General features: G+C 63.8%; 62 protein-coding genes and 1 pseudogene. 28 read left to right on the top strand and 35 right to left on the bottom strand.

Annotated features, from left to right (window positions below; translation table 11 throughout):
- Positions 1-165: 165 nt before the first annotated feature.
- The 3 genes from Q7T45_RS27465 to Q7T45_RS27475 all read left to right on the top strand — a co-directional run bounded on the left by Q7T45_RS27465 (position 166) and on the right by Q7T45_RS27475 (position 4,808).
- The gene (locus Q7T45_RS27465) at positions 166-1,320 is read left to right on the top strand and encodes an iron-containing alcohol dehydrogenase (RefSeq protein WP_304875186.1); all 1,155 of its coding nucleotides are present in this window, start codon (positions 166-168) and stop codon (positions 1,318-1,320) included.
- Between the two features lie 17 nt (positions 1,321-1,337).
- The gene (locus Q7T45_RS27470; RefSeq protein ID WP_304875188.1) at positions 1,338-2,888 is read left to right on the top strand and encodes an AMP-binding protein; all 1,551 of its coding nucleotides are present in this window, start codon (positions 1,338-1,340) and stop codon (positions 2,886-2,888) included.
- Positions 2,889-3,011: 123 nt separating this feature from the next.
- Complete coding sequence (locus Q7T45_RS27475; RefSeq protein ID WP_304875190.1) at positions 3,012-4,808, top strand: cation:proton antiporter; 1,797 nt, start codon at positions 3,012-3,014, stop codon at positions 4,806-4,808.
- A 17-nt stretch (positions 4,809-4,825) separates the two neighbouring features.
- On the opposite strand, the gene mddA is transcribed toward Q7T45_RS27475, so the two are convergent.
- The 4 genes from mddA to Q7T45_RS27495 all read right to left on the bottom strand — a co-directional run bounded on the left by mddA (position 4,826) and on the right by Q7T45_RS27495 (position 9,087).
- Positions 4,826-5,605 (bottom strand): methanethiol S-methyltransferase, encoded by a 780-nt coding sequence (gene mddA, locus Q7T45_RS27480; RefSeq protein WP_304875191.1) that lies wholly within the window; start codon positions 5,603-5,605, stop codon positions 4,826-4,828.
- A 58-nt stretch (positions 5,606-5,663) separates the two neighbouring features.
- Entirely contained in the window at positions 5,664-6,608 is a 945-nt protein-coding gene (locus tag Q7T45_RS27485) for a DMT family transporter (protein WP_304875193.1), read from the bottom strand.
- 119 nt (positions 6,609-6,727) lie between these two features.
- Positions 6,728-7,804, bottom strand: coding sequence for an alpha/beta fold hydrolase (locus Q7T45_RS27490; protein WP_304875195.1), 1,077 nt, complete (start codon positions 7,802-7,804; stop codon positions 6,728-6,730).
- A 92-nt stretch (positions 7,805-7,896) separates the two neighbouring features.
- Entirely contained in the window at positions 7,897-9,087 is a 1,191-nt protein-coding gene (locus Q7T45_RS27495; protein WP_304875197.1) for a sensor histidine kinase, read from the bottom strand.
- Between the two features lie 255 nt (positions 9,088-9,342).
- Here Q7T45_RS27495 and Q7T45_RS27500 point away from each other — a divergent pair, with 255 nt between their 5' ends.
- Positions 9,343-10,158: a transglutaminase family protein gene (locus Q7T45_RS27500; protein WP_304875198.1), complete on the top strand. Its 816-nt coding sequence runs from the start codon at positions 9,343-9,345 to the stop codon at positions 10,156-10,158.
- On the opposite strand, the gene Q7T45_RS27505 is transcribed toward Q7T45_RS27500, so the two are convergent.
- From Q7T45_RS27505 to Q7T45_RS27530, 6 genes are all read right to left on the bottom strand, one after another.
- Entirely contained in the window at positions 10,155-10,832 is a 678-nt protein-coding gene (locus Q7T45_RS27505; RefSeq protein ID WP_304875200.1) for a spermidine synthase, read from the bottom strand. The two genes, Q7T45_RS27500 and Q7T45_RS27505, sit on opposite strands and share 4 nt — an antisense overlap.
- A gap of 41 nt (positions 10,833-10,873) precedes the next feature.
- A complete protein-coding gene (locus Q7T45_RS27510; RefSeq protein ID WP_304875202.1) occupies positions 10,874-12,241 on the bottom strand; it encodes a hypothetical protein in 1,368 nt (455 codons plus the stop codon).
- Positions 12,242-12,410: 169 nt separating this feature from the next.
- Entirely contained in the window at positions 12,411-14,816 is a 2,406-nt protein-coding gene (locus Q7T45_RS27515) for a PAS domain S-box protein (RefSeq protein ID WP_304875203.1), read from the bottom strand.
- A 154-nt stretch (positions 14,817-14,970) separates the two neighbouring features.
- Positions 14,971-15,612 (bottom strand): trans-aconitate 2-methyltransferase, encoded by a 642-nt coding sequence (locus tag Q7T45_RS27520; RefSeq protein WP_304875205.1) that lies wholly within the window; start codon positions 15,610-15,612, stop codon positions 14,971-14,973.
- Between the two features lie 105 nt (positions 15,613-15,717).
- The gene (locus Q7T45_RS27525) at positions 15,718-16,494 is read right to left on the bottom strand and encodes an SDR family oxidoreductase (RefSeq protein WP_304875207.1); all 777 of its coding nucleotides are present in this window, start codon (positions 16,492-16,494) and stop codon (positions 15,718-15,720) included.
- Positions 16,495-16,528: 34 nt separating this feature from the next.
- Positions 16,529-17,227, bottom strand: coding sequence for a GntR family transcriptional regulator (locus tag Q7T45_RS27530; protein ID WP_304875209.1), 699 nt, complete (start codon positions 17,225-17,227; stop codon positions 16,529-16,531).
- A gap of 164 nt (positions 17,228-17,391) precedes the next feature.
- Between Q7T45_RS27530 and Q7T45_RS27535 the strand changes: the two genes are divergently transcribed.
- The 10 genes from Q7T45_RS27535 (at position 17,392) to Q7T45_RS27580 (ending at position 29,980) form a co-directional block, all read left to right on the top strand.
- On the top strand, positions 17,392-18,648 hold the full coding sequence (locus tag Q7T45_RS27535) for an ABC transporter substrate-binding protein (RefSeq protein WP_304875211.1): 1,257 nt from the start codon (positions 17,392-17,394) through the stop codon (positions 18,646-18,648).
- Positions 18,649-18,880: 232 nt separating this feature from the next.
- Positions 18,881-19,759, top strand: a complete 879-nt coding sequence (locus Q7T45_RS27540) for a branched-chain amino acid ABC transporter permease (RefSeq protein WP_304875213.1) — start codon at positions 18,881-18,883, stop codon at positions 19,757-19,759.
- A 9-nt stretch (positions 19,760-19,768) separates the two neighbouring features.
- Complete coding sequence (locus tag Q7T45_RS27545; protein ID WP_304875214.1) at positions 19,769-22,288, top strand: branched-chain amino acid ABC transporter ATP-binding protein/permease; 2,520 nt, start codon at positions 19,769-19,771, stop codon at positions 22,286-22,288.
- 24 nt (positions 22,289-22,312) lie between these two features.
- On the top strand, positions 22,313-23,260 hold the full coding sequence (locus Q7T45_RS27550) for a 3-hydroxyacyl-CoA dehydrogenase (RefSeq protein WP_304875216.1): 948 nt from the start codon (positions 22,313-22,315) through the stop codon (positions 23,258-23,260).
- 34 nt (positions 23,261-23,294) lie between these two features.
- Positions 23,295-24,218 carry a 3-keto-5-aminohexanoate cleavage protein gene (locus Q7T45_RS27555; RefSeq protein WP_304875217.1) on the top strand — a complete coding sequence of 308 codons (924 nt, stop codon included), beginning with the start codon at positions 23,295-23,297 and terminating at the stop codon, positions 24,216-24,218.
- Between the two features lie 189 nt (positions 24,219-24,407).
- Positions 24,408-26,006: an ABC transporter substrate-binding protein gene (locus Q7T45_RS27560; protein WP_304875218.1), complete on the top strand. Its 1,599-nt coding sequence runs from the start codon at positions 24,408-24,410 to the stop codon at positions 26,004-26,006.
- Between the two features lie 114 nt (positions 26,007-26,120).
- Entirely contained in the window at positions 26,121-27,068 is a 948-nt protein-coding gene (locus Q7T45_RS27565) for an ABC transporter permease (RefSeq protein ID WP_304875219.1), read from the top strand.
- Positions 27,069-27,078: 10 nt separating this feature from the next.
- Positions 27,079-27,972, top strand: a complete 894-nt coding sequence (locus Q7T45_RS27570; protein ID WP_304875220.1) for an ABC transporter permease — start codon at positions 27,079-27,081, stop codon at positions 27,970-27,972.
- A complete protein-coding gene (locus Q7T45_RS27575) occupies positions 27,972-28,985 on the top strand; it encodes an ABC transporter ATP-binding protein (RefSeq protein ID WP_370691377.1) in 1,014 nt (337 codons plus the stop codon). The genes Q7T45_RS27570 and Q7T45_RS27575 overlap by 1 nt, the downstream gene beginning before the upstream one ends.
- On the top strand, positions 28,982-29,980 hold the full coding sequence (locus Q7T45_RS27580) for an ABC transporter ATP-binding protein (protein ID WP_304875221.1): 999 nt from the start codon (positions 28,982-28,984) through the stop codon (positions 29,978-29,980). The genes Q7T45_RS27575 and Q7T45_RS27580 overlap by 4 nt, the downstream gene beginning before the upstream one ends.
- Before the next feature lie 189 nt (positions 29,981-30,169).
- Here Q7T45_RS27580 and Q7T45_RS27585 read toward each other — a convergent pair whose 3' ends face one another.
- From Q7T45_RS27585 to Q7T45_RS27615, 7 genes are all read right to left on the bottom strand, one after another.
- Positions 30,170-32,137 carry an acetyl-CoA carboxylase biotin carboxylase subunit gene (locus Q7T45_RS27585; RefSeq protein ID WP_304875223.1) on the bottom strand — a complete coding sequence of 656 codons (1,968 nt, stop codon included), beginning with the start codon at positions 32,135-32,137 and terminating at the stop codon, positions 30,170-30,172.
- Between the two features lie 8 nt (positions 32,138-32,145).
- The gene (locus tag Q7T45_RS27590; protein WP_304875225.1) at positions 32,146-33,762 is read right to left on the bottom strand and encodes an acyl-CoA carboxylase subunit beta; all 1,617 of its coding nucleotides are present in this window, start codon (positions 33,760-33,762) and stop codon (positions 32,146-32,148) included.
- 147 nt (positions 33,763-33,909) lie between these two features.
- Positions 33,910-35,511 (bottom strand): AMP-binding protein, encoded by a 1,602-nt coding sequence (locus Q7T45_RS27595; protein ID WP_304875227.1) that lies wholly within the window; start codon positions 35,509-35,511, stop codon positions 33,910-33,912.
- A 158-nt stretch (positions 35,512-35,669) separates the two neighbouring features.
- Entirely contained in the window at positions 35,670-36,536 is an 867-nt protein-coding gene (locus Q7T45_RS27600; RefSeq protein ID WP_304875229.1) for a 3-keto-5-aminohexanoate cleavage protein, read from the bottom strand.
- A 125-nt stretch (positions 36,537-36,661) separates the two neighbouring features.
- The gene (locus Q7T45_RS27605) at positions 36,662-37,483 is read right to left on the bottom strand and encodes an AraC family transcriptional regulator (protein WP_304875231.1); all 822 of its coding nucleotides are present in this window, start codon (positions 37,481-37,483) and stop codon (positions 36,662-36,664) included.
- Positions 37,484-37,793: 310 nt separating this feature from the next.
- Positions 37,794-38,444 carry a glutathione S-transferase family protein gene (locus tag Q7T45_RS27610; protein ID WP_304875232.1) on the bottom strand — a complete coding sequence of 217 codons (651 nt, stop codon included), beginning with the start codon at positions 38,442-38,444 and terminating at the stop codon, positions 37,794-37,796.
- Positions 38,445-38,671: 227 nt separating this feature from the next.
- Entirely contained in the window at positions 38,672-39,889 is a 1,218-nt protein-coding gene (locus tag Q7T45_RS27615) for an ABC transporter substrate-binding protein (RefSeq protein ID WP_304875234.1), read from the bottom strand.
- Positions 39,890-40,199: 310 nt separating this feature from the next.
- Between Q7T45_RS27615 and Q7T45_RS27620 the strand changes: the two genes are divergently transcribed.
- Entirely contained in the window at positions 40,200-41,411 is a 1,212-nt protein-coding gene (locus tag Q7T45_RS27620) for an acyl-CoA dehydrogenase family protein (protein WP_304875235.1), read from the top strand.
- A 178-nt stretch (positions 41,412-41,589) separates the two neighbouring features.
- Here the strand turns inward: Q7T45_RS27620 and Q7T45_RS27625 are convergent, their stop codons facing one another.
- The 3 genes from Q7T45_RS27625 to Q7T45_RS27635 all read right to left on the bottom strand — a co-directional run bounded on the left by Q7T45_RS27625 (position 41,590) and on the right by Q7T45_RS27635 (position 45,491).
- Positions 41,590-42,801 carry an acyl-CoA dehydrogenase family protein gene (locus Q7T45_RS27625; protein WP_304875237.1) on the bottom strand — a complete coding sequence of 404 codons (1,212 nt, stop codon included), beginning with the start codon at positions 42,799-42,801 and terminating at the stop codon, positions 41,590-41,592.
- A 200-nt stretch (positions 42,802-43,001) separates the two neighbouring features.
- Positions 43,002-44,159, bottom strand: coding sequence for an acyl-CoA dehydrogenase family protein (locus Q7T45_RS27630; RefSeq protein ID WP_304875238.1), 1,158 nt, complete (start codon positions 44,157-44,159; stop codon positions 43,002-43,004).
- A gap of 195 nt (positions 44,160-44,354) precedes the next feature.
- Positions 44,355-45,491: an acyl-CoA dehydrogenase family protein gene (locus Q7T45_RS27635; protein ID WP_304875240.1), complete on the bottom strand. Its 1,137-nt coding sequence runs from the start codon at positions 45,489-45,491 to the stop codon at positions 44,355-44,357.
- 286 nt (positions 45,492-45,777) lie between these two features.
- Here Q7T45_RS27635 and Q7T45_RS27640 point away from each other — a divergent pair, with 286 nt between their 5' ends.
- Positions 45,778-47,355: a long-chain fatty acid--CoA ligase gene (locus Q7T45_RS27640; protein WP_304875241.1), complete on the top strand. Its 1,578-nt coding sequence runs from the start codon at positions 45,778-45,780 to the stop codon at positions 47,353-47,355.
- Between the two features lie 156 nt (positions 47,356-47,511).
- Here Q7T45_RS27640 and Q7T45_RS27645 read toward each other — a convergent pair whose 3' ends face one another.
- The 3 genes from Q7T45_RS27645 to Q7T45_RS27655 form a co-directional block, all read right to left on the bottom strand.
- Positions 47,512-49,023, bottom strand: a complete 1,512-nt coding sequence (locus Q7T45_RS27645; protein WP_304875243.1) for an NAD(P)/FAD-dependent oxidoreductase — start codon at positions 49,021-49,023, stop codon at positions 47,512-47,514.
- A gap of 101 nt (positions 49,024-49,124) precedes the next feature.
- Positions 49,125-49,883, bottom strand: a complete 759-nt coding sequence (locus tag Q7T45_RS27650) for a trypsin-like serine protease (RefSeq protein WP_304875244.1) — start codon at positions 49,881-49,883, stop codon at positions 49,125-49,127.
- Between the two features lie 11 nt (positions 49,884-49,894).
- The gene (locus tag Q7T45_RS27655; RefSeq protein ID WP_304875245.1) at positions 49,895-50,833 is read right to left on the bottom strand and encodes a hypothetical protein; all 939 of its coding nucleotides are present in this window, start codon (positions 50,831-50,833) and stop codon (positions 49,895-49,897) included.
- Between the two features lie 149 nt (positions 50,834-50,982).
- On the opposite strand from Q7T45_RS27655, the gene Q7T45_RS27660 reads away from it, so the two are divergent.
- The gene (locus Q7T45_RS27660; protein WP_304875246.1) at positions 50,983-51,618 is read left to right on the top strand and encodes an HAD-IA family hydrolase; all 636 of its coding nucleotides are present in this window, start codon (positions 50,983-50,985) and stop codon (positions 51,616-51,618) included.
- 9 nt (positions 51,619-51,627) lie between these two features.
- Here Q7T45_RS27660 and Q7T45_RS27665 read toward each other — a convergent pair whose 3' ends face one another.
- From Q7T45_RS27665 to Q7T45_RS27680, 4 genes are read right to left on the bottom strand one after another with little or no spacing between them, the layout of a single operon-like run.
- Positions 51,628-53,859, bottom strand: a complete 2,232-nt coding sequence (locus Q7T45_RS27665; protein WP_304875248.1) for an SLC26A/SulP transporter family protein — start codon at positions 53,857-53,859, stop codon at positions 51,628-51,630.
- Entirely contained in the window at positions 53,856-55,910 is a 2,055-nt protein-coding gene (locus tag Q7T45_RS27670; protein WP_304875250.1) for a bifunctional aldolase/short-chain dehydrogenase, read from the bottom strand. The genes Q7T45_RS27665 and Q7T45_RS27670 overlap by 4 nt, the downstream gene beginning before the upstream one ends.
- A 16-nt stretch (positions 55,911-55,926) precedes the next feature.
- Entirely contained in the window at positions 55,927-57,036 is a 1,110-nt protein-coding gene (mtnA, locus tag Q7T45_RS27675; protein ID WP_304875252.1) for an S-methyl-5-thioribose-1-phosphate isomerase, read from the bottom strand.
- A gap of 25 nt (positions 57,037-57,061) precedes the next feature.
- Positions 57,062-57,937 (bottom strand): S-methyl-5'-thioadenosine phosphorylase, encoded by an 876-nt coding sequence (locus Q7T45_RS27680; protein WP_304875253.1) that lies wholly within the window; start codon positions 57,935-57,937, stop codon positions 57,062-57,064.
- 203 nt (positions 57,938-58,140) lie between these two features.
- Between Q7T45_RS27680 and Q7T45_RS27685 the strand changes: the two genes are divergently transcribed.
- On the top strand, positions 58,141-58,473 hold the full coding sequence (locus Q7T45_RS27685; protein ID WP_304875255.1) for a cytochrome c: 333 nt from the start codon (positions 58,141-58,143) through the stop codon (positions 58,471-58,473).
- A gap of 182 nt (positions 58,474-58,655) precedes the next feature.
- On the top strand, positions 58,656-60,515 hold the full coding sequence (gene recQ / locus Q7T45_RS27690; RefSeq protein WP_304875279.1) for a DNA helicase RecQ: 1,860 nt from the start codon (positions 58,656-58,658) through the stop codon (positions 60,513-60,515).
- Positions 60,516-60,748: 233 nt separating this feature from the next.
- Here recQ and Q7T45_RS27695 read toward each other — a convergent pair whose 3' ends face one another.
- Positions 60,749-61,879: a hypothetical protein gene (locus Q7T45_RS27695; RefSeq protein WP_304875256.1), complete on the bottom strand. Its 1,131-nt coding sequence runs from the start codon at positions 61,877-61,879 to the stop codon at positions 60,749-60,751.
- Positions 61,880-62,189: 310 nt separating this feature from the next.
- On the opposite strand from Q7T45_RS27695, the gene Q7T45_RS27700 reads away from it, so the two are divergent.
- Positions 62,190-64,262: an ATP-dependent helicase gene (locus Q7T45_RS27700; protein WP_304875257.1), complete on the top strand. Its 2,073-nt coding sequence runs from the start codon at positions 62,190-62,192 to the stop codon at positions 64,260-64,262.
- Between the two features lie 15 nt (positions 64,263-64,277).
- Here the strand turns inward: Q7T45_RS27700 and Q7T45_RS27705 are convergent, their stop codons facing one another.
- Positions 64,278-65,240 (bottom strand): alpha/beta hydrolase, encoded by a 963-nt coding sequence (locus tag Q7T45_RS27705; RefSeq protein WP_304875259.1) that lies wholly within the window; start codon positions 65,238-65,240, stop codon positions 64,278-64,280.
- A 185-nt stretch (positions 65,241-65,425) separates the two neighbouring features.
- Here Q7T45_RS27705 and Q7T45_RS27710 point away from each other — a divergent pair, with 185 nt between their 5' ends.
- Positions 65,426-67,177 (top strand): NAD(P)/FAD-dependent oxidoreductase, encoded by a 1,752-nt coding sequence (locus Q7T45_RS27710; RefSeq protein WP_304875260.1) that lies wholly within the window; start codon positions 65,426-65,428, stop codon positions 67,175-67,177.
- 54 nt (positions 67,178-67,231) lie between these two features.
- On the opposite strand, the gene Q7T45_RS27715 is transcribed toward Q7T45_RS27710, so the two are convergent.
- Together Q7T45_RS27715 and Q7T45_RS27720 are read right to left on the bottom strand one after the other, a co-directional pair.
- Positions 67,232-68,206, bottom strand: a complete 975-nt coding sequence (locus tag Q7T45_RS27715) for a hypothetical protein (RefSeq protein WP_304875261.1) — start codon at positions 68,204-68,206, stop codon at positions 67,232-67,234.
- A gap of 62 nt (positions 68,207-68,268) precedes the next feature.
- Positions 68,269-69,498 carry an MBL fold metallo-hydrolase gene (locus Q7T45_RS27720; protein WP_304875262.1) on the bottom strand — a complete coding sequence of 410 codons (1,230 nt, stop codon included), beginning with the start codon at positions 69,496-69,498 and terminating at the stop codon, positions 68,269-68,271.
- 288 nt (positions 69,499-69,786) lie between these two features.
- On the opposite strand from Q7T45_RS27720, the gene Q7T45_RS27725 reads away from it, so the two are divergent.
- Complete coding sequence (locus Q7T45_RS27725) at positions 69,787-70,491, top strand: metallophosphoesterase family protein (protein ID WP_304875263.1); 705 nt, start codon at positions 69,787-69,789, stop codon at positions 70,489-70,491.
- A 57-nt stretch (positions 70,492-70,548) separates the two neighbouring features.
- On the opposite strand, the gene Q7T45_RS27730 is transcribed toward Q7T45_RS27725, so the two are convergent.
- The gene (locus Q7T45_RS27730) at positions 70,549-71,511 is read right to left on the bottom strand and encodes a tripartite tricarboxylate transporter substrate-binding protein (protein ID WP_304875264.1); all 963 of its coding nucleotides are present in this window, start codon (positions 71,509-71,511) and stop codon (positions 70,549-70,551) included.
- A gap of 231 nt (positions 71,512-71,742) precedes the next feature.
- Positions 71,743-73,002 carry an MFS transporter gene (locus Q7T45_RS27735; RefSeq protein WP_304875266.1) on the bottom strand — a complete coding sequence of 420 codons (1,260 nt, stop codon included), beginning with the start codon at positions 73,000-73,002 and terminating at the stop codon, positions 71,743-71,745.
- Between the two features lie 208 nt (positions 73,003-73,210).
- On the opposite strand from Q7T45_RS27735, the gene Q7T45_RS27740 reads away from it, so the two are divergent.
- The gene (locus tag Q7T45_RS27740; protein WP_304875267.1) at positions 73,211-74,233 is read left to right on the top strand and encodes an MBL fold metallo-hydrolase; all 1,023 of its coding nucleotides are present in this window, start codon (positions 73,211-73,213) and stop codon (positions 74,231-74,233) included.
- Between the two features lie 3 nt (positions 74,234-74,236).
- On the opposite strand, the gene Q7T45_RS27745 is transcribed toward Q7T45_RS27740, so the two are convergent.
- Positions 74,237-74,959, bottom strand: a complete 723-nt coding sequence (locus Q7T45_RS27745) for a DUF2786 domain-containing protein (protein WP_304875269.1) — start codon at positions 74,957-74,959, stop codon at positions 74,237-74,239.
- Positions 74,960-75,295: 336 nt separating this feature from the next.
- Here Q7T45_RS27745 and Q7T45_RS27750 point away from each other — a divergent pair, with 336 nt between their 5' ends.
- The 4 genes and pseudogenes from Q7T45_RS27750 (at position 75,296) to Q7T45_RS27765 (ending at position 78,413) form a co-directional block, all read left to right on the top strand.
- Positions 75,296-76,489 carry a site-specific integrase gene (locus Q7T45_RS27750; RefSeq protein ID WP_304875271.1) on the top strand — a complete coding sequence of 398 codons (1,194 nt, stop codon included), beginning with the start codon at positions 75,296-75,298 and terminating at the stop codon, positions 76,487-76,489.
- Between the two features lie 694 nt (positions 76,490-77,183).
- Positions 77,184-77,372 (top strand): annotated as a pseudogene (locus tag Q7T45_RS27755) (hypothetical protein); the annotation flags it as partial.
- Between the two features lie 117 nt (positions 77,373-77,489).
- Positions 77,490-77,933 carry a hypothetical protein gene (locus Q7T45_RS27760; RefSeq protein ID WP_304875273.1) on the top strand — a complete coding sequence of 148 codons (444 nt, stop codon included), beginning with the start codon at positions 77,490-77,492 and terminating at the stop codon, positions 77,931-77,933.
- Between the two features lie 255 nt (positions 77,934-78,188).
- The gene (locus Q7T45_RS27765) at positions 78,189-78,413 is read left to right on the top strand and encodes an HGGxSTG domain-containing protein (protein WP_304875281.1); all 225 of its coding nucleotides are present in this window, start codon (positions 78,189-78,191) and stop codon (positions 78,411-78,413) included.
- 50 nt (positions 78,414-78,463) lie between these two features.
- Here the strand turns inward: Q7T45_RS27765 and Q7T45_RS27770 are convergent, their stop codons facing one another.
- Positions 78,464-80,422: a calcium-binding protein gene (locus Q7T45_RS27770; protein WP_304875275.1), complete on the bottom strand. Its 1,959-nt coding sequence runs from the start codon at positions 80,420-80,422 to the stop codon at positions 78,464-78,466.
- A 96-nt stretch (positions 80,423-80,518) separates the two neighbouring features.
- Between Q7T45_RS27770 and Q7T45_RS27775 the strand changes: the two genes are divergently transcribed.
- The gene (locus Q7T45_RS27775; protein WP_304875283.1) at positions 80,519-80,743 is read left to right on the top strand and encodes an HGGxSTG domain-containing protein; all 225 of its coding nucleotides are present in this window, start codon (positions 80,519-80,521) and stop codon (positions 80,741-80,743) included.
- Positions 80,744-81,016: the final 273 nt, after the last annotated feature.

The following is an 81,016-nucleotide window of genomic DNA, read 5'->3' on the forward strand; positions in this document are numbered from 1 at the left end:
GCACCGTGTGAGACGAGAGACCGCCACCCCACCCCGCCGCTCCTTTCAGTCGCGTCGACCCTCCCCTCCAGGGGAGGGTGAAGGATTTCCAGTTCCCCTCCCCGCCGACTCCGCTAGATTGCTCCCAAGGGTCGCAACAAGACCAGGACTTCCGGGAGGACGATCGTGCACAAGGGGCGTGTGGTTTTCGGCGCCATGGACGAGGTGATCTTCGGCACGGCGGCCGCAGAGGCCATCGTCGGGCAATTGGACCGTCTGGGTACGACGCGCGCCTTCCTGATGGTCAGCGGAACGCTGAACCGAGAGACCGACGAGATCGAGAAAATCAGGATGGCGCTGGGCCCGCGTTGCGTCGGCACGTTCGATGCGATGCCGGCGCATACGCCGCGGGCCGCCGTGATCGCGGCGTCCGAGCAGGCCCGCGCCGCCGGCGCCGACCTCATCGTCACGGTCGGCGGCGGCTCGATCACCGACGGCGCCAAGGCGGTGCAGATCTGCCTCGCCAATGATATCAGGAGCGTCGAGGGCATCGACAGGGTCCGCGCCCACAAGGGCGGCACGCCTGCCATGAATCCGCCAACGGTGCGCCAAATCAGCGTGCCCACCACGATTGCCGGCGGCGAGTTCAGCGCCATTGCCGGGGTCACCAACGAAGGCACCAAGGTCAAGGAGCGACTGGCTCATCCCCTGGTGATGCCGCGGGCGGCGATCCTCGATCCTGCGCTGACCGTGCACACGCCGGAATGGCTGTTTCTGTCGACCGGCATCCGCGCCGTCGATCACTGCGTCGAAGGCATTTGTTCGCGCGAGACGCATCCTTACGCCGACGCCCAGGCGATCAAGGGATTGTCGATGCTGGCGCAGGGCCTGCCGCGGGTGAAGGCCGACGCCGATGATCTCGATGCGCGGATGGATTGCCAGATCGGCACCTGGCTTTCGATGGGGCCGCTGTCGTCGGGCGTGCCGATGGGCGCCAGCCATGGCATCGGCTATGTGCTCGGCGCGGTGTTCGACGTGCCGCACGGCTATACTTCCTGCGTGATGCTGCCGTCGGTGATGCGCTGGAACAAATCCGTCAATGCGGAGCGGCAGGCGCTGGTATCGGCGGCGATGGGACAGCCCGGTCAGGACGCAGGCGACGTGCTGGACGGCTTCATCCGCGGCCTCGGCATGCCGCGCAGCCTGCAGGACGTCCGGATCGGCCCCGAGCATTTCGATCGCATCGCCGCGCAGGCGATGGGGACGCCGTGGGTTCCGCGCAACCCGCGCCAAATCGATTCCCCCGCGCAGTTGCGCGAAATTCTCGTTATGGCCGCCTGAGAAAAACTGGAGAAAAAATGTACACCGGCAAGCATGCTCATCTGCGCCCCCTGCAGCCCGCTTTCATCATGGCAGGGTCCGGCGAGACCGTGACCTATCGCGAGCTGGAGGTGCGCAGCAACCGGCTGGCGCATCTGTTGCGCAATCTCGGCCTGAAGCGGCTCGACCACTATGCGATCTTCATGGAGAACAACAGCCGCTATCTGGAGACCTGCGGCGCCGGCGAGCGGTCCGGCCTGTACTACACCTGCGTGAACTCGTATTTGACGCCGAGCGAACTCGCCTACATCGTCGGCAACAGCGAATCCCGCGTGCTGTTTACATCCGTCGCAAAACTCGACGTCGCGCGCGAGGCGCTCAAGGACTGCCCCAGGGTCGAACTCTGCGTCGTGGTCGACGGACCAGGCGAAAGCGCGCGTATCGTCGGTCTGCGCGACGCGACGGCTGGATTGCCCGGTACGCCGATCGCGGACGAATACGTCGGCACCGCGATGCTGTATTCGTCCGGCACCACCGGCCGCCCGAAGGGCATCCTGCGGCCGCTGCCGGAGCAGCCCGCGACCCAGCAGCTGCCGCTGTTCGATTTCCTGCACAAGCTGTGGCAGTACCGCGAAGGCATGATCTATCTGTCGCCGGCGCCGCTGTATCATTCGGCGCCGCAGGCCGCCGTCAATCTCGCGATCAAGAGCGGCGGCACCGTCATCATCATGGAGCAGTTCGATCCCGAGCGGTACCTCGACCTGGTCGAGCAATGGGGCGTCACCCACACCCAGCTGGTGCCGACGATGTTCTCGCGCATGCTGAAGCTGCCGGAGGCAAGGCGGAAGGGTCATGACCTGTCGTCGCTCGAAATCGCTGTTCATGCCGCGGCGCCGTGCCCGGCGGCGGTGAAGGACGAGATGATCAAATGGTGGGGCCCGATCATCCACGAATATTACGGGGCCACCGAGGGCCTCGGCTTTACCGCCTGCAACAGCGAGGAATGGCTGGCCCACCGGGGCAGCGTCGGCCGCGTGCTGCTCGGCGACCTCCACATTCTCGATGAGGACATGAAGCCCTGCCCGATCGGCACGCCGGGCACGGTCTGGTTCAAGACCGCGACGCCGTTCGAATATTTCAACGATCCGAACAAGACGAAGGAGGCGCGCTCGCCGGACGGCAGCATGAGCACGGTCGGCGACGTCGGCTATGTCGACAAGGACAATTTTCTGTACCTGACCGACCGCGCGACCTTCATGATCATCTCCGGCGGAGTCAACATCTACCCGCAGGAATGCGAGAACCTGCTGATCACCCACCCCAAGATCGCGGACGCCGCCGTGTTCGGCGTGCCCAATGCCGATCTCGGCGAGGAGGTGAAGGCCGTGGTGCAACCGATGCCGGGAATCGCACCGGGACCGGAACTGGCCGACGAACTGATCGCTTTCTGCAGCCAGTCGCTGTCGCGCCAGAAAGTGCCGCGCTCGATCGACTTCGAGGCGGAGCTGCCGCGGCTGCCGACCGGCAAGCTCTACAAGCGGTTGCTGCGCGACCGCTACTGGGGCGACAAGACGTCCCGGATTCTGTAAGGCGACAACAGGCCTGTCGTCCGCCAATGCGCGGCGAACGGATACGCCGTGGCATGGGCTGTGAATAGGCCTATACCAGCTGATCCTGTACGGATGGCCCTGGATCAACCGGAAGGGAACTGAGTGGCGGCACCGATCAACATCGATGTCTACAGCGATGCGCTGGTGGTGCTGGGCACCGCCGGCATCGTCATTCCCCTGGTGCGCCGCTTTGGGTTCAGCCCCGTGCTCGGCTATCTGGCGGCAGGCGCTATCCTGGGCCCGCTGGGACTGGGCTCGCTGATCAAGCAGTTTCCGTTGCTGTACTGGGTCACCGTCGTCGACGCCAGGAACGTGGCCGGTATCGCCGAACTCGGCGTGGTCTTCCTGCTGTTCATTATCGGCATGGAGCTGTCCTTTGAGCGCTTGAAAACCATGCGCCGGCTGGTGTTCGGACTGGGAAGCCTGCAGATCATCTTCTCCGCCGCCGTGATCGGCGCCATCGCCAGCCTGTTCGGCAACCCGCCCACGGTATCGATCATCCTCGGCGCGTGCCTTGCTTTGTCCTCGACCGCGATCGTGATCGAGGTGCTTTCCAACCACGGCCGGCTCGCCTCGACCGCCGGCCGAACCAGTTTCGCCGTCCTGCTGGCGCAGGATCTCGCGGTGATACCGATGCTGCTGCTGGTCTCGATCATGGGCAGCCGTTCGGGCGACTCGGTCATGACCCATCTCGGCTTTGCGCTGGTCAATGCGACGCTGGCCGTTGCCGCGATCGTGATCGTCGGTCGCCTGCTGTTGCGGCCGCTGTTCCGGCTGGTCGCTTCCACCGCCTCGCACGAGTTGTTCGTGGCGGCGGCGCTGTTTGTGATCATCGGTGCCGGGGTCGCCGCGGCCACGGCCGGACTTTCGATGGCACTGGGAGCATTCATCGCGGGGCTGCTGCTTTCCGAAACCGAATTCCGCAAGGCGATCGAAACCACCATCGGTCCGTTCAAGGGACTGCTGCTGGGCGTGTTTTTCTTCACCGTCGGCATGAATATCGACGTCCGCGAATTGGCCCGCGAGCCACTGTTGCTGTTTGCTTCCGTCGTCGGGCTCATCGTCATCAAGTCCGTCCTGCTGACCGGCCTCGCCCGGATCTTTCGCCTGTCCTGGCCGGCGGCGATCGAAACCGGTCTTCTGCTCGGCCCCGGCGGCGAGTTCGCATTCGTCGGCATCGGCCTTGCAACCTCGCTTGGACTCATTGGCGCCGATGTATCGAGCTTCACCTTGACGGTGACATCGATCACCATGGCGCTGATCCCGGCGCTGTCGCTGGCCGCGCGGCGCCTGGCGCCCAGGTTCCGGGAGCCCAGGGCGCTCGATCCGGAACTCACCGTGGCGCCGGCCGGCGGCACCGGCCATGCCATCGTCGTCGGCCATGGCCGGGTCGGACAGGTCGTCTGCACCATGCTGGACCGGCACGGCTGTCCCTATCTTGCGGTCGACAATGACGCTGCCGCCGTGCCCGAACAGCGGCGAAGCGGCCGCGAGGTCTATTACGGCGACGCCACGCTGCCGGAATTCCTCAGGACTTGCGGGGTGATGGAAGCCAAGGCCGTGATCGTCACGGTTGCCGCGGCGGACGCAATCGACGAAGTCGTGCGACAGGTGCGCGCGCTGCGAAGCGACATCGTGATCGTTTCGCGCGCCCGCGACGCCGTCCACGCGCGCCACCTCTATCGAATCGGCGTCACCGACGCCGTGCCCGAAACCATCGAGGCCAGCCTGCAATTGTCGGAAGCCGCATTGATCGGTCTGGGGCAAGGCACAGGACTGGTCATTGCCTCGATCCACGAGCGGCGCGACGAGTTCCGCCGCGAGCTGCAGCAGGCGGCGGGGCTGACGGAGGATGAACCGTCGAATTCGGTCCGGCGGAAGACGCTCCGACGGCCGTGATGCAGGCGGGCGCGCCCTTAAGACCTGCGCCCGACACCGGCGACACGTCCGTCCGATGCCTCGCCTGGCGCGGATTTGCGCCAGGGCAGCAGCATCGATACCCGGTCCCTGTAGCGGCGATAGTCATCGCCGAACAGATCGACCAGATCGCGCTCTTCCAGCCAGATTCCGACGAAGATGTAGGCGGTGGTCACCGCCGCGAACAGCAGGTGACCGGCGGTCATGGTGGGCGCCGCCCAGAACGCGATGATGAAACCGAGATAGATCGGGTGCCGCACGAAGTTGTAATACAGCGGCGTGCGGAAGCGCGGCGCCGGCATCTCGCGGCCAGCCAGGTTGTTGGCGACCTGGTGCAGCCCGAACAGCTCGAAATGATTGATCAGGAACGTGCTGGTCAGCACGATCAGCCAGCCGATCAACGACAGACCGGCGATCGCCATCGCGGCCCGCGGATCGGCGACCTGCCACAGCACTGCCGGGATCGGCCGCCACTGCCAGAACAGCAGCACCAGGGCCAGGCTGGCGAGCAGCACATAGGTGCTGCGCTCGACCGGCTTCGGCACGAACTGCGTCCACCACGTCTTGAACTGCTTGCGGGCCATGACGCTGTGCTGGATCGCGAACAGCGACATCAGCAGGAGGTTCACGATCAGCCCTTCCGCAATTCCTCCCGCCGTTCCGCTGTCGATGGTCTTCGGCACCGCCAGGCCCGAGACGAAGCCGATGGCATAGAGAAACGTAACGAAAAATACGGTATAGGATACCACACCGTAGAGAAATATGATCAATCGGCCCATCTGCTCCTCCTTGCTGTGAACGTGACGCGCAAGCCGCGTGTCGTCGTGGATGGAATTCTCATGTGCGAGGGCGCCGCTCGACGAAGACGATGCCGGACAGCACCAGCGCGGCGCCCGCCGCCTGCGTCCATGTCGGCGCTTCGCCAAGCAGCAGGAACGCCAGAGCCGCGCCGAACACCGGCATCAGGTTGACGAACTGCCCGGCCCGGACCGGCCCCAGCTCCGACACCCCGCGAGACCACAGCAGGAATGCGATCGCCGAAGCGAACAGCGCGATGTAACCGATGCTCAGGAGCACGCCGACCGAGCCGAGCGCCGCCAACGGTTCCGCCGGGCCGAACAACAGCGCCGGCAGCATCATCGGCAGTGCCGCGGCCACGCTGGCGGCCAGTGTGACCGCCGGCGGAAGATCCGCTGGACGGCGGCGCAGCATCAGCGAATAGGCCGCCCAGATTGCGACCGCCGCCAGCATCCACAAATCCCCGGCGCTGAAACCCTGGGAAAGGATGCCGGCTGGATCTCCGCTCGTGATCAGGACACAGGCGCCGGCAACCGAGATCAGCGCGCCGCCGATCTGCCTGCCGGATGGCCGCTCCGATCCCAGCCATGCGGATCCCAGCAGCGTCGCGACCGGGGAGAGCGACAGAATCAGCAGGGCGCTGGTGACGGTGGTGCTTTGCAGCGCAAGATAAATCAGGATGTGGAATGCCGCGATCCCGGTGGCGCCAAGCGCAGAGATCAGCCGCCATTCGCGGCGCAGCGCCGGCCAGGCGGCGAGTGTGCCTTGCCAGACGAACGGCGCGATGATGGCGAGGGCGAGCAGCCAGCGCAGGAAGTTGAGTGTCACCGGATCGACCGCGCCGCGAAGCGCCCGGCCGGCGACGAAATTGCCGGACCAGAACAGCGCCGCCAGGGCCAGCGCCAACGCCGGAGAGCGAAGCACCGCGCGCGCCTTCGCTAGCTTCATTTCAGATGATGTCAGGGCTGCCGTCGCGACTGTCATGCTTCTCACCGCCTTTGCGCGTGGAAGCGTGACCCGCTAACAGCCGGCCGTCATGAGGCCGGCGTCCCATACTCGCCGGCAAAGCGCTCGAAATGACGCGGACGTCTGGGCTGGCTGTCCTATGACGCCTCGCCGATGCCGGCGTCCCGGGCCAGCACGATGGCCTGGGACCGCGTACCGACCCCGAGCTTGGAAAAAATGCTGGAAACCTGATTGCGCACCGTCTTCTCGCTCTTGCTCAACGCCGCGGCAATGGCCGCGTTGTCGAGGCCTCGCGCGATCAGGGTCAGGACGGCGTGCTCGCTCGCGGTCAAGCCGGCCTGCCGCAGCGCCCGTGACGAACCGCCGGCGTCGCCGAGGAAGGAGCGGAGTTCGCCGAGAAACAGCGGCCATGCGGGTTCGCCCGGGAGCAATACGTGGTTGCGACCTTCCAGCGGAACGAAGCGGGCCGAGGGGATCAGGGCCGCCAGCTGCCGGCCCTGTTCGAACGGCACCCGGGCGTCGTTGCGCGAATGCATCACCAGGGTCGGGACACGCAGGCTGGCCGCCTCCGCGGTGACGTCGAGCTGATAGAGCTGCTCGACGATGGCCACAGCGTTGTCGGGCGACGCCGAGAGCCGCTCCAGATCGTTGAACCACTGGTGCTGCTCGCGGGTGCCGTCCGGAATGAACTGCGAGGTGAAAACCTGCCGGAACGCCGGATTGTCGCGGCCCCAGCCGAGCCGGATCAGCTTGACCAGCGTTTCGGCCTCCTCGCGCTCCTGCTCGGTGATATTCCGGCGCAGCACGCCCTTGCCATAGGCGCCGAACAGGATCAGGTGCGACACCCGGTCGGGATGACGCGCGGCATAGGCAATGGCGAGCGCACCGCCCTGCGACATTCCGAACAGCGGGAATTTCTTCAGGCCTTGCGCCTCGACGACGGCCTCGAGGTCCTCCATCCACGCCTCGAAGGAGGTGGAGGGCGGCGAGCGATCGGACAATCCGCAGCCGCGCTGGTCATAGCGGATATAGGTGTGGTCGCGCGACAGTTCCTCGAGCCAGTGCGCCCAGACCGGGCTGCGCGCATCATGCTCGACATGGCTGAGCCAGTGCGCGGTCCGCAGCAATGGCGGCCCGCGACCGATCGAGGCCATCGCGATCTGGGCGCCGTCGCGGGACTTGCAGAAGCGAATCTGTTGGCCAGACCTCGGCATGGAACCCCTGACGCCAGGCTGCGTGGAGTCCATCCTATCCCGGCCTCCTTTTGAATTCGACCGCTACGATGCGTCTCGAATCCAGCGGATCGTCACGCCGCCGCGATCAGAGAGCCAAGCGGCACGTCCAGCGCGTAGACAAACCCTGTGGGAGCGTAGGAAAGCTGCACCTGGCCGTTCAATTGCTGGCCGAGCGACTCCATCATCCTTGTGCCGAAGCTGCGGCGTTCCGGCGGCTGGACCGGCGGGCCGGCCTTTTCGGTCCAGGTCAGGCGGAGCCGCTGCTTGTCGTCGTCGATGGTCCAGGCGATTTCGACGCGGCCGCTCGGGATCGAGAGCGCGCCGAATTTCGTGGTGTTGGTGCAGAGCTCGTTGAACGTCATCGCCAGCGCAATGACGGCGCCCGAGGTGATCCGGATATCCGGCCCGTTGAAATGAAAGCGCCGGGCGCCCTGGCTTTCGAACGGCTCGGTCGCGCCGCTGAACGTATGGGTGAGGCTGGCATTGGACCAGCTGATCTGCATCAGCAGATCATGAGCGCGGCCAAGCGCCAGCAGCCGACCCTCCATCGCCTGCTGTCCGTGTTCGATGGTGGGTGCGGCGCGAAAACTCTGCGATGCGATGGCGCTGACGGTGGCGAGCGTGTTCTTGATGCGATGATGAAGTTCACCCAGGATCAGCTTCTGCAGCTTGTCGGCGGCCTCGCGCTCCTTGGCGTCGATGCCGGCCTGCGCCAGCAGCATCTTGGCATCGATGCCGGCCTGTTCGAGCAACACCCGAAGGCTGTCGTTCTCCGCCGACAACACGGCCTCATGCGCCGAGCGGGGCGGCAGTTCGGTCGGCGTCGCGGCGTGAGAAGCCGCAACCACTGCCGGAATGACTGCGCTCGGAACAATCTTCAGTGCGCCGACCCCCACCATGGTCTGCAGTTCGGTGATCATTTGGTGCATGCCCAGCGGCTTGCCGAAGAAGCGGCTGTCGACCGGCCGTTCCGCGTCGGACGGTTTCACCTGGCCGGAAACCAGGATGATCTTGATGCCGGGCCAGCGGTTGTGCACCGTGTGGGCGAGCTTGAGGCCATCCATGCTGCCGGGCATTTGAATGTCGGTAAACAGCAGCGAAATGTCCGAGCGCGACTCCAGGATCGCCATCGCCTCGTCGGCGTTGACGGCCTCGACCGAGTGAAAACCGGCATCCTCCACGATATCGACCGCACGCATCCGCAGCATCATTTCGTCCTCGACGATGAGGACGTTCGGCACTTCTGTAGGATCCACTGACATGGAGAGCTTTGCTCGTGCTTGGAGGGAGTCGATCGTCGACCTAGGGTAGCGCCCGAAGTCGCAATAAGTTCCATCGATGGCCCTCGGCGCGGGCTTCGCAAGTGCCGATATACGCTTATAGCGACTTGTATTTGACGGATCCGGTAGCCATTTTGGCAAGGCGACCGTAGTGAGCGGGCCGGATTGCGGCACCGGCTTCAAGCGACAGAACGTGTCGGGCTAATTTCAGGCAACCATAGCATCGGGGTAATCAGTTTGAAGATCCGCGTCGGTTACGAGATGATTTACGACTTTCCGCAGCCCACGCCTGTCATCATGGTGCTGGGTGCGCATTTCACGCGGGCGTCCGACGTCATCATTCCCGATTTTCTGACCGTCAGCCCGTCGGTCGAGATCACGCCCTATCGCGACGGTTTCGGCAACTGGTGCAGCCGCATCGTCGCACCGGCCGGCCGCGTGCGGCTGGCCGCCGACGGCATGGTTCGCGACAGCGGCCTGCCCGATCCGATCGTGGCTTCGGCCCTTCAGCACGCGGTGGAGGATCTGCCGGCCGAAACCCTGGTCTATCTGCTCGGCAGCCGCTATTGCGAAACCGACCGGCTGTCCAACGTCGCCTGGAAGTTGTTCGAGAGGACGCCGCCGGGCTGGGCGCGGGTTCAGGCGATCTGCGATTTCGTTCACAACCACATCAAGTTCGGCTACGAGCACGCCCGCGCCACCAAGACGGCGGCGGATGCGTTCGACGAGGGCAAGGGCGTCTGCCGCGACTATGCCCACCTCGCCATCACCTTCTGCCGCTGCATGAATATTCCGGCGCGCTACTGCACCGGCTATCTCGGCGACATCGGCACGCCGAAGCCCTGGGCCGCGGGCGATTTCGCCGGCTGGTTCGAGGCCTATCTCGGCGGCCACTGGCACACCTTCGATCCCCGCAACAACATTCCGCGGATCGGCCGGATCCTGATCGCCCAGGGCCGCGATGCCTCCGACGTGCCGATCACGCAGACGTTCGGGCCGAATACGCTGGTGAGTTTCAAGGTCTGGACCGACGAAGTCGAAGAGGCCGCCTAGGCCTTCCTCGTCGCGAACCAGATCAAATGGCGCGCGCCGCTACGCCTGGTGGTGGCGCGCACCGCGACCTCGTTGACCTCGAAGCCGGCGTCACGCAGCCGTTTTGAAAACGCCGGGTGCGGCCCCGACGACCAGACCGCGAGCACGCCGCCCGGCCGCAACGCCCGATGGATCGCCTTCAGCCCCTTCGCATCGTACAGCGCATCATTGGCCTTGCGGATCAGTCCTTCCGGGCCGTTATCGACATCGAGCAGGATGGTGTCGAACGCCCCAGGTTTGGATGCGATCACCTCGATGACATCGGCGGCGAGGATTTTCGCTCTGGGATCGTCGAGGCTGTCACCAAAAATTTCGGCCATCGGCCCGCGCGCCCAGGCGATCACGGCGGGCAGCAGTTCGGCCACCGTGATCCGCGCTTTCGGCCCGAGCACCGCAAGCGCGGCGCGCAGGGTAAAGCCCATGCCCAACCCGCCGATCAGCAGATGCGGCGCCTTGACCGCTTCCAGTCTGCGGCAGGCCAGCGTGGCGAGCGCCTCCTCCGATCCCGACAGCCGGCTGCTCATCAACTCGTTCTGGCCGAGCTTCATGGAAAATTCGGCGCCGCGCTGCATCAGGCGCAGTTCGACGTCCGAGCCGGGCACGCGTGTCGTGTCGATGTGTTTCCACGGAATCATCTGGGGCTTTTACGCCGCTTTGGCGGTATCGTGCAAAGCCGTTATGGAGCGATCGGACAGGTGCCGGGATTCTGGCAGGGCGCCGGCGCGACGCGCGTGGTCGCCGCGGCGTCGTTGGACGCTGGACCTTCGGTTCCATTGACGATGGGCGAGACACGCCAGCGATAGGCCGTTCGCGGCGTCAGCCCTGAATCGGCAAAGCTGGGACCGGCGACATCGGTCACGGCAGTGAATGGACCGTCGGCGCCGGCACGAAAGATGCGATACGCCGTGGTTGCCTCCAGCGGCGTCCACGCCAGCGCCGCTGACGTGTCCGACGTGTCGATCACCTTGAGCGGATTGAACGCGTTGGATGGCGCTGTCCCGGGTGCCGCACCCGCGGTCAGCGCGTCGAGCATGGCCTTGATGGTCCGGATCTGCGCGCCGGATTTTGTCACGTAGCTGTCGCTGTGGTTGACGTAGCTCCACCAGTCCCAGCACCCCTGCGGATTGAACGGCGCGAACGGACTAGCCTTGGTCTGCGGATAGAGCACGATCAGCCGATTGCTGTCGGCCCAGGCATTGTAGCCGGTATCGTCGATATAGCGCCGGCCGATATCGCCGACATTCTGCTTGCATCCATGCAGGGCGATGTGGACGCGGCACGCCGCACCCTGCTCGCAATCCTGGGGAACGAACACAAAGCCGGTGTTGTCCAGACTGAGCGGGCCGGGATCGTTCGGCTTGGTGTAAATGGACTGGTCGAAACGCTTGATCGTCCCGGTCAAGGGTCCCGGGTTCGGCGCATTCAACGCACCGTAAATGTGTTGCAGGATGATCCCGGCCTGATCATACCCGCAGCTGTTGATGAACGGCGCGGCGTTGACCTGGCAATCGTTGAGGCCGTCGACGGGCTTGTCGGGCGCAACGGCTAGCGAGTGACCCGCCCCGACCGTGGTCTGGTAATAGAGATTGCCGCGGTTGGCCTCGCTCAGATAGTGACGATAGAAATCCGCCGCCGCATCGGTGACCGACTTCGCCACCACCGCGTCGTTGTAGCCATGGAACAGATAGATCTTTTGCCGCGTGACGAACTGCAGGGAATCGATATCGCCGGAGGCCGCTTTGGCATCCGCCTTCTCGAAAGAGCGGTTCATGTCCCGGGGCGGCCCGACCATGCACGATCCGGTCGCGGTCATGATCGGCAGCGGGTAGCCGTTCATGATATCCATGGCGTCAGCTTTGGCGCACCAATACGGCCCGCCGGCGACAACTCCGACGCCCTTGATCACCGAAGACCAGGCGGTGCCGAACTGAACCGCCATGAACGCGCCGGAGGAAATGCCCGATATCGAGCTTTCGCGGATGTCGGCATTATAGCCGGACAGTTTTTCAGACTCGGCAGCCAGCGCCGGGCCGGCAACCAACACCAAACAACTCAAGGCGATAGCCGTCCGGCGCCATGCGGCAACGTCCATGAGACACCTCCCGCTCAAGTATCAGTCTGTTGGAATCTCTAGCAAACGGCATGCCGGTTGTGTGCCAGATTCAGGAAACAGGTGAACCTGCCTGACTGAATTCTTCCGCATCCTGGGAGATTCACCCCGCCGCCCGCCGCTCGGAAATCGCCTTTCGCAGTGTCCGCGACAGCGATTCCACCGAATACGGCTTCTGAATCAGCTCAAAACCGCGATGGGCATTGTCGGCGAGAACGCTGCTGTATCCGCTGGTCAGCACCACCGGCAGGCCCGGATAGCGATCACGAATAACGTTGGCGAGTTCAACGCCGTTCATGCCGGGCATGATGACATCCGAGAACACCAGATCGAAGGTGAGCTCATCCTCGGCGAGCGCCGCGAGGGCGTCGCCGGCATTGGCGGCCCATTTGATGGCGTAGCCGAGATCCCTCAGCAATTCGGTGGAAAAACGTCCGACCTCTTCATCGTCTTCCACCACCAGAACGCAATGTCCGCGGCCGCTCATCGCGGCTTCCGCACCGACCGCGGCGATTTCCGCGCCCTTCGCCAGACGTTCGGCCTGAGGCAGATAGATGGTGAAAGTGGAGCCGCTTGAAGTAGATCCTTGGCCGCGCGTGCTCGTGACACTGATTTCGCCGCCCGACTGCTTGGCAAAGCCGAGTGCCTGACTGAGACCGAGGCCGGTGCCCTTGCCGACATCCTTGGTCGTGAAGAACGGCTCGAAGATGACTTCCAGCATGTCGGCCGGGATCCCGGATCCGCTATCGGTGATGGAAACGGCGACGAACCGGCCGTCGCGACGCGCCTGACCGCGCAGCGCCGGAATGGCGTCGACCACATCGACATGGATGACGAGACGGCCCTCTCCCGCCATCGCATCGCGGGCATTGACCGCGAGATTGACCAGCGCGGTTTCGAACTGGGCGACATCGGCGGTGGCAAGACACGGGGGATCGCAAAGCTCGACATCGATCTGGATTCGGCCGCCCATCAGCGGACGGATCAGCTGCGCGATGGTTTCGACCTGCGAGCCTACATCGAATACCTGTGGCGACAGCGGCTGCCGCCGGGCAAAGGCCAGAAGCTGGCCGGTCAGCTTCGACGCGCGATCGACCGTGTCCGAAATCGCATCTACGTAACGGCGGCGCCGGTCCTCGCTGAGCTCGCGGCGGCGCAGGAAGTCGGTCGCCGAGCGTATGATGGTGAGCAGGTTGTTGAAATCATGGGCGACGCCGCCGGTCAGCTGGCCGATCGCATCCATCTTCTGGGATTGGCGCAGCGCCTCCTCGGCCTGCCGCCGCTCGGTGATGTCGATGGCCTCGGGCAGCACCCCGGAGACTGTGCCGTGCTGATCGAACACCGGGCGCATGGTGAAATCAAAGAAGCGTTCGCCGGCGGGAAGATCGAGCTGCATTTCCCTCCGCACGCTTTCGCCTCGCAGCACCGCTGCAAAGGCCTCCATCACGATGTCGCGCATTCCCTCCGTTGCGGCAAACCAGGGCGAATCCCAAAACGGTTTTCCGGCGACGTCCCATATGTTGGCCCGGATGCCGGCCAGCGACGTCGCATTGGCGTAGAGAACGTTGCCCTGCAGGTCGAGCAGCCCCTGGTACTGATTGCTGGTTTCGAATATCGCGCGCATTTGCGCTTCGCTGGATTGAAGCTGCGAGGTGCGTTCCGCGATACGCCGCTCCAGCGTCTCGTTGAGATTCCGAAGCTCGAATTCGGCTTCCTTGGCGACCGTCACATCGTGGGCGACGCCGATGAAGCCGATATGTTTTCCGGTCGGATCCCAGCGCGGCTGCGATTCTGATCGCATCCAGCGCCATTGCCCATCGGCCCGGCGATACCGCCCTTCCAGCACGAATGGCTTAAGCGTTGCCTCCCCGGCAACACTTTCCTTCACAATGCGTTGCACATCGTCCGGATGCAGGATGGTCCGCCAATCGAACGCCAGCCCCTCCTCGTAAGGCACGCCGAGAAATTCGAGATAGGCCTGGTTGGCAAAGGCACGGGTGCGATCGATCTTGGTGACCCACATCGGCACCGGCGCACTGTTGGCGATCAGGCGGAACCGTTCTTCGCTCTCGCGCAGTGTCTCCTTGGCAATGGCCAGATCGGTGATGTCGATGTGAGCGCCCACCAGCCGCAGGGCAGCGCCGTCGGGATCGCGCTCGATCCGGGCCTCGGTAGCGATCCAGCGCACCTGCCCATCGTTAGGCCTGATGATTCGATATTGCGATGAAAACTGCTCGCCGGTGCCCTTCACCGCATCGATGAATTTCCGCACCGTTCGATCGCGGTCGTCCGGATGCAGCCGCGCAATCCAGTCCTGGTGGGTGTCATCCGCGTCAGCCGACAGGCCGTGGATGGCGCGGTAATCGGGGGTGCGGCGCTCGTTCCGAAAACCGTCCCGCAGGTCGACGGTGACGGCAGCCACCTTGACGACCTGCTCAAAACCGGCCGTTGCGGGTTCCGAAAACGAGTTGCTTCCGGTTGCCCGATCCTCATTCCCTGTGCCTGCCATGCTCGCTTCGCCTCGCGACCGGTTTCGGGCACTCTACATTAGGGCTGCCTCGAATTTAAGGCGATGCGGGCTTGCCGGGGTAGTTAACCTCGCGTGACGGGATCGATGGATTCCGTCTATTCCTGCAAGACATTCACAAGGCATTCATCCCTGCTCAAGCGGTGCTTCCCGTGCCGCCCGTTCGCCGGAAAATGCAAAACTGGAAATGCTGGGTCGAGTTCCATGGCGTGGCATGATCCTGCCTGAGGGAGTCCACCAGCTCGAAACCTTCGCCCAATTCCCCAGCAAGGCTTGCCGCATCGTACCGGTTGACGGGCAGCCCGCTGCATTTTTTCGGGCCGTCGAGGGCAAAGGTCCCGATGACGACATGGCCGCCAGGCCTGACCGCCTGTCGCAGACGCGCCACGTAGGCGGAGCGGTCCGCGGGATCGATCAGGAAATGAAAGGCGGCCCGGTCATGCCAGATGTCGAAGGTGTGTGCCGGCTGCCATTTGGTGACGTCGGCGGCGACCCATTCCACCTCGGTCGCGCGTTCACCAAGCCGCGTTTTGGCGGCATCAAGCGCGGCCTGTGAAATGTCCAGCACCGTCACGCGCCTGAACCCGCGCGCCAGAAGGCTGTCGACCAGACGGGACGCGCCGCCGCCGATATCGATGATGCCGGACTCCGGCACCGGCCGGGCAAGGTCGATCAGTTCGAGCGATGGCGCCGGATTTTCCTGAAACCAGCTGACCTCGCTCTCGTCCTTTGTCGTATAGACCGTTTCCCAGTGGGATTTCCGGTTCGCATCCGTCATGGGCGATCTCCGTTGGCCCCCAAGCGCTCAAGCCAAACATGGTCACACCGCCCATGCCACACAATAGCGACGTCGCTCTGCACGATCCGGGCATTTCGCCCTCGCCTATCCCAGCATCTGAGTGTCGCCGCACACCGAAATCGCTTGGCCGGAAATCGTCCTGCCGCGCGGGCTGCACATGAACAGGATCTGGTCGGCGATCTGCTCCGGCGTCACATAGTCCTTGATCGAGGTGTAGGAGAACGCCGTGCGCTCCATCTCGGCGTAGGAAATCCCGCGCTGCTGCGCCTTGGCTTCCAGCACCCGGCGCTGCCGGTCGCCGGCGACGAGGCCCGGCAGGATCGCGTTGACGCGGATGTTGTCCGGCCCGAGTTCGATCGACAGCGACTTTGTAAATCCGATCACGCCCCATTTTGCCGCGGCGTAGGGCGTGCGCATGGCGAAGCCGAGCCGGCCGGCCGCCGAGGAGATGTTGACGATCGACGCGTTCCTGCTCTTGCGCAGATGCGGCACAGCAAGGCGGGTGCAGTTGAATTGCCCGGTCAGGCAGATTTCCAGGCAGCGGTCCCAGTCTTCCGGATTCATGTCCTCGACCTTGGCCGTCGGTCCGGCGACACCGGCATTGTTGACCAGCACGTCGAGGCCGCCGAGTTTTGCCACAGCTTCCGCGAACAGTTTTTGCACGGCCGCGCGGTTGGAAACATCGCATGGCGTCGATGTGATGGCGGGATCGCTGGAAGCCAGTTCGGACAGCGCGATTTCATCGACATCGCAGGTGTGAACCCTGGCGCCTTCGGCTGCAAAACGCCGCGCAATGGCGCGCCCGATGCCGTTGGCGCCGGCGGTTACCAACACGCGCAAATCCTTGAGTTCGAGATCCATGGTCACTCCGAGATGTCGTTTGGAAGGAAGGATGTCAGTCGGCGAGTCCGCCGCGCGAAAGAATGAAATCCGCAGCACCCTTGATGTCGGCGGCAATTCCGGCCTGCGCGGCCTCGCCATTGCCGGCTTCGATCGCCTTGCGCACCGCGGCGTGAAACCGGATTGCGTCGCCCTTCGCCAGCCGGTCGGGATTGGCCCTGAGATCGAGGTTGATCACCGGTCCTGCTTTCAGCCACAGCGCGCGGATAATTTCGACCAGGATCGGCGAATGCGCCGCCTCGTAAACCGCGAAATGAAAGGTCTTGTTGAGTTCGACCGCGCGCGGCAGGTCGGGTACATCAGCCTCGCTCTCCAGCCGCATCGCTTCTTCGGCGCGCGCGATTCCGACGAGGTCGCGGCTGTCGCGGTGCGCTGCGGCCTGCCCCGCGGCATGGCCCTCGATGGCGATCCGCACCTTGGTCAGGTCGCGAAATTGCGCCGCCGACATCAGGGGAACGCGCACCGCGCGGTTCGGCGTCACCTCCAGCGCCTTGTCGGCGACCAGCCGCGATACCGCCTCGCGCACCGGCATGATGGAGACGCCGAGCACTTCCGCCGCCGCGCGCAGCGACAATTTCTCGCCCGGTGCCAGCCGGCCGGACATCAGCAGATCCGCCAGCCTGGCATAGGCGCGCTCGCCCAGCGTCTGACGGTCCAGCGGTTCCACCAGGTTGAGCGCGGTGGGCAAATTCAACGGAAGGCTCCCCCATGCGCCCGGATGTTTCGAGAGGGGACTCGACAACGGCCCGGACTTTTGTCAGTCTAACTGTGATCACAGATCACGGCAAGCGACACAGCGCCTGCCGAAAAGAAGAAACAGCCGCAGCCCACGCGGCCGCACCAGGGAGATGAAGGCTGATGTCCAATAATAGTCAATTCACACGCCGTAGCCTGTTGAAGACCGCCGGCGGCATTGCCCTGGTGTCGGGAATCTCCGCGCCGGCGATTTTGCGCGCCCAGACCGCCGATGTCATCAAGATCGGCCATCTGACGCCGCGCACCGGCTTTCTCGGACCGCTCGGCGAATACGCCGCGATGGCCGCCGATCTCGCGGTGGAGGAGATCAACGCCGCCGGCGGCATGATGGGCCGCAAGGTGGAGCTTCTGAAGGAGGATTCGGTCAATCCACAGACCGCCTCGACCAAGGCCGAGCGCATGATCGAGCGCGACAAGGTCGCCTGCATCATCGGCGAAATCTCTTCGGCCTCGTGCCTGACCATCGCGCAGGTGGCCTCGCGCACCAAGACCCTGTTTATCAACACCGGCGGCAACTCCGACGCGCTGCGCGGCAAGGATTGCCAGCGTTACATGTTCCACGTCGAGTCGCAGAACTCGATGTACGTCAAAACCGTCGGTCGCTCATTCCTGCGCGACGGCCTGGTCAAGGGCAAGAAGTGGTATTCGCTGACGGCCGACTACGCCTTCGGCCATGACCTGCTGAAGGTCTCGAAGCGCTTCATGGAAGCCAATGGCGGCAACTTCGCCGGCGACGATCTGGTGCCGACCGACGCCACCGACTTCTCCGCCTATCTGCTCAAGATCCGCGAAGCCAAGCCCGATCTGGTCGTGATCAATCTCGCCGGCAACCAGATCACCAACTTCCTCAAGCAATACGCGGAATTCGGCCTGACCTTCCCGGTCGGCGGCTTCGGCTTCGACACCGCGCTGGCCTGGGCGGCCGGCAAGGGCAATTTCGTCGGCACCTGGCCGGTGGTGTGGCACCATCTGCTCGATACCCCCGGCTCCAAGGCGTTCGTCACGGCCTTCACCAACAAATACAAGAAGCCGCCGGAGAACCAGGCCTGGGGCGATTACGTCGCCACCAAAATCGTGGCCAAGGCCATCAATGACCTGAAATCGGCGGAATCGCCGAAGATCATCGAACACTTCGAGAAGGGTGCGAAGTTTGACGTGCTGAAGACGCGGGAAGGCTATTTCCGCGCCTCGGATCATCAATTGATGCACGAAATGTACGCGGTTACGGCGTTGCCCGCCGACAAGATCAAGAACCAGTGGGACATCTTCGCTTCCAGCCCGGCGGTGCCGGCTGCCAACGAAGACCTCGAGATCATCGCCGCGACCAAGGAAGAGAACAGCTGCACGTTCCCGAGCTGATCCAAGAGAACGCCGGCCCTCTTACCCTCCCCTGGAGGGGGAGGGTCGACGCGAATGAAATGAGCGGCGGGGTGGGGTGAAAGTCTCTCTTCTCGAACAGTGCCCGGGTTGAGAGACCGCCACCCCACCCCGTCTCGCATCTGCGATGCGAGCCGACCCTCCCCCTCCAGGGGAGGGTGAAGAAGAACGCCGCCGCTCGAAGGGCGCCGCCTCCGATAATGAGACCCCATCCATGTCCACCATGTTGCTCGCCCAGCAAATCCTCAACGGCCTGCTCGACGGTGTCTACTACCTGCTGATCGCGCTCGGCCTGTCGCTGATCTTCTCGCTCGGCGGCATCGTCAACCTCGCGCATGGCGCTTTCTACGCGATCGGCGCCTACCTGACGCTGGTGCTGTCGCCTTATCTCGGCTTCGGCGGCTCGTTCGTGGCGGCACCGGTAGTGGTGGCGCTGATGGGCGTGGTGATCGAGCGCACGCTGTTCCGCCGCTTCTATCGCTCCGATCCGATCCTCTCGCTGCTGATGACGTTCGGTCTAGCCATGGTGGCGGAGCAGGCGCTGCGGATGATCTTCGGCGCGCCGCCCTTGTCCTATTCGATACCGACATGGCTGCGCGGACAGGTCGCGATCGGCAGCTTCATCTATTCGTTCTATCGCGTGGTGCTGCTCGGCATCGCCATAACCTGCATCGCCGCGCTCTGGCTGCTGCTGCAGAAGACCTCGTTCGGCCGCGTGGTGCGCGCCGGTGTGCAAAACCCCGACATGGTCGGCGCGCTCGGCATTTCCCTGCAGCCCTATATGTCCGCGGTCGCGGCGCTCGGCATCGGCCTTGCGGGCCTTGCCGGCGTGCTGCTGGCGCCGATCTATTCGATCCATCCGGCGATGGGCCAGGAAATCATCACGCCGGCCTTCGTCGTGGTGGTGATCGGCGGCCTCGGATCATTCTGGGGCGTGGTGGCCGCCGCCTTGCTGGTCGGCCTCGTCAAGGGCGTCATGGTCGGAATCGGCTATTCCGCGGCTTCCACCGCGGCAATCTATCTTCTGATGCTTCTGGTGCTGCTGTTCCGGCCACGCGGCCTGTTCGGCGAACGCATCACGCGGTTCGAGTGAGACGCTGACATGATGAACCGCCTGCCCATTCCGCTTGTCATCGCCGCCCTCGGGCTGTTGGTGCTGCCGCCGCTGCTGCTGGCGCTCGGCCTCACCATGACCTCGGCCTCCGAGGTCGTCACCTTCGCGCTGGCCTGCATGGCGCTGAACATCCTGGTCGGGCACACCGGCCTGGTCTCGTTCGGCCATGGCGCCTGGTTCGGTCTCGCCGCCTATGCGGCGGCGCTGATCCAGCGCAATTTGATGCCGGACTCGTTTTTCGGCCCCACCATCGGCGGCGTCCTGATCGTGATGGCCGTCGCGCTCACCTTCGGATTCCTGATCCTGCGCCGGCGCGGCGTGTATTTCTCGCTGCTGACCCTGGCGCTGGCGGCGATGCTGTATGCCGTGGCGTTCCGCTGGACCGACGTCACCGGCGGCGAGAACGGCCTCGGCGGCATCACCCGTCCCAGTCTGTTCGGCGTCAATCTGGAATCCTCCACCAATTACTACTGGTTCGTCGCCGCCATCGCCTTCCTGGTTCTGATCCTGCTGTGGCGCTTCCACAATTCGACCGTCGGCACCGTGCTGGTGGCGATCCGCGAGAACGAACAGCGCGCGCGTTTCCTCGGCTATCCCACCAACCGCTACAAGCTGGCCGCTTTCGTGCTGTCCGCCGGGATCACCGGGCTTGCCGGCATACTCTTGCTGTTCCAGAACCGCATGACCTCGGCCGATCCGATCTCGGTGGCATTTTCAGGCGAATTGCTGGCGATGGTGGTGATCGGCGGCATGCGCAGTTTCCTGGGGCCGGCGCTCGGCGCGCTGTTCTTCATCCTGTTCCGCGAATTCCTCGGCATCTATACCGAGAACTGGCTGTTCTGGTTCGGCCTGGTGTTCGTCGGCTTCATCGTGTTTTCGCCGACAGGTCTGGTCGGCGTCGGCGAACGGCTGATCGCGCCGTTCCGCAAGAAGACCACCGAGGATGCCGCGATGTCGGCGCGCCGCATCGAAGCGTTGCCGCTGCCGGAATTCCTGCGGCCGAAATCTCACACCGACGGGGCGGTGCTGTCAGCCCGCCACATCGTCAAGAGCTTTGGCGGCATCAAAGCCGTGCAAGGCATCGATATCTCGATTGAAGACCGCACGCTGCATGCGCTGATCGGACCCAACGGCGCCGGCAAGACCACCGCGTTCAACCTGCTGTCCGGCATGTTTCCGCCCGATGAAGGCTCGGTCTCGCTGCTGGGCCAGCCGATCGCAGGCCATACGCCGGAGGAGATCGCGCGCGCCGGCATCGGCCGTTCATTCCAGATTACAAATCTGTTTCCGGCGCTCAGCGTCGGCGAAAACATCCGCCTCGCCGTGCAGGCGCGGCATCCACAGCGCTTCGACCCCATCACCAATGCGCTGTCGATCGAGGCGATCAACGAAGAGACCGACGCCACCATCCGCTATCTCGGCCTTGCCGGCATCGAGAAGGCCGAAGCCGGCATGCTGTCCTATGGCGGCCAGCGCCTACTCGACATGGGCGTCGCACTCGCCACCGCGCCCCGCGTGCTGCTGCTCGACGAGCCGCTCGCCGGCCTTGCCGCCGCCGAACGCGAACGCATCGGCGCCATCATCAAGCGCATCTCATCGGACCTGCCGGTGCTGCTGGTCGAACACGACATCGACCGGGTATTCCAGCTCGCCGACCATATCACCGTGATGAATGAAGGCCGGGTGCTGCTCGACGGCACCGTCGAGGAAGCGCGCGCCAGCCCCGAAGTGCAGGCCGTCTATATCGGCTCCGGCGCCACTGAAGTCGCCGCAAAGCCGCGCGAGACCGCCGCCCGCGTCAGTGCACTGCTGACGGCGAGCCAGGTCGATACCTTTTACGGCAAGAGCCACATCCTCAACGACGTCAATTTCACGCTGCACGAGAACGAGATCATCGCGCTGCTCGGCCGCAACGGCGCCGGCAAATCGACGCTGCTGAAGACCCTGATCGGAATCGCACCGGCGGCGAATGGATCGATCAGACTGGCGGACAGCGAGCTGATCGGTAATTCGTCCGCCCAGAATGCCCGGCTCGGCATCGGCTATGTGCCGCAGGGCCGCGGCCTGTTCGCCGGCATGAGCGTCGAGCAGAATCTCGAGCTTGGCGGCCTGAAGCGCCAGACCGGCAACGGCGTGCACTGGACCCGGGAGCGGATCTACGAATACTTCCCGCGCATCAAGGAGCGACTCGACAGCCCGGCGGATTATCTCTCCGGCGGCGAGCAGCAGATGGTGGCGGTGGCTCGCGCGCTGTCGGGCGATGTGCGAGTATTGCTGCTCGACGAACCGTTCGAGGGCCTCGCGCCCACCGTGGTGGAGCAATTGTTCGAGACGTTCGACCGGCTGCGCAAGGAAATCGCCATCATCATCGTCGATCACCATCTCGATTTGGCGCTGGCTCTGTCGGATACGACGGTGGCGCTGGAGCGCGGCCGGGTGATCCACCAGGGGCCGTCGAAGGCGCTGCGCGACGATCTCGATCTGCGCCGCAAGGTGCTTTGGCTATGAGACCAAGGTTTGTGAGAAGCGAAAATGACCAGTACTGAACGCAACGTCGCCATTGTCGGCTCCGGCCTGATCGGGCGCGCTTGGGCCACGATCTTCGCGCGCGCGGGCTGGAACGTGCGGCTCACCGATCCGCATATTCCGACCCTGAAGGCGGCCCCCCGGCTGATCCGTGACGAATTGCACGCGCTGGCACGCCATGGCCTTTGCAGCGATCCGGACGGCGCGGTGGCGCGGGTCTCGATCGCGGCCAGCCTGCAGGAAGCCCTGCTCGACGTCGAATTCGTCCAGGAGAACGGGCCGGAGATCGTCGAGGACAAGAAGACCATCTTCGCCCAGCTAGACAAGCTCACCCCGCCGAACGCGCTGCTGGTGTCCTCGACTTCGGCCATCACGGCCTCGCGCTTCACCGAAACGCTGCCCGGCCGGGCGCGCTGCCTGGTCGGCCATCCCGTCAACCCGCCGCATCTGGTGCCGCTGGTCGAACTGTGCGGCGCGCCGTGGACCTCGCCCGACGCGATCGATCGCGCCCGAAATATCTACCGCGAGATCGGACAGGTGCCGGTGACGATCAACCGCGAGATCAACGGCTTTGTCTTGAACCGGTTGCAGGGCGCGCTGCTCGCCGAAGCGTTTCGCCTGGTCGGCGAAGGCTATATCTCGGCCGAGGATCTCGACCACACCGTGAAGGATGGCCTCGGCCTGCGCTGGTCGTTTCTCGGACCGTTCGAGACCATCGAGCTCAACGCGCCCGGCGGCATTCCCGATTACTGCGCGCGCTACACCGGCTTCTACAAGGAATTGGCTGCCGCTGCCGCCGGACCCGAAGTCTACCAAAGCCCGAACGTGGATCGGGTGATCGCGGCCTGGCCGCATCAGCCGACGCCGGAACGCATCGCCGAATTGACGCAGCGGCGCAACGAGCGCCTGGCGGCATTGGCCGCGCACAAAGCCCTGCAAAACGACAAATCCTGAACTGGCGACCGACCTTCAAGAAAGTGAGCATCCCATGAGCCGCAAAGTCATCATCACCTGTGCCGTGACCGGCGCGATCCACACCCCCTCGATGTCGAAGGCGCTGCCCGTGACGCCGCAGGAAATCGCCGACGCCGCGGTCGATGCCGCCGAAGCCGGTGCGGCCATCGTGCATCTGCACGCGCGCAATCCGAAGACCGGCCAGCCCGACCAGAGCCCTGAAGCCTTCGCGCTGTTCCTGAAGATCATCAAGCAGCGCTCCAACTGCGTGATCAACCTCACCACCGGCGGCGCGCCGACCATGACGGTGGACGAGCGCGTTCGCCCTGCCGCAGTCTACAAGCCGGAAGTGGCGTCCCTCAACATGGGTTCGATGAATTTTGCCTTCTTCGGCATGCTCAACCGCTTCAAGAAATTCGAGCACGACTGGGAACTGAAGCATCTGCAGAACAAGGACATCGTGTTCCGCAACACGTTTCAGGACATCGAATACGTGTTGAAAACCCTGTCGGAGACCGGCACCCGCTTCGAATTCGAATGCTACGACACCGCGCATCTCTACAACCTCAACTACTTCCTCGAGCAGGGCATGGTGAAGCCGCCCTTGTTCGTGCAGACGGTGTTCGGCCTGCAGGGCGGCACCGGCGCGCATCCGGAGGATGTGCTGCACATGAAGCGCACCGCCGACCGGCTGTTCGGCGACAAGATGGTGTGGTCGGTGCTGGGCGCCGGGCGCAACCAGCTGCCGATCGCGGCAATGGCCGCCGCCATGGGCGGCAATATCCGCGTCGGCCTCGAGGACTCGCTGTGGGCGGCTCCCGGCCGGATGGCGGCGTCGAATGCCGAACAGGTCACGCTCGCCCGCAAGATCATCGAAGGCCTCGGCCTCCAGGTGGCGACGCCGGACGAGGCCCGTGAAATTCTCGACCTCAAGGGCGGTGACAAGCTGGAGGTTTGAGCGGTTCCGGCCGGCGCAGACCATTGCGCGCTGCACCAACGGCTGCGTCGCCGATTAGCCGTCGCACGGAATTGCATTAATCCGAAGGATCGAGGCCGGCGCCGGCCTTACGGGTTGCGCGAGCGCGCCGTCATGGCTAACCTCCTCGACAATCGGCCCGATGAGGCTGAAACATCGAGGGAGGGGAACATGCGGAGCGTACGCGCGCTTGCGGCCGTGGCGTTGTCTTTGTTGGCGGCTTCCAACGTCGCTGCGTTGGCTGCCGAACCCAAGAATGGCGGCATTCTGAAGGTCTATCACCGCGACAGTCCGGCCAGCGCCTCGATCCATGAGGAGGCGACCTATTCGGTCAACATCCCCTTCATGCCGATCTTCAACAACCTCGTCATCTACAAGCAGGACGTGCCGCAAAACTCCATGGAGTCGATCGTCCCGGACCTCGCGGAGAGTTGGGCCTGGAGCGGCGACAGGAAAACGCTCAGCTTCAAGCTGCGACAGGGCGTCAAATGGCACGACGGCAAGCCGTTCACGTCAGCCGACGTCAAGTGCACCTTCGACATGCTGATGGGCAAATCCCAGCAGAAGTTCCGCAAGAACCCGCGCAAGTCCTGGTACAGCGAGGTTGTCGACGTCACGCCGAAAGGCGACTTCGAGGTCGCCTTCAACCTCACGCGGCCGCAGCCGTCGATGCTGGCGCTGCTCGCCTCCGGCTACACGCCGGTCTATCCCTGCCACGTCTCTCCCGGCGACATGCGCACCAAGCCGGTCGGCACCGGTCCGTTCAAGTTCGTCGAGTTCAAGGCCAACGAATCCATCAAGATCACGCGTAACCCGGACTACTGGAAGAAGGGCCTGCCGCACCTCGACGGCATCGAATACACCATCATCACCAACCGCTCGACCGCCATTCTCGGCTTTATTTCCGGCCAGTTCGACATGACGTTTCCGACCGAAGTCTCGATCCCCCTGCTCAAGGACGTCAAGAAGCAGGCGCCGAAGGCGGTGTGCGTCGTCGAGCCGGTCAACGTCTCCACCAACATCATCGTCAACTCGTCGTCGCCGCCGTTCGACAACATCGACATTCGCCGCGCGATGGCGTTGGCGCTCGACCGTAAGGCCTTCGTCTCGATCCTGTTCGAAGGCCAGGCGGACATCGGCGGCACCATGCTTCCGGCGCCCGGCGGTTTATGGGCGATGCCGAAGGAGATGTTGGAGACAATTCCGGGCTACGGCCCCGACATCAACGCCAACCGGGAGGAAGCCCGCAAACTGATGGCGAAAGCGGGCTATGGGCCGGGCAAGCACCTCGCCGTCAAGGTCGCCACCCGTAACATTCCGATCTACCGCGACCCCGCCATCATCCTGATCGATCAGCTGAAGAGCATCCATATCGACGGCGAACTCGACGTGGTGGAAACCGCCAACTGGTTCTCAAAAGTGGCGCGCAAGGACTACGCGCTCGGCCTCAATTTGACCGGCAATGCGGTCGACGATCCCGACCAGTCGTTCTTCGAAAACTATTCCTGCGGCTCGGAGCGGAACTACACCAACTACTGCAACAAGGACATCGAGAAGATGTTCGACGAGCAGTCCGCCGAGACCGACGTCGCCAAGCGCAAGAAGCTGGTCTGGGAGATCGACAAGAAGCTGCAGGAAGACGTCGCCCGCCCGATCATCTATCACGGCCGCATGGGCTCGTGCTGGCAGCCCTATGTGAAGGGCATCACCATCATGGTGAACAGCTCCTACAACGGCTATCGTTACGAGGATGTGTGGATGGACAAGTAGCCTCTCCTGCCGCAGGTCGCGGCAGGGGTAGCCCGCCAGCCTCTACTATTTGAGCGTACTCCGGTCGCATGATGCCATCCCTTTTGCGCCATACGCGCTGACAGGAGCAGCCCGTTGTTTGCCTATATCGTGCGGCGCCTCGTGTTGATGCTCGTGACCCTGTTCGGGATCTCGGTCATCATCTTTGTGCTGCTGCGCGTCGTGCCCGGCAACATCGTCGACATCCTGTTCGACGCCGCCGGATTCGTCGACCAGGCCGACAAGGCGAACCTGGAGAAGGAACTCGGGCTCGACCAGCCGATTTTCGTGCAGTATGTGAAATGGATCGGCGGTCTGCTGCATGGCGACCTCGGCTACTCCTATGTGTCCGAGAAACCCGCCCTGCAGGAAATATTGCCGCGGATTCCGATCACCGCGCGGCTGGCCGCGCTGGCGCTGCTGTTCTCGGCCGCGATCGGCATTCCGCTCGGCGTCATCAGCGCCGTGAAACAGGGCACCCGGCTCGATTATGCCCTGCGCGTCGTCAGCCTGAGCGGCCTGTCGCTGCCGTCGTTCTGGCTTGGGCTGTTGATCCTGATGGCGTCGGTCGCGATGTTCGGGACCATGCCGATCTTCAATCCGAACCCAGCCACCTGGACCGAGGCGTTCGCGATCTACTGCGTCCCCGCAATGGCGGTCGGCTTTCGCAGCGCCGCGCTGACCATGCGGATCACCCGCTCCTCGATGCTGGAAATATTGCGGCAGGATTATATCCGTACCGCCCGCGCCAAGGGCGCGTCCGAGTCATCCGTCAACTATCACCATGCGCTGAAGAACGCCGTGCTGCCCGTCATCACCGTGATCGGCATCGAGGCGGCATTCCTGATCGGCGGCCTGATCGTCACCGAGACCGTGTTCAATATTCCCGGTGTCGCCCGCTTCCTGGTCGAGGCGATCCGGTGGCGCGACTATCCGATCGTGCAGAACCTGGTGATGCTGATCGCCCTGGTGGTCGTGGTCACCAACTTCACGGTCGACATGCTCTACGCCGCGATCGATCCACGCATCCGCTATACGGATTAGGAGCCAAGGCTTGGCCGTCATCAACTACGATAGCGAACTGCGACGCGCCGGCGCCCATTCGACGCATGGCTGGCGCAAGCTGACGTACCTGGCGCGGCGTCACATGCTGGGCTCGATCGGCCTCGTGATCATGATCCTGTTCGTGCTGGCCGCGTTGCTGGCCGATTTCATCGCCCGTTACGATCCGCTCTCGGTCGATTCCCTGCAGCGTCTGGCGCCCCCCAGTGCGCAGCACTGGCTGGGAACCGACTCGTTCGGCCGCGACGTCTGGAGCCGCATCATCCACGGCGCCCGCATCTCGCTCGCCGTCGGCGTCGGTTCGACGTTGCTCGGTTCGTCGATCGGCGTGATGGTCGGCCTCGCCTCGGGCTACCTGTCCGGCTGGGTCGACCTCGTGTTCCAGCGCATCACCGATATCCTGCAGGCGCTGCCGCTGTTGGTGCTGGCGCTGGTCATGACCGCAGCATTGGGGCCGTCGCTGCCGAACGTGATCATCGCGATCGCGATCCCGCTGATCCCGACCGTCGCCCGCGTGATCCGCGCCAATACGCTGGCGCTGCGCGAGCTGCCGTTCATCGAGGCCGCGAAATCGGTCGGCATGAGCGAAACCCGCATTGCGCTGCGCCATGTGCTGCCCAACACGCTGGCGCCGTTGATCGTGCTGGCGACGGCGCAGCTCGGCTCCACCATTCTCACCGAAGCCTCGCTGTCGTTCCTCGGCCTCGGCATTCCCGAGCCCTATCCGTCATGGGGCCGCATGCTGTCGGAATCGGCGGCGGAGTATGTCCGCACCGCGCCGTGGCTGGTGATCTTCCCCGGCGTCGCCATCAGCCTCGCGGTGTTCGGCACCAACCTGTTCGGCGACGCGCTGCGTGACATCCTCGATCCGAGGCAGCGCGGCTGATGAACGAGGTTGTGGCGGACGATATGGTTCTCGACGTGAAGAACCTGCAAACGGTGTTCTTCACCAATTCGGGGCTGTTCAAGGCGGTCGACGACGTCTCGTTCAGCGTTCGCCGCGGCGAGACGCTGGCGATCGTCGGCGAGTCCGGTTGCGGCAAGAGCGTCACCGCGCTGTCGATCATGCGGCTGGTGCCGGATCCGCCGGGCCGGATCGTCGGCGGCTCCGTAACGCTCGAAGGCACCGAGCTGCTCGGCCTCGACGAGGCCGAGATGCGCGCGATCCGGGGAAATCGCATCTCGATGATTTTTCAGGAGCCGATGACCTCGCTCAACCCCGTGATGCGGATCGGCGACCAGATCACCGAAGCGGTTCGCCTGCATCGCAAGATGACCGCCAGGGAGGCCTGGACCAAGGCCGTCGACATGCTGCGCCTGGTCCGGATTCCCGAGCCCGAGCAGCGGGCGCGCGAATATCCGCATCAGCTTTCCGGCGGCATGCGCCAGCGCGCCATGATCGCGATGGCGCTGGCGTGCCGGCCGGCGCTGCTGATCGCGGACGAGCCGACGACGGCGCTCGACGTCACCATTCAGGCCCAGATCCTGGCGCTGATCGTCGAACTGCAGAAGGAGCTCGGCACCGGGCTGATCCTGATCACGCACGACCTCGGCGTGGTCGCGCAAACCGCGCAACGCGTCATCGTGATGTATGCCGGCAAGAAGGTCGAGGAGGCCAGCGTCGAGGCGCTGTTCGAAAATCCCCGGCATCCCTACACCCGCGGCCTGATGGCATCGATGCCGGCGGTGGCGACGTTCGGCTCCAACTCCGATGCGCGGCTGGTGGAAATTCCCGGCATGGTGCCGTCACTGACCAATCTGCCGCCGGGCTGTGCCTTCGCGCCGCGCTGCTCTCTGGCGATCGAGCGCTGCCGCGCGGAGTATCCGCCGTTGCAGGACTGGGGCGATAATCACCTGGCGGCGTGCTGGCGCGCCGCGGAAACGGCGGCGGCGCCATGACCGAGACAACCCCGCTGCTCAAGGTCACCGACCTCGTCAAACATTATGCGGTGCGCGGCGGCGTGCTGCGCCGCCGCGTCGGCACGGTGCATGCCGTCGATGGCGTCAGCTTCACGGTCGGCGTCGGCGAAACGCTGGGCATGGTCGGGGAATCCGGCTGCGGCAAATCGACGGTGGCGCGCGCCATCCTGCGGCTGGTCGAGCCGACCAGCGGCAGCATCCAGCTCAATGGCCTCGATATCACCCATCTCGGCAAGGCCGATCTGCGCGAGCACCGGCGCTCGATGCAGATCATCTTCCAGGACCCGTTCGCCTCGCTCAATCCGCGCATGACGGCGGGCGATATCGTCGGCGAACCGCTCAGCGTCCATGGCCTGGCCAAGGGAGAAAAAAAGCGCGAGCGGGTCGCGGAGCTGTTCGATCAGGTGGGCTTGCGGTCAGACCAGATGCAGAACTATCCGCATCAGTTCTCCGGCGGCCAGCGCCAGCGCATCTGCATCGCCCGCGCGCTGTCGCTCGGGCCCGATCTGATCGTGTGCGACGAGCCGGTCTCGGCGCTCGACGTCTCGATCCAGGCCCAGGTCATCAACCTCCTGATCGACCTGCAGCGCAGGCACGGCTTTTCCTATCTGTTCATCGCCCACGACCTCGCCGTCGTCGCCCATATCAGCCACCGCGTCGCCGTGATGTATCTCGGCCGCATCGTCGAGATCGCGGAGAAGGCCGAACTGTTCGCCAACCCGAGGCATCCCTATACGCAAGCCTTGCTGGCCTCGGTGCCGGTGGCGGATCCGAAGAAGAAATCGCTGAAGCCGATGATCGACGGCGACGTGCCGAGCCCGATCAACCCGCCCTCGGGCTGCGCGTTTCACACCCGCTGCCGCTATGTGATGGACCGCTGCAAGGTGGATACGCCGGTGCTGGCCGAGGCAGGGACCAAGCATCAGGTGGCGTGCTGGCTCAATGAGGGGACGGGACGGGTGACGATCGAATAATTCGCGGGACGCCCACTTACCCTCCCCTGGAGGGGGAGGATCGGCTCGTATTGAGCACAGCGAAATACGAGACGGGGTGGGGTGATCTCTCAACTCGGACACGGTTCGAAACGAGAGACTGTCACCCCACCCCGCCGCTCCTTTCAGTCGCGTCGACCCACCCCCACCCGGGGAGGGTAAGAGAGCCAGCTACGCCGCATCCGCCTCGATCTCCACCACGATCTTCCCCGTCGTCACCTGCTCGCCCTCGACGACATCAATCGCCGCCACGGTGCCCGCGATCCCTGCCGTATGCACATGCTCCATCTTCATCGCTTCCAGCGTCATGACGGGTTGACCCGCCTCGACCTTCTCGCCCGGCTTGACCAGCACCGCGACGACGCGGCCGTTCATGGCGGCGCGGACCTTGCCGTCGCCGCCGTTTGACGCTGCCGTGGCAGGCGCTGCCCGGGTCAGGTCGCGGACCGCAATCGTTATGCCGCGGTGCAGGACGAACAGCCGGTCGCCGTCGCGCAGGAATCTGGCGGATTCCATCAGGCCATTGCTGCTGAAACGAATGCTGTCGCCGTCGAGCGCACGGATTTCGATCCGGTACGCCGTGTTTTCAAGAGTGGCGAGATAGCCGCCATCGCGTTCGCGGCCGACTTCGAGCTCATGGATGCCATGATCGAGTTCGACGCGGGCCGGCACCGGAAAGGTCGACGCCAGCGTCCGACCGCTGCGCCACGGCGGCGCAAAGGGATCGGTGACATAGAGCAGCACCGCCGCCAGCGCCGCCTCGGATGCAGCGTCGGCGCGCGGCGCCAGCAGCTCGTCACGATGCTGACCGATGAACGCCGTAGTCGCCTCGCCCGCAGCGAATACCGGATGCGCCAGGCAGGCGGCGAGGAAGGCCTGATTGGTGGTGACGCCGAACGCCGCGGTCTGTTCGAGGCCGTGAATGAGCTGGCGCCGCGCCGCGTCGCGGCTTTCGCCATGGCTGATCAGCTTGGCGATCATCGAATCGTAGAACGGCGGAATCTCGACGCCCGATTGCAGCGCGTGCTCGACGCGGATCTCGCCGGGCATCTGCCACAGCGCCATCCGGCCGGACTGCGGCATGAAGTCCTGGCCGGCGTCTTCCGAGCACAGCCGCACCTCGATGGCATGCCCCGAGAACTTGACATCCTCCTGCTTCAGCCCGAGCGGCTCGCCGCTCGCGACACGCAGCTGCAGTTCGACCAGATCGAGCCCGGTGACCGCCTCGGTGACGGGATGCTCGACCTGCAGTCGCGTATTCATCTCCATGAAATAGAACTCGCCGCTATGATCGAGCAGAAACTCGAGCGTGCCGGCGCCCTCGTAGCCGATCGACTTGACGGCGGCGACCGCGACCGCGCCCATCCGCGCCCGCAACTCCGGCGACACCGCCGGCGACGGCGCCTCCTCGATCAGTTTCTGGTGCCGGCGTTGCACCGAGCAATCGCGCTCGCCGAGATGAATGGCGTTGCCATGGCGGTCGCCGAACACCTGGATTTCGATATGGCGGGGATCGGCGATGGCGCGCTCCAGGATCACAGTCGGGTCGCCGAACGCGCCCTGCGCTTCCGAGCGCGCGCTGCGCAACGCATCCGGAAACGCCGCCGCGTCCGCGACCAGCCGCATGCCGCGCCCGCCGCCGCCGGCGACCGCCTTGATCATCACGGGAAAGCCTGTTCTGCCGGCCTCGGCCAGCATGACGGCATCGCCCTGGTCGGCGCCCTGATAGCCGGGCACGCAGGGCACGCCGGCCGCCAGCATGATTTCCTTGGCGCCGGCCTTGTTGCCCATCGCCTTGATGGATTCGGGCGACGGCCCGATGAACACCAGGCCGACATCGCGGCACGCCTGCGCAAAATCCTCGTTCTCGGCGAGAAAGCCGTAGCCGGGATGCATCGCATCGGCGCCACTGGCTTTCGCCGCGGCGATGATGGCCTCGATCTTCAGGTAGGATTGCGAGGGCAGTGCCTCGCCGATCCGGATCGCCTCATCCGCCTCACGCACATGCAAGGCATCGCGGTCGGCGTCGGAATAGACCGCGACCACGCCGTAGCCGAGGCGACGCGCGGTGCGCATGATTCGCAATGCGATCTCACCGCGATTGGCGATCAGGATTTTCGAGAACGGGGTCGGCTTCATCTGCACCTTCATGGCCGCGCGACCGAGAACTGCATGGCTTGCGGCTTGCGCGCCTCGGCCTCGCGGCAGATCGCCAGCACCTCCGCCAGCACACTGCGGGTGTCGCGCGGGTCGATCACGCCGTCGTCGAGCACGCGGGCGCTGGTCGAGAACACGTCCATCTGGCCATCAAACACGCCGGTGATCTGCGCCTTCATGGCGTCGATCTTTTCCTTCTCGATCGGCTTGCCGCGTCTGGCGGCGGCGGCCTCGGTAACGATGGCCATGGTTTCGGCGGCCTGCTCGCCGCCCATCACGGCGGTCCTGGCATTGGGCCAGGAGAAGCAGAAGCGCGGATGGAAGCCGCGGCCGCACATGCCGTAATTGCCGGCGCCGAACGAGGCGCCGCAATAGATCGTGATCTGCGGCACAGTGGCGCTGGTGACGGCCTGGATCATCTTCGAGCCGTGCTTGATCATCCCTGCTTCTTCATAGGCCTTGCCGACCATGTAGCCGGTGGTGTTGTTGAGATAGAGCAGAGGCGTGCGCGACTGGCAGCAGGCCTGGATGAAATGCGTCGCCTTGTTGGCGCCGGGAACGTCAAGCGGGCCGTTGTTGGTGATGATGCCGATCGCCTGGCCTTCGATGCGGGCGTGGCCGCACACCGTGGCCGGGCCATAATTGGCGCCGAATTCGGTGAAATCGGAATCGTCGATGAAGCGCGCGATGGCCTGGCGCATGTCGACCGGCCGCTTGTGATCCATCGGCATGATGCCGAGCAGTTCCTCGGGATCATGGCGCGGCGGGCGGTGCGAAGCCTTGTCCGCTTCCGGCCGGTCCCATTGCAGATTGCCCATGATGTCACGCGCGATCCGCAGGGCGTCGCGGTCGTCCTCGGCGAGATAATCGCCGAGGCCGGAAATGCTGGTGTGCATCTCGGCGCCGCCGAGTTCCTCTTCGGTGGCGATTTCCCCGGTCGCGGCCTTCAAGAGCGGCGGCCCGGCCAGAAAAGCGCGGGTACGGCCGCGCACCATCACGATGTAGTCGGATAGCCCGGTCTGGTAAGCGCCGCCCGCGGTGGACGAGCCGTGCGTCACCGTCACCACCGGAAGGCCAGCAGCGGACAAGCGCGCCAAATTTCGAAAAATGTTGCCGCCGCGGATGAAATCCTCGACGCGGTAGCGCAGCAGATTGGCGCCGGCGCTTTCGACCAGCTGCACGTAGGGCAGCTTGTTCTCCAGCGCCATTTCCTGCACCCGCAGCGTCTTGTCGAGGCCGTAAGGCTGCAGCGCGCCGGCGTCGATGCCGGAATCATTGGCCGAGACCATGCAGCGGATGCCGGCCACAAAACCGATGCCGGCGATCAACCCGCCGCCGGGAACGCTCTTGCCGGCGTCGGGCACGTCGAACATGTAGCCGGCCAGGGTCGATAGCTCGATGAACGGCGTGCCGGGATCCAGCACCAGCGCCACCCGCTCGCGCGGCAGCAATTGCCCGCGCTTGTGAAAGCGGTCCTTGGCGGCGGCCGACGCGGCGCGCGCCCGCTCCTCCAGCCCGCGCATGCGCGCAATCAGCGCCAGCATGCCGTCGCGGTTGGCCTGGAAGGCGGCGCTGTTCGGCGCGATGGTGGATTCAATGATGGCCATGAATTCTCCTGCCCGTCATTCCGGGATGCGCTGTCGGTCGGTAATTGCCGACCAGGGGCGCAGGCCCGGAATCCATACTCACGATCGTGGTTATGGATTCCGGGCTCGCTCGTTGCACTCGCGCCTCGGAATGACGATTCATCAAGGTCATGCACTCTTCTTTGCAAAATGCTCGGCATAGGCCTGCCGCAGCTCGACCTTGCGCAGCTTGCCGGTCGCCGTCATCGGCATTTCATCGACGATCCTGACGAATTTCGGCACCTGGAAGCCGCCGAGATGTTTTCTGCAATGCTCGGATATTTCGGCCTCGTCAGCGACCGCGCCGGGCTTCAGCTTGACGAAGGCCGACACCGCCTCGCCCCATTGCGGGTGCGGCAGACCGACCACGGCGGCGTTCTGCACCGCCGGATGCGCCAGCAGCGTCTCCTCGATCTTGACGGAGGCAACATTCTCGCCGCCGGACTTGATCATATCCTTCTTGCGGTCAAGGAACAGCACCTCGCCGTGCTCGTCGATCAGCGCGAGATCGCCGGTGTGGTGCCAGCCGAATTTTCTAGCCTCTTCGGTCGCCTTCGGATCCTTGTAATAGCCCATCATGACGTTGGGGCCGCGATGCACCAGCTCGCCGGCCTGGCCGCGTGGTAGCAGGTTGCCGTCGTCATCCATGATCGCGGTCTCGTTGACAATCAGCGACTCGCCCCAGTAATTGCCGAAACGCTCCAGCTGCCGGGCCGGCTGCGACATCGTGGTGGCCGGATACATCTCGGTCTGGCCGCTCGACAGCACGAAGTTCGGGCACATATCCGCCATCGCGCGTTCCAGCAGCGGGCGGCTCATCGGCGCCATGGTGTAAATGCAGGCCTTCAGGCCGGAGAGGTCGTACTCCCGGCGGCGCGGGTGATCGAGGATCGCCTGGTACATCAGCGACAGCCCGACGAACACGGTGAGCTTGTCGCGCACGATGGCTTCCATGCAGACCACGGGATCAAAACCGCGCATCAGCGCCATGCGGCCGCCAACCGAGAGATAACTCAGCAACAGCACATGGCCGGCGCAGTGGAACAGCGGAAATTGCCCGGTGATGCCATCATTGCGGTCGAGATGCATCTCGATGCAATTGCTCATGACCGCCATGACAACGGCGAGGTGGCAATGCATCGCGCCCTTCGGGCGCGAGGTGGTGCCCGAGGTATAGATGATCATCGCGAGATCGCGGTCGTCGAAATCGATGTCGGGCTCGATCTCGGACCGGCCCTTGATCAGATCGTTGAATTCTTCAAGTCCGGCCGCAGCCGCCTTGCCGGTGAGATCGACCGCGATCAGGTCGATGCCGCGTTTTTGCAGCGCCGCGCGGCGATCCGGCTGGGCATGCAGATTGTCATCGATCAGCGCGAAACGCACCTCGGCATGATCGAGGATGTAGTCCATGTCGGCGGGGCCGAGCATGGTGTTGATGGGCACCCAGACCAGACCGGCGCGATGAATGCCGAACAGCGCTTTGACGAATTCGACCGAATTGTTGCAGATGGTCGAAATCTTCTCGCCGGGCTTCAGGCCGCGCGCGACCAGGTAATTGGCAAACCGGTTGGCGTCGCGCTCGAGCTCGGTAAACGTCACGCGCCGATTACCGTCGGTCACGGCGACCCGGTCCGGAAACCGCGCCGCCGCCTTCTTCAAGAGGTCGCCGATCGCCACCCGGCCGATACGGCCGGGTCCCGGCACGCCGCCGGTGGCTGCGAGACTGGTCATGCGGTTCACTCCCTCATTTCGTCATTGCGAGGAGCACTCTTGTCCGCCGAAGCCCGCCTTCGGGCGAAGGCGGATGCGACGAAGCAATCCATTCTTTCTTTGCGTGGCGAGATGGATTGCTTCGCTTCGCTCGCAATGACGGCTGGCCGTGGCCGAGCCTAACGCCCAATCCCGAAGATCTGCCGTGCTTCCACCGGGCTCGCGATCTCGCGGCCGGCGTTGCGCGCGCAGGTCGCGATGCCTTCGATCAATTGGCCGTTCGACGTCACCTTGGTGCCGTCGCCGAGATAGAAGGTATCTTCCAGCCCGGTGCGCAAATGACCGCCGAGATCGGCGCAGCGCTGGTGCAGCGGCCAGATTTCGGCGCGCCCGATCGCAGTGACCTGCCAGTTCGCGTCCGGCAATTTCAGCTTCAGCAGGATCGGCAGCAATTCCGGATCGGCCGGCATGCCTGACGCCACGCCCATCACAAAGTTGTATTCCAGCGGTCCGGCATACATTCCGGTCTGCCGGTACATGCCGACACAGCGCACGATGCCGACGTCGAAGCATTCGAACTCGGGAATCGTGTTGGCGACCTTCATGACGTCGAGATAATCCTGCACCTTCTCGACCGCGTTATCGAACATCATCGGCGGCCAGGCCCAGGTGTTGTCGGCCTTCACCTTCAGATAATTCAGCGAGCCTGCATTGCAGGCCGCCATCTCGGGTTTGGTCTCGCGCACGCAATCGAGCGCGCCTTGATAATTCGGCCCGGAGGTTCCCGTGGTGTGGTTGATGATGACGCCGGGGCAGGCCTCGCGGATCGCCTGCTGGATCTCGCGCGACACGGCGACTTCCCAGGACGGCAGATGTCCCTTGCCCGGCGCCTGCTGGCGCAAATGGATATGCATCACGCTGGCACCGGCGTCGAACGCGGCCCTGGCTTCGCGCGCCATTTGTTCCGGCGTGACCGGCACGTGATGCTGCTTCGGGTCGGTCAGCACGCCGTTCAGCGCGCAGGTGATGACAGCCTTGTCGCTCATGAATTAGCCTTTGGATCAGCCTTCGATCGGTTCAGCCCGCGACGCACGCGCGCAATGTTCGCGGCGGATCATGCGGCCCGCTTCATCCGGCTTCTTGCGTCAACGCGCTATCGCCGGTTCCGACCTCAGGCCCGCCCCTGGCGCAGGCCGGCAGCGGGCATGCCGGGATCGCTGCGGTAGATCGCGAGATCCCTGGAGCCTGAGAAAATCGCGCGCGGCTTCAATCCATAGAACCGGCGGATCGAATGGCTGAAATGGGTGGAGTCGGGATAGCCGATGTCCTGCGCCAGATGCGCGAGGTTGAGGTCCTGGTTGGCGAAGTGCAGCAGATGCCGCGCGCGTTTCCAGGCCCGGAAGGCCCGGAACGAGATGCCGGTCTCCTGCTTGAACAAATGCAGGAAGCGCGACGAGGAAAGCCCGGCCTCCGCGGCACAGCTGGCGGCCGTCACCGGATCGCCGCAGAACCGGCCGATCTGGGCAATCGATTTGATGACGCGCGGATCGAGCGAACGCGGAGGCAGCGCTTCGCCGAAGCACATGGTGTCGAACTCGGCATTGCTGATGTCGTCGCCATGCTGCCGCTGCTGCAACGCGCGATAGGCGGCGCGGACGCGTTGCGCAAAGAACGGAGCATCGGCTCCCGAAAGCCGCGCGGCGAGTGTTTCGAAGGCGCCTTCGCGGACGCTTTCCGGCTCGATGACGAGGCAGATCGCCGAGCGATGGTCGCTGGCAATGGTATGACGCACATTGGGCAGCACAACGGCCAGCTCGCCGTAGCTTTCGTAACCCGTGGCGGTGGTCAGCCAAAGGCCCGCCTCGATCGAGACATAGACATGAAACGCACCCGGGCAGCGTTGCCGCGGACGGCCGAGCAGGCCGGCGTAAAACACCCGCTCCGGCGTAATCAGCATCAGATGGCCGGATTCCCGGCGCGCGCTGTCATTCATTTCCGTCCCCTCCCGGGAGCAGGTCTGCTTCTTGCCGCGTGGGTGCGGGCTCTCTGGCGGAGCAGGCGGCAGAATACAGAAATCGCGGCGGATGTCACCGCGATAAAGTTCGGGAAATGCTCAGGATTTGGCCGGTATTCGGGGGAGCGCGGTGAGCGGAAGGCTCTGGCAGCGTGCCCCGGATGCTGCGCAGCGCTCTTGCGGTGCGCTGCTGATCCGGGGTCCATCTTTAGGCTGAGAGTGGGTCCCGGCTCTGCGGAGCAGCGCCAAGTGCGCTGCACCGCGTCCGGGACACGAAACGCATTGTTTCTCAGGAGCGCCGCGCGACCTTCTGCTGGTCGCCCGCCAGCGTTTCGGCGGCGACCGCCCGCTGGTAGCCGTCGCGGGCCTGCAGGCGTTGCCAATAGGCTGCGACGTTGGGCCCAAAATCCCTGGAAAGACCGATGTTTTCCGCCAGCCGCAGCGCATAGCCGATCACGATATCGGCGGCGGTGAAGCGCCCGGCGACCAGCGTCTCCGCGTTGGCCGTGGCGGCCTCGACCGCCCGCAGCCGGCCCAAAAACCACTTGGCGTAGTCGCCGGCCACCTGCGGGTTGCGGCGTTCCTCGGGCTCGAGCTGGGCGTAACGGAGCACCAGCGTCTGCGGAAAGGTCAGCGTCGCATCACTAAAATACATCCAGTTCAGGAACGCGCCATAGGCCGGCTCGTCGACGGCGACCATCAGCGGCGTCGGCCCGTGCCGCGTGCCGAGATAGTGACAGATGCCCGTGGACTCCGTCATTTTGGTTTCGCCGTCGATCATGAACGGAATGGTCCCGAGCGGATTGATCGCGAGATATTCCTTGGCGAACACCCGCGGCGGGAACGGCAGCATTTTCAGCTCGTAGGGCAGCCCCATCTCTTCCAGCATCCACACCGGCCGGAACGAGCGCGCGGCGTGGCAATGATAGAGCGTGATCATCTTACATCCCTTCACTTTCCCTCATGGTGAGGAGTGCGTCCGGCAGCGCTTGCGCTGCAGGCGCACGTCTCGAACCATCTGGCGCATTCCCTGCTCCCATCCTTCGAGACGCCGCGCAAGGTGCGCGGCTCCTCAGGATGAGGATACTGGTTGCGGCAGCCTGCCGATCGGATCGGCATAGCATGGCGGGTCTTGCAGAAATACGAGTAATGCGACCGCCGCCACGATCAGAGATTGGCCCCCTCGATGATGCTGCCGAACCGGACATAGCCCTTGCCGTCCCAGCGCTGCAGCAGCATCTGCCGCAGCGGATGGTGGTTGGTCGGGCTGGTGTTGACGCGGACGCCCGGCAGCAGCGTCGGAACCTCCAAATTTTTCAGATTGTTGGCCTGGGCCATGATGCTGTCGCGGGAGAAATTGCCGTTGCACTGCTCCAGCAATTTACGCAGCACCGAGGTGACCGTATAGCCATAGGCATTGAGGAACTCCTTCGGATTCCCGTCGCCATAGTATTTCGCCATGAAGGCGAAATAGTCCTTCATCCCGGCGTCGTCGGCCCATGCCGGATCCGAGGGGTCCTTGATGTAGGTCGAGGTGATCAGGCCGAGCGCGCGTTCCGGCCCGACTGGCATGATCGTCGAGGACACCGACGAGGCGCCGCTGGTGACGAAATGCATCGGCTTCCAGTCCAGCTCGAAGACTTTTCGGATTGCCTGGGCGGCGAACCGCGCGGTGACGCCGGAGATCAGCACGTCGGCGCCGCTGGCGCGCAGGGTCACGATCTGGGAATCGACGGTGGGATCGGTGACTTCATAGGACACCGCCTTGACCCGGGCCTCGTATTGCGCGCCCAGTACGTCCTTCAGTCCGGCGACGAAATCCTTGCCGAGATCGTCGTTCTGATACAGCAGCGCGAATTTGGCATCGGCCTTCTGGCTGAGCGCATATTTGGCGAAGACCTGGGCTTCGGTGCGCGAACTCGGCGCAAAGCCCATGGTCCACGGATAGGTCTGGTAGTCGCCCCATTTGTCGCCATTCACCGACAGGAACAGATGCGGCACCTTGTTCGCATTGATGTATTTGACCACCGCCGAGTTCGGCGACGTCCCCAGCATCGAGAACAGGAAAGCCACATTGTCGCTTTCGATCAGCTTACGGGTTTGCTCGACGGTCTTGGCCGGATTGAAGGCGTCGTCATAAAAGACAAAATTGATCTTGCGGCCGGCGATGCCGCCCTGCTCGTTGATCATCTTGAAATAGGCATCCGAGCAGCGCGCGATGGTGCCCAATGCCGAGACCGGGCCGCTCAGCGACGTGGTGCATCCGATCTTGATCTCGGTGGCGGTGACGCCGGGGGTCTCCTGGGCGCGGGCGGGGCCGGCAAGTGCTGCAACACCGGCGGCGGCGGAGCCCGCCAGCAGGGAACGGCGGTTGAGCGATGTCATGCTTTTCTCCAGGTTACGTTGAACCCTTGGCTTGCGAACTTTGCGCAGGCGTTGCATGCAGTCTCGGAGAAAATCGATTGCGTATCTTGCGTTTAAGCGCTGATCAGCTAGTCGACACAAGACGGTGCGACTTGCTTCCTTCTCCCCTTGTGGGAGAAGGTGCCTTCGCGAAGCGAAGGCGGATGAGGGGTCTCTATCCGCGGAGACAGACCCCTCACCCGTCTCGAATGCGCTGCGCGCATTCGATCCACCCTCTCCCACAAGGGGAGAGGGAAGGAAACGGCACCTCCTGAGTAGAAAGGCCAGGCCAATGGATTTCGAACATAGTCCGAGAGCGATCGAGCTACAGGAAAAGCTGTCGGCGTTCATGGCGCGGCACGTCTATCCGGTCGAAGGCCTCTATCAGGAGCAGGTCGAGAACGGCCATCGCCATCACCGCCCGCCCATCCTGGAAGAGCTGAAGCGCCGTGCCCGCGCCGAGGGGCTGTGGAATCTGTTCCTGCCCGGCGAGCATGGCGCCGGGATCAGCAATCTCGACTACGCGCCGCTGGCCGAGATCATGGGCCGGGTGTCGTGGTCGTCTGAAATCTTCAATTGTTCGGCGCCCGATACCGGCAACATGGAAGTGCTCACGCTGTACGGCACGGCGGAACAGAAGAAGCGCTGGCTTGAACCGCTGCTGGCGGGCGAAATCCGCTCGGCGTTCTCGATGACCGAGCCTGAAGTGGCCTCCAGCGACGCCACCAACATCCAGTGCAGCATCCGCCGCGACGGCGGCGACTATGTCATCAACGGCCGCAAATGGTTCACCTCGGGCGCGATGAGCGAGGATTGCAGGATCCTGATCGTGATGGGCAAGACCGATCCTGACAATCCCAACAAGCATCTGCAGCAGTCGATGGTGCTGGTGCCCCGGGAGACGCCCGGCGTTCGCATCGTGCGCGACATGCGCGTGTTCGGCTATGACGAGGCACCGGTCGGCCATCCCGAGATCGTCTATGACAACGTCCGGGTGCCCTTGGAAAACATCCTGCTCGGCGAAGGACGCGGTTTTGAAATCGCACAGGGCCGCCTCGGGCCCGGCCGTATCCATCACTGCATGCGGCTGATCGGCTGTGCGCAGCGCGCGCTAGAGCTGATGTGCGCCCGCGCGCAATCCCGCGTCGCCTTCGGCAAGGCGCTCGGCGAGCAGGGATCGGTGCGCGAGGACATTGCAAACTCCTGGTGCGAGATCGAACAGGCGCGGCTGTTGACGCTGCGGGCTGCCGAAAAAATGGATCGCGAGGGCAACAAGGCGGCGCGCGACATGATCGCCGCGGCAAAAGTCGTGGTGCCGAGCATGGCCGCCCGCGTCATCGACCGCGCCATCCAGATCCACGGCGCCGCCGGCGTGTCGCAGGATACTTTCCTGGCTGAAGCCTACATGTACGCGCGTTTCATGCGGCTCGGCGATGGGCCGGACCAGGTGCACCTGGCGCAGTTGGGGCGGGGATTGCTGAGGCGGCATGGGACGGCGGGGTGAGCGGGGGCACCATCGCCTCATCACCACAGCTGTCATCGCCCGGCTTTGACCGGGCGAATCCGCCCAGTACGCAGCGACCGCTCGGTTCGATTACAACCGCCTCTGGAATACTGGATCGCCCGCCTTCGCGGGCGATGACAGTCGTGATCGTTGCGACCTCCGTCGGCCCTTCCCCGCCTCATACATTACAATGCTTTCTTAACTCCAGCCTTGCGATCTGATTGCGATGAACCTCGTCCGGCCCATCTGCCAGCCGTAGCAGCCGCGCCGTCGCATAGGCCGCGGCCAGTCCGAAATCGTTGCTGGTGCCGCCGCCGCCATGGGCCTGGATCGCCCAGTCGATCACCTGGCAGGCCATGTTCGGCACCGCGACCTTGATCATGGCGATCTCGGCCTTGGCCTCGCGGTTGCCGACGGTGTCCATCATGTGCGCGGCATGCAGCGTCAACAGCCGCGACTGCTCGATCATGATGCGAGATTCCGCGATGCGTTCCTGGGTGACGGTCTGCTCCGATACCGGCTTGCCGAAGGCGACGCGGCTACGCGTGCGCACGCACATCTTTTCCAGCGTGCGTTCGGCCAAACCGATCAGCCGCATGCAGTGATGAATCCGGCCGGGGCCGAGCCGGCCCTGCGCGATTTCAAAGCCGCGGCCCTCGCCGAGCAGCATGTTGCTGGCGGGCACGCGGACATTGTCGAACACCACTTCGGAGGCGCGGTCGGGCACGCCGTAAAACCCGAACACCGGGATCGGCCGCAGCACCTTGACGCCCGGCGTGTCCATCGGCACCAGGATCATCGACTGCTGGCGGTGGCGGTCCAGATTGTCCGGATCGGTCTTGCCCATGAAGATGCAGATCTTGCAGCGCGGGTCGGTGGCGTTGGTGGTGTACCATTTGCGGCCATTGATGACGTAGTCATCGCCTTCGCGAACAATCGAGCTCTCGATATTGGTGGCGTCGCTGGAGGCCACGGCCGGTTCGGTCATGGCGAAGCAGGAGCGGATTTCGCCAGCTAGCAGCGGCTTCAGCCACTTTTCCTGATGCTCCCGCGTGCCGTAGCGCGCCAGCACTTCCATGTTGCCGGTGTCGGGCGCCGAGCAGTTGAACAGCTCGGGCGCAAGATGCGACCGTCCCATCACCTCGCACAGCGGTGCATATTCGAGGTTGGTAAGACCGGCGCCATGCTCGCTCTCGGGCAGGAACAGGTTCCAGAGGCCCGCTTCCCGCGCCTTCGGCTTCAGCTCCTCGACAACAGGATAGACTTTCCAGGGCCCGAGTTCTTCCGCCTCCCGATAGAACCGCTCTTCGTTCGGATAGACGTGACGGTCCATGAACGACTGTACGCGATGCTTCAGTTCACCGACTTTCTGGCTCTGTTCGTAGAACATCGACGACCCCATTCATGGTTCGGGAAGATCACTTACCTTCCCCTGGAGGGGGAGGGTCGACGCGCGTGAAACGCGCGGCGGGGTGGGGTGAAAGTCTTTCGTTACGAACAGTGCACGAGTTGATAGACTGTCACCCCACCCCGTCTCGCATCTTGCGATGCGAGCCAACCCTCCCCCTCCAGGGGAGGGTAAGAAAGTCACTACTTCTTCGCGCCGGGCAGCGTGCCCATCATCTTGCACAGCACCGACAGCATCACCTCGTCGGCGCCGCCGCCGATCGAGGTGAGGCGGCTGTCGCGATAGGCGCGGCTGACATGGGTCTCGTTCATGAAGCCCATGCCACCCCAGAACTGCAGGCAGGCGTCGGTCAACTCGCGGGCGAGCCGGCCGGCCTTCAGTTTCGCCATGGTCGCCAGCCGGGTGACGTCCTCGCCCGCGACCAGCGCCTCGCCGGCGCGGTAGATCAGCGCGCGCAACAACTCGACCTCGGTCTGCATTTCCGCCAGCTTGAAGTGCACGACCTGGTTGTCGAGGATGCTCTGGCCGAACGCCTTGCGATTGCGGGTGTATTCGATCGTCTCGTTGATGATCGTTTCATGCGCCTTGAGGCAGGCGGCGGCGCCCCATAGCCGCTCCTCCTGGAACTGGACCATCTGGTAGGTAAAGCCCATGCCTTCCTCGCCGATGCGGTTGCACTTCGGCACCCGCACCTCGTCGAAGAAGATCTGCGCGGTATCGGACGAGCGCATCCCCATCTTGTCGAGCTTTCGCGCGACCTGGACGCCCTTGCTCTTCATGGGAACGCAGATCAGCGACTTGTTGCGGTGCACCGGACCATCGCCGGTGTTGGCGAGCAGGCAGATCCAGTCGGCCTTGACGCCGTTGGTGATCCACATCTTGCCGCCATTGATGACGTAGTCGTCGCCATCGGAACGCGCGCTGGTCTTGATCGAGGCGACGTCGGAACCGGCGCCCGGCTCCGACACGCCGATGCAGGCCACCGCGTCGCCCGATATCGCCGGCGCCAGAAACTCGCGGCGCACCTCATCCGAGCCGAACCGCGCCAGCGCCGGCGTCGCCATATCGGTCTGCACCCCGATCGCCATCGGCACCCCGCCGCAATGGATCGCGCCCAGTTCCTCGGCCATCATCAGCGCGTAGCTGTAATCCAGCCCCTGGCCGCCGAATTCGACGGGCTTGTTGAGGCCGAGGAAGCCGAGAGTGCCGAGCTTCTTGAACATCTCGTGCGAGGGGAATTGTTCCGCCTTCTCCCATTCGTCGACGAAGGGATTGATTTCCGTTGCAATGAACTTTTGCAGGGTGCTGCGGGCGTCGTCGTGGTCTGCGGTGAAGAGCATTTTTCTAATCCATTCTCGCCATTCCGGGCGCTCGTCTTCTTCCCCCCTCCCCCCGCGAGCGCAGCGAGTGGTGGGGTGGGGTGGGGGGTGGGGGGTGCGTCCGCAAATTCACTGGCAATCGTATGCGCTGATAGACCCCCCACCCCCGACCCCTCCCCGCCACGCGCAAGGGCGCGTGGGAGGAGGGGAGAAGATTCACAATCCCATCTGCCTTGAGGCCAGATCCTTCATGATCTCCTCGCTGCCGCCGCCGATGGCGTTAACCTTGACCTCGCGGTAGATGCGCTCGACCTTGATGCCGCGCATGAAGCCGGCGCCGCCGAAAATCTGTACCGCCTCGGAGGCGCAGAACGCCATGGTCTGCGTCGCCTGGTTCTTCAGCATGCAGATTTCGGCGACCGGGCTTTCGCCATGGTCGAGCCGCCACGCCAGCATTTCCAGCATCGCCTGCGTTGCCGCCACTTTCTGAGCCATGTCGACCAGCTTGTGCCGGATCACCTGATGCTGCGCCAGCGGCTTTCCAAACGTGTGCCGCTGCTTGGCGTAGGCGGTCGCCTCGTCGAGGCAGACCCGCGCCGCCGCGGTGCAGCCGGCCGCCATGGTCAGCCGTTCGCTGTTGAAATTATGCATGATGATCTTGAAGCCCGCGCCCTCCTCACCGAGCAGATTGCCTGATGGAACGCGGCAATCGTCGAAATGCAGCGTCGCGGTATCCGAGGCCCACCAGCCCATCTTCTTGAGACTCGTTCGCGACAGCCCCGGCGTATCGCCCTCGATCACCAGCAGGCTCACCCCGCCGGGACCCGGACCGCCAGTGCGCACCGCCGTCGTAATGTAATCCGCGCGCATGCCCGACGTAATAAAAGTCTTCTCGCCGTTGACGACATAATGGTCGCCGTCGCGCCGCGCGGTGGTGCGCAGATTGGCGACGTCGGAGCCGCCGCTCGGCTCGGTAATCGCCAGCGCCGAAATTTTCTTGCCTGAGAGAATTTCCGGCAGCACCCGCGCCTTGAATTCCGGACTGCCGGCGCGCGCGATCGGCGGCGCGCCGATCGAATTGCTCTTCAGGCTGGCGGAAACCCCGCCGGCGCCGGCCCGCGCCAGTTCCTGCACCGCGACGATCCACATGAAATTGTCGACCTGCGTGCCGCCATATTCTTCGGGAAAGCCGAGGCCGAGCAGCCCGATGGCGGCGGCTTTTTCATAGAGTTCACGCGGAAACCCGCCCGCCTCGTCCCATTCATGGGCGAAGGGCTCGATTTCCTTCTCGACGAAGCGGCGCACCACGTCGCGATAGGCTTCGTGTTCGGCGGTGTAGAATGGGCTCGGCATCCGCTTCGCTCCCGTGATTCTTGTTGCGGCGCAGGATGCGCCGGAAACCGGCAGGCGAACTTGCGTCGAGTGGCTGGAAGTACACCGTCCGGCGCCCCAGATGCTAGCGTGGAAAGCAAAATCTCTCATCCGTCGTCCCTGCCTAGTGCGCAATTGCGCACTAGGCAGGGACGACGTTGAGAGAGTGGTGGCTACACCCCAGCCAGCCACTCGACGCAAGACAATATATCGCTACGCTCGCCAACTCATCACGCGGCCCAAGACCGCGATACCCCTGGAGGAAGCCTTGCCGGTTCGCCATTACGACTGGATCGCCCATTTCGGCCGCCGCACGCCGGGCAAGCCGGCGGTGATCGATCTCGGCAGCGGGCGCACATTCACTTACGCGCAATTCGACAGCCGGATTTCGCGGCTGGCCGCGCATCTGCGTGACCGGCTCGAGGTCAAGCGCGGCGACCGGGTCGCAGTGCTGGCGCTGAACACCACCGATACGCTGGAGGTGCAGTTCGCCTGCGGCCGGATCGGCGCGGTGTTCTTGCCGCTCAACACCCGGCTCACGGTGCCCGAGCTGCACTACATCGTCGGCGACGCAGCACCCGTGCTGATGATCCACGATTCCGAGCTGGCCGAGGTGGCGCTGTCGGTTGCCAAATTGTGCGGCGTGCCGTCCACCCTGCTGCTCGGACCCGGCGCCTCCTACGAGGCCGCGATCGCGGCCGCACCGCCGCTCGACCGGGCCGAAATCGTCACGCTCGATGACATCTCCACGATCATGTACACCTCGGGCACCACGGGCCAGCCCAAGGGCGCCATCATCACCCACGGCATGACGTTCTGGAATTGCGTCAATCTCGGCGGCCCCTCCTATATCTCGCCGTCGACGGTGCTGCTCACCGTGCTGCCGCTGTTCCATACCGGCGGACTCAACTGTTACACCAATCCGGTGCTGCATGCCGGTGGTACCGTGCTGATCATGCGCGCGTTCGATCCGGGCGCGGCGCTGCAGCTGATCAGCGACCCCGCGCGCGGCATCAACCAGTTCTTCGGCGTGCCCTCGATCTACCAATTCATGGCGCAGCATCCGGCCTTCGCAGGCTCAGACTTCAGCCGCCTCGCAATCGGCGGCGTCGGCGGCGCGCCGATGCCGGTACCGCTGCTGAAGGTATGGGAGGCACGCGGCGTCGCGCTGCAGCAGGGTTATGGCATGACCGAGACCAGCCCCGCGGTACTGACGCTCGACAAGGAGGATGCCGTGCGCAAGGCCGGCTCGTCCGGCAAGCCGGTGCTGCATACCGAGGTGCGGATCGTGCGGCCCGACGGGTCGGATGCCGGCGTCGGCGAACTCGGCGAATTGTGGGTCAAGGGGCCGAACATCACGCCGGGCTACTGGAACCGGCCGGACGCCAACAAATCGTCATTCACCGACGGCTGGCTGCATACCGGCGACGCCGCGCGGATCGACGAGGAAGGGTTCTACTACATCGTCGACCGCTGGAAGGACATGTACATTTCCGGCGGCGAGAACGTCTATCCGGCCGAGGTCGAAAACGTGCTGCACCAGCTCACCGCGATCGCGGAAGCCGCCGTGATCGGCATTCCCAGCGAGCAGTGGGGCGAGACCGGCATGGCGATCATCGCGATCAAGCCGGGCCAAGCCGTCACCGAGGCGGAGATCCACGCGCATTGCGAGGCCAATCTCGCACGCTTCAAGCGCCCGCGCCTGATCAAATTCGTCGACGCGCTGCCGCGCAATGCCACCGGCAAGATCCACAAGCCGACCTTGCGAAAGGATTTTGGCGCGGAGAAGGTAACGGATGGGAGCGTCCCTTACCCTCCCCTGGAGGGGGAGGGCCGGCTCGCATGAGCGCAGCGAAATGCGAGACGGGGTGGGGTGACGGTCTCTCGACGCGTACACCGCTCGACGCGATAGACCGTCACCCCACCCCGCCGCTCATTTCATTCGCGTCGACCCTCCCCCTCCAGGGGAGGGTAAGAGGATAGCGGCATAGACGGAGCGCCTTCACTCGTACACGAACGCGGGATCGTCGAGGTCGATTGCCGGGAACTGGTCCTTCTCGGCCCAGTAGTCCTGGCTGTGCTGCCATTCCGGCTTGTCGCCGCGCTTGGGCAACAGATGCATATTGCGCATCATGTAACCGGGATTGAAATTCTCCGGATCGATCCAGGCCTGCAGCGGCATGTTGCCTTCCTGCGGCCGCAGCGCGGGCACCACCTTCCGGGCGCCCCTCGCCTTCATGTGGCCGAGCAGGCGGCAGACGAAGTCGGCGACCAGATCGGTGCGCAGCGTCCAGCTGGCGCGGAAATAGCCGAACACCCAGGCCATGTTCGGAACGCCGGTGAACATCACGCCGCGATAGGTGACGGTATCGGCGAAATCGAGCGGCTTGCCGTCGATTTCGAAGGCGATATCGCCGAGCACATTGAGGTTGAACCCGGTCGCGGTGATGATGATGTCGGCCTTCAGCGTCTCGCCGGACTTCAGGAGAATGCCGTCTTTCGTGAAGCGGTCGATCTCGTCGGTGACGACGGAGGCCTTGCCGCTCTTGACCGCCTCGAACAGGTCGGCGTCGGGCACGAAGGCAATACGCTGCCGCCACGGCCGGTAGCTCGGAGTGAAATGCTTCTCGACGATCTCCTCATTGCCGGGACCGAGTGCGGCGCGAATGCCGCCGAGCAATTCCTGCTTGACCTTCTCCGGCTCGGTGAACGAGCGGCGGGTAAACAGATCCTGCTCGAACAGGATCTTGCGCCGCACGATTTCGTGGATCCACTCCTCCTTGACCTGCAGCCGCCGCAGTTCCTCGGCGAGCTCGATGGCGTTGCGGCCGGTGCGGAAATAGGTCGGCGACCGCTGCAGCATGGTGACATGCTCGCATTGGTTCGCGATGTTCGGGATCAGCGTCGCCGCGGTGGCACCCGAGCCGATCACGACGACCTTCTTGCCGGTGAGGTCGAGATCCTCGGGCCAGCGTTGTGGGTGGACGATGCGGCCCGTGAAGTCCGCCATCCCCTGCCATTCCGGGGTGTAGCCCTCGGAATGGCGATAATAACCCTGACACATCCAGAGGAAGTTCGCGGTGAAGGTGCGGATTTCGCCGCTGTCCTTGTCGACGGATTCGACGGTCCACAGATTGGTCTCGCTCGACCATTTAGCCGAATTGATCCGATGGCGGTAGCGGATGTGTCTTGCGAGATCGTTCTCGTCGATCACCTCGCCCATATAGGCGCGGATTTCATCAGCCGTCGCGATCGGCGGGCCGACCCACGGCTTGAAGCTGTAACCGAAGGTGTGCAGGTCGCTGTCGGAGCGGATGCCGGGATATTTATGGGTCCACCAGGTTCCGCCAAAGGTCTCCTGCTCTTCCAGCACGACGAAGGTGGTGTCGGGCAGTTGTTTGGTCAGGTGATAGGCGCTGCCGACACCGGAGATGCCGGCACCGACGATCAGGACGTCGAAATGCTCGACCGCCTGCGCGGCAGCCATCGAGCGGAGGGGCGCGGTGATGTTCATGCGTTTTAATCTTTGTTTGAACCGATGAGCCGTTGCCTGAAATTTTCTAGCCGCCAATCATCGAACAAACAAGGCGGTGACCTCATTGAGCTACATCAAACTCACAACGCTGAACCCCATTGCCGCGCGGTCTGCAGGATCCAGTCGCGGTACAGCGTCAGTGGCGTGACGCCGGTCATGCCGCCGCAGCCGGCGGTGCCGTTCGGCCCGGTCGACCAGCTGACGACGCCGACGATAGCAGGACCACCTGGCTTGTCTTCGAACACCGGACCGCCGGAATCGCCGGTGCAGGCGCCGAGCCCATCGCGCGTCCCCTGGCCTACGGGATCGACGAGGCGAATTTGCAGCGTGCCGGGCTTGCCGGTCGCGATGAGACCCGCGACACGATTGGTGCCGCCGCTCTTGCCGTCGCCGCGGACGGTGACGCCGATGCCGGCGATGGTGAAGCGGCTGCCGGCCAGAATTGGAATCTGCGGCGCGCCGACGACCGATGCAATCTTGCCCTTGAGCGGGGCGTCGAGCCGCAGCAGCGCGACGTCGGCGGTGGCGCGGTGCGCCGCCATCGCCTGCATGCTGAAACCGGGGTGGATCGCGACGCTGCTCACGTCCTGCAATTGCGGTTGCCGGTCCGCGCCATATTCAACGATCTTGTAGGTGGCCCCGGGCTGCACGCAATGCGCCGCCGTCAGAACCAGCTTCGGCGCAATCAAGGCGCCGGTACAGAAGTTACCGCGCGAGCCGACGATGGTGACGACGGAGCGGCCGACACCATCGGCCGACGGTGCGCCGCCGCCAACGATCGCTTGGGCGGGCGTGGCAAGCAGCGCCAGGCTCGCGACCATTCGAGAAAGAAGCTTCATCGCCGCACACGTCACGCGTAGAGCCCGGCATGTTCCTGGGTGTACGATGCGTAGGAATCCTTGATGCTGGCGAGGTTGAGCAGCATGGTGGCGACCGGCAAATCGTCCGACGCAAACACTGATGTCCGCACCCAAAGGCTCTCGGTCCGGCGGCTGCCGCTCAGGGCGACGACTTCCCGCTCGGTCTGATAGTCCTCACCGGCGAACAGTGGGCCCCGCAGCAGCCGGATCTCCTGATCGGCAAACAGGCCGACGGCCGGGCCCCTGACCGGCAGGCGATCCTCCCTGGCCCTGTATTGAAAGAGAACGCTGAGCATCTCGATCGGAATGATCTGACGGCCCCAGGGGTTGCCGGCACCGGTATAAAACGGGCTCGGCTCGGTGATCACCCTGAGCTTGTCGGCGAGCGAGAATGGATAGAGCTCGCCCATGTTCTGGTCGAGATCCATCCGGACGGTCTGGCGAGCGGTCTTCATGCCGACCTTGATGTCGCGCAGGATCACCGGGTCGGCCAGCGGTTTCAGCTCGGTCAGGCGCTGATCAAGTGCGGTTGGAGTCTTGTCGGAACCGACCGAAGCCGTGCCACGCAGCACCTCGGTGCCGTCACGCTTCACCATCTGGATCGCGCATTGCCTCGCTCCCGCGGCGGGCTTTGCCATGATGGCCTGCACCTCTTCGCCCTCGAAGGAGGGATTGCGGTAGTGCGCGGAGATGCATCCGGTCTCGAACCATGCATGGCCCCATACGCTCACGCACAGCGGCACGAACTGACTGAAATGCGTCGGCCCCTCGATGGTGCCGCCCTGGAATCCCAGTTTCTGCGCCGTCGCATCGTCGTGAATCGAGGCATGGGAATCATAGACCTGCGCATGCAGCATCTGATGCGGCCGGCGCCACGGTCCGGCGACGGCTTCGGGGGTCTCCGAGATGGCGGTGTCGAAGGCTTTCATGGGGTTCCTCGCGAGCAGGCAGCAGCCGCAACTTACAGGAAGGCGCGCGCGGCTCCAAATGACGCGGCGTGGCCACGCCGCCAGCAGGCTGGCCCTCACCGAGAAGCCGTGTTAGCCGTTCTCCAAATGTCGCGTTGCACAGGCGGGGAATGATGATCGAGGCGGTAATCTGGGATTTTGGCGGCGTGCTCACCACCTCGCCGTTCGAGGCGTTTGCGCGGTTCGAGACCGAGCGCGGGTTGCCCACCGATATCATCCGGCGCACCAACGCCGCCAATCATCTCGAAAACGCCTGGGCGAAATTCGAGCGCGCCGAGGTGGACATCGAAGCCTTCGACCAGTTGTTCGCCGCGGAATCGCTGGCGCTGGGCGCGGAGGTTCGCGGCCGCGAGGTGTTGCCGCTGCTGTCGGGCGATCTGCGCCCCGAAATGGTCGAGGCGCTGACACGGGTGAAAGCCCGGTTCAAGACCGGCTGCATCACCAACAATCTGCCCGCCAACGCGATCGGCAGCCACAGCGGCCGCTCGCTCTACGTCGCGGAGGTGATGGCGCTGTTCGATCACATCATCGAGTCCGCGAAGATCGGCCTGCGCAAGCCCGATCCCCGCATCTACCGGATGATGGTGGAAACACTCGGCGTCGATCCCGGGCGATGCGTCTATCTCGACGATCTCGGCGTCAACCTCAAGCCGGCGCGCGAGATGGGCATGACCACGATCAAGGTCCTCAATGCGCCGCAGGCCATCGCGGAACTGGAAGCCGCGACCGGGTTGGCGTTGCGATAGGCACGCCGCTCAGGTCTCCAGCTGCAGGATCGTCATGTTGGCGTGGCGAATCCGCACGCTCAGTTCACGCCCCAGGGCCGACAACAGCTTGATCGCGATATCAGGCTGCTCCCGGCACAGCACGCTGAACGACGCCTCGCTCAGGCCGAAGCCGGTGAGGTCTTCGTCGACCGTGATGGTGGCCGAGCGCGGCCCGCGGTCAAGCAGCGCCAACTCGCCGAGCACCGCGCCGGCGGCGAAGGTCACGAGCCTGATATCGCCGTCATCGTGCCGAAGATGCACGCTGGCACGGCCCTTGGTGACGAGGTAGAGCGACGAGCCGGGATCGCCGCGCCGGAAAATGACATGGCCTGCCGGCCACGCCACCGGCTCCAGCCAGCCGCGCAGTCGCTCGATCTGGTCGGGGGTGAAATCGCTCAGCAGCGGGAGGCGGTCGAGCGATAATTCGAGAGATTGCCCGGTTGCGGCATTCCGCAGCAGTTCGTCCTCCGCCCATTCGATGGCACGATCGATGTCGGGGAAAAACCGGTCGCCGTGAAAGATATCGGCGAGCCGCGCGGCGGTCTCGGTGCGGCCGGACAGAACAAGCGCCAGCTTGACGCCGCGCGCGGCAAGTGCCGCGTCGATATCGCCGAGGATGCGGGCGCCGGTGGAATCGATTTCGGTCACGCGGCGAAGTTCGAGCAACAGGGCTCTTGTACCCAGCGCGGTCTCGCTGTCAACGATCTGGGCGAGCCGCTCGGCCGTGCCGAAGAACAAGGCACCCTGCAGCTCGATGACCAGCACCGAAGTCCCCTGGACATGGAGCACTTCCAACTCGGCCGGATCGCGGTAACGCCGCGAGCGCACGGTGTCGCAGCGATAGAATCGCCTGATATTGGAGCGGCTCATACGCACCACGAACAGCAATACCGCCAGCACGATTCCGATGAACACCGCGAGCACGACATTGATCGCGATCGACAGCAGCGAGACGAACAGGGAAACGCCGAGATCGAGCGCGATGGCGCCGCGCTGCGGCGTGCCTGGCTTGATCAGGCGCGCGGCCAATTGTTTGGTCCAGGGATCGATGTGCTGGATCGCGACCACCATGATGACCGCCGAAAGCACCGCGCGCGGGATATAGCCGAGCACCGGAAACAGCAGCGTCGCCGCCGCCAGCACCGCCACGGCATTGACGACCACCGAAAGCCAGCTGCGGCCGCCGAAGGCGCGGTTGGCGAGACTGGGGCCGATATTGATGCCGTTGGTGATGCCGCCGAAACCGGCTGAAATCGCATTGGCGATACCGAGCCGCACCAGCAGGCGATCGTCGCCGGCCCTGATCTCGCCGGGCTGGCTGGTTAGCTTGGCGCACAACAGCGCGTCGATCGACGCGATCACCGCCAGCGCCAGCGCACCTGACAGGATCACCGACGCCGACTGCGCCAATGGAGCAACCATCGGCAACCCCGAAAAGTCCACCAGCACGGTGCGCATCGCGGCACTCGCGGTCAGCGGGCCGATCACCGGGCCCAGCATGTCACCGAGGCCGAAAAGCACGATGGCATAATAGGCGACCGTGCCGCAGCCGAGGCCGACCAGCACCGGCGGCACCCTGGTCGAGATCCGGCGCGCATTCCACATCGCCGCGAAAGTCAACGCGGCGACCACCAGACTGAGCGGCTGCGCCTCGCCGATCGCCGCGAACACGCGGGTAAAGGAAATGTTGTGATCGAAGCCCAGCACGTTGCCGAGTTGCACCAGAAACAACAGCACCGCGGCCATGTTCTGGAAGCCCGCCATCACGGGATGCGGTGCGAATTTTATCAACGAGCCCAGCCGCAAGATTCCGAACAGCGCCTGCAACAGGCCGCCGAGCAGGATGATGGCAAAGAACACCAGCAGTGTGGCGGAGACGCTGGGTGCCGCGCTCGCTAGGGGATCGCGTTGCAACAGCGAAAACAGCAGCAGGCCGAGAAAGAATGTCGTGGTGATGCGCGGCGCATAGATGCGCGTCGAACGGTCGCCGAGCAGCACGCTGACGAAGCCTGCGATCACCGCCGAGATCAGGCCCGCCATCGCGCCATAGGCGAAATATTCATCGCCCAGCGTGACGAAGGCGAACATGCCGAACGCCATCGCCAAGGGAATGGCGACCGTCGACGAAACCAGCCCGGCGATGATGTCGCTGCGCGCCGTCGCGACGCCGGGGATCGGTGCAGGCGGCGCGGCCGGTGTTGAATCCGGACTGGCCGTCATCGCAGCGCAGCGGCGATGTTGCCGCCGTCGACGGTGGTGACGTCGGCGGTGGTTTTCAGCGCCAGCGCCTGGGCCAGGAAGGCCTGTGCCACGTCTTCGGCCGCCACTTCGCGGCCGAGCAGGTTGCCGCGCATATAGGCCTGCTCGCTCACCCCCCGAAGCTTCGAGCGCGACGCGATCATCTCTTCGGTCAACAACCCCGAGCGGATCCGGTCGGCATTGACGGCATTGGCGCGAATACCCTCATTGCCGTAATCGAGCGCGTATTGCCGCACCAGAAACAAGGTCGCCGCCTTCGGCAACCCGTAGGGGCCGAAATCGGGCCCGGGATTGACGGCCTGCTTGGACACATTGAACAGCAGGCAGCCGCCGGTGCCCTGCATCCGCATGATTTTCACCGCGGCCTGCGCGACGCGCTGATGGCCGTAGAAGTTCAGTTCAAAACTCTCGCGCAGCACGGCCTCGTCGACCTCGCCGATCCGCCCCTGCCAGGCGGCGCCGGCATTCGATATGGATATGTCGACCCCGCCGAACACGGCGGCGACCTGTGCGAAGGCCTCCCGCACCGACGCGGCGTCGGTGACGTCGCATTTGAGCCCGATCGCGGCGCCGCCGATTTCCTTGGCTCGTGTCTTCACAGCGGCCTCATCGACATCGAGCAGTGCGACTTCGGCGCCGGACGCCGCGAACGCCTTTGCCGTTGCGAATCCGATGGAACCCGCGGCGCCGGTGATGGCGACAACCTGCCCCGCCAGCGGCAACTCTTTCGCGCCGCCGAGCTTCGCCTGCTCCAGCGACCAGTATTCGACATCGAACAGATCGGCTTCCGGCAGCGGCTCGAAGCGGCCGACCGCTTCCGCGTCGGTGATGGTGGCAATCGCGGCTTCGGCGAGGTCGGCGGCGACGCGAGCGTCCTTCTTGCTGCGGCCGAGCCCGAACAGGCCGACACCCGGCACCAGCACCACGCGGGGCGAGGTATCGAGCATGGTCTTGATCCCGCCGACACGGGCGTTGTTGCGGGCAAAATAGTCCTTGTAGGCTTCGCCGTAGGCCGCAACGGCATCGCGGACCGCGTTTCTGAAGCCGGCGAGATCGCCGTCTTCGGGCGCGGCGACCACCAGCGGCTTGTTCTTGATGCGAATGTTGTGATCCGGCGTCACCACGCCGGCCTGGCCATAGCGCGCCACGTCCGTGCCGTTGACAAAATTCATCACCGCGTCGCCACCGCGAAAATCCAGCACAAAGCGCTTCCAGGCGCCGTCGCTCCTGCTGTCGGGCAGGCTGCAGGCGCCGCGCACGATCGGCGCCACGTCGGCGAGCCGCGCCGGGTGCGCCGGCAGTCTTGCACTGACGAAAGCTTGCTTGCGATTTTTCGCCAGCCGCTCTTCCGCCAAACTCACCAGCGCGATCATGCGCTCATAGGCCTCCCGCGCGTCAGCGCCAAAACTGAAGATGCCGTGCTTGACCAGGACCAGGCCTTCGACCGAGGGATCCGCGTCGAACACCTGCGCCGCCGCTTTGGCGAGGCCAAAGCCGGGCATGATGTAGGGGACGTAGCCCACCCGCTTGCCGTAAACCTCGCGGCACAGGGCTTCGCCATCGGGCTGGTCGGTGAGGGCGAGCACCGCCGTCGAATGGGTGTGGTCGACGAATTTGTGCGGAATGAAGGCGTGCAGCAGCGCCTCGACGGAAGGATTCGGCGCCATCGGGTCGATCAGATTGGCGCGCTGCAGCTGCACCATCTCCTCGTCGGACAATTTTTCGCGGGCGCGGAGTTTGACCAGCGGCGCGAGCCGCACCGCCGGCAGGCCTTGCGGCTCGATCGAGCCCATGTCCCAGCCGGAGCCCTTGACGCACCGCACGTCGACGGTCTCGCCGTTGAGATCGCCAAGCTGCGATTTCCCCGAGGTATTGCCGCCGCCGGGCAGCACCCGCCGCGGATCCTGCCCCAGCAGACGCGTGGTATAGACCCTGAGCGCCACGTCGCGGCCGAGCTTGGCATAGCGGGCAATCGCCGCATCGGCATCGCGATCGATCCAGGCACTCTGCATGCACTTCTTTCCTTCGCTATTCGGCTGCGGCCGCTATCCGTTCGGGAAATGCCGTCGCTAGCGCAGCTCGATCGGGCTTGAGTACGCCGCGCTCGGTGATCAACCCCGTCACCAGCCGCGCCGGCGTCACATCGAAGGCATAATTCGCCACCGGCGATCCCTCGGGCACGATGCGTACGGTCTCGATCCTGCCGTCGGCGGTCCGCCCGGTCATGTGCGTCACTTCCTCGGGCCCGCGCTGTTCGATCGGAATTTCCCTCACTCCATCATAGACAGTGAAATCGATGGTCGGCGAAGGCAGCGCCACATAGAACGGCACGCCATTGTCGTGGGCGGCGAGCGCCTTGAGGTAAGTGCCGATCTTGTTGCAGACGTCTCCATTCGCGGTGACCCGGTCGGTGCCCGTGATCACGAGATCGACCATGCCGTGCTGCATCAGGTGACCGCCGGTGTTGTCGGGAATGACCGTGTGCGGCACGCCGTGATGGCCGAGTTCCCATGATGTCAGCGAGGCGCCCTGATTGCGCGGGCGGGTCTCATCGACCCAGACATGGACGGCAACACCGCGGTCGTGCGCCAGATAGATCGGCGCGGTGGCAGTGCCCCAATCAACCGTCGCCAGCCAGCCGGCATTGCAATGGGTCAGCAGGTTGACCCGCTCGCCCGGCTTCTTGCGCGCGGCGATCGCCTCGATCAGGCCAAGGCCGTGCCGGCCGATACCCTTGTTGATGACAATGTCTTCCTCGGCAATTTCACCGGCGAAGGAATAGGCCGCCACCGTTCGTTCCGATGCCGGCAACGGCCACAGCATCGAGCGCATGGCGTCGAGCGCCCATTTCAGGTTGATCGCGGTCGGCCGCGTCGCCATCAGCGTTTTGTGGGCCCGATCGAGCGCGGCGTCGGACGCATCTGCCCGCATCGCCAGCGCCATGCCATAGGCGGCAGTCGCGCCGATCAATGGCGCGCCGCGCACCAGCATCGAGCGGATGGCATCGGCGGCGGCATCGCAGTCCGTCAGCCGGACCACGACGAAATCATGCGGCAGCCGCCGCTGGTCGATCGCGCTGACCGACCAGCCGTCGCTCTCGAGCCAGATGCTCCTGACGTGCCTGTCTCCGACCTTCATGGCGCGCCCATCGTCAGGATGAACCTCATACCCGCAAAATCCGTCCCGCCACCGCATCGAGCTTTTTCAGGAGCTCCGGATCGCGCGCTTCCGGCGCGGTGATCAAGGCCGTGTCGAGTGCCCGGTCGGAACCGACAGGGCACGGCTCGTGCTCCCTCGGAAACTCGCCGGCGAGCCGCGCCACCAGCGCCTTCGCCTTGTCGGCGTTGGTGCTCAACACCCGGATGATGTCCTGGACCGATACCGCATCATGATCGGGATGCCAGCAATCGAAATCGGTCACCATGGCGACCGTCGCGTAGCAGATCTCGGCCTCGCGGGCGAGCTTGGCCTCCGGCATGTTGGTCATGCCGATCACGGCATAGCCCAGATTCTTGTAGGTCATGCTTTCGGCGTAGCTGGAGAATTGCGGCCCCTCCATGCAGACATAGGTGCCGCCGCGCGCGAACGCGATGCCCTCGGCCTCGGCGGCGGCGGCCAGATGGATGCGCAGCCGTGGCGACACCGGATGCGCCATCGAGACATGGGCGACGCAACCTCTGCCGAAAAACGAACTCTCGCGCTTGTGGGTACGGTCGACGAACTGGTCGACCAGCACGAAGGTGCCGGGCGGCAGATCCTCCTTGAAGGAGCCGCAGGCCGACAGCGAGATCAGGTCGGTGACACCGGCCCGCTTCAGCACGTCGATATTGGCGCGGTAGTTGATGTCGGAGGGCGACAGCCGGTGGCCCTTGTCGTGGCGCGGCAGGAACACGATCGGAAGCCCGGCGATGCTGCCGCGGCGCACCGGCGCGGACGGCTCGCCCCACGGGCTCTGGATCGCCTCCTCGCGTGCGTTCTCCAGTCCCGGCAGATCATAGATGCCGGAGCCGCCGATAATGCCCAGAATCGCCTTCGTCATGATTTCCCTTCGCCTCGCTGGTCGCGCCAATCGGCACGCCGGCGAAGCGCTCACAACCGTATGGCATCCGCAATATCGAGCATTTTGAGGGGCTTGTCGACCATTCGCCCCGATGGGTTTGGCGCCATGATCACCACGTGGGCATTCGGAGCTACGGTTGCGCGACACTTGGTGCTAACTTGCCGGCAACACAGGGAACGGCCATGAACAGGATTTGCCTCGCACTCTTGATGATCGGCGCGTGGAGCGAGGCTGGTCATGCCCTCGATCGCGAGCAGCGACACGGCAAGGCGCTGCTCGAAACAGAGTGCGCGCGCTGTCACGCCGTCGGCAAAACGGGCCGAAGCCCTCTCAACGAGGCTCCGCCGTTTCGGACGTTTGGCGACAAGCTTTACGACACCGACTTCGAACAACGATTGCAGGACGGCCTGACCACCATTCATCCCGGCATGCCGACCTTCCGCTTTAGCCGGGACGATGCCGAAGCTGTGGTCAACTATCTCAAGGCCATTCAGTCACGCAAGAAGCCCAAATAGCTGTGCGGCAGCGCCTTATCCACGACGCCGGATGCGATAGGCTTGGTCGGCGCGGCCGGTCGAGACAGGCAAAAGGCGGGCTTTTCGTCAGCTGCCGGCTAATATTTGCCCTGAAATGATCGGGAAGTGGGTATGTAGGGCACCCCGAATCGGACGATTGTAACCGCATGCCTCCTCCCGCCATGGCCGCCTCTCCCGATCGCCCCACAGACTTCAGGGGCGATGCGCTCTCGGTGCTGAACCACGTGTTTGGTCTGCCCGGCTTTCGCGGCGCGCAGGAAGAAATCGTGCGGCACGTCACGGGCGGCGGCAATTGCCTGGTGCTGATGCCGACCGGCGGCGGCAAGTCGCTGTGCTATCAATTGCCTTCCCTGTTGCGAAAGGGCTGCGGCATCGTGGTCTCGCCGCTGATCGCGCTAATGCGCGACCAGGTCGCCGGCCTGCTCGAGGCCGGCGTCAAGGCGGCGGTGCTGAATTCGACGCTGTCCTATGAGGAGGCGGACGCGGTCGAGGCGCGGCTGCTGGCCGACGATCTCGACCTGCTCTATGTCGCGCCGGAGCGGCTGGTGACGCCCCGATGCCTTAATCTGCTCAGCCGCGCCGACATCGCCTTGTTCGCGATCGACGAGGCGCATTGCGTGTCGCAATGGGGGCATGACTTTCGCCCGGAATATATCGGTCTGTCCGTCATCGCCGAACGCTTTCCAAATGTGCCGCGCATCGCGCTGACCGCCACCGCCGACGACCTCACCCGGAAGGAGATCGTCGACCGGCTCGGGCTGAACAACGCGCCGAGCTTTGTCGCGAGCTTCGACCGCCCCAACATCCGCTACGAGATCGTCGACAAGCAGAACGCGCAGACCCAGCTGAAAGCCTTCATCGCCGAGCGCCATGCCGGCGACGCCGGCATCGTCTATTGCCTGTCGCGCGCCAAGGTCGAGGACACCGCGACCGCGCTGAACAAGGCCGGTGTGGAGGCACTGCCCTATCACGCCGGCCTCGACGCCGGCACGCGGGCCCGCAATCAGGACCGCTTCATCAACGAGGACGGCATCGTGATCGTCGCCACGGTGGCGTTCGGCATGGGGATCGACAAGCCCGACGTGCGCTTCGTCGCGCATCTCGATCTGCCGAAAAGCATCGAGGCCTATTATCAGGAGACCGGGCGCGCCGGGCGCGACGGCAAGCCGTCCAGCGCCTGGATGGCCTATGGCCTGTCGGATATCGTGCAGCAGCGCCGCATGATCGACGAATCCACCGGCGCCGAGGCGTTCAAGCGGGTGTCGATCGGAAAACTGGACGCGCTGGTCAGCCTGGCCGAAACCGCGAACTGCCGGCGCAGCCGCCTGCTGGGCTATTTCGGCGAGACACCGGCGGCGGCCAAATGCGGCAATTGCGACAACTGCCTGTCGCCGCCGCTGGTGCGCGACGGCAAGGTGGCCGCGCAAAAACTGTTGTCCTGCGCCTATCGCACCGGACAGCGTTTCGGCGCCATGCACCTGATCGATATTCTGGTCGGCCGCCTGACCGAACGCGTCACCCAGTTCGGACACGACAAACTGTCGGTATTCGGGATCGGCGCCGACCTCAACGAAAAGCAGTGGCGTGGCGTGATCCGCCAGCTGGTCGCGATGGGCCATCTGGCGCCTGATACCGAGGCCTTTGGCGCATTGAAACTGACGGAATCCGCGCGCGGCGTGTTGAAGGGCGAGACCGAGGTAATGCTGCGCGAGCAGGTCGCCGGCGCCCGCGTCCGCGCCGTCAGGACGAAATCAAGACGCGGCGATATCGCGCCGCAAATCGCCGGCTCCGGCGGAGCCGCCAATCCGGACCTGGTCGGCGCACTCCGGGCGTGGCGTTCCGAAGTGGCGCGCATCCGCGGCGTGCCGGCCTATGTCGTGCTGCACGACGCCACCATCGACGGCATCGCCACCTCGCGCCCGACCACGCATGCCGGGCTTCGCAACATCCCCGGCATCGGCGACAAGAAGCTCGAACATTACGGCGACGAACTGATCGCGCTGGTGAAGGCGGCGAATTAGTTCAGTGCGCTTTTCTTCTCCCCTCCCCCCGCGAAGCGGTGGGGAGGGGTCGGGGGTGGGGGGTACTTCAGCGGATTCGCTGTCAGGCATACTGACCGCAGCATCGGCGATCACCGTACTTCTGACACCGAATTTGCCGCGCTACCCCCCACCCCCGACCCCTCCCCGCCACGCGCAAGGGCGCGTGGAGGGAGGGGAGCGAAGCATCGCCCCGATGGCGCACAGCTAGCTACTCAGTTGGTCTCGGCGCCGGCCGGAGCCGCCGAGCCGGGCGAGGCGAGGATGCTGAGCGCGACTTCGCCGACCGGAAGCGGATCCGCCTTGCGGTCGGCACCGAGAGCCAGGTCCATGGTGAAGGCCCCGAGTTCGCACATCACCTGCGACGCGACGTCTCCGGCGCCGGTGAATTCGTGAGCAAAATATTCGAACTGGGAGCGCACCTGGCGCAGCGTCGCCCTTGGCACCAGCACGTCGGCTTCTCCGACCGGAAGGATTCGTTCGCCCGGCGGCATCACGCGTGACTGCGCCTCTGCTTCCGACCCGGGCATTGCGGGAGTCGAACGTCCGGCGTTGTCCTGGGGCTCATTGGTCTGGTTCTTGAGATCGGCAATGCGGTCGAACGCCGAGCGAATTTCGTCGCGTTTGGCCTCGAGGGCTGAAACCTTCGCTATCAGCGCGTCGCGCTCTCGCTCGGAGACCAGGCGAAGCGCCGCGAGTTCATCGCCGCTCACCTTGAGCCGGGCCGCCAAGTCGTGACGTTCGCCGGCAAAGCCGAGACGCAGCTCGGACAACGCCAGTTCATGCGCCTTCGACTGTTCCGCCAGTTGCTGGCGAAGCTGGTCCAGCTCCTCGCCGCGCCGCTCGACCACCGCCGCGAACCCCGCACGCTCGCCGTCGAAGGCCGCGGCCAACGTCGCGCGCTCGCGTTCAAATTCCGCGCGAAGCTCAGCCAGCGCCTGCTGATGCGACTGCGATGCCGCGGCGAGCTGATTTCGTTCACGCTCCAGCTCACTCTGAAGCTCGGATACTTCGGTTTCCCGCGCCTGCAGCGTCGCCCTCAGCGCTTCGCGTTCCCCAAGCGTCGAGGATATGACATTGAGGTGCCCATCGAGGTCATGCTTGAGCGCTTCGCATTCGGCTTCCAGCGCGTCGGTATGCTCAGCGATGGTTTCGTACTTGTACCGCCAGAGCTGTTCTTCATCCTGCGCCGCGGCCAGGCGGGCCGACAGGGTTTCGAGCCAAACGGCCGCATGGTGCAGAAAGTTCGCATTGTGCCCGACCGACATCATGTCGGCAAAGCGCCGGAGGAAATGCGCTGTCTCCGCGACATTGGGTGTTTCAGGCGTCATGGAGGTATCGGTCATGAAGCGTGCTTTCCTGAAGCGCCGGAGCGCCATCGCCAAAACTACGGGATCGCGCCCCCTGGACTTGATCGGGCGACCAGACCCGCGGGTGGTTCTCTAGATCGGCGGCGGCAGAAATAGGGCGTCGGCATCACATCGGTCAGTGTCTCTAGACGCGGATGTACGATTCGGCGAGGCCGATGGCGAAGGCGCAGCCTTCTCGACGATCGCCCGCGCGCTCGGGGGTTCCCCCGGACCTGGATCCTTGCCGCGCCATTGCGAACAAAGCGGGAATCAGTGACGGTCGAATCATCAGAAGGACGATTCGGACGTGCCAGTCGCGGCGAGCTACCTCGAAAGCCTCAATCCAGAGCAGCGCCGGGCCGTCGAGCACGGCGTTGTGCCCGGGCGTGACGGCGGGCCGGCTTCGCCCCTGCTGGTCATTGCCGGCGCCGGATCCGGCAAGACCAACACGCTGGCGCACCGGGTCGCCCATCTGATCGTCAACGGCGCCGATCCCAGGCGAATTCTGCTGATGACGTTTTCGCGGCGCGCCGCCGCCGAAATGAGCAAACGCGTCGAGCGCATCGCCCGAAAGGTGCTGGGCGACAAGGCCGGCGTCATGACCGACGCGCTGCAATGGGCCGGCACCTTTCACGGCATCGGCGCGCGGCTGCTGCGCGACTATTCGGATCAGATCGGGCTGGATCCCGCCTTCACCATCCATGATCGCGACGATTCCGCCGACCTGATCAACCTGATCCGGCACGAACTCGGATTCTCCAAAACCGCGAGCCGGTTTCCGACCAAGGGCACCTGTCTTTCGATCTACTCGCGATGCGTCAATGCCGAGGCGCCGATCGAGCAGGTGTTGGGCGGCTCATTCCCCTGGTGTTCTGGCTGGGCGGCCGAGCTGAAGGAATTATTCGCGGCCTATGTCGAAGCCAAGCAGAAGCAGAACGTGCTCGATTATGACGATCTCCTGCTCTACTGGGCGCAAACGATGAACGATGCCGGCCTTGCCGGCGATATCGGCGGCCGGTTCGACCACGTGCTGGTCGACGAGTACCAGGACACCAACCGGCTGCAATCCTCGATCCTGCTGGCGCTGAAGCCCGGTGGCCACGGGCTGACGGTGGTCGGTGACGACGCCCAGTCGATCTATTCGTTTCGCGCCGCCACCGTGCGCAACATTCTCGACTTCCCCGGCCAGTTCAGCCCGCCGGCCGACATCATCACGCTCGACCGCAATTATCGCTCGACCCAGACCATCCTCGCCGCCGCCAATGGCGTTATTGGCCTGGCCCGCGAACGCTTCACCAAGAACCTGTGGACCGACCGGACCTCTGATATCAAGCCCCAGCTGGTCAGCACCCGCGACGAAGCCGACCAGGCTCGCTGCATCGTCGAACGTGTGCTGGAGAACCGCGAATCCGGCACGCTCCTGAAACAGCAGGCCGTGCTGTTTCGAACCTCGAGCCATAGCGGGCCGCTGGAAATCGAACTGACCCGGCGCAACATCCCCTTCGTCAAGTTCGGCGGCCTGAAATTCCTCGATGCCGCGCACATCAAGGACATGCTGGCGCTGTTGCGGTTCGTCGAAAACCCGCGCGACCGCGTCGCCGGCTTCCGGTTGATGCATTTGATCCCGGGCGTCGGACCCGCCTCGGCGCAGAAGGTTCTCGATATCATGGCCGCGAGCGCCGATCCGATCGCGGCGCTCGGGCTGGCGCCCGCCCCTCCCCGCGCCGGCGACGACTGGACCAACTTCATCGGCGCCATCGTCGACATCAGCCGCTCCGGGTGGCCGGCCGACATCGAGCGCGCGCGGCTGTGGTATGAGCCGCATCTCGACCGCATCCACGAGGATGCCGAGACCCGCCGCGCCGACCTGATTCAGCTCGAGCAGATCGCCAGCTTCTATCCGTCGCGCGAACGCTTCCTCACCGAGCTGACGCTCGATCCGCCCGACGCGACCAGCGACCAGGCCGGCGTGCCGCTGCTCGATGAGGACTATCTGATCCTCTCGACCATCCATTCCGCCAAGGGCCAGGAATGGAAATCGGTCTACGTGCTCAACGTGGTCGACGGCTGCATGCCGTCCGACCTCGGCGCCGGAACGAGCGCGGAGCTGGAGGAGGAGCGACGGCTGCTCTATGTCGCGATGACCCGGGCCAAAGACGATCTGCATCTGATGGTGCCGCAGCGCTTCTTCACCCACGGCCAGAGCGCGCAGGGCGACCGCCACGTTTATGCGTCGCGGACGCGCTTCATTCCGGACCGGCTGCTGCCTCTGTTCGAAAAGACGGTCTGGCCAAAGGCGGCGACCGGAGCCGCGGCGCGTTCCGCCACTGGCGGTCCGCGCATCGACGTCGGCGCTCGAATGCGCGGCATGTGGCGCTGACGCAAAGTTTTTGGCCTACGCACCCCGTTCCAGCATGGCCCTGAAATCGGCGCGGGCGCGTTGCGCCTCGCTTCGCGCTGTTTCCGAGGCATCGCCGAGACCGAAATAGCCGTGGATCAGGCCTGGGCCATGATGATATTTCGTGGTGACGCCGGCGGCGGCCAGCGCATCGGCATAGGCCTTGCCCTCGTCGCGCAGGGGGTCGAACCACGCCGTGCACACGGTCGCGGGTGCTACCCCCGCAAGGCTTTTGGCGCGCAGCGGCGAAACCCGCCAATCCGCGCCATGCCCGGCGTCTTCGAGATAATGGCCGCAAAACCATTCCATTACCGCACGCGACAGGAAATAGCCTTCGGCGTTTTCCGCGCGGGAGGCAAAGCGCGCGTTCTCCGTTGTATCCGCGAAGCCTCCGGCGACGTCGGTGACGGGATAGACCAGCAGTTGCGCGGCAAGCCCGATCCCGGCATCGCGGCAGGCGATCGCGACCGTCGCCGCCAGATTGCCGCCGGCGCTGTCGCCGGCCACGCCGACGCGGGCGCTGTCTGCGCCGAACTCGGCGATGCGCGCGACCACGTCGCGCACGGCGGCGAAGGCGTCCTCGAACGCGCCGGGAAAGCGCGTTTCCGGCGGTCGTCGGTAATCCACCGAGACCACCACGGCGCCGGTCTCGATCGCGAGCAGCCGGGCCTGCCGGTCATGGGTTTCGAGATCGCCGGCGACCCAGCCACCGCCGTGGAAAAACACCACGGTCGGGGCTTTCGCATCCGACATACGATAGACCCGCGCGGCAAGCGGCCCGGCCGGACCCTTCACTTCCGTATCGATGGCGCTCGCAACCGACGGCGGCGGAACCGCGGCGCGCGCAGCAGCGAGCGCGCGTAGCGCATCGCGGGCGCTTTGCGGCGTCATGGTCTCGGGATCACGCAGCGGCAGTTTTGGAATGATCTCGGCAATGACGGGATCGAGCGGTGTGATCATGGTGCCTCCCGGAAAGAAGTTTTGCGGCAGCATAGGTTCCGTTAGCGGCCCCGGCAACGCGGCAGCCGTGTCTACCGCCGCATGGGAGGCCACCGAAAACGACGAATTGAAAAAGGTCGTGGAGAATGCTGGGGTAGCGCTTCGCAAGGTCGCAACAAGCGGCCGGCCGGGAGACGACGCGCACCATGACTGCCAGCACAGCCCAAACCCGACCGGAGCGGCCCCTCGAAACGGAGACGGTTTTCGACGCCGTCATCGTCGGCGCGGGCTTTGCCGGGATGTACATGCTGCATCGGCTGCGCGGGCTCGGCTTTTCGGCGCGGGTGTTCGAGGCCGGCAGCGGCGTCGGCGGCACCTGGTACTGGAACCGGTATCCGGGCGCGCGCTGCGACGTCGAGAGCATGCAGTACTCCTTCTCATTCTCGGAGGAGCTGGACCAGGAGTGGAACTGGTCGGAGAAGTACGCGCCGCAGCCTGAAATCCTTGCTTACGCCAACCATGTTGCCGATCGGTTCGAGCTGCGCCGCGACATCGTGTTCGACACCCGTGTCACGGCGGCGACCTTCGACGAGAATGAAAAGTGCTGGCGCATCGAGACCGATCGCGGCGACAAGGTCTCGGCGAAATTCTGCATCATGGCGGTGGGCTGCCTGTCGGCGCCCAACCGTCCGGCATTCCCGGGCATGGCGGATTTCCGCGGGCCGATCTACCACACCGGCGAATGGCCGCACCAGGGAGTCGACTTCACGGGATTGCGCGTCGGCGTGATCGGCACCGGCTCCTCGGCGATCCAGTCGATCCCGATCATCGCGCAGCAGGCAGCTGACCTTACGGTATTTCAGCGCACCGCGACATGGTCGGTGCCGGCCCGCAACGAACATCTCACGCCGGAATATCTGCAGGCGGCCAAGGCCGAATATCCGGCGCTGCGCGCCAAGGCGCGCGGACGCCCGACCGGCTTCTATTTTCCCTTCAACATGAAGCCGGCGCTGGAGGCCGCCCCCGAGGAGCGCGAAAAGCTGTACGAGGAAGCCTGGCAACGCGGCGGCCTGCCGTTCCTCGGCGCCTTCGGGGATCTGTTGTTCGAGAAGGCCGCCAACGACACCATCGCCGATTTCGCCCGCCGCAAGATTCGTGAGATTGTGAAGGACCCGGCCACGGCCGATCTGTTGTGTCCGACCAACGTATTGGGCTGCAAGCGGCTCTGCGTCGATACCGCTTACTTCGAGACTTACAACCTGCCGCACGTCAAACTGATCGACGTTTCGAAAACGCCGATCGAACGCTTCACCGCCGATGGCATCGAGGTCGATGGCGTCGCCTATCCGCTGGACGCCGTGGTCTGCGCCACCGGCTTTGCCGCGATGACCGGATCGTTCGACAAGATCAGGATCACCGGCCGCGACGGTCTGACACTGGCCGAGAAATGGCGCGCCGGCCCCCGCGCCTATCTCGGGATTGCTTCAGCGGGCTTCCCGAACCTGTTCACGATCACCGGCCCCGGCAGTCCTTCGGTGCTGGCCAGCATGATCCAGGCGATCGAACAGCATGTCGACTGGATGGCGGACTGCATGGCCCATTTGCGCGACGTCGGGGCCGCCACCATCGAGCCGGTCCTTCAGGACGAGGACGCCTGGGTCGAGCACGTCACCGAGGTCTCGACGGTCTCGCTACGCTCGACCTGCAGCTCCTGGTACGTCGGCACCAACATCCCCGGCCGGCCCAGGGTGTTCATGCCCTATATCGGCGGCTTCCCGGTCTATGTGCAGAAATGCAACGAGGTGATGAGCGGCGGCTTCGAAGGCTTTGTCATCGAAGGCGCTGCGGCCAGCAACACCGAGCCGAAGGTGCGCTTGACCGAACGCTGGCGGGTGCCGATCGACATCGACGTCATCTCGCCGGCCGCGGTGGCCGCGCGGCGAGTGCCGGTGGTGTGAGAAGCGCGCCTCGTTGTTCGTGGCGAGAAACGGAACTCTCAACGCACGCCGCGTCTAATCTGCTCCTTTGGAATTGGTCAGACGCCCAACCCAATCCGAGAATGTATCGAGATCCATCATGCATGCTTCGTGCATCCCGTACCCGGCGAAATTGGCGACAAAGAAGCGGAGCTTGTAGCTCGTCGGTTCCTGAATCTGTTTGAGTATGTTCGAAAGTTCGCTGCTGCGCGGGTTAACGTTCGAAAGCAGGAATACGACTTCCGGTTTGTCTGTAAGAACGACCCCGCTATGTTTTTTGGCCCTGTTGAATCTGACGAGCCCCAGCCTATCGAGTTGATTGAACTGGTAGGCGATAATCTGGTTGAGGGAAGATCGAGTTCTCTCGTTGCTCAGGATATTATTCAGATCGGCGATATGGTCCGCAATTCCCGCCTTACCCACGAAGGCGTCCGTACCATATTTCATTTCTATGAACACCGGCGCGCAGCTGGAGCTGTTCTGACGATCCTTACTCAACCATTTCAGGCCGAGCATATCCAGCCGCGCCTTCTTCACGGCGCCATCGTCGGATTTGACATCCGTATCATATTCAATGTCCGTAATGAAGTATTCGGTGGGGGCCGCAAGTTTCGAACGATTGTTTTCCCAAGCAACAAGCTGTTGAAATTCGCGTTCGAATTTTGCGCTCTGCTCTGTAAGATAAAAATTCATGATCTCCTTCAGTACGGGAATCGCGTTCAGCCATTCCTTGCAATGGTCGGAGGTCTCGATCGTCGGCGGCACCTTTGGAATGGAATAAGGAGCGCCGGGCTTGGCGTAATTGCTATCAAAACCAGCGATATAGCTACATGAGCCGTTCCTGCGCGCGAGATGCAGAATGCGACCGCCACGATAGTAGATGTCGATCGAATCGTTCCGAAGTGCGAGCATCAGCGTGTCATCGGAACGGACTCTCTCTTTAAGGCCTCGCAGTATTCCTGTTTCCTCTGTCAAATCGTTCAGAAACCCATCGGAAATTCTTCTCATCATCAGGCTCTTTCAGTTACTTGAACGATTTCCTATTTGCGGGAATAACAACGCAATCGGCGCGGTCAGAAACCCGTCGCATCGGCATCGCGACCGCCCACGTTTATCCACTCGCCATCTTCATGAATTGAAACATTCTCGAACAGCGTCGGAAACTTCTCCCGCTCGAATGTATGAATCGGAATCAGCCGTTTCGGCGATACCGCCGCGGCAAGCCGCTTCAAATCCCCCGGACTGGCGTGCCCCGAGGTATGAATGACCTCGAACGGCATTCCGCGACGTTCGCAGTCGGCTTTCAGCGCCGCCCCCGGACTGCCGGCGCCGAGGTAACCGTCCCATTGCGACCAGAACACGCTGGCGCCCGCGAGCGCCCTGGCGCGATCGAGGTCGCGCATCATCCAGCCGCGAAACAGCATGACGGAGCGCGGCGCATGTTCCGCCAGCTGCTCGGGCCACAGGCGAAATCCCCGATAGCTACCCACGATCGACGCGATGTTCTTCTTCTTGAGCTGGATCCGCTGGCTCTGCGGGATGAACACCGCCAGGTTCGACCATCCTGGAGCGGGCTTCGGGATGCTGTCCTTGTCGGTCGCCTTCAGAACCTCCGCCGCGTAGGCATCCACGATCAGCGTACGCCCCGTCCGCTTGGCGGCGCGATATACCGTGACCACCCTGTCGATGTTTTGCGCGGAGCAAGCCACCAGGGCCAAGCCGGCGGTGTCCCTGAAGCGATCAACGAAGATTTCTTCCAGGGCGGCTTCCGAGGGGAACGATTGGTCATCGGCCAGGCGCCCCAGGCTGGAGCCTTCCATCAGCATGGTATCGATGTTCGGGGGCGGATGATTGATGAGCGCCTCGAACAGGCCGCCCTTGCGGCCGTGCGCCCTGAGATCGCCGGAATAAAATATCCGCTTGCCGCCCGCCTCGACTTCCATGGCGTAGGCATCGAAGCCGGAGTGATCGACCAAACGCGGCGTGATGACGAAAGGACCAACCTGAAGCGGTTTGCCATGCTCGAGATATTGCGCCGCATTCAAGGCGACCGCGTCCGGCACAAAGTCGGCCGCCGCCCGGATGATGCGCTCCGTCGCCTTCCCCATAACCAAGGGAACCCGATTGCCTGCCTTGGGCACCAGCCCCCAATGGTCCCGGTGGCCATGCGAAAGCACGATGGCGAGAAGGCCTGGATCCTCTCCGCTCAACCCCTTGACGTCAGGAAGCGGCGTGGACACCAGATCCGGCGCATTCAGGGGCAGCCCGAGGTCGAGCAGAATTCGGTGACCCGCGCTTTCCACTTCGATGCATGTGCCACCAATTTCCCGCGTTCCGCGATGAATTCTTACTCGCAATCAAAATCCCTAATTCCCTAGCGCCGAAAATCCCAATGCAGGCCGGAGGGTTGCCGCGACGATATTGCTTGCCGATCGACACGACAAGCAGCGCTTTGGTCGGCTTCCGGATCAGCATAGATTCAAACGACGCCCGAGAAATTTACACGTTATGGAATATTCCGGAAAAATATTTATCTCGCATTCGGCTGACCGGTCGTGTCACTTGACCGGAATTCGTTACGGACTCGCTCGATGGTCAATTCGGTTACAGTCGCCGTCGGCGACGTTCATGGTTGCTTTGACAAGCTGGAATCCGTCATTGCGGCATGCGACCTGTTGAGCGAGGGGGAAAAAGCACGTTTTGTCTTTCTTGGCGATTATATCGACCGCGGACCGGACGCCAGGAGGGTGATCGACTTCCTGATTGAAAATCAGCTCCACGAGCCGTCCCGCTTCATTTGTCTGCGCGGCAATCACGAGGCGATGCTGATCGCCGCCGCCGACGCGGACCGCTCGGACCGAGATCTGATGGATTGGTGGGCAAATGGCGGCGAACAGACCCTCGACAGCTACGGCATCAGCGATCCCGGCGCACTCCCTGCCGATCATCTGGCGTGGATGAAAGCGCTTCCACTGACGTTTTCCGATCGCAAACGGCTTTACGTGCACGCGGGAGTCCGGCCCGGCGTTTCCGTCGCGGACCAGTCCGAGAAGGACCTGCTCTGGATACGCGAGCCATTCCTGTCGTGCGACGACGACTACGGCGCGATGGTGGTTCACGGACACACCCCGACAAAGTCGGGATTGCCCGACCTGAGGTCCAATCGGCTGAATCTGGACACTGGAGCCTGTTTCGGCGGACCATTGACGGCCGCCCTCTTTACGCCGGCACGGTTTGCACCGAGCCTGTATTGCAATAGCCGCGGCGATTTCTGGCAGCCGCGCCCTCACGGATGAGACGGCGTGCCACCCGCAGCCCACCGGCGCGAAGACTGCCGCATCGCGGGCGAGGCCCTACTTCGCTTCGCTCGCCTTGATCCCCGAGCTTTCGACCAGCTTCGCCACCCGTGGCAGGTCGGAGGCGAACAGGCGGGCATGCGCTTCAGGCGTCAATTCGCTATCCGGGAATGGCAGGGTTCCGAGCTGCGTCAGCTTTTCCAGCAGGACCGGATCGGCCAGCGCCTTGCGCAGCGCCGCATTCAGCGTGCCGATGGCCTCCTTCGGCGTGCCCTTCGCGACATAGAGCCCATGCCACATCGTATAGCTGACCTCGGGCATGCCGAGCTCGGCGGTGGTCGGCACGTCCTTCAATTGCTCGAGCCGTTTCGGCGACGTAATGGCGATGCCGTGAAGCGTTCCGGCCTGAATCTGCGGCAGTGCGTTGGTCACCTGATCCCACAAAAGATCGATCTGCCCCGCCAGCAGATCGCCGATGGCCGGAGCTGACCCGCGATAGGCCACGACCGTCGGTTTGAAGCCGAGCACGTTGCCCATCATCACGGCGCACAAATGACTGTTCGTCCCGATACCGCCATGCGCGAAGTTCGCCTTGTCGCCCTGCGCCTTGATCCAGGCGACGAAATCCTTCGGCTCCTTACCTGGAATCGTCTTGCGGCCGATCAGGACCATCGGAGCGTTGTTGACGAGGCCGACCGGCTCGAATGCAGTTTTGGTATCGTAGCGCAGGTTGGTGAACAGGCTGGGCGCCGCCAGCAGCGCGACGTGATTGATCAGGATCGTGGAGCCGTCAGGCGTCGATCGGGCAACACGGTCATTGGCCAGCGTGCTGCCGCCACCGATCACGTTCTCGATGATGATGGTCTGGCCGAGCGCGCCCGACATCCGCTCGCCGATCAGGCGTGCGACGGTATCCGTGCCGCCACCGGCGGCGTAGGGGACCACCAGCGTCACGGTCCTGGAGGAGGATTGCGCGTGGGCCTGTGTCGCAAGCGCGGCAAGCAGGAGACCTGAACCCAACAGTGCGCGTCTGGAAATCCGATGGATCACGGCGGCATCCTCCCCAAGGTCTTCTTTTTATTGCGCCGCATTTTTGCGGACGTTCGCTCGCTCGCGACGCCATATCGCAGCAACCGCGTGTGGCATCACATGACTTCGGATCATGCTGATTGCACATCTGCAAATCAAGCATAAAGGTAGCGTAGCTCGCATCAGCGAAGAGACATCCGCGCCCCTGTATCTTCCGACGAGCTAGCTGACGGGATTCAACGATGGGCGCTGGTAGCGAAGCCACAGGACCGCGACGGCGGCTGCCAGCATCAAAAGCACGGAAAGCCAGTTGAGCGGCTGCCAACCCCAGCGATCCTGCAGAAAGCCCGCCATGAAGCTCGAAATTGCCGTGGTGCTGAAAACGAGCAGGTCGTTCAGCGCTTGCGCCTTGCCCCGCTCGTTCGGACGGTAGCACGTCGTGACCAGCGTGGTCGCGCCGACGAACAGGAAATTCCAGCCGACGCCATTGACGGCAAGCGCGATCCGGAAATTCCATTCGGCTGTGCCGCTGAGCGCCACCGCGACGCCGGCCAGCATGAGCACGACGCCCCAGGCCATCACCGTCGTGGTGCCGAACCGGTTGATCAGGTTGCCGGTGAAGAACGACGGCACGAACATGCCGAGGACATGCAGGAAGATAACCCAATGGGCTTCTGCGTGCGGATAGCCGCAGCCGACGATAGCCAGCGGCGATGCGCTCATCAGGAACGACATCGTGCCGAACGCCAGCATGCCGGCCATCGCCGACGCGATGAAGCGCGGCTGGCTGGCAATTTCCCACAGCGGCCGTGGCGGTGCGGCTTCCACCTCGCCTGCCGACGAGGCGGTCGCCGCGACCGACGGGAAGGTAATGAACGACATGATTGTGAAGACGATGGCATGCAGGCCGATGATGGCGGCATAGGTCGCAAGGTAAAGCGGCATCGCCAGATCGTGGGTCACACGCACGATGCTGGGGCCGATCACGGCAGCGGCCACGCCGCCGGCAGTCACCCACGAAATCGCCTTGGCGCGGTAATGAATCGGGACCAGTTCGGCCGCGGCGAAGCGGTACATCTGCAGGCAGGCCACCGCATAGCCCAGGACGAGGCCGCCGACACACATGACGAGGAAGTTGCCGGTATAGAGTCCGAGGCACATGACGCTTGCGCCCGTCATGCCGAACAACGAGCCGACGCGAAAGCCGATGCTGCGGCCGACCCGCTGCATCAGCAGCGCGGCCGGGAACACCCAGATCATCACGCCGATGTGCTGCATCGTCACCGGCAGGTTGGCGAGATCGGGGCGATGATAGAAGGTGATGACCGACAGCCCGGTCGCCGCGAACATCATGGTGTTGCAGGATTGGCCGACGGCCTGACAGCAGGCAAGGAGCAGGAGATTGCGATGGGCTCGCCGGTCCAGGCTTTGCGCCAGATCGGATTCCGGCTTGAGCCCGGATCGGGGGTTAAGTGCGTCCATTATTATTCTTGCCCAACGACCTCGGGAGCCGCCGTCCGGGACCGGAGCCCGGGAGGCGAGACGGCACGTTCTAGCAAAAACCGCCTCTCCTCAAGCCTGACGTGGAATATTTCTGCTGTTTCAGCCCACCTTTACGCTACGAACAACCTCGTTGACGTTGATGGCCCGCGGAAATTCCGTAAGCTGGCGGACGCGGCCGGGGTACCAAATGTCCGACGATCTGCAATTCACGGTCCAGCGTCCGCCGGCCTACGGCGAATTGACGGACGTCTTGCCCGGGCTGTTCTGGGTACGACTACCGGTGCCGAGAGCACCCAATCACGTCAATTGCTGGCTGCTCGACAACGGCCCCGGATGGACGCTGGTCGACTGCGGCATGAACACCGACGACGTTTTCGAGATCTGGGACAAGCTTTGGCGTGGACTGCTGCGCAGCCGCCCGTTGCAGAACCTGACCTTCACACATGCCCATCTCGATCACTTCGGCTTTGCCAGTTATCTGGTGAAGGAATCGAAATGCACGGTGCGCCTGCCGTTGGCCGAATGGCTCAATGGCTGGAAGATGTGGCATGAGCGCGAGGAAGCTCCGGACGAGCAGCTTGCCGCGTTCATGAAGCAGAACGGCGCATCGGACGGCGACACCGCAGGGATCATGGCCGCGCAGCGCCGGTCGAAATACCTCGGCCTGCGGCCGCCGCGCGAATTCATTCGTATCCGGGACGGCGATCTGATCGCCATGGGGCAACGCGAGTGGCGGGTGATCACAGCGGGCGGGCATTCGCCTGAACATGCGTCGTTCCATTGCGAGAACGACAATATCCTGATCACGGGCGATCAGGTTCTGTCGCATATGACGCCATCGGTGATGGTGCCGTCAGCGCAGCCGGAGGCCAACCCGATGAAGGAATACCTCGAGTCGCTGACGCGGCTGGAAGCGTTGCCGGCGGATACACTGGTGCTGCCGTCACACGGTCTGCCGTTTCGCGGGCTGCATACACGGCTGGCTCAGCTGCGCGAGCATCACCTGGCGCGGCTCGATGACGTGGCGTCCGCCATCGCCGGCCAAACCACGGCGTTTGCGATCGCGCAGGAAGTGTTTTCGCGTGCGCTCTACGACAACCCGCGCCAGGCCTTCGGCGAGTCGCTGGCCCATCTCAACATGCTTGCATCGACCGGCAGACTGACACGCGACGTCAGCGCCACGGGCGTGATCTCCTTCACGCCGGCATGACCCTCAATCCGCGGACCCTCCTACCGCGGGATTGATGGCCAATGACGCGCCGGCGACGCCGCCGGCTTCGTAGGCTGTCATGGACACCGTGCGCCCGGTGCTGCGCGCCGCCCGCAAATTCAGGCCGAGCTTGCCGAACTCGTCATCGACGATCGAAGCCTTGAGGACGACGAGCCCGCGCCCGGTGCCTTGATTCACCTGATCGCGGGCGGCCTTCATCGCCGTCAGCTTCTCCGCGATGGACGCGACCATTCCCAGCGCGAACGAGGCGTTGGCCAGATGCCGCTGATTGTGCTGGAATCGGCGATAGCCTGGCGTGGTCTTGTAGCGGCCGAGTTCGGAGCGGACCGCGGCGTCGATCAGCTCGGCCAAATAGTGCGCGACCTCGATATCGGAGCGGAGGCCGAAGAAGACATACCGGTTCTCGCCTGCCTGATTCTTCTCGCGCCAGACCCGGCAACCGCAGAAATTCGCGATGGCGCCGATGCAGTCGTCGAGCGGGATTCGCTTCTTGCGCCAGGTCTCATAGGCGCGCCGCGCGCAAGGCGCCTTGCGAAGGTCGATGTCGGTCAGCGACAGATCGTAGCGATCGAGCATCTCGGCGACCTTGGCCGCAGCCGACAGCGCTTCCTCTTCGGTACAGCCATTGTCGATGGTCTTGGCGCGCAACGCCTGAATGCGCGTCTTGAGCTTGTCGAGTTCGGCGAGATTGGGGGTTTGGTTCACTGATGCGTGGCCCCAGAACGGTCCGACCGAACTGACGCCCGGACATGGCGGAGAGGAGGGAGAAGGTTCGAACCAGCCCGCCGTCGCTGCTACGCAGCTATGGCGCGGCACCCGCCTTCGCTAGCGCTCGCCGCGCCGAAGCGCTAGCGAAGGCGGGTGGCGGAGAGAGTGTCCGACGAACTATCAATTGTCAATGTTCGCCGGCATCCGCCAGTGATTTGAAATCGCCTATAATTATAGGCCATATCTTCGCTCTTGCTCGCCACCGTCTATTTCCGTCCGCCCCAAGCCGTGCTATTTTTGGGGACTCAGTTGGGGACCGGATTGGGGACGGACATGGCCAGCAAACTCACCGCGCGGAAAGTCGAAACTGCCAAGCCGGGCAAATACAGCGACGGCGGCAATCTCTATTTGATCGTTTCGGAAACTGGAGCCCGCAAATGGGTTCTGCGGTTCACCTGGCGCAGCCGGGCCAAAGAGATGGGGCTTGGTAGCGCGGCCAGCGTTCCCCTTGCCGACGCCCGCGAGAAGGCCGCCAGCGCCCGCCGTAAGATTGCCCAAGGCCTGAACCCGATTGATGTGCGCAGGCGCGACGGCGGCATTCCCACTTTTGGCGAGATGGCGGATGACGTGCGGGAAGCCCTTTCCGCCGGTTTCCGAAACGAGAAGCACAAGGCGCAATGGAAATCAACGCTTGAAACCTATGCCGCCCCTTTGCGCGCCAAGCCGGTGGACACCATCGCCACCGATGACGTTCTGACGGTTCTCAAGCCCATCTGGACGACTAAGGCCGAAACCGCCTCACGGGTACGCGGGCGGATTGAGAAGGTGCTGGACGCGGCAAAGGCCAAGGGATTCCGTGAGGGTGAGAACCCCGCCCGGTGGCGGGGGCATCTGGATCACCTTTTGCCGCGCCCGTCGAAACTGGCTCGTGGCCATCATGCCGCTATGCCCTATGACGACGTGGCCTCCTTCATCGCCAGCCTGCGAGAGCGGGAAGCCGATTCGGCGCTGGCGCTGGAGCTATGCATTCTCACCGCCGCACGCTCCGGCGAAATCCTGGGAATGCGGTGGTCGGAAATCGACTTTGAAAAGAAAATCTGGACAGTGCCCGCCGCCCGAATGAAGGCGGGCCGGGAGCATCGCGTTCCACTGTCGTCGCGAGCCATCGCAATCCTGCACCAGCTGGAAAAGCTCAAGGCCGGCGATTTCGTTTTTGCCGGGCAGACCCGCAACAAGCCACTGTCCAACATGGCAATGGAAATGGTCTTGCGGCGGATGAAGGTTGAGGAAGCGACGGTGCACGGCTTCCGTTCCAGCTTCCGGGATTGGGCCGGCAACGTTTCCAGCTTCCCTCGCGAGGTCGTCGAGACTGCGCTGGCGCACGTCATCGGAGACAAAGCAGAGCAAGCCTACCGGCGGAGCGATGCATTGGAGAAGCGCCGTAGGCTGATGGAAGCATGGGCCAACTATTGCGAGCCTCGGGCCAACATTAATGTCGTTTCGCTGCGAGCCCCCCATGGGGCGTAGCGGCAACACGCGGAAGGGCAGGAAGACGCCGCCGGGTGAGCTTGAAAAGCTTCCGCAATTCCAGCCCGGCCGTTTCAGCGCGGTGTTCCCTATAGATCCAAAAACAAATCGCGCTTTGCGATTTCCGCCAGACCGCGAGGAAAAAATAATAGGTGCCCTTTCTGAAGCCATTCAAGACTACGTTCAGAACGTACAGTTCAACGGAATGCCAACGAGCTTGGAAAGATTCCTCGAGAACGCGCTGATTGCGATTTCCATCTATGAAAATAGGTGCGCCAACAAACCGGCGTTTGACCGAAAACGTGCAAAGCGCCTATTGATAAGCGCTGAAAACGCGCTAGGTCGGGCGCAAAGTTTCCTGCAGCAAATTGCTGAATGGGGGGAACTTTCGTACTTCCTGGAGATAGTCTTCATGTCCAGCATGAGGGCAAACAGGACACCTTCGACTCAGGCGAAGGGAAATGCCCACGAAATTGCTCGTGGTCTCAAGGTTGCAATGAAGGCATCGGATAAAGAGCGCGAGCAATACCGGAAAATTTCGCCGGAACGACTTGTTTGGGATATTTCTAGACTAACGTTACTGACAAGATTGGCGGCGGAGCGGTCCGACTTTCAGCCGGGCGACTACCGCCGAGATGAAATTTCGCAGGAACTCGCTAACGATCTGGCCCTTGCTTGGATGAAGGCCGCAAATGACAACGGCTGCACTCCGATCGATAACCCGGGACCGCGCTGGAGCGGCTACGTCCACAAGCTGCGCAAGGCCGGGATTGTCATTGAGACGATTCGGGAAGAGCACGGCGGTCCCTTCTCCGGGCAGCACGCCCGTTATGTGTTGCGGAGCTTGATTACCATCCTCGAAAAGGAAGGCGGCAAGTCGTGATAGCGATTGCTGGCCCAGAAATCGTCACTGGCGGGGCTTTGGCCCCGCCCGCACTCCGACCCTGTTCGATGCCGCGAACAATCACGAACGGGGTTCTGGCCCGTGTGGAGGGTGGTCATGCAGATACGCCCTAAAAGGAACAAGCGGATCGATGCGCCGCATGTTCGCCTATATAACTGGCTCCTGACGTCGCCGGCATATCTTTCCCTCAGTTGCCCGGCGCGGGCGCTGCTCATCGAAGTTTCAAGGCTCTACAAGGGCAGGAACAACGGCCAGCTTGGCTTATCCGTTCGCCGAGCTTCCGAGCGGTGCAACATTGCGCGCGGAACGGCCCAGCGTGCCTTTGCCGAACTCCAGGAACGCAGTTTCATCGAGCTTGTGAGCAAGGGCGCCTTTAGCCGGAAGTCTCCTCACGCAAGCGAATGGCGCCTGACCTTTCACACCTGCGACGTGACCGGCGAACTCGCAAGCAAAGCCTTCATGCGGTGGGGGCGCGAAAAACAAAGCGCGGTATCAAAATATCCCGTCGCGGTATCAAATCAGAGCCAGCGTGCGGCATGAGACGGGTTGAAAACAGCCTTGCGGGGCCTCCGATTGATACCGTGACACTTCGAAGGCCGGTGTTTGCGGTATCAATCCAAGGCACACATATAGTTTACCATAGGCAATAAGGCGGTGAGCGAAGCGCGCCCCCAAGGTGCGCTGTAGCGAGCGAACCGCCGGAAAGGGAACAGGATGCCGCGACCCCGCGAACGGGTTTGCTTGCAGGACGGTTTGAAGCTGAATTTGAATGGGCTCGCTCGAAACGGCTGCAATATGCACCGGGCGAAACGGTGCGAAGCGCGAACGCGGAGCGGGAAGCCGTGCCAGTCGCCAGCGATGGCGAACGGTAGATGCCGAATGCATGGCGGACCGTCACCGGGAGCACCAAAGGGCAACCGGAATGCAGTCAAGCACGGACGCTGTACGGCGGAAAACATCGCCAGGCGACGCGAGATTTCTGCACTGATCCGCGCCGCTCGTGCCTTGGACGTCGGCTAGACGTCAACATTGAGGCGGGGCGCCGCTAACACGTCAAGAATGACAAGTGGTTACACCACTAGAAAATCGCCATTCGTGAGGCTCGCGATGTTTGTGAGGGTCGCAAATTGGACGGCAGCCGCCGCGCCGGTGCCATCCGGATCGTAGCTCAAAGCGCCTGTGGCGGAATTGTAGATGATGCGGTCATTTGAATCCTGTGCCGTGGCGCCCACAATGAATGCATCGGCAGAGAGATGGCCTTCGTTGAGACGCGAAAATGTATCCGCATTCTCAAGTTCAAACGTATCGACGCCCGGATTGAAATCTTCGATTCGAACAATGGCGTCGCCGAGCGAGCCGGTGAAATAGAACGTGTCGTCTCCAGAGCCGCCATTCAGGATGGAATTGTCCCGGTTCAGGATCGTTTCGAGGCGGTCATTGCCGGCGCCGCCCAAAACTGTATCCAGCCCGTCGCCACTCACCAAGGTGTCATTGCCGCCACGGCCATCAAGGGTATCGTCCCCCAGACTGCCGAGTATACGCTGGCCAAAATCATTGCCTACAAGTTCCAGTGCGCTAAACGTAGCGAAACCTTGATAAAGCGTGAGCTCTTCAATCTCGCTGCCGGGCGTCAACGTATAGCTCGAATCTACATAGACGACGTCAAATCCTTCGCCTCGCGCTTCGTTTACGATATCTTCGTCGTGATGCCCGATGATATAAGAGTCGTCGCCAGTACCGCCGTTCATGGTGTCGTAGAATTTTCCCCCATCCAGCCAGTCGCGCCCGGCGCCGCCATTGAGCGTGTCGGTGCCGGCGCCGCCGTAGATGAGGTCGTTTCCGTCGCCTCCGTTCAAGATATCGTTGCCGGCAAGGCCCTGGAGTTCGTCGTTGCCGCCACCGCCTGTGAGGACGTTGACTCCGACGTTGCCCCTCAGCACGTTGTTTAATTCGTTACCGGTGAGATTGATTGCCGCGCTCACGCCCTCACGATCGGTCATCAAGGTTTCTACTGAGGCGCCGGACCGTAGTGCATAACTAACACTTGCAATCACTCGGTCGGCACCTTGGCCGGCTGCTTCATTGACGATGTCGTCCGCACTATCGACGAAATATCGGTCGTCGCCGCTGCCACCGTTCATCGTATCGGCACCCTCTTTGCCGAACAGCGTGTCATTGCCATCGCCGCCGTTCAGGGTGTCGTCGCCGCCAAACCCGTTCAAGGTGTCGTTGCCGGCGCCGCCGTTGAGGATGTTGTCAGCGGCGTTGCCTTGCAGGAGGTTGTTGAATTCGTTGCCGGTAAGGTCGATCACGGCAATACCGTTGTTGTTGTCGGTCGTCAGAATCTCCACCGAGCGGCCGGCCTGCAGCACATAACTGACGCTTGCATAGATTCGGTCGCTTCCTTCACCCCCGTTTTCGTTGACGATGTCGTTCGCATTGTCGATGTAATAAAGATCGTCGCCGATGCCGCCGTTCATCGAGTCGGTTCCGGTGCCGCCAAAAAGCCTATCGTTGCCGCCGCCACCGTTCAGGATGTCTGCACCGCCAAGCCCGTTCAAGCGGTCGTTGCCGTCCCCGCCGTCGAGAATATTGTCGCCATCGTTGCCCTGCAGGACGTTATTGAAGGCGTTGCCTGTGAGGTTGATCGCCGCGGTGCCACGGTTGTCCGCGGTGGTCAGAATCTCGACCGAGGAGCCGAACTTCAGCCCATAGGTAACACTCGCATAAATCCGGTCATCGCCTTGCCCCGCCGCCTCGTTGACGACATCATCCGCGCTGTCGACGTCGAAACGATCATTGCCGTCGTCGCCGTTGAGAATGTCATCTCCGATGCCGCCGATGAGTCTATCGTTGCCAAGGGCGCCATTCAGAATGTCATCCCCACCAAGGCCCCAGATCACATCATCGAGCGCAGTGCCGTCCAACGTTTCGCCGCTGTTCGTTCCAACGATTGTCGCCATGGACATTGCCTCGGGCCGGAAGGCGGTTTCAGTAGGTATTAAAATAGCAGCGATGCTCAGCGCCATGGTTGATGCAGATCAAAGGTCGGAGGCCAGGAACCACGCCCTTGGCAGCGGGTGGGGCACGGACCAAATCGGAGAGACAACCCCATGCACTTGGATATGCACCGGGCGAAACGTTGCGGAGCGCGAACGCGGAGCGGGAAGCCGTGCCAGTCGCCAGCGATGGCGAACGGTAGATGCCGAATGCACGGCGGTCCCTCGCCAGGAGCACCGAAGGGCAATCGGAACTCATTTAAGCACGGACGCTATACGACAGAGAGTATCGCTAGACGACGCGAGATTTCTACACTGATCCGCGCCGCTCGTGCTTTGGACGTCGGTTAGACGTCAACAAAAGGCGGACCACAGCCAACACTTGAAGAGTGGATGGCTGGCAGAGGCAATGCCACTGGGGGGCTGCCGGGCTACGCTCCCGATGTTTACAAAACAAGAAAGTCCCATCGCGTCAGTGCAAGCCCGGCATCGAGTTCGGCAAATTTCACCGCAGCGACGGAACCCGTTCCATCTGCATCGTAGAACAGATCGCCGGTCGCCTTGTTGTAGATGATCCGGTCGGCGGCATCCTGGGCCGCTTCGCCGATTACGAACGCATTCACC

This window comes from Bradyrhizobium sp., assembly GCF_030646015.1.
Taxonomy (GTDB): domain Bacteria; phylum Pseudomonadota; class Alphaproteobacteria; order Rhizobiales; family Xanthobacteraceae; genus Bradyrhizobium.

Coding starts and splice junctions, on each gene's coding strand:
- Q7T45_RS27470 (WP_304875188.1), top strand. CDS start 1,338: ATGTACACCGGCAAGCATGCTCATCTGCGCCCCCTGCAGCCCGCTTTC.
- mddA (WP_304875191.1), bottom strand. CDS start 5,605: ATGGGCCGATTGATCATATTTCTCTACGGTGTGGTATCCTATACCGTA.
- Q7T45_RS27485 (WP_304875193.1), bottom strand. CDS start 6,608: ATGACAGTCGCGACGGCAGCCCTGACATCATCTGAAATGAAGCTAGCG.
- Q7T45_RS27490 (WP_304875195.1), bottom strand. CDS start 7,804: ATGCCGAGGTCTGGCCAACAGATTCGCTTCTGCAAGTCCCGCGACGGC.
- Q7T45_RS27495 (WP_304875197.1), bottom strand. CDS start 9,087: ATGTCAGTGGATCCTACAGAAGTGCCGAACGTCCTCATCGTCGAGGAC.
- Q7T45_RS27505 (WP_304875200.1), bottom strand. CDS start 10,832: ATGATTCCGTGGAAACACATCGACACGACACGCGTGCCCGGCTCGGAC.
- Q7T45_RS27515 (WP_304875203.1), bottom strand. CDS start 14,816: ATGGCAGGCACAGGGAATGAGGATCGGGCAACCGGAAGCAACTCGTTT.
- Q7T45_RS27520 (WP_304875205.1), bottom strand. CDS start 15,612: ATGACGGATGCGAACCGGAAATCCCACTGGGAAACGGTCTATACGACA.
- Q7T45_RS27525 (WP_304875207.1), bottom strand. CDS start 16,494: ATGGATCTCGAACTCAAGGATTTGCGCGTGTTGGTAACCGCCGGCGCC.
- Q7T45_RS27535 (WP_304875211.1), top strand. CDS start 17,392: ATGTCCAATAATAGTCAATTCACACGCCGTAGCCTGTTGAAGACCGCC.
- Q7T45_RS27540 (WP_304875213.1), top strand. CDS start 18,881: ATGTCCACCATGTTGCTCGCCCAGCAAATCCTCAACGGCCTGCTCGAC.
- Q7T45_RS27545 (WP_304875214.1), top strand. CDS start 19,769: ATGATGAACCGCCTGCCCATTCCGCTTGTCATCGCCGCCCTCGGGCTG.
- Q7T45_RS27550 (WP_304875216.1), top strand. CDS start 22,313: ATGACCAGTACTGAACGCAACGTCGCCATTGTCGGCTCCGGCCTGATC.
- Q7T45_RS27555 (WP_304875217.1), top strand. CDS start 23,295: ATGAGCCGCAAAGTCATCATCACCTGTGCCGTGACCGGCGCGATCCAC.
- Q7T45_RS27560 (WP_304875218.1), top strand. CDS start 24,408: ATGCGGAGCGTACGCGCGCTTGCGGCCGTGGCGTTGTCTTTGTTGGCG.
- Q7T45_RS27575 (WP_370691377.1), top strand. CDS start 27,972: ATGAACGAGGTTGTGGCGGACGATATGGTTCTCGACGTGAAGAACCTG.
- Q7T45_RS27580 (WP_304875221.1), top strand. CDS start 28,982: ATGACCGAGACAACCCCGCTGCTCAAGGTCACCGACCTCGTCAAACAT.
- Q7T45_RS27585 (WP_304875223.1), bottom strand. CDS start 32,137: ATGAAGCCGACCCCGTTCTCGAAAATCCTGATCGCCAATCGCGGTGAG.
- Q7T45_RS27590 (WP_304875225.1), bottom strand. CDS start 33,762: ATGGCCATCATTGAATCCACCATCGCGCCGAACAGCGCCGCCTTCCAG.
- Q7T45_RS27595 (WP_304875227.1), bottom strand. CDS start 35,511: ATGACCAGTCTCGCAGCCACCGGCGGCGTGCCGGGACCCGGCCGTATC.
- Q7T45_RS27600 (WP_304875229.1), bottom strand. CDS start 36,536: ATGAGCGACAAGGCTGTCATCACCTGCGCGCTGAACGGCGTGCTGACC.
- Q7T45_RS27605 (WP_304875231.1), bottom strand. CDS start 37,483: ATGAATGACAGCGCGCGCCGGGAATCCGGCCATCTGATGCTGATTACG.
- Q7T45_RS27610 (WP_304875232.1), bottom strand. CDS start 38,444: ATGATCACGCTCTATCATTGCCACGCCGCGCGCTCGTTCCGGCCGGTG.
- Q7T45_RS27615 (WP_304875234.1), bottom strand. CDS start 39,889: ATGACATCGCTCAACCGCCGTTCCCTGCTGGCGGGCTCCGCCGCCGCC.
- Q7T45_RS27620 (WP_304875235.1), top strand. CDS start 40,200: ATGGATTTCGAACATAGTCCGAGAGCGATCGAGCTACAGGAAAAGCTG.
- Q7T45_RS27625 (WP_304875237.1), bottom strand. CDS start 42,801: ATGTTCTACGAACAGAGCCAGAAAGTCGGTGAACTGAAGCATCGCGTA.
- Q7T45_RS27630 (WP_304875238.1), bottom strand. CDS start 44,159: ATGCTCTTCACCGCAGACCACGACGACGCCCGCAGCACCCTGCAAAAG.
- Q7T45_RS27635 (WP_304875240.1), bottom strand. CDS start 45,491: ATGCCGAGCCCATTCTACACCGCCGAACACGAAGCCTATCGCGACGTG.
- Q7T45_RS27645 (WP_304875243.1), bottom strand. CDS start 49,023: ATGAACATCACCGCGCCCCTCCGCTCGATGGCTGCCGCGCAGGCGGTC.
- Q7T45_RS27650 (WP_304875244.1), bottom strand. CDS start 49,883: ATGAAGCTTCTTTCTCGAATGGTCGCGAGCCTGGCGCTGCTTGCCACG.
- Q7T45_RS27655 (WP_304875245.1), bottom strand. CDS start 50,833: ATGAAAGCCTTCGACACCGCCATCTCGGAGACCCCCGAAGCCGTCGCC.
- Q7T45_RS27660 (WP_304875246.1), top strand. CDS start 50,983: ATGATGATCGAGGCGGTAATCTGGGATTTTGGCGGCGTGCTCACCACC.
- Q7T45_RS27665 (WP_304875248.1), bottom strand. CDS start 53,859: ATGACGGCCAGTCCGGATTCAACACCGGCCGCGCCGCCTGCACCGATC.
- Q7T45_RS27670 (WP_304875250.1), bottom strand. CDS start 55,910: ATGCAGAGTGCCTGGATCGATCGCGATGCCGATGCGGCGATTGCCCGC.
- mtnA (WP_304875252.1), bottom strand. CDS start 57,036: ATGAAGGTCGGAGACAGGCACGTCAGGAGCATCTGGCTCGAGAGCGAC.
- Q7T45_RS27680 (WP_304875253.1), bottom strand. CDS start 57,937: ATGACGAAGGCGATTCTGGGCATTATCGGCGGCTCCGGCATCTATGAT.
- Q7T45_RS27685 (WP_304875255.1), top strand. CDS start 58,141: ATGAACAGGATTTGCCTCGCACTCTTGATGATCGGCGCGTGGAGCGAG.
- recQ (WP_304875279.1), top strand. CDS start 58,656: ATGGCCGCCTCTCCCGATCGCCCCACAGACTTCAGGGGCGATGCGCTC.
- Q7T45_RS27695 (WP_304875256.1), bottom strand. CDS start 61,879: ATGACCGATACCTCCATGACGCCTGAAACACCCAATGTCGCGGAGACA.
- Q7T45_RS27705 (WP_304875259.1), bottom strand. CDS start 65,240: ATGATCACACCGCTCGATCCCGTCATTGCCGAGATCATTCCAAAACTG.
- Q7T45_RS27710 (WP_304875260.1), top strand. CDS start 65,426: ATGACTGCCAGCACAGCCCAAACCCGACCGGAGCGGCCCCTCGAAACG.
- Q7T45_RS27715 (WP_304875261.1), bottom strand. CDS start 68,206: ATGATGAGAAGAATTTCCGATGGGTTTCTGAACGATTTGACAGAGGAA.
- Q7T45_RS27725 (WP_304875263.1), top strand. CDS start 69,787: ATGGTCAATTCGGTTACAGTCGCCGTCGGCGACGTTCATGGTTGCTTT.
- Q7T45_RS27735 (WP_304875266.1), bottom strand. CDS start 73,002: ATGGACGCACTTAACCCCCGATCCGGGCTCAAGCCGGAATCCGATCTG.
- Q7T45_RS27740 (WP_304875267.1), top strand. CDS start 73,211: ATGTCCGACGATCTGCAATTCACGGTCCAGCGTCCGCCGGCCTACGGC.
- Q7T45_RS27750 (WP_304875271.1), top strand. CDS start 75,296: ATGGCCAGCAAACTCACCGCGCGGAAAGTCGAAACTGCCAAGCCGGGC.
- Q7T45_RS27760 (WP_304875273.1), top strand. CDS start 77,490: ATGCAGATACGCCCTAAAAGGAACAAGCGGATCGATGCGCCGCATGTT.
- Q7T45_RS27765 (WP_304875281.1), top strand. CDS start 78,189: ATGCACCGGGCGAAACGGTGCGAAGCGCGAACGCGGAGCGGGAAGCCG.
- Q7T45_RS27770 (WP_304875275.1), bottom strand. CDS start 80,422: ATGGCGCTGAGCATCGCTGCTATTTTAATACCTACTGAAACCGCCTTC.
- Q7T45_RS27775 (WP_304875283.1), top strand. CDS start 80,519: ATGCACCGGGCGAAACGTTGCGGAGCGCGAACGCGGAGCGGGAAGCCG.